General features: G+C 68.9%; 94 protein-coding genes and 3 pseudogenes (2 of these 97 running past the window's edge). 42 read left to right on the top strand and 55 right to left on the bottom strand.

The window, feature by feature from the left end:
• A protein-coding gene (locus tag QFZ27_RS24540) for a DUF4781 domain-containing protein (protein ID WP_429229084.1) crosses the window boundary here: on the bottom strand, positions 1-1,548 show its 5' portion. The gene continues 1,350 nt to the left of window position 1, outside the view; the window shows 1,548 of its 2,898 coding nt (coding positions 1-1,548); its start codon is at positions 1,546-1,548; its stop codon lies beyond the left edge, outside the window.
• Positions 1,549-1,713: 165 nt separating this feature from the next.
• On the opposite strand from QFZ27_RS24540, the gene QFZ27_RS24535 reads away from it, so the two are divergent.
• Positions 1,714-4,371 carry an ATP-binding protein gene (locus QFZ27_RS24535; protein WP_429229083.1) on the top strand — a complete coding sequence of 886 codons (2,658 nt, stop codon included), beginning with the start codon at positions 1,714-1,716 and terminating at the stop codon, positions 4,369-4,371.
• A 178-nt stretch (positions 4,372-4,549) separates the two neighbouring features.
• Here the strand turns inward: QFZ27_RS24535 and QFZ27_RS24530 are convergent, their stop codons facing one another.
• Positions 4,550-6,106: an AraC family transcriptional regulator gene (locus tag QFZ27_RS24530; RefSeq protein WP_429229082.1), complete on the bottom strand. Its 1,557-nt coding sequence runs from the start codon at positions 6,104-6,106 to the stop codon at positions 4,550-4,552.
• Between the two features lie 128 nt (positions 6,107-6,234).
• Here QFZ27_RS24530 and QFZ27_RS24525 point away from each other — a divergent pair, with 128 nt between their 5' ends.
• Positions 6,235-7,023: an aldolase gene (locus QFZ27_RS24525; protein ID WP_429229081.1), complete on the top strand. Its 789-nt coding sequence runs from the start codon at positions 6,235-6,237 to the stop codon at positions 7,021-7,023.
• Between the two features lie 81 nt (positions 7,024-7,104).
• Positions 7,105-7,416, top strand: a complete 312-nt coding sequence (locus QFZ27_RS24520; RefSeq protein ID WP_429229080.1) for a hypothetical protein — start codon at positions 7,105-7,107, stop codon at positions 7,414-7,416.
• A gap of 63 nt (positions 7,417-7,479) precedes the next feature.
• On the opposite strand, the gene QFZ27_RS24515 is transcribed toward QFZ27_RS24520, so the two are convergent.
• Positions 7,480-8,379 (bottom strand): hypothetical protein, encoded by a 900-nt coding sequence (locus QFZ27_RS24515; RefSeq protein WP_429229079.1) that lies wholly within the window; start codon positions 8,377-8,379, stop codon positions 7,480-7,482.
• Between the two features lie 186 nt (positions 8,380-8,565).
• On the opposite strand from QFZ27_RS24515, the gene QFZ27_RS24510 reads away from it, so the two are divergent.
• Together QFZ27_RS24510 and QFZ27_RS24505 are read left to right on the top strand one after the other, a co-directional pair.
• Entirely contained in the window at positions 8,566-9,099 is a 534-nt protein-coding gene (locus QFZ27_RS24510) for an RNA polymerase sigma factor (RefSeq protein WP_429229078.1), read from the top strand.
• Between the two features lie 11 nt (positions 9,100-9,110).
• The gene (locus tag QFZ27_RS24505) at positions 9,111-9,767 is read left to right on the top strand and encodes an RT0821/Lpp0805 family surface protein (RefSeq protein WP_429229077.1); all 657 of its coding nucleotides are present in this window, start codon (positions 9,111-9,113) and stop codon (positions 9,765-9,767) included.
• A gap of 21 nt (positions 9,768-9,788) precedes the next feature.
• Here the strand turns inward: QFZ27_RS24505 and QFZ27_RS24500 are convergent, their stop codons facing one another.
• The gene (locus QFZ27_RS24500; protein ID WP_429229076.1) at positions 9,789-11,405 is read right to left on the bottom strand and encodes an OpgD/OpgG family glucan biosynthesis protein; all 1,617 of its coding nucleotides are present in this window, start codon (positions 11,403-11,405) and stop codon (positions 9,789-9,791) included.
• Positions 11,406-11,674: 269 nt separating this feature from the next.
• Positions 11,675-12,355, bottom strand: coding sequence for a class I SAM-dependent methyltransferase (locus QFZ27_RS24495; RefSeq protein ID WP_429229075.1), 681 nt, complete (start codon positions 12,353-12,355; stop codon positions 11,675-11,677).
• 177 nt (positions 12,356-12,532) lie between these two features.
• Between QFZ27_RS24495 and QFZ27_RS24490 the strand changes: the two genes are divergently transcribed.
• From QFZ27_RS24490 to QFZ27_RS24450, 9 genes are all read left to right on the top strand, one after another.
• Complete coding sequence (locus QFZ27_RS24490; protein ID WP_429229074.1) at positions 12,533-13,021, top strand: class I SAM-dependent methyltransferase; 489 nt, start codon at positions 12,533-12,535, stop codon at positions 13,019-13,021.
• A 267-nt stretch (positions 13,022-13,288) separates the two neighbouring features.
• Positions 13,289-14,338: a bile acid:sodium symporter family protein gene (locus QFZ27_RS24485; protein ID WP_429229073.1), complete on the top strand. Its 1,050-nt coding sequence runs from the start codon at positions 13,289-13,291 to the stop codon at positions 14,336-14,338.
• A 78-nt stretch (positions 14,339-14,416) separates the two neighbouring features.
• Positions 14,417-15,136, top strand: a complete 720-nt coding sequence (locus QFZ27_RS24480) for a nicotinamidase (RefSeq protein WP_429229072.1) — start codon at positions 14,417-14,419, stop codon at positions 15,134-15,136.
• A gap of 98 nt (positions 15,137-15,234) precedes the next feature.
• Complete coding sequence (locus QFZ27_RS24475) at positions 15,235-15,912, top strand: response regulator transcription factor (protein WP_429229071.1); 678 nt, start codon at positions 15,235-15,237, stop codon at positions 15,910-15,912.
• A 175-nt stretch (positions 15,913-16,087) separates the two neighbouring features.
• Positions 16,088-17,269, top strand: a complete 1,182-nt coding sequence (locus tag QFZ27_RS24470; protein WP_429224614.1) for an integrase core domain-containing protein — start codon at positions 16,088-16,090, stop codon at positions 17,267-17,269.
• Between the two features lie 82 nt (positions 17,270-17,351).
• Positions 17,352-19,826, top strand: a complete 2,475-nt coding sequence (locus tag QFZ27_RS24465; protein WP_429229070.1) for an extracellular solute-binding protein — start codon at positions 17,352-17,354, stop codon at positions 19,824-19,826.
• Positions 19,827-20,067: 241 nt separating this feature from the next.
• Positions 20,068-21,015, top strand: coding sequence for a Bug family tripartite tricarboxylate transporter substrate binding protein (locus QFZ27_RS24460; protein WP_429229069.1), 948 nt, complete (start codon positions 20,068-20,070; stop codon positions 21,013-21,015).
• A complete protein-coding gene (locus QFZ27_RS24455; RefSeq protein ID WP_429229068.1) occupies positions 21,012-21,500 on the top strand; it encodes a tripartite tricarboxylate transporter TctB family protein in 489 nt (162 codons plus the stop codon). The genes QFZ27_RS24460 and QFZ27_RS24455 overlap by 4 nt, the downstream gene beginning before the upstream one ends.
• Before the next feature lie 14 nt (positions 21,501-21,514).
• The gene (locus tag QFZ27_RS24450; protein WP_429229067.1) at positions 21,515-23,032 is read left to right on the top strand and encodes a tripartite tricarboxylate transporter permease; all 1,518 of its coding nucleotides are present in this window, start codon (positions 21,515-21,517) and stop codon (positions 23,030-23,032) included.
• Between the two features lie 4 nt (positions 23,033-23,036).
• Here QFZ27_RS24450 and QFZ27_RS24445 read toward each other — a convergent pair whose 3' ends face one another.
• From QFZ27_RS24445 to QFZ27_RS24425, 5 genes are all read right to left on the bottom strand, one after another.
• Positions 23,037-25,394, bottom strand: coding sequence for a xanthine dehydrogenase family protein molybdopterin-binding subunit (locus QFZ27_RS24445; RefSeq protein WP_429229066.1), 2,358 nt, complete (start codon positions 25,392-25,394; stop codon positions 23,037-23,039).
• A gap of 202 nt (positions 25,395-25,596) precedes the next feature.
• Entirely contained in the window at positions 25,597-26,640 is a 1,044-nt protein-coding gene (locus tag QFZ27_RS24440) for an OmpA/MotB family protein (protein WP_429229065.1), read from the bottom strand.
• Positions 26,625-27,725, bottom strand: coding sequence for a hypothetical protein (locus QFZ27_RS24435; protein ID WP_429229064.1), 1,101 nt, complete (start codon positions 27,723-27,725; stop codon positions 26,625-26,627). Before QFZ27_RS24435 ends, QFZ27_RS24440 begins: the two co-directional genes overlap by 16 nt.
• A complete protein-coding gene (locus tag QFZ27_RS24430) occupies positions 27,722-28,558 on the bottom strand; it encodes a hypothetical protein (protein WP_429229063.1) in 837 nt (278 codons plus the stop codon). The genes QFZ27_RS24435 and QFZ27_RS24430 overlap by 4 nt, the downstream gene beginning before the upstream one ends.
• A complete protein-coding gene (locus QFZ27_RS24425; protein WP_429229062.1) occupies positions 28,518-29,996 on the bottom strand; it encodes a hypothetical protein in 1,479 nt (492 codons plus the stop codon). Before QFZ27_RS24425 ends, QFZ27_RS24430 begins: the two co-directional genes overlap by 41 nt.
• A gap of 280 nt (positions 29,997-30,276) precedes the next feature.
• Here QFZ27_RS24425 and QFZ27_RS24420 point away from each other — a divergent pair, with 280 nt between their 5' ends.
• Positions 30,277-30,486, top strand: a complete 210-nt coding sequence (locus tag QFZ27_RS24420; RefSeq protein ID WP_429229061.1) for a hypothetical protein — start codon at positions 30,277-30,279, stop codon at positions 30,484-30,486.
• 102 nt (positions 30,487-30,588) lie between these two features.
• Here QFZ27_RS24420 and QFZ27_RS24415 read toward each other — a convergent pair whose 3' ends face one another.
• Both QFZ27_RS24415 and QFZ27_RS24410 read right to left on the bottom strand, forming a co-directional pair.
• On the bottom strand, positions 30,589-34,917 hold the full coding sequence (locus QFZ27_RS24415; protein ID WP_429229060.1) for an outer membrane protein assembly factor BamB family protein: 4,329 nt from the start codon (positions 34,915-34,917) through the stop codon (positions 30,589-30,591).
• A complete protein-coding gene (locus tag QFZ27_RS24410) occupies positions 34,857-35,234 on the bottom strand; it encodes a hypothetical protein (RefSeq protein WP_429229059.1) in 378 nt (125 codons plus the stop codon). The genes QFZ27_RS24415 and QFZ27_RS24410 overlap by 61 nt, the downstream gene beginning before the upstream one ends.
• Before the next feature lie 250 nt (positions 35,235-35,484).
• Between QFZ27_RS24410 and QFZ27_RS24405 the strand changes: the two genes are divergently transcribed.
• A complete protein-coding gene (locus QFZ27_RS24405) occupies positions 35,485-36,327 on the top strand; it encodes a glycosyl hydrolase (RefSeq protein ID WP_429229058.1) in 843 nt (280 codons plus the stop codon).
• A gap of 3 nt (positions 36,328-36,330) precedes the next feature.
• Here the strand turns inward: QFZ27_RS24405 and mtgA are convergent, their stop codons facing one another.
• Complete coding sequence (gene mtgA / locus QFZ27_RS24400; RefSeq protein WP_429229057.1) at positions 36,331-37,107, bottom strand: monofunctional biosynthetic peptidoglycan transglycosylase; 777 nt, start codon at positions 37,105-37,107, stop codon at positions 36,331-36,333.
• 1 nt (position 37,108) lies between these two features.
• A pseudogene (locus QFZ27_RS24395) lies at positions 37,109-38,252 on the bottom strand (aminotransferase class I/II-fold pyridoxal phosphate-dependent enzyme).
• Positions 38,253-38,366: 114 nt separating this feature from the next.
• Between QFZ27_RS24395 and QFZ27_RS24390 the strand changes: the two are divergent.
• Positions 38,367-39,707, top strand: a complete 1,341-nt coding sequence (locus QFZ27_RS24390) for a M48 family metalloprotease (RefSeq protein ID WP_429229056.1) — start codon at positions 38,367-38,369, stop codon at positions 39,705-39,707.
• A 128-nt stretch (positions 39,708-39,835) separates the two neighbouring features.
• Positions 39,836-40,612 (top strand): DsbA family protein, encoded by a 777-nt coding sequence (locus QFZ27_RS24385; RefSeq protein ID WP_429229055.1) that lies wholly within the window; start codon positions 39,836-39,838, stop codon positions 40,610-40,612.
• A gap of 161 nt (positions 40,613-40,773) precedes the next feature.
• On the opposite strand, the gene QFZ27_RS24380 is transcribed toward QFZ27_RS24385, so the two are convergent.
• The 12 genes from QFZ27_RS24380 to QFZ27_RS24325 form a co-directional block, all read right to left on the bottom strand.
• Positions 40,774-41,172, bottom strand: a complete 399-nt coding sequence (locus QFZ27_RS24380; RefSeq protein WP_429229054.1) for a type II toxin-antitoxin system VapC family toxin — start codon at positions 41,170-41,172, stop codon at positions 40,774-40,776.
• Positions 41,172-41,411, bottom strand: a complete 240-nt coding sequence (locus QFZ27_RS24375) for a type II toxin-antitoxin system VapB family antitoxin (RefSeq protein ID WP_225766681.1) — start codon at positions 41,409-41,411, stop codon at positions 41,172-41,174. Before QFZ27_RS24375 ends, QFZ27_RS24380 begins: the two co-directional genes overlap by 1 nt.
• Positions 41,412-41,488: 77 nt before the next feature.
• Positions 41,489-41,647 carry a hypothetical protein gene (locus QFZ27_RS24370; protein ID WP_429229053.1) on the bottom strand — a complete coding sequence of 53 codons (159 nt, stop codon included), beginning with the start codon at positions 41,645-41,647 and terminating at the stop codon, positions 41,489-41,491.
• Between the two features lie 38 nt (positions 41,648-41,685).
• On the bottom strand, positions 41,686-42,264 hold the full coding sequence (locus QFZ27_RS24365) for a TetR/AcrR family transcriptional regulator (protein ID WP_429229052.1): 579 nt from the start codon (positions 42,262-42,264) through the stop codon (positions 41,686-41,688).
• Between the two features lie 92 nt (positions 42,265-42,356).
• Positions 42,357-43,250 (bottom strand): alpha/beta fold hydrolase, encoded by an 894-nt coding sequence (locus QFZ27_RS24360; RefSeq protein WP_429229051.1) that lies wholly within the window; start codon positions 43,248-43,250, stop codon positions 42,357-42,359.
• 16 nt (positions 43,251-43,266) lie between these two features.
• The gene (locus QFZ27_RS24355) at positions 43,267-44,151 is read right to left on the bottom strand and encodes a carbohydrate ABC transporter permease (RefSeq protein WP_429229050.1); all 885 of its coding nucleotides are present in this window, start codon (positions 44,149-44,151) and stop codon (positions 43,267-43,269) included.
• The gene (locus tag QFZ27_RS24350) at positions 44,151-45,095 is read right to left on the bottom strand and encodes a carbohydrate ABC transporter permease (protein ID WP_429229049.1); all 945 of its coding nucleotides are present in this window, start codon (positions 45,093-45,095) and stop codon (positions 44,151-44,153) included. The genes QFZ27_RS24355 and QFZ27_RS24350 overlap by 1 nt, the downstream gene beginning before the upstream one ends.
• A gap of 33 nt (positions 45,096-45,128) precedes the next feature.
• On the bottom strand, positions 45,129-45,905 hold the full coding sequence (locus QFZ27_RS24345; protein WP_429229048.1) for a pentapeptide repeat-containing protein: 777 nt from the start codon (positions 45,903-45,905) through the stop codon (positions 45,129-45,131).
• A gap of 39 nt (positions 45,906-45,944) precedes the next feature.
• Positions 45,945-47,261, bottom strand: coding sequence for an ABC transporter substrate-binding protein (locus QFZ27_RS24340; RefSeq protein ID WP_429229047.1), 1,317 nt, complete (start codon positions 47,259-47,261; stop codon positions 45,945-45,947).
• A 53-nt stretch (positions 47,262-47,314) separates the two neighbouring features.
• Positions 47,315-48,373, bottom strand: a complete 1,059-nt coding sequence (locus QFZ27_RS24335) for an ABC transporter ATP-binding protein (RefSeq protein ID WP_429229046.1) — start codon at positions 48,371-48,373, stop codon at positions 47,315-47,317.
• A gap of 229 nt (positions 48,374-48,602) precedes the next feature.
• Positions 48,603-49,601 carry a D-erythronate dehydrogenase gene (denD, locus tag QFZ27_RS24330; protein WP_429229045.1) on the bottom strand — a complete coding sequence of 333 codons (999 nt, stop codon included), beginning with the start codon at positions 49,599-49,601 and terminating at the stop codon, positions 48,603-48,605.
• 135 nt (positions 49,602-49,736) lie between these two features.
• Positions 49,737-51,302: an amino acid permease gene (locus QFZ27_RS24325; RefSeq protein ID WP_429229044.1), complete on the bottom strand. Its 1,566-nt coding sequence runs from the start codon at positions 51,300-51,302 to the stop codon at positions 49,737-49,739.
• A 271-nt stretch (positions 51,303-51,573) separates the two neighbouring features.
• On the opposite strand from QFZ27_RS24325, the gene QFZ27_RS24320 reads away from it, so the two are divergent.
• The 3 genes from QFZ27_RS24320 to QFZ27_RS24310 all read left to right on the top strand — a co-directional run bounded on the left by QFZ27_RS24320 (position 51,574) and on the right by QFZ27_RS24310 (position 54,979).
• Complete coding sequence (locus tag QFZ27_RS24320) at positions 51,574-52,980, top strand: glutamine synthetase family protein (protein ID WP_429229043.1); 1,407 nt, start codon at positions 51,574-51,576, stop codon at positions 52,978-52,980.
• Positions 52,981-53,140: 160 nt separating this feature from the next.
• The gene (locus tag QFZ27_RS24315; protein WP_429229042.1) at positions 53,141-53,917 is read left to right on the top strand and encodes an SDR family NAD(P)-dependent oxidoreductase; all 777 of its coding nucleotides are present in this window, start codon (positions 53,141-53,143) and stop codon (positions 53,915-53,917) included.
• A gap of 156 nt (positions 53,918-54,073) precedes the next feature.
• Complete coding sequence (locus tag QFZ27_RS24310; RefSeq protein WP_429229041.1) at positions 54,074-54,979, top strand: DMT family transporter; 906 nt, start codon at positions 54,074-54,076, stop codon at positions 54,977-54,979.
• Positions 54,980-54,988: 9 nt separating this feature from the next.
• On the opposite strand, the gene QFZ27_RS24305 is transcribed toward QFZ27_RS24310, so the two are convergent.
• The 3 genes from QFZ27_RS24305 to QFZ27_RS24295 all read right to left on the bottom strand — a co-directional run bounded on the left by QFZ27_RS24305 (position 54,989) and on the right by QFZ27_RS24295 (position 58,642).
• Positions 54,989-56,563: a DHA2 family efflux MFS transporter permease subunit gene (locus QFZ27_RS24305; protein WP_429229040.1), complete on the bottom strand. Its 1,575-nt coding sequence runs from the start codon at positions 56,561-56,563 to the stop codon at positions 54,989-54,991.
• Positions 56,560-57,717 (bottom strand): HlyD family secretion protein, encoded by a 1,158-nt coding sequence (locus QFZ27_RS24300; RefSeq protein WP_429229039.1) that lies wholly within the window; start codon positions 57,715-57,717, stop codon positions 56,560-56,562. The genes QFZ27_RS24305 and QFZ27_RS24300 overlap by 4 nt, the downstream gene beginning before the upstream one ends.
• A 349-nt stretch (positions 57,718-58,066) precedes the next feature.
• The gene (locus tag QFZ27_RS24295) at positions 58,067-58,642 is read right to left on the bottom strand and encodes an NADPH-dependent FMN reductase (protein WP_429229038.1); all 576 of its coding nucleotides are present in this window, start codon (positions 58,640-58,642) and stop codon (positions 58,067-58,069) included.
• A gap of 200 nt (positions 58,643-58,842) precedes the next feature.
• Between QFZ27_RS24295 and QFZ27_RS24290 the strand changes: the two genes are divergently transcribed.
• Positions 58,843-59,562 carry a hypothetical protein gene (locus QFZ27_RS24290; protein WP_429229037.1) on the top strand — a complete coding sequence of 240 codons (720 nt, stop codon included), beginning with the start codon at positions 58,843-58,845 and terminating at the stop codon, positions 59,560-59,562.
• 23 nt (positions 59,563-59,585) lie between these two features.
• On the opposite strand, the gene QFZ27_RS24285 is transcribed toward QFZ27_RS24290, so the two are convergent.
• The 3 genes from QFZ27_RS24285 to QFZ27_RS24275 all read right to left on the bottom strand — a co-directional run bounded on the left by QFZ27_RS24285 (position 59,586) and on the right by QFZ27_RS24275 (position 63,492).
• Positions 59,586-62,030, bottom strand: coding sequence for a GcvT family protein (locus QFZ27_RS24285; RefSeq protein WP_429229036.1), 2,445 nt, complete (start codon positions 62,028-62,030; stop codon positions 59,586-59,588).
• A gap of 1 nt (position 62,031) precedes the next feature.
• Positions 62,032-62,895, bottom strand: a complete 864-nt coding sequence (locus QFZ27_RS24280; protein WP_429229035.1) for a phosphotransferase — start codon at positions 62,893-62,895, stop codon at positions 62,032-62,034.
• A gap of 66 nt (positions 62,896-62,961) precedes the next feature.
• Entirely contained in the window at positions 62,962-63,492 is a 531-nt protein-coding gene (locus QFZ27_RS24275; RefSeq protein WP_429229034.1) for a TetR/AcrR family transcriptional regulator, read from the bottom strand.
• A 152-nt stretch (positions 63,493-63,644) separates the two neighbouring features.
• Here QFZ27_RS24275 and QFZ27_RS24270 point away from each other — a divergent pair, with 152 nt between their 5' ends.
• The 7 genes from QFZ27_RS24270 (at position 63,645) to QFZ27_RS24240 (ending at position 74,671) form a co-directional block, all read left to right on the top strand.
• On the top strand, positions 63,645-64,556 hold the full coding sequence (locus QFZ27_RS24270; RefSeq protein WP_429229033.1) for an alpha/beta fold hydrolase: 912 nt from the start codon (positions 63,645-63,647) through the stop codon (positions 64,554-64,556).
• 431 nt (positions 64,557-64,987) lie between these two features.
• Entirely contained in the window at positions 64,988-66,070 is a 1,083-nt protein-coding gene (locus QFZ27_RS24265; protein WP_429229032.1) for a nucleoside hydrolase, read from the top strand.
• A 113-nt stretch (positions 66,071-66,183) separates the two neighbouring features.
• On the top strand, positions 66,184-67,569 hold the full coding sequence (locus QFZ27_RS24260) for an aldehyde dehydrogenase family protein (protein WP_429229031.1): 1,386 nt from the start codon (positions 66,184-66,186) through the stop codon (positions 67,567-67,569).
• Positions 67,570-67,706: 137 nt separating this feature from the next.
• Positions 67,707-68,876, top strand: coding sequence for an iron-containing alcohol dehydrogenase (locus QFZ27_RS24255; RefSeq protein WP_429229030.1), 1,170 nt, complete (start codon positions 67,707-67,709; stop codon positions 68,874-68,876).
• A gap of 312 nt (positions 68,877-69,188) precedes the next feature.
• The gene (locus QFZ27_RS24250) at positions 69,189-70,430 is read left to right on the top strand and encodes an efflux RND transporter periplasmic adaptor subunit (RefSeq protein WP_429229029.1); all 1,242 of its coding nucleotides are present in this window, start codon (positions 69,189-69,191) and stop codon (positions 70,428-70,430) included.
• A 22-nt stretch (positions 70,431-70,452) separates the two neighbouring features.
• Complete coding sequence (locus QFZ27_RS24245) at positions 70,453-73,584, top strand: efflux RND transporter permease subunit (protein WP_429229028.1); 3,132 nt, start codon at positions 70,453-70,455, stop codon at positions 73,582-73,584.
• Positions 73,585-74,014: 430 nt separating this feature from the next.
• The gene (locus QFZ27_RS24240) at positions 74,015-74,671 is read left to right on the top strand and encodes a hypothetical protein (protein ID WP_429229027.1); all 657 of its coding nucleotides are present in this window, start codon (positions 74,015-74,017) and stop codon (positions 74,669-74,671) included.
• 300 nt (positions 74,672-74,971) lie between these two features.
• Here the strand turns inward: QFZ27_RS24240 and QFZ27_RS24235 are convergent, their stop codons facing one another.
• Positions 74,972-76,381: an amidase gene (locus QFZ27_RS24235; protein ID WP_429229026.1), complete on the bottom strand. Its 1,410-nt coding sequence runs from the start codon at positions 76,379-76,381 to the stop codon at positions 74,972-74,974.
• An 84-nt stretch (positions 76,382-76,465) separates the two neighbouring features.
• Between QFZ27_RS24235 and QFZ27_RS24230 the strand changes: the two genes are divergently transcribed.
• Positions 76,466-77,056 (top strand): TetR/AcrR family transcriptional regulator, encoded by a 591-nt coding sequence (locus QFZ27_RS24230; RefSeq protein WP_429229025.1) that lies wholly within the window; start codon positions 76,466-76,468, stop codon positions 77,054-77,056.
• 104 nt (positions 77,057-77,160) lie between these two features.
• Here the strand turns inward: QFZ27_RS24230 and QFZ27_RS24225 are convergent, their stop codons facing one another.
• Positions 77,161-78,663, bottom strand: a complete 1,503-nt coding sequence (locus tag QFZ27_RS24225) for a M81 family metallopeptidase (RefSeq protein WP_429229024.1) — start codon at positions 78,661-78,663, stop codon at positions 77,161-77,163.
• A 122-nt stretch (positions 78,664-78,785) separates the two neighbouring features.
• On the opposite strand from QFZ27_RS24225, the gene QFZ27_RS24220 reads away from it, so the two are divergent.
• A complete protein-coding gene (locus QFZ27_RS24220) occupies positions 78,786-79,502 on the top strand; it encodes a hypothetical protein (protein ID WP_429229023.1) in 717 nt (238 codons plus the stop codon).
• A gap of 48 nt (positions 79,503-79,550) precedes the next feature.
• Here the strand turns inward: QFZ27_RS24220 and QFZ27_RS24215 are convergent, their stop codons facing one another.
• On the bottom strand, positions 79,551-80,030 hold the full coding sequence (locus QFZ27_RS24215; protein WP_138891742.1) for a cupin domain-containing protein: 480 nt from the start codon (positions 80,028-80,030) through the stop codon (positions 79,551-79,553).
• A 92-nt stretch (positions 80,031-80,122) separates the two neighbouring features.
• Complete coding sequence (locus QFZ27_RS24210) at positions 80,123-80,899, bottom strand: hypothetical protein (RefSeq protein WP_429229022.1); 777 nt, start codon at positions 80,897-80,899, stop codon at positions 80,123-80,125.
• Positions 80,900-81,056: 157 nt separating this feature from the next.
• Here QFZ27_RS24210 and QFZ27_RS24205 point away from each other — a divergent pair, with 157 nt between their 5' ends.
• Entirely contained in the window at positions 81,057-83,342 is a 2,286-nt protein-coding gene (locus QFZ27_RS24205; RefSeq protein ID WP_429229021.1) for a phosphocholine-specific phospholipase C, read from the top strand.
• Positions 83,343-83,417: 75 nt separating this feature from the next.
• Here QFZ27_RS24205 and hisE read toward each other — a convergent pair whose 3' ends face one another.
• Positions 83,418-83,750 (bottom strand): phosphoribosyl-ATP diphosphatase, encoded by a 333-nt coding sequence (gene hisE / locus QFZ27_RS24200; protein WP_342238056.1) that lies wholly within the window; start codon positions 83,748-83,750, stop codon positions 83,418-83,420.
• Between the two features lie 331 nt (positions 83,751-84,081).
• Between hisE and QFZ27_RS24195 the strand changes: the two genes are divergently transcribed.
• The gene (locus QFZ27_RS24195; protein WP_429229020.1) at positions 84,082-85,101 is read left to right on the top strand and encodes a LacI family DNA-binding transcriptional regulator; all 1,020 of its coding nucleotides are present in this window, start codon (positions 84,082-84,084) and stop codon (positions 85,099-85,101) included.
• A 7-nt stretch (positions 85,102-85,108) separates the two neighbouring features.
• On the opposite strand, the gene QFZ27_RS24190 is transcribed toward QFZ27_RS24195, so the two are convergent.
• The 7 genes and pseudogenes from QFZ27_RS24190 to QFZ27_RS24160 form a co-directional block, all read right to left on the bottom strand.
• Positions 85,109-86,929, bottom strand: a complete 1,821-nt coding sequence (locus QFZ27_RS24190) for a calcium-binding protein (protein ID WP_429229019.1) — start codon at positions 86,927-86,929, stop codon at positions 85,109-85,111.
• A 63-nt stretch (positions 86,930-86,992) separates the two neighbouring features.
• Positions 86,993-87,676, bottom strand: a complete 684-nt coding sequence (locus tag QFZ27_RS24185) for a calcium-binding protein (protein WP_429229018.1) — start codon at positions 87,674-87,676, stop codon at positions 86,993-86,995.
• 194 nt (positions 87,677-87,870) lie between these two features.
• Entirely contained in the window at positions 87,871-88,506 is a 636-nt protein-coding gene (locus tag QFZ27_RS24180) for a calcium-binding protein (RefSeq protein ID WP_429229017.1), read from the bottom strand.
• Positions 88,507-88,574: 68 nt separating this feature from the next.
• Complete coding sequence (locus tag QFZ27_RS24175; RefSeq protein ID WP_429229016.1) at positions 88,575-91,163, bottom strand: hypothetical protein; 2,589 nt, start codon at positions 91,161-91,163, stop codon at positions 88,575-88,577.
• Positions 91,164-91,236: 73 nt separating this feature from the next.
• Complete coding sequence (locus QFZ27_RS24170) at positions 91,237-91,629, bottom strand: M10 family metallopeptidase C-terminal domain-containing protein (RefSeq protein WP_429229015.1); 393 nt, start codon at positions 91,627-91,629, stop codon at positions 91,237-91,239.
• Positions 91,630-91,828: 199 nt separating this feature from the next.
• A pseudogene (locus tag QFZ27_RS24165) lies at positions 91,829-92,650 on the bottom strand (calcium-binding protein); the annotation flags it as partial.
• A 1,641-nt stretch (positions 92,651-94,291) separates the two neighbouring features.
• Positions 94,292-96,124 (bottom strand): calcium-binding protein, encoded by a 1,833-nt coding sequence (locus tag QFZ27_RS24160; protein WP_429229014.1) that lies wholly within the window; start codon positions 96,122-96,124, stop codon positions 94,292-94,294.
• Positions 96,125-96,325: 201 nt separating this feature from the next.
• Between QFZ27_RS24160 and QFZ27_RS24155 the strand changes: the two genes are divergently transcribed.
• Both QFZ27_RS24155 and QFZ27_RS24150 read left to right on the top strand, forming a co-directional pair.
• On the top strand, positions 96,326-96,577 hold the full coding sequence (locus QFZ27_RS24155; RefSeq protein ID WP_395677214.1) for an Lrp/AsnC ligand binding domain-containing protein: 252 nt from the start codon (positions 96,326-96,328) through the stop codon (positions 96,575-96,577).
• 7 nt (positions 96,578-96,584) lie between these two features.
• On the top strand, positions 96,585-98,195 hold the full coding sequence (locus QFZ27_RS24150) for a M20/M25/M40 family metallo-hydrolase (RefSeq protein WP_429229013.1): 1,611 nt from the start codon (positions 96,585-96,587) through the stop codon (positions 98,193-98,195).
• Between the two features lie 112 nt (positions 98,196-98,307).
• Here QFZ27_RS24150 and QFZ27_RS24145 read toward each other — a convergent pair whose 3' ends face one another.
• From QFZ27_RS24145 to QFZ27_RS24120, 6 genes are all read right to left on the bottom strand, one after another.
• Positions 98,308-98,676: a cytochrome C oxidase subunit IV family protein gene (locus QFZ27_RS24145; RefSeq protein ID WP_429229012.1), complete on the bottom strand. Its 369-nt coding sequence runs from the start codon at positions 98,674-98,676 to the stop codon at positions 98,308-98,310.
• Positions 98,677-98,681: 5 nt separating this feature from the next.
• Positions 98,682-99,395 carry a heme-copper oxidase subunit III family protein gene (locus QFZ27_RS24140; protein ID WP_429229011.1) on the bottom strand — a complete coding sequence of 238 codons (714 nt, stop codon included), beginning with the start codon at positions 99,393-99,395 and terminating at the stop codon, positions 98,682-98,684.
• Positions 99,396-99,410: 15 nt separating this feature from the next.
• Positions 99,411-100,127, bottom strand: coding sequence for a cytochrome c oxidase subunit 3 (locus QFZ27_RS24135; protein ID WP_429229010.1), 717 nt, complete (start codon positions 100,125-100,127; stop codon positions 99,411-99,413).
• A 10-nt stretch (positions 100,128-100,137) separates the two neighbouring features.
• Positions 100,138-101,901, bottom strand: a complete 1,764-nt coding sequence (ctaD, locus tag QFZ27_RS24130; protein WP_429229009.1) for a cytochrome c oxidase subunit I — start codon at positions 101,899-101,901, stop codon at positions 100,138-100,140.
• A gap of 98 nt (positions 101,902-101,999) precedes the next feature.
• Positions 102,000-102,830: a cytochrome c oxidase subunit II gene (locus QFZ27_RS24125; protein ID WP_429229008.1), complete on the bottom strand. Its 831-nt coding sequence runs from the start codon at positions 102,828-102,830 to the stop codon at positions 102,000-102,002.
• Positions 102,831-103,174: 344 nt separating this feature from the next.
• A complete protein-coding gene (locus QFZ27_RS24120) occupies positions 103,175-103,579 on the bottom strand; it encodes a c-type cytochrome (RefSeq protein WP_429229007.1) in 405 nt (134 codons plus the stop codon).
• Between the two features lie 262 nt (positions 103,580-103,841).
• Between QFZ27_RS24120 and QFZ27_RS24115 the strand changes: the two genes are divergently transcribed.
• Positions 103,842-104,702 (top strand): DUF2189 domain-containing protein, encoded by an 861-nt coding sequence (locus QFZ27_RS24115; RefSeq protein ID WP_429229006.1) that lies wholly within the window; start codon positions 103,842-103,844, stop codon positions 104,700-104,702.
• A gap of 45 nt (positions 104,703-104,747) precedes the next feature.
• Here the strand turns inward: QFZ27_RS24115 and QFZ27_RS24110 are convergent, their stop codons facing one another.
• Both QFZ27_RS24110 and QFZ27_RS24105 read right to left on the bottom strand, forming a co-directional pair.
• The gene (locus QFZ27_RS24110; protein ID WP_429229005.1) at positions 104,748-106,331 is read right to left on the bottom strand and encodes a DHA2 family efflux MFS transporter permease subunit; all 1,584 of its coding nucleotides are present in this window, start codon (positions 106,329-106,331) and stop codon (positions 104,748-104,750) included.
• Positions 106,332-106,356: 25 nt separating this feature from the next.
• The gene (locus QFZ27_RS24105; RefSeq protein ID WP_429229004.1) at positions 106,357-107,520 is read right to left on the bottom strand and encodes an HlyD family secretion protein; all 1,164 of its coding nucleotides are present in this window, start codon (positions 107,518-107,520) and stop codon (positions 106,357-106,359) included.
• A gap of 149 nt (positions 107,521-107,669) precedes the next feature.
• On the opposite strand from QFZ27_RS24105, the gene QFZ27_RS24100 reads away from it, so the two are divergent.
• The gene (locus QFZ27_RS24100) at positions 107,670-108,317 is read left to right on the top strand and encodes a TetR/AcrR family transcriptional regulator (protein ID WP_429229003.1); all 648 of its coding nucleotides are present in this window, start codon (positions 107,670-107,672) and stop codon (positions 108,315-108,317) included.
• A 46-nt stretch (positions 108,318-108,363) separates the two neighbouring features.
• Here the strand turns inward: QFZ27_RS24100 and QFZ27_RS24095 are convergent, their stop codons facing one another.
• Positions 108,364-108,783 carry a cupin domain-containing protein gene (locus QFZ27_RS24095; RefSeq protein WP_429229002.1) on the bottom strand — a complete coding sequence of 140 codons (420 nt, stop codon included), beginning with the start codon at positions 108,781-108,783 and terminating at the stop codon, positions 108,364-108,366.
• Between the two features lie 31 nt (positions 108,784-108,814).
• On the bottom strand, positions 108,815-109,567 hold the full coding sequence (locus tag QFZ27_RS24090) for an SDR family oxidoreductase (RefSeq protein WP_429229001.1): 753 nt from the start codon (positions 109,565-109,567) through the stop codon (positions 108,815-108,817).
• A gap of 271 nt (positions 109,568-109,838) precedes the next feature.
• Between QFZ27_RS24090 and QFZ27_RS24085 the strand changes: the two genes are divergently transcribed.
• The 5 genes and pseudogenes from QFZ27_RS24085 to QFZ27_RS24065 all read left to right on the top strand — a co-directional run bounded on the left by QFZ27_RS24085 (position 109,839) and on the right by QFZ27_RS24065 (position 114,399).
• Positions 109,839-110,864 carry a LacI family DNA-binding transcriptional regulator gene (locus QFZ27_RS24085; protein WP_429229000.1) on the top strand — a complete coding sequence of 342 codons (1,026 nt, stop codon included), beginning with the start codon at positions 109,839-109,841 and terminating at the stop codon, positions 110,862-110,864.
• Positions 110,861-111,799 (top strand): annotated as a pseudogene (locus QFZ27_RS24080) (sugar ABC transporter ATP-binding protein); the annotation flags it as partial. The gene QFZ27_RS24085 and the pseudogene QFZ27_RS24080, both read left to right, overlap by 4 nt.
• Positions 111,800-111,980: 181 nt before the next feature.
• Positions 111,981-112,412 (top strand): ATP-binding cassette domain-containing protein, encoded by a 432-nt coding sequence (locus tag QFZ27_RS24075; protein ID WP_429232490.1) that lies wholly within the window; start codon positions 111,981-111,983, stop codon positions 112,410-112,412.
• Positions 112,409-113,413, top strand: a complete 1,005-nt coding sequence (locus tag QFZ27_RS24070; RefSeq protein WP_429232489.1) for an ABC transporter permease — start codon at positions 112,409-112,411, stop codon at positions 113,411-113,413. Before QFZ27_RS24075 ends, QFZ27_RS24070 begins: the two co-directional genes overlap by 4 nt.
• Before the next feature lie 44 nt (positions 113,414-113,457).
• Positions 113,458-114,399 carry an ABC transporter substrate-binding protein gene (locus tag QFZ27_RS24065; RefSeq protein ID WP_429228999.1) on the top strand — a complete coding sequence of 314 codons (942 nt, stop codon included), beginning with the start codon at positions 113,458-113,460 and terminating at the stop codon, positions 114,397-114,399.
• A 197-nt stretch (positions 114,400-114,596) separates the two neighbouring features.
• Here the strand turns inward: QFZ27_RS24065 and serA are convergent, their stop codons facing one another.
• Positions 114,597-115,343, bottom strand: partial view of a phosphoglycerate dehydrogenase gene (serA, locus tag QFZ27_RS24060; RefSeq protein ID WP_429228998.1) — the 3' portion only. The gene runs 831 nt beyond the window's last position; 747 of the gene's 1,578 nt are visible here — the last part of the coding sequence; its start codon lies beyond the right edge, outside the window; it ends in the stop codon at positions 114,597-114,599.

Raw genomic sequence — 115,343 nt, 5'->3', positions numbered from 1 at the left:
GAACCAGGCCCCGGCACCCGCCGCCACGGCGGGGGCCGCGGTACCGCCCGAGCCGAACACCATCGCCCCGCCCGCCACCACGCCGCCGAACAGCGCCGCCTTGTCCAGAGCCTGTTCGACATGCTCGCCGAAGCTGTCCGGCGTGCGCGGAGTGTTGCCGCTGTCCAGCACCGCGCGGCCGTCCTTGCCCTGCAGCACCCCGTCGCGCGGATAGGTCATGTTGCCGGGCGGCAGCCGGTTCTCGCGTTTCCAGGTCGCGAAATCGGCGTAACGGCCGCCCTGGTTGTCGACGAAGCGGACAGCTCCGTCCTTGCCCTCGACCCGGAACAGCGGCAGCTGCACCGCCCCGCTGCCGCTGCTGGAGAACTGCACCGGCAGCACCGTGACCTTGGCTCCGCTCGGGTCGCGGATCGCCGACGCGATCTTGTCGATGGTCTTGCCGTCCTCGCCCTTGTGCTCGAGCCCCATCGCCCGGGCGACGCGGCTCTCCAGCGTCTCCGCCCCCGCCAACTCCATGCCGTGGCTGTTGCCAACGGAGAGCGCCTGGTCGGCGGCGGCTTGTGCCATGGGCTTTGCCACCGCCGGCGAGGCCCAGGGGTCGCCGCCCGGCGAGCGCTGCAGCACATCGGCCGTGATCTCGCGATGCTGCAGCACCAAGCCCAACAGTTGGCCGCGTGCCTCCGAGGTGGTCTTGCCCTGCTGCGGGAACGGCAGTTGCTCGACCAGCAGCTTGCGGCCCTCCGGCGTCGCCAGGATCTCGCCCAGCCGCTCGCCCTCGCCCGACTGGCCGAGCGCCTTGGCCAGCGCCCGGCCCATATCCTGCGGCAGGCCCAGCGCCTCGAAATAGGTCTGCTCCCGGGACAGGGCGAAGGCGCTCAGCGTGAAGGCATCGCGTGCCTCGCTATCCGGCGCATCGGCCATGGCGGAGACCGCCGAGGCCAGCGCCCGCGGCTGGTGCGCCAGCATCGCGGCAAAGGCCGAGGCCTGGTCCGGCGACCGCGACGCAACCAGTTGCTGCAGCCCGGCCGTGTCCAGCTTGGCCGTGAAGTCAGGCCGCTCAGGGTCGTGGCCCAGCACCAGCATCGCCGCCTCTGCATAGCTGCGGGCGGTCATCAGCGCCGGGTCCAGCTTCTCGTCGCCGCGCTTCCCGGCCTGCAGCTCGACCGAGCGCGCCGCCAGCCGGTCCGCCAGCAGCCGGGCCAGGTCCTTGTCGCCGCGCACCCGCTTGGCCAGATCCTGCGCCGAGGACGCGCCGTCGCGCTGCCATTTGCGCAGCACCCGGTCGACCAGCCGCGCCTGCTCCGCAGCCGTCAGCTCGCCGAGGTCGCTGTCGCCCTGCAACGCCTTGGCCGCGGTCTCGGCGCCGTCATCTTTCCAGAAGCGCAACCTGTGGTCCTTGACCTTGTCACGGACCCATTCGTCGATCTCGCGCGCCCGCGCCGCCGGCACCGGCGTCCTCGCCCGCTCCACTGCCGAGGCAAAGCTCGCCTCCCCCGAACCGGGGGGCTGCGGCTCGCCCTCCCCGCGACGCAACGGCGCCAGGCTCATGCTCTTCCCTCCCGGACCAGTCGACGCGAAACACGGCATTCCGGAAGAAGTTCCTAGCATTCGATTAGCCAATCGGTGCAACGCAGCAAATATCCGAGATGAAGCCTTGTTTTCGTCATCCCCTTGGCCTGAAATCCAAGCCGGCACAGGGGAGTCGCCGATTTCATGCTGATCGAGCGCGAAGAGCCGCTTGACCGACTGATCGACCTGGCCCGGCGCGCGGCGGAGGGCCATGGCGGCACGGTCGTGCTCGGCGGCGAGGCCGGGATCGGCAAGACCGCGCTGCTGCAGGAGTTCACCCGCCGCCTGGGCCCCGGTTTTCGCGTGCTGTGGGGCGGGTCCGAGGCGCTGTTCACGCCGCGCGCGCTGGGCCCGCTGCAGGACATGGCGCATGCCCTCGGCCCCCGGATGGCGGCGCTGCTGGACCAGACCGCGGCGCCGGAGCGGCTGTTCCCGGCCCTGCTGAACACGCTGCAGGAGCTGCCGGAGACGGCCGTCCTGGTGTTCGAGGATGTGCATTGGGCCGACAATGCGACGCTCGACCTGGTGAAGTATCTCGGCCGCCGCATGCCGGTGCTGCGGGCGCTGCTGGTGCTGAGCTACCGCAGCGACGAGGTCGGCCCCGACCATCCGCTGCGGCAGGTGCTGGGCGACCTGCCGGCCACGGCCGTCCGCCTGGCGATGCAGCCGCTGTCGCCGGAGGCGGTCGCCGCGCTGGCACGGGCTGCCGGCCGCTCGGCCGCCGAGCTGCACCGGATCACCGCCGGCAACCCGTTCTTCGTCACCGAGCTGCTGGCCAGCCAGGACGCGGTGCCTGGCAGCATTCCGGCCTCGATCCGCGACGCGGTGTGGTCGCGGCTGTCGCGGCTGGCGCCGGAGGAGCGCGAGGCGCTGGAGACGATCAGCATCGTGCCCGGCAGCGTCGAGCCCTGGCTGGCGCGGGCGCTGCTGGGTGCCAGGGCCGACGTCGCGGTCGACCGCTGCATCGCCCGCGGCATGCTGCTGCGCGACGGCCAGGGCGCGGTCGGGTTCCGCCACGAGCTGGCGCGGCTGGCCACGCTGGACCAGCTGTCGCCGGCCGCGCAGCAGTCGCTGCACGCCCGGGTCGAGGCGGCGATGGCCTACGCCCCGATGGCGCTGGCCGGCGCCCTGCTGCCGCGCCAGGTACACCACGCCGCCGCCGCGGACGACGGGGCCCGGGTGCTGGACCTGGCGCCGCAGGCGGCGGCCCAGGCCTCGCGCCTGGGCGCGCATCACCAGGCCGCCGCGCATCTGGCCACCGCCCTGCGCTATGCCGGCGAGGCGCCGAAGGCGGTGGCGGCGCAGCTGCACGAGGATTGGGCCAGCGAGGCCGGGCTGGCGCTGCGCATCGACGACACGGTGATCGAGGCGCGGCAGCACGCCATCGCGCTGTGGCGTGAGCTGGGGCGCATGGACAAGGTCGGCCTGAACCTGCGGGCGCTGGCGCGGCTGCTGTGGTCGCGCGGCGAGGTGCGGCAGGCCGGCGACTGCGTCGACGAGGCGCTGCGCGAGCTGGAGCGGCTGCCGCCGGGGCCGGAGCTGGCGATGGCCTGCAGCGTGCGCTCGCAGCTGCACATGCAGCAGAGCCATGTCGACGAGGCGGTCGAATGGGGCCAGCGGGCGATCGCGCTGGCCGACCGGCTGGGCGATGTCGAGACCCGGGTGCACGCGCTGAACAACGTCGCCACCGCGCTGCTGTTCGTCGACCGTCCGGGCGGGCTGGAGATGATGGAGGAGAGCCTGGCCCTGGCGCTGGAGCATGGCTTCCACGAGCACGCAGCCCGGGCCTATATGAACCTCGCCGAGTATGCGGTGGTGTTCAAGGATTTCGCCCTGGCCGAGCGGGTGCTGGCCGAGGGCATTGCCTTCGAGACCCGGCACGACCTCGATTCATGGACCCATTACCAGGTCGGCTGGCAGGCCCGGCTGCGCCTCGAGCAGGGCCGGTTCCGCGAGGCCGAATCGATCGCCGGCGGCGTCGTCGGCCTGGACCTGCTGGCGCCGACCATCCGCCTGCCGGCCCTGATCGTGCTGGGCCGGGTGCGAATGCGGCTGGGCGAGGCGGACGCCCCGGCCCTGCTGCAGCAGGCGCTGCGGCACGCGCTGGAGACCGGCGACCTGCATTTGATCGCGCCGGTGCGCTTCGCCCTGGCCGAGGCGGCGTGGCTGGCGGGCGATCTCGATGCCGCCCGCGAGCCGCTGGCGGCCGTGGCGGCGATGGATCTCGACAGCTTCGACCCCTGGGCGCTGGGCGAGCTGGCGGTATGGTGGCGGCGCTGCGAGATGGCGGCGCCCCTGCCCCAGGCAACGGCGCGGGCCCCGGCGCCGCGAGCCGCCGAGCTGGCCGGCGATCCGGCGAGGGCCGCGGCGGAGTGGACGCGGCTCGGCCTGCCCTATGAGGCGGCGCTGGCCCTGACCCAGATCCGCGGCGCCGAGGCCGGACCGGCCCTGGCCCGGGCCGTCGCGGTGCTGGAGGAGATCGAGGCGCGCCCGGCCGCCCTGCTGGCCCGCCGGATCGCGCAGCGCCTGGGCGTGGCCGACCAGCTGCCGCGGGCACGCCGCGGCCCCTATGCCGCCGCCCGCCGCCATCCGCTCGGCCTGACCCGGCGCGAGCTGCAGGTGCTGCGCCTGCTGGCCCAGGGCATGGGCAACCAGGACATCGCCCGCCGGCTGGTGCGGTCGCCCCGCACGGTCGAGCACCATGTCTCGGCGGTGCTGGGCAAGCTGAACGCCAGCAGCCGGATGGATGTCGTGCTGCGCCTCCACAGCGAGCCGTGGCTGCTGTCCGCCGGCGAAAACTAGGTAGCCGCCCCCGCAAAAATTGGGCGGCCGCACCGAAGCGCGGCCGGTGCACGGCGCCTACGGTGTCTCTCACGGCGCCGCCCCCGAACCATGCCGGACCTCGACGCAGGGCGGACAACGCGTCGAGCACAGAGAGGCATCAGGTCATGGCGGGCATCGATGGCGCTGCGGATCTCGACTACTCCCTGACGATGGGCGCCGGCCTGGCCGCCGTCCTCTCGGTTCGCGCGATCGGTACGGAGGCTTTGGCGGGCGACGATGACGACGAAGAGGCGGCCCCCGCCTCAAGGCGCCGCACGGAGGGGGACAGCGGCGTCGAAGACCTGCTGGACTGGCTCGACCTCGGCGTGATCATCGCGGATGCGGCGGCCCGGCCGATCCGGCTGAATCGCCGCGCCGGGTCGATCGTGGCGCGGGGGGACGGGCTGTACGCCACGCCATTCGGCATCACCACGGCCATTCCGGAGGAGACCGGCCGGCTTCGACAGGCCATCGCCAAGGCCGCCAAGGGGGGAACCCGGCTGCGGCTGTCGCGGCCGTCGGGAGCGCCGCCGCTGCTGGTGACCGTGATCCCGGTCGGCGGCGGTCCGCTGGTGGCCCTGTTCGTGATGGATCCCGACATCGCCGGCACGCCGTCGCCGGCCCTGCTGCAGGAGTTGTTCGGCCTGACCGCGGCCGAGGCCGTGTTCGCCGCCGAGATCAGCCGCGGCGACGGGATGCAGGCGGTGGCCGAGCGGCTGTCGATCGCCCCGACCACGGCGCGGACCCATCTGACCCGGATCTTCGAGAAGACCGGCACCCGCCGCCAGGCCGAGCTGGTGCGGCTGCTGATGCAGTGCGACCGGCTGGCGCCGGCGGCCCAGGAGCCGAGGCTTCGGGCGCCGGCCCGGGCCGCCCGGGTCAGGGCCTGAGCGGCATCCAGATCTCGACCAGGCCGGTGCCGGTCCAGGGATCGAAATCGGCGCTGTAGCGCTCGAAGCCCGGCGCGTCGGCGAAGGCGTGGGCCGGATTGCGGCAGCCAGCGGGTCCAGATCGTGTAATGCGTCGCCCGGATCCGCGAGATGTGGCCGCGGTGGCTGAACACGACGTAACGCTGCGCCGGGATGCGCATCCGGGCGAACTCCGCCGGCAGCTCGTCGAAGCTGGCGACCTCGACCCCGGCGATGTAGTCGAAATTGCCGGTGTCGTCGGCGTTGCAGCAGACGCCGTAGGCGGCGTCGCCGAGCTGGTTCGGCACATGGCCGATCTGCGGCCCGAAGCGCTGCCATAGCGCCGGGATGCCTTCGTTGGTCTCGAAGGTGTAGCGGTCGCCCAGCCCGGCGATGAGCAGGGTCTTGCCGGCCTCGAAGCGCGGAGCTTCGAGGTCGATGATCAGCGATTCGTCCATCCGGATCGGCTCCACCAGCGCGAGGTTGTCGACATGGCCCTGGCCGCGCACCAGTTCCGGCGTCAGGCCGAACTGGTCGCGGAAGGCCCGGGTGAACGCCTCGTGGGAGCCGTAGCCGGCGTCGAGCGCCACCGCCAGGATGTCGGCGGCGCCGGCCGCCAGCACCCGCGCCGCCTCGGTCAGGCGGCGGCCGCGGACATAGCGCATCACCGACCGGCCGGTGGCCACGCCGAACAGCCGGCACAGATGGAACCGGGACACGCCGGCGGCGTCGGCGATCGCGTCGAGCGTGACCTCCGCCGAGAACCGGTGCTCGATGAACCAGACCGCCCATTCGACCGCCCCCATGCCCCTCTCCCGCTGCGTTCGCCGGCACTATGCCGATGGCGGACGCCGCCCGTTTGATCGCGATTGCGCCTCCGGGCCGGCTGTTGAAGGATGCGCCATCTTTCCGCTGCCCGCACAGGAGCCCCGCCATGGCCCATGAGTTGCAAGCCGCCGACCCGTCCCGGCTCTCCAATATCGGCGAGATCGACTGGGCGGCGCTGCGCCAGGCCCGGATCGACCTGGCCGCCTGCTTCCGCATGGCGGCGCGGCTGAGGCTGGAGGAAGGCATCTGCAACCATTTTTCGGCGATGGTGCCGGGCCGGGACGACCTGTTCCTGGTCAACCCCTACGGCCTGGCCTTCGCCGAGGTCACCGCCTCCAGCCTGCTGGTCTGCGACTTCCACGGCAACGTGATCGACGGCGACGGCAAGCCGGAGGCCACCGCCTTCTACATCCATGCCCGGCTGCACAAGCAGGTGCCGCGCGTCCGGGCCGCGTTCCACACCCACATGCCGAACGCCACGGCGCTGAGCATGGTCGAAGGCCAGCCGCTGGTCTGGGCCGGGCAGTCGGCGCTGAAGTTCTACGGCCGCACCGCGGTCGACGACGCCTATAACGGACTGGCCCTGGACGAGGCCGAGGGCGACCGGATCGCCGCGACCCTGGGCGAGGCCGATATCGTGTTCCTGCGCAACCACGGCGTGATGGTGTGCGGCCCGACCATCGCCGAGGCATGGGACGACCTGTACTATCTCGAGCGCGCCGCCGAGGTGCAGGTGAAGGCGCTGAGCACCGGCCGGACGCTGCGCCCGGTGCCGGCCGAGATCGCCCGGCGGACCTATCAGCAGATGCGCGAGGGCGACGCCGAGAGCGCCCGGCTGCATCTGGAGAGCATCAAGCGGGTGCTGATGCGTGAAGATCCGGGCTTCGCGGCCTGATCGACGGAATAAAGCGCCACGCTCGATCGTCCTTGTCCTGAGGGGCGTCCGTCTAGGCGCCCGGAAAGGGGATTGATCGAGATGAGCATCCGACGACGCATCCTCGTGCCCGCACTGACCGCCCTGGCGGTGCTGGCCACCGCCGGGCCGGCCCTGGCCCATCACAAGCCGTGGCATGGCGGCGGACCGCCCTGGGCCCGACCCCATCACGGTTATGGCTACACCTATGCGCGGCCGCGGCCGCCGGTGGTCGTCTATGAGCGGCCGTATGGCGGCTATTACGGACGGCCCTACTATTACCGCCGGCCGGCGCCGGTCTATGTCGAGCCGCCGCCCTACTACTATGCCCCGGCCCCGGGCGTCACCATCAACATCCCGCTGCGGTTCGACTGAGTGGGCCCGGCGGCAAACAGAACCGCCGGCAGGGCGAGACCCTGCCGGCGGCGCTCCGGATCGTCAGTCGAACGGGCGGAAGCCTTCGCGGGCGAGGGCCAGGTCGTGGTCGTCGACCACGCCGTTGCCGTCGACGTCCAGATTGGTCGTCTCCCAGTCGCCGGTCGGGCCGGCGCCCGGCTTGACCTCCTGGACCTTGTCGGCGAGCTCGGCCTCGAGCGCGGCGATCCGGTCCGGGTCCCCGAACGGATCGGCCTTGAGATCGGCGATCCGCTCCTGCAGGGCGCGGATGCCCGTCTCCTGCGGCGTTCCGAAATTGGCCTGCATGGCACCGACATCGGCGCTGTAGCCGAGCTCCTTGGCCAGCCCGACCAGGGTGGAGACGCGCGCGCCGTGATTGCGGAACGTCCCGTTGCCGACCGTCGGCGACCAGCCGGAGCCGATCAGCGCGGCGGTGGTGTCGTCGTCGAGCGAGATGGTGTCGACCTTGCCGGGCCGCTTGTCCCTGGCCTTGCCGCTCTTGCCGGGGCCGTCGGGGTCGTCCGTCGAGCTGGCGACGCCGGTTCCGTGGCGGGTGCCTCGGATCTTGCCGCTGTTGCCGGGGCTGCCGTCATCCCCGGAGTTGCCGACTCCGGTGCTGCCGGTGCCGCCTCCGCTGCTGCTGGACTTCCCGCCGGCGTTGCCGTTGCCGCCTCCGTTGCCGCTGTTTCCGCCGTTGCCGTTCCCGCCCCCATTTCCTCCGCCGTTTCCTCCTCCATTTCCCCCACCGTTGCCACCGCCATTCCCCCCACCGTTCCCACCGCCGTTGCCGCCCCCATTCCCGCCGCCATTGTCCTTCACGGTGAGGAACTGCGGCTTGGAGACGTCCTTGAGATCCCCCCAGGCGGCGGCACTCGCCGCGGTGGCATAAAGCAGTCCGAAGGCGGCCACGATGGGCAGCGTCGCTGCAGAACGGATACGCATGGAGATCTCCATAACCGTGGTGCCGAAGCGGATCGCGACGGCCGGTCTCACACTTCTGACGCCCAAGACGCTGCAATCATTCCACGGAATCGCACAAAAATATTCGGATCCGGGCGAGGACGACAGGCCTTGTCGCACGTTAATACACCGGCGCGGACGGATGAGCCGCAACAGTGGGGTGATGGAATGTCCGATCCGGCGGAGCATGTGAAGGGGGCGCTGCTGGCCTCGCTGCCGCGGCTGCGCGCCTTCACCCGCGGGCTCACCGGCTCCGCCCCCGAAGGCGACGACCTGCTGCAGGCCACCTGCGAGCGGGCGCTGGAGCGGGCCCATCAGGCCGCCGCGGCCGTCACCCTGCAGGGCTGGATCTTCCGCATCGCCTACAACCTGCATCTCGACCGCCTGCGGGCCGGGCGCCGCCGCGGCGACATGGCCGAGCCGGTCGATCCCGATACGCTGCCGGGCGGCGACGCCGAGGCCGAGGTCGAGGCGACGCTGATGCTGGCGGCGGTGCAGCGGGCGATCGACCGGCTGCCGGAGGAGCAGCGCAGCGTGCTGCTGCTGGTCTCGGCCGGCGGCCTCAGCTATGCCGCCGCGGCCGATGCGCTGGACGTGCCGGTGGGCACGGTGATGAGCCGGCTGCATCGCGGCCGCCAGGCGCTGCAGCACCTGCTGTCGCGGCGCCCGACCGCCGCGATGGCCCTGGCGGCTCGGCGATGAAGGAGGCGACCATGACGATCGACACCGACTGGATCGCCGGATATGCGGACGGCACGCTGGATCCGGAGCGCCGCCGGCTGGTCGACGCGGCGCTGGCCCGCGACCCGGCCCTGGCCGAGACGCTGCGGCACGAACGCGAGATGGCTGCGCTGCTGGCGTCCGCCTTCCCGCCCGTCGAGGAGCCGCTGCCGCCGGCCCTGGCCGGGCTGCTCGCGCCGCCGCCGGCAGCGATACCTCAGGCGCGACGGCACCGTCCGGCCATCCGCTGGCTCGAGGCGATGGCCGCCGCCGCGGCGCTGCTCGCAGTCATCGGTGGCGGCTGGACCGCGCTGCGCGTGATCGATGGCCTTGAGGATCGGGTCGCCCGGATCGAGACGGCGGAGCAGATCCGCCTGGCCTCCCAGCAGGCGATCGAGACCCGGCGGGCCGAGGTGCTGGAGCAGGCGCCGAACGGCGTCGAGACGCCCTGGCGCGACGGCCCCTCGACCGGCCGGGTCCGCCCGGTCTCGACCTTCATCGACGCCTCCGGCCGCTTCTGCCGGGAGTTCGTCGAGGCGATCGAGGGGCCGGATGGCCCGCGCAGCGGCGGCGGCATCGCCTGCCGCGTCGGCCAGCGCGACTGGCGCATCTGGTGGCCCGACGGCAAGGACAGCGGCCAGGCGCTGTAGCCCGGCCGCCTCACAGTCCGGCTAGTTCCCGACCGGCCGGGCGTCCGACACGAAGGGACGGTACTGGAATAGCCAGGTCTCGGACGCCACCTGGTCGCCAGCTTTCAGGAACAGCCGCATCTCGACCGGGTCGTCGCCCTCGACGGCCAGGTCGAACTGGACCCGCCAATGGCCCGGCACGTCGTCCGGCACCGCTTCCATCAGAGTGTAGTCGGAGAAGCTGCCGCGCGAAGCCCAGAACACCGGCTCCGGCTTCACTCCGAAGGGCAGGTCGGTCAGCGGGCCGCCGAGGAACTCGACCATGAACTTGCGCACGCCTTCCGGGCGCGGCTGGCCGGGCTGGCCGCCGCGGCCGAGGCGGGTCGCCACCACCCGGGCCAGCGCCGTCGGGTACGGCTCATCCGCCAGCCAGTGCAGGCGGTAGGCGAAGGGCAGCTCGTCGCCGGCCTTGGTCGGCGCCTCCGGGTGCCAATAGGCGACGATGTTGTCGTGGATCTCGTCGTCGGTCGGCAGCTCGACCAGCTGCACCTGGCCGCGGCCCCAGTCGCCCAGCGGCTCGACCCAGGCCGAGGGGCGCAGGTGATAACGCACGCCGTCCTCGTAATGGTCGAAGTTGCGGTCGCGCTGCAGCAGGCCGAAGCCGCGCGGCGACTGGTCGGAGAAGCTGGAGACGACGATCCGCGCCGGGTTGTTCAGCGGCCGCCAGATGTGCTCGCCGCCGCCGGTCCACATCGCCAGCCCGTCGCTGTCATGCACCTCCGGCCGCCAGTCGATCGCGGTCTTCTTCACCGTCTCGGAGTACCAGAACATCGAGGTCAGCGGCGCCACGCCCAGACGCTCGACCGGCTGGCGCAGGAACAGCGTGGTCTCGACATCCATCACCACGCCGGCGGTGCGGCGCATCAGGAAGCGGTAGGCGCCGGTCAGGCTGGGCCCGTCGAGCAGGGCGTAGACCGTCACCGCGTCGGCGTCGGAATTCGCCGGCTCGAACCAGTAGCCGATGAAGTCCGGGAACTCCTCCGGCCCGCCCGAGCCCGGGGTGATGGTGATGCCGCGGGCCGAGAGGCCGACCTGGCCGAGCTCGCCCTTGGCGCGGAAATAGGAGGCGCCGAGGAAGGCCACCCAGGGCTCCTCGGTCTTCCAGTCGCCCTTGTCCTTGGCCTCCTGGATCCAGAAGCCGGCGAAGGCCGAGGGCTCCGGCGCCAGCTTGGCGGCCGGGCTGTCCGGACCGACGGTGAAGTATTGCGGGTCGTAGGTGATCTCGCGCGCCGTGCCGGCGGCTGGGTCGACCGCATGCATCTTCACGGTCTTCGGGAAGAACCGGCCGACATGCTGGAAGGTGACCGGATAGGCGCCGGGCTGGCCGTCGCCGTAGAGGGCGTAGTCCGGCTTGTACTTCAGCTTGCCATGGGCATCGTAGTCGATCGACTCCACGGTCGCCGGGTCCGGCCGCGGCGGCGAGGCGTAGGGCGCGGCGGCCAGGGCCCGGGCGCGGCTCTTCAGCCAGTCATAGGAGAACGGCGCGGCCTCGCCGTAGCGCAGCCCGGCCGGCGGTGCCGCCAGGGCCGAGGCCCCTCCGAACGTCCCGAACAACTGGGTGGCAGCGGCCAGCTTCAACAAGCTACGGCGGTCGAGCATCGTCTCCGTCTCTTTCCCAGATGAGCCCTGCGGCCGCGCACGCAACCGCATCGCCGGGGCGGCAGGCCGGCCCGGCGGGCGAGACCATAGCAACCCGGGTCCCCGGATTCCACAGCCAGCACCGCCGCGATCGGCCGCGGGCCTGGCCGCGCGGGATCGCGAAGGTCACCCGTTCAGCCGACCACACCGAGGCGGAGTGGCGGAACGGGGCGCCGGCGCGGTCGGATGCGTGCGCCCGGCCGGCGCTCGATCGCCGTCACGACGGGCTCTCAGACGCGCTTCTCGAGCCGGAACAGCAGCTTGTGGTCGGAGGCGTAGGTGATGGCGTCGACGATGCTGGGATAGTAGGACCGGTCCTTGGTCGCCGGGATGAAGCCGTCATAGCCGAAGCGCTTCACCGAGACGGCGAATCCGGCCGCGGCGAAGGCATCGATGAAGTCCTGGGGCGCGTGGTCCTGGACCGGCGCGTTGCTGGCGGCGCCGATCACCTCCCGCCACCGCGGCCAGAGCGGGTTTTCGGTGTGGCAGCCGGTGACCGCGTAATAGACCCCGCCGTCGCGCAGCGCGTCGAACATGCCCCTGGCATGGCCGGCCAGGTCGGGCAGCAGATAGATCACCTCGTAGCTGAAGGCGATGTCGAAGCTGTCCGCCCACGGCGCCAGATCGGTCGCCACGTGGAACTGGAGCGGCAGGTCGCCCGTGGCGGCGGCCGCCGCCGCGATCGAGTCCGAAGCGATGTCGATGCCGACGGCCCGACGGAACGGCCGCAGCGTGTGCAGCAAGCGCAGGAAGCCGCCCCGGTTGCAGCCGAAGTCCAGGACCGTCCGGGTCGTCAGGTCGCGCTCCGGCAGCGTCTCGATGAAATGGCGCCACAGCGGGGCATGCGAAGGACCCATCGCGGCCTCCTTCTGCGGGTCGCTGTGCCAGGTGGCGTAGGAAGGGGCGGTCATGACCTGTCCTCGGGTCTCGGGCGGAATGCAGCGACCCTACACTTTGGATGCGACATGCGGGTGAATTCGTCCGGACGAACCGACTGATTTCGGCATGCATTCGCGGGATCGACGGCATCCCCGGCCGAACCTACAGTGGCGGCCCTCGACACCTTCGAGCCTGCCCGGAGCCACCCCATGGACAGCCGCCTCGACCGCATGATCGCCCGCCTCACCACCCAGCGCCGGGCGCTGGAGCGGGCGGCGGAGGAGATCCGTGGCCTGCCCGGCCCGGTGCTGGAGATCGGCCTGGGCAAGGGTCGCACCTACAGCCATCTGCGCAAGCTGTTCCCGGAGCGCCAGATCGTTGCCTTCGACCGCGACCTGCATGCGCCGGCGGATGCGGCGCCGACCGGCGCCGACCTGGTGCTGGGCGATTTCCGCGAAACCCTGCCAGCCCTGTCCGGCCGGATGCCGTGGGTCCCCGCGGCGCTGGCCCATGCCGATTTCGGCAGCGAGGACCGCGCCCGCGACGCCGCCCAGGCCGGCTGGCTGGCCGGGCTGATCGACCCGCTGATGGCGCCCGGCGGCCTGGTGGTCAGCGACCGGCCGCTGCAGGCGCCACGCTGGACCGCCCTGCCCTTCGAAACACCGGAATGGCCGTATTTCATCTGGCGGGTGGGCTGACAGCCCCAAACCGTCATTGCGAGGAGACGCAGCCGACGAAGCAATCCAGGAGTCACGCCAAACGGCCCTGGATTGCTTCCCCCGGCTCAAGGCCGGGGTCGCAATGACGGAGGTAACGGGATTCGCAGCGCCGACGGCCGTCCTTCGCGTCTGCGGCATTATCCCGCACTGCAACACACCCATGCCGGATCGGGGCTGGTCCGAGCAGGCTTCATCCTATCTTGTATACGGAATGCACGGGTCACCCGGGCAAGTTGCGAGAGTGTGATGAGCAAGACACGCCGGGCTAAGCCCGACTGGTTCATGATCGCCCTTCCCCTCGTCGCCCTCGCGGCGTGTCTCTGGCCCACACCGGGCGTCACGGGCGGCCCCCTGCACTGGGACTGGATCTCGACCTACGGCGTCTCGGTCGTCTTCTTCCTCTACGGCCTGACTCTGGCGCCGGAGAAGATGCGGGCCGGTGCGTCGCATTGGCGGCTGCACCTGCTGGCCACCGCCGGCACCTTCATCCTGTTCCCGGCCCTGGTGCTGGGCGTCGGCGCGCTGGGTGAAGACTGGATCCAGCCGGAGCTGCTGCTGGGCTTCTTCTTCCTCGCCGTCCTGCCCTCGACCATCTCCTCCTCGGTGGCGATGACCTCGCTGGCGCGCGGCAACCTGCCGGCCTCGATCTTCAACGCCACACTGTCGAGCCTGCTCGGCGTCGCGATCACGCCCCTGCTGATGGCCTGGTACACCCACAACCAGGGCGCGCCGATGCCGCTCGGCCCGGTGCTGCTGAAGGTGGCGCTGCTGGTGGTGCTGCCGATCGTGCTCGGCCAGCTGGTGCGGCCGCTGCTCAGCGCCTGGGCCAACCGCCACTATGCCCGGATCAAGATGGCCGACCGGGTGATCATCCTGGCGATCGTCTACGGCTCCTTCGCCGATTCGATGGCGTCCGGCATCTGGTCGCAGCAGGACCCGATCGTGCTGGTCGAGATCGTCGCCGGGGTGGTGCTGCTGTTCGGCACCGCCTTCGCCGTGATGTGGGGCGTCTGCCGCCTGGTCGGCTTCGACCTGCCCGACACCATCTCCGCGACCTTCTGCGGCTCGAAGAAGTCGCTGGCCACCGGCGTGCCGCTGGCCCGGCTGATGTTCGGCGCCACGCCGCAGCTCGGCCTGGTGCTGGCGCCGCTGATGCTATTCCACTTCTTCCAGTTGATGGCGGTCAGTGTCATCGCCGGCCGCCTCGCCGCCCGCCCGCTGACGGATGCGGAGGCGCGCGAGGCCCACAACAACAAGAATGAGAAGCCGCGCGGCCAGACGGCGCGGGCCGCCTGACGCCTCAGCATTAGGACTTGTTGCCTCTCCCCCTCCGTGCGAGCCTCTTGGCATTGCAATGAGAGCGAGGGGGAAATTATGGCCCAGATCAGCCGCCGCGCATTTCTGGCCACTGCCGGCGCCGCCGCCGCGAGTGCTGCATGGCTGCGGTCCGGCATCGCCGCCGCCGCCACGATCACGCCGGGCGACGCCGACGTGCTGCTGGTCATCGACGTCCAGAACTGCTTCCTGCCCGGCGGCAGCCTGGCGGTCACCGACGGCGACAAGATCGTGCCGGTGATCAACGCGCTGGGCGCGCGCTTTCCCAACATCGTCGTAACCCAGGACTGGCACACACCGGGCCACGTCTCCTTCGCCTCGGCGCATCCCGGCGCCAAGCCGTTCTCGACGACCAAGCTGGCCTATGGCGACCAGGTGCTGTGGCCCGACCACTGCGTCCAGGGCACGGCGGGCGCCGACCTGTCGGCCGGCCTGACGCTGCCGACGGCGCAGCTGGTGATCCGCAAGGGCTATCACCACGAGGTCGACAGCTACTCCGCCTTCAACGAGGCCGACGGCACAGCCACCGGCCTGGCCGGATATCTGAAGGAACGCGGCATCCGCCGGGTCTTCGCCGTCGGTGTCGCCACCGATTTCTGCGTCTGCTTCAGCGCCATCGACGCCCGCAAGGCGGGGTTCGAGGCCTTCGTCGTCGACGACGCCTGCCGCGGCATCGACGCCGAAGGGTCGCTGGCCAAGGCCTGGACCGCGATGACCGCGGCCGGGGTGCAGAAGATCGTCTCCGCCGACATCGCCTGACCCGGCCTCTTCCCGCGGGACGATGCGCCCGCGGGAGAGCTCGACATCGGAAACCGGCGCGGCTTGCCGCGCCCCGCGCTTTCCGACATGAAGGACGGATGCGGATCCTTCTGGTCGAAGACAATCCCGATCTCGGGGAGGCGGTGGAGAACCGGCTGCGCAAATCCGGCCACTCGGTGGAATGGGTGCGCGACGGGTTGGCCGCCGCCGAGGCCGCCGGCCACGACAGCTTCGACGCCGTGCTGCTGGACATCATGCTGCCCGGCCAGGACGGCTTCGCCGTGCTGCGCGACCTGCGGCGGCGCGGCGTCGACGCTCCCGTCCTGGTGGTCACGGCCCGGTCCGAGATCGACGACAAGGTCGGCATCCTCGACCTCGGCGCCGACGACTACCTGGTCAAGCCTTTCGACCTGCGCGAGCTGGAGGCGCGGCTGCGCGCCCTGCTGCGGCGCCCGGCAGGCCAGACCAGCAGCACCGTGGCGCATGGCAACGTCACCCTGGACCTGGCCGGCCGAGCCGTCACCGTCGCCGGCCAGCATGTCGAGTTCGGCCGGCGCGAGTTCCGGCTGCTGGAGATCCTGCTGACCCGCGCCGGCCAGGTGGCGGCCAAGGACCGGCTGATGATGCAGCTGTTCGGCGACGAGGCCGAGGTGTCGGTCAACGCGCTGGAACTGCTGGTCTCGCGCGTCCGCCGCAAGCTGGAGGGCGCCGACATCGACATCGTCACCCTGCGCGGCACCGGCTATCGGGTGCAGCCGCGCGGTGCGCGGGAATGAGCCGATGACAGCAACGGGTCTCTGCAGTGCGAGGCATTTGCCTCTCCCGCTCGCGGGAGAGGCCGGGCTCGCTGTCCAGTCCGGATAGAGAGGTAACAGAATAGACCGGATGGATGGGTGACAGCTCTACTTCGGCAGGGAGGGCCTGCGGATGCCTTGGGAAGAGAGCTGTGCCATGGATCAGAGAGTGTCGTTGATCGGGGACTGGCTGGGCGGGGAGTGGACGGTGGTGGAACTGTCGGAGCGCTACGGGATCATTCGGAAGACGGCGTACAAGTGGATTGATCGGTATCGGGCGGAGGGTTCGGCGGGGCTGTCGGAGCGGAGCCATGCGCCGCGAGTGCACGGCCGAGCGACGCCGGTGGAGTTGGCGGCGGCGATCATCGAGCAGAAGCTGGCGCGGCCGAGTTGGGGTCCGCGCAAGATCATCGCGAAGCTGGAGGAGCGCTATCCGGAGGCGGCCTGGCCGGTGCCGTCGACGGCGGGGGAGATCCTGAAGCGGGAGGGTCTGGTGCAGCCGCGGCGTCGGCGTCATCGGGTGCCGCCGACGCTGGGCGGTCTGACGGTGGCGGAGCGGCCGAACCAGGTCTGGGCGACAGACCACAAGGGCTGGTTTCGGCTGGGCAATGGCGAGCGGTGCGAGCCGCTGACGATCGGCGACGGCTATGCGCGGTATCTGCTGGGGCTGACGGCGGGCGACAGCACCCGGGGTGAGGAGGCGCGAGCGGAGTTCGAGCGGAGCTTCGAGGAGAATGGCCTGCCCGAGATCATGCGGTCGGACAACGGTTCGCCGTTCGCCTCGCCCGGGGTTACCGGGCTGACGCGGCTGAGCGCCTGGTGGGCGAAGCTGGGCATCCGGCACGAGCGGACGGCACCGGGCAAGCCGCAGCAGAATGGACGTCAGGAGCGGTTCCATCTGACCCTGCGGGAGGCGATTGAGCCGGCGGCGGCCGACCGGGCGGCCCAGGCTGCACGCTTCGCCGAATTCCGGGCGTATTACAACCACGAACGGCCGCATGAAGCCTTGGGGCAGACGCCGCCGGCGCGGCACTATCAGCCGTCGCCGCGGCCGTTGCCGAAGCGTCTGCCGGAGCCGGAGTATCCCCGGGAAGCCGATATCCGCCGGGTGCGTTCGAACGGCGAGATCAAGTGGGCGGGCGACTTCCTGTTCGTGTCCGAGGTTCTGGTCGGCGAATGGGTCGCCATCGAGGAACGCGAAACCGGCGAGCTGCGCATGCGCTTCTACAACACGCCGATCGGGGTGATCGACCCCCAGCAGAAGCGACTGCGTCGGGTTGGGGCGCCTGCGCGCAGGCGCCCCAACCCGACGCAGCTGTCACCCATCCATCCGGTCTAAAATGTCACCCATCTATCCGCTGGACAATTCGTATGCCTGCCGTCGCGATCGCCGACCCCGCGGAACGAGCAGGCGGGTCGTGATGAAATCCGGCCGCGCATCGATCCGGCGGCGCATGCTGGCGCTGACCGTGCTGGCGCTGCTGCTGACCGGTATCGGCTTGGTGGCCCTGATCCGCGACTATGCCCGCAGCGCGTCGGACAGCGCCTTCGACCGGCTGCTCGCCGCCTCGGCCTTCACCATCGCCGGCGCGGTGCAGATCGAGGACGGCGCGGTGACCGTCGAGCTGCCCACCGCCTCGCTGGCGATGCTCGACTTCTCCGATGACGACCGGGTGTTCTACGAGGTGGCGGCGCCGGACGGCGCCTTCGTCACCGGCTATCGCGACCTCGGTGCCGGCCTGCCGCAGGCGGCCTCGGCCACCCCCGGCTTCACCGAGGGCAGCTATCACGGCGAGGCGGTGCGGATCGCCACCGTCGGCCGGCTGGTCTTCGTCGAGGGCAAGGCCGGCTGGGCCACCATCCGCGTCGCCGAGACCCGCGGCGCCCGCGCGGCGCTGGCGTCCGAGATCCTGGGCCAGGCCGCCCTGCCGCTCGCCGCCCTCGGCCTGGTCGCCCTCGGCCTGGTCTGGTTCGGCATCCGCTACGCCTTCGCGCCGCTGGTGGTGATGGAGCGCGAGCTGCGCCGCCGCGCGCCCGAGGACCTGTCGCCGGTACAGGTGCCGGTGCCGGTCGAGGTGCAGCAGTTGGCCGGGGCGCTGAACGACTTCATCGCCCGGCTGCGCAGCGTGATGGAGCGGGTCAGCGGCCTGGTTGCCGACGCCGCCCACCAGGTGCGCACGCCGCTGGCCTCGCTGCGCGCCCAGGCCGAAGTCGCGGTCGACGAGGAAGACCCCGCCAAGCTGCGCGACCGCGTCGTCCGCATCCACCAGAACGCGGTGCAGGCCAGCCACCTGGTCAACCAGCTGCTGATGGACGCCACCGTGCGCCACCGGCTGGAGGCGCGCGAGGCGACGGTCGTGGCGCTCGACGCCATCGTCGAGGATGTCCGCCAGCGCCTGGATTTCGAGGAGTCCGGCCGGCTGGCCGTGGCGCTGGCGCCGGAGGCGGCGCGGGCCGAGATCAGCGGCGACCGCGTCGCCCTGCGCGAGATGCTGTGGAACCTGGTGCACAACGCCATGACCCATGCGCCGGGCGGCGATGTCGAGATCGAGGCGGCGGTCGAGCACGGCCGGGCCGTGATCCGTGTCTCCGATCGGGGCCCGGGCATTCCGGAGGCCGAGAAGGCGCTGGTGCTGGAGCGCTTCGCCCGCGGCGAGGGCAGCCGCGACCGGCCGGGATCGGGGCTGGGCCTCTCGATCGTCCGCACCGTGGCCGCGGCCCATGGCGGCACGCTGGCGCTGCTGGACCGGCCGGGCGGCGGGCTGCAGGTCGAGGTCGCGCTGCCGGTGACGGAGCCCGCGCGGCGGCGGCCGCACGGACCGGCCGCCGCGCTGCTGCTGGCCGCGGCGTTGCTGGCGACGACGATCGAGCCGAGCCGGGCCGCGCCCGGCACCACCGTCTACCCCGCCCCGGCCGGCGGTGAGCGGACGCTGACCATCCTCGGCGCCACCGACACCCCGCTCTTCGCCCGCTTCATCGCCGATTTCCAGGCGCTGCGGCCGGAGATCCGGGTGGTGTACCAGGAGACCGACACGCTGCCGATGTACCAGGCGGCGTCGAGCGGGCAGCTGTCGCCCGTGCCCGACCTGATGATCAGCTCCGCCCCCGACCTGCAGGTGAAGCTGGCCAATGACGGCTTCGCCCAGGCCTATGCCTCGCCCTGGCTCGACCGGCTGCCGCATTGGGCGCAGTGGCGGGCCGAGGCGATCGGCTTCACCTTCGAGCCGGCGGTGATCGCCTACAACCCCGACCTCTTGTCCGAGGCCGAGGTGCCGCGGTCGCATGCCGAGCTGATCGCGCTGCTGGAGGCGCAGCCGGAGCGGTTCCGCGGCCGGGTCGCCACCTACGACATCGCGGTCAGCGGCATCGGCCACCTGCTGGCCAGCCAGGACGCGCTGATCTCCTCGAACTTCTGGCGGCTGGCCGCCGCCTTCGGCCGGGTCGACGCGAAGCTGAGCGGCAGCAGCCCGGAGATGCTGGACCGGATCGTCAGCGGCGAACTGATCCTCGGCTACAACCTGCTCGGCTCCTACGCCTTCGCCCGGCAGGCGGCAGGGCTGCGGCTGGGCGTGGTGGTGCCGGAGGACTATGCCCTGGTGATGACCCGGGTGGCGCTGATCCCCCGCGCGGCCCCGGATGCCGAACTGGCCCGCGCTTTCGTCGACTATTTGCTGTCGCCGCGCGGCCAGGCCCTGGCGGCGGGCGTCACCGGCCTGGGCGCGATCATGCCCGACATCTCCGGCCCCTGGTCCGCCGGCAGCATCGCCGGCAAGACCGAAGGCGCGCTGCAGCCGATCCCGCTGGGGCCGTCGCTGCTGGTGGCGCTGGACGAGCGACGCCGCGAGCGGTTCCTGCAGACCTGGCGACGGCTGGTCTCCGACGGCACCGCCCCATGACAGGACGCTGACAGGTTCGGCGGCTAGACTGATCCCTGGAACCGGGCCGATCGCGATGCCCGGGGCGAAGCAACAGGCCAGGGAGGTCCCGATGTCACCCGAGATGCCACAGCCCCGCGACCGGCGGCGGCCCGTCATCGTTTCATCCATCACCAGCGGCCGATAAGCGAGCATCCTGTGCGGTGAGCGCACGGGGCGCTATGCTTTCGGCAAAACCAAACCGATCAGGGGGAGGATACTCATGAAGACATTCGCGATCGCCGCATTGGCGGCCGTCCTGGCGCTGCCGCTGGCGGCCCGGGCCAACGACTACACCATCATGGCGCCGGCCGCGCCCGGCGGCGGCTGGGACCAGACCGCGCGGTCGATGCAGGCCGCCCTGCAGGCCGAGGGCATCTCGCGAAGCATCCAGGTCGTCAACGTGCCCGGCGCCGCCGGCACGGTCGGCCTGGCCCAGTTCGTGAGCCAGAGCAAGGGCGACCCGAAGGCCCTGATCGTCGGCGGCTACGTCATGGTCGGCGGCATCATCACCAACAAGTCGCCGGTGAGCCTGGCCGACGTCACCCCCATCGCCCGCCTGACCGGCGAATACGAGGCGATCGTCGTGCCGAAGGATTCGCCGCTGAAGACGGTGCAGGAGCTGGTGGACTCCCTGAAGAAGGATCCGGGCGGCGTGACCTGGGCCGGCGGCTCGGCCGGTGGCACCGACCACATCGCCGTCGGGCTGGTGGCCAAGGCGGCCGGGGTCGACCCGACCGAGATCAACTACATCGCCTATTCCGGCGGCGGCGAGGCTTTGGCCGCGGTGCTGAGCGGCCAGGTCACGGCCGGCATCTCCAGCTATGGCGAGTTCGATGCCCAGGTGAAGGCCGGGGCGCTGCGCGTCCTTGCGGTGTCCAGCGAGCAGCGGCTGCCGGGTGTCGAAGCCCCGACGCTGAAGGAATCCGGGCTCGACGTGGTGGTGCAGAACTGGCGCATGGTCGCCGCCGCGCCGGGGCTGAGCGCCGAGCAGAAGGCCGCCGTCGCCGCCGACATCGAGAAGCTTGCCAAGTCCAAGACCTGGCAGGACACGCTGAAGACCAAGGGCTGGATCGACACCTACCTGGCCGGCGACGCGTTCGACAAGCAGCTCGCCGCCGACATCGGCACCACCGGGCAGATCCTCAAAGACATCGGTCTGGCCGAATGAGCGCCGCCCCGGAACACACCGCTAAGCGTCGGCCGGACTGGCCGGTCCTGGGGATCGCCGCGGCCCTGGCTGTCGCCGCCGTGGTGCTGTTCTGGGACGCCAGCCTGCTCAATGTGAAGGGGTTCGCGGCCCGGTTCGGGCCCGCGATCTTCCCCCGCCTGATCGGCGGCCTGCTGCTGATCATGGCGACGTGGACGGCGGTCGCCGCCTGGCGCGGCGACCCGCCGGCGCGCGAGAAGGATGACCTGCCGCCGATCATCTGGATCATCGGCGGCCTGGCCGCCCAGATGCTGCTGCTGAACACGGCCGGCTTCTCGATCGCCACCGGCCTTCTGTTCGCCGCGACCGTGAGGGCCTTCGGCCGCGGCCCGCTGTGGCAGACCATCCCGATCGGCATCGTCTTCGCCTTCATGGTCTGGTTCATCTTCAGCACCGGGCTGGACCTGACCCTGCCGGCGGGCCCGCTGGAAAAGCTGTTCTCGTGATCGGGGCCTGACGCATGGACACTTTCGGCTTTCTCGCCCAGGGCTTCGCCGTCGCCCTGCAGCCGGTCAACCTGCTGTATGCCCTGATCGGCGTCACCCTCGGCACCGCGGTCGGCGTGCTGCCCGGCATCGGCCCGGCGCTGACCGTGGCGCTGCTGCTGCCGGTGACCTACTCCCTCGACCCCGGGGGATCGCTGATCATGTTCGCCGGCATCTATTACGGCGGCATGTATGGCGGGTCGACCACCTCGATCCTGCTCAACACCCCGGGCGAGAGCGCCTCGATCATCACGGCGCTGGAGGGCAACAAGATGGCCCGCTCCGGCCGCGGCGGCCCTGCACTGGCCACGGCGGCGATCGGGTCCTTCGTCGCCGGGCTGATCGCGACGGCCGGCCTGGCCTTCATCGCGCCCGAGATCGCCAAGATCGCGATCTCCTTCGGCGAGCCCGAGAAGTTCGCGCTGATCATCCTGGCCTTCGTCACCGTCTCCGCCGCCTTCGGCGATTCGCCGATGCGCGGCCTGACCTCGCTGGCCATCGGCCTGGCCATCGGCCTGATCGGCCTGGACGAGCTGAGCGGCCGGGCGCGGCTGACCTTCGGCAGCCCGGAGCTGCTGAGCGGCATCGGCGTCACCATTCTGGCGGTCGCCCTGTTCGCCATCGGCGAGGCGCTGTCGGTCGCCGGCAGCCAGGGCCGCACCGAGGAGCATGTCGAGCCGATCCGCGGCTCGATCTGGATGAGCAAGTCGGACTGGAAGCGGTCGTGGAAGCCATGGCTGCGCGGCACGCTGTTCGGCTTCCCGATCGGCGCCATGCCCGCCGGCGGCGCCGAGATTCCGACCTTCCTGTCCTATGCCACCGAGAAGAAGCTGTCGAAGCACCCGGAAGAATTCGGCCATGGCGCCATCGAGGGCGTGGCCGGGCCGGAGGCGGCGAACAACGCCTCGGCCGCCGGCACGCTGGTGCCGCTGCTGACCCTCGGCCTGCCGACCTCGGCGACCGCGGCGATCATGCTGGCCGGGTTCCAGCAATACAACATACAGCCCGGCCCGCTGCTGTTCGAGAGCAATCCGGACCTGGTCTGGGGCCTGATCGCCAGCCTGTTCGTCGCCAACGCCATGCTGCTGGTGCTGAACCTGCCGCTGGTCGGGCTGTGGGTCCGGCTGCTGTCGATCCCGCGCCCCTGGCTGTATGGCGGCATCCTGGTGTTCGCCACGCTCGGCACCATCGGGTCCAACCCGTCGTCCTTCCAGCTGGGGCTGCTGCTGGCCTTCGGCCTGCTCGGCTACATGCTGCGCCGCTTCCACTACCCGATCGCGCCGGTGGTCGTCGGCTTCATCCTCGGGCCGATGGCGGAGCTGCCGCTGCGCCGGGCGCTGCAGAACAGCCGCGGCGACCCGATGATCCTGGTCTCCTCGCCGATCTCGATCACCCTGCTGGCCATCACCGTCCTGGTCGTGGTGGTGCCGCTGGTGCTGCGCCAGATGGGCAAGGGCCGGATCCTGGCCCAGCTGGCGGCCGAGGAGGACTGAGCGGCTACCCCTGCCCGGCCGCGATCCGCTGCCAGATGGCCAGCGGCGTCGCCGGCATGTCGATGTGGCGGATGCCCAGGCCGGAGAGCGCGTCGACCACGGCGTTCATCACCGCCGGCAGCGACCCGGCGCAGCCGGCCTCGCCGCAGCCCTTGGCGCCCAGCGGGTTGGTCGCGGTCGGCTGTGGCCGGCTCTCGAAGGTGAACACCGGCGGGGCGTCGGCGGCGCGCGGCATCTGGTAGTCGACGAAGGAGCCGGTGGTCAGCTGGCCCTCGCCGTCATAGACGGTGCGCTCCATCAGCGCCTGGCCGACGCCCTGCATGACGCCGCCATGCAGCTGGCCCTCGACCAGCAGCGGGTTCACCACCGTGCCGAAGTCGTTGACCATGACATAGCGCACCACCGACGTGGTGCCGGTGTCCGGGTCGATCTCGACCTCGGCGACGTGGCAGCCGTTCGGATAGGCCGACGGGGCCTGCTTGAAGACATGGTCGACATCGAGCGTGTCCGGCACGTCCGGCGGCAGCTGCAGCCCCGCGGTCAGCCGGCCGGCCAGCTCCATCAGGCCGATGCCGCGGTCGGTGCCGGCCACGGTGAAGCGGCCGTCGCGGAACTCGACGTCGAAGGCGCCGGCCTCCAGCAGGTGGCCGGCGATCTGCCGGCCCTTCTCGATCACCAGGTCGCCCGCCTCCAGGATCGCGGCGCCGCTCGCCATGATCGATTTCGAGCCGCCGGTGCCGCCGCCGGCGATCAGCCGGTCGCTGTCGCCCTGGACCAGGCGGATGCGGTCGAGCGGGATGCCGAGCTTCGAATGCAGCACCTGGGCGAAGGGCGTCCAGTGGCCCTGGCCGTAGTCGAGCGTGCCGGTGACGATGGTGACCGTGCCGTCCGGCTCGAAATGCAGGCCGCCCATCTCGTTCGCCGGCGGCGCCGTCACCTCGAGATAGCAGCCGATGCCACGGCCGCGCAGCTTGCCGCGGGCGGTGCTCTCCTCGCGGCGGGCGGCGAAGCCGTCCCAGTCGGCGGCCTCGACGGCGCGGGCGAGCAGGCCCGGGAAGTCGCCGCTGTCATAGGCGGTGCCGGCCGGGGTCTTCCAGGGCAGCTCGCCCGGCGCCACCATGTTGCGGCGGCGCAGCTCGACCCGGTCGATGCCGATCTCGGCGGCGGCCGTGTCGATCAGCCGCTCCATGTAGTAGTTGCCCTCCGGCCGCCCGGCGCCGCGATAGGCGCCGATCGGCACGGTGTTGGTGACGGCGCAGATCGTGTTCACCTCGACCAGCGGCGTGCGGTACATGCCGATCGAGTTCTTGGCGATGTTGAGCGTGGTCATCATCGGGCCGACCTGGGAGACGTAGGCCCCGAGGTTGCCGTAGCCGGTGAAGCGGGTGGCGAGGAAGCGGCCCTCGGCATCCAGCGCCAGCTCGCCCACCACCTCCATGTCGCGGCCGTGATGGTCGGAGACGAAGCTGTCGGAGCGCTGATCGGTCCACTTCACCGGCCGGCCGAGTTCGCGGGCGGCGTGCAGCAGGCAGACATATTCCGGGAACACCGCGCCCTTCATGCCGAAGGAGCCGCCGACATGGCCGGTGATCAGGTGGATCCGGTCGGGCGGCAGGCCCATCGCCTCGGCCAGGTTGTTGCGCTTGCCGAACACGCCCTGGCTCGGCGCATGGACGGTGAAGCGGCCGGTTTCGGAATCGTAATCGACCACGGCCGCGCGGGGCTCCATGGCGTTGACGACCACGCGGTTGTTCAGGATCTCCAGCCGGGTGACATGGGCGGCCTTGGCGAAAGCCTCGGCGACCTTGTCGGCGTCGCCGAAATGATAGTCGAGCACCAGGTTGCCGGGCGCGTCGTCATAGAGGACCGGCGCGCCGGGCGCGACCGCCTCGGCGACGCGCGTCACCGCCCGCAGCGGGTCGATGTCGAGCGCGACCGCGTCGGCCGCGTCACGCGCCTGATGCGCGGTCTCGGCGATCACCACCGCGACCGGGTCGCCGACGAAGCGCACCTTACCCTCGGCCAGAGCGTGGCGCAGCGGCGTCGTCATCGGTTTGCCGTCGCGGTGCTGGAACGCGATCACGCATTTCAGCGGCCCGTAGCCCATCGGCGCGAGGTCGGACGCGGTGTAGACCGCCAGCACCCCCGGCATGGTGCGGGCCGCCTCGGCGTCGATGCCGGCGATGACGCCATGGGCATGCGGGCTGCGCACGAAGGCGGCATAGGCCTGGCCCGGCAGGCTGACATCGTCGGTGTAGCGGCCTTCGCCGCGCAGCAGGACCGGGTCCTCCATGCGGGATACGGGCTGGCCGATGCCGAATTGCAGGGCGGCGGAATCCTCGGCCTTGAAGACGTCGTTCATCGGCGGAGCCTCGATCGCTGCGGAAGGAGCCAAGGCGTCACGCTCGATGGCGAGGCGTCGGCCTTGGCTCTCGAGAATTGGTGAATCCAGACTAGGGGCAGGCCCCGGGATGAGAGACGCCGTTTCGGCAACGCTCCCCCCGGCCGGGCGCAGGCCTCAACAGGATAGCGGCTTGGCCGGGACAATCAACGACCTGATCCGGCTATCTGGAAAGCTGCTGGGCGATCTCACCGATGCGGGACTCCGCATCGCTGACGACGCGAAATTCCACCCGGCGCGACCGATCCGATTCCTCTGCGCCGCTGCCGTCCAGCACCGGGCGGCTCGAGGACATGCCGACCGCGACGAGGGTATGCCGCGCCCAGCCCTCGACCGGCGCGACATCGCCCAGCCCCAGACAATATTCCAGCACCGATCGCGTCCGCTCCTGCGACAGGCCCATATTGAGGAAATAGGCTTCCCTCGCAGGGGTGCTCTGGCGCCATTCGGATGAGGTATGCCCCTCGATCCGGATCTCCGCGATCGCGTCGCGGCGATCGTTCAACAGGTGCAGAAATCGGGGGCAGAAATCCGCGAGCGTTCCCTTGAACGCCGGCGTCAGGCTGGCGCGGCCCTGATCGAACAGCACATCGGGGGCCAGGAAGCGGAAGACGGATCCATCATCATCGATCTCCGCATTCCAGCGCGACAGGTCCTTGCCGAACTCACCCTTCAGCGCCTGGCCGATCCTGCGGTTCGAATCCTCCCAGGAATCGGTGATGCCACGGACCGTCTCGACCAGATCCGCATTCCTGGCGATCCTGGTGATGTCCTCGGCGGTGATCTCGCCGTTCCGCGCCTTCGCCGAGATCCCTCGCACCAGCTCGATGAAGTTCTCGATCTCCTTCCTGTCCATCCCGGCCGTCGCCTCCAGGATCGGACGCGCCTCCTCCTTCTCCGCCAACAGCGCCGCAATCCTTTCGTCCCGGCTGCGGACGACCTGTTCGAGACCGGTGATGCGGTCGAGGATGGCCCGCGCGCTGTCGCCAGATCCGGCGTCCACCAGCAATTGCTGGACCTGCCGCAGCGCTGACCGGTCGCCGGACTGGCGGGCCAGCAGCAGCGCCAGGGACAGGACCAAGACAAAGGACAGCAGCAGGAAGAACTCGGCCACGGTCAGACCGAGGATCACGCCGCGGCGGTAGGACCGCCGATCCGACAGCGGCAGGCTCGGCTTCGACTGATCATAGATCATGAGCGCGACCACCAGTTCCTCGGCGGCGCCGGCTCACCTTCCACATCCGCTCCCCGGCCGATCCGGCCCCCGAGCTCGCGGAGCGCCTGCGCCATCGCCGTCGCATCCTCGCGCCCGGCCGTGCGGGCCGCGCTCATCGCCTCGGAATGCTGGACCATCGTGTCGCGGAGCCGGCCCAGATCGGTCCGCAGCAGCGAAAGCTGGGTGACGAGGGTGCCGGACAGGTCGAACGCCTGGGCGTGCACGCGTCCGGTTTCATCGGCGAAGCGCCCGGCCAAGGCGCCGGCGCGCCGCGCCGAATCGTCCAGCGCCTTGGTGAACGAGCCGGCGGCCTTCTTCAACTCGCCGGCAGACGCGGACAACTGCTGGGCCAGTTCATCGGCCCGGGACCGCAGCGCCTCCGTCGCCCGCCCGATCTCCTGCCCCCCCGTCGCGAGCGGGACCGCCAGATCGACCGACACGCGTTCCGCAATGGACAGGATTTCCTGTCCGAGCGTCTCGCCATATCGCTCCAGCGCCTCGCCCTGCTGCTTGAGCGTGAGTTCGGTCCCCTCCCGCAGGATCTGGGTCATCTCGGTCCGGAAGTCGTTCAACTGAACGATGATCCCCCGAAGCTCGCCCTTGAGCATGGACGCCGCCTCGACCAGCTCGAGGCGGGCCTCGCGCTCGACCTCCACCGGATCGCGCCGAATCTGGCTCACCATGACGCGGAGGAAGATCCCCAGGATCGTCGACAGCAGGGCGATCCCGAAATTCGACAGCAGATTCTCGATCAGCCGGTCGTCCTGGACCGATGCCACCTGATACAGCGCCATTCCCAGGCTGGTCAGGGTGTAAAGAAAGCCGAGGTAATAGACATTGTCGGCGACGATGTCTTCCCGGATCTGTGCGATCTGAACGCCCAGGCAGATCAGGACGTAGCCGATCATGCACGTCGCGATGCAAAGGCTGATCACCCACTGCTTCGCGTCGTAGATCTTGAGGACAATGATGAGGCCGGCGCCCAAGGCGAACGCAACCGCGAACAGGATCTTGTCGGCCGCAGCGGAGACCTGGTGCTGGAACGCACGACGCGGCGCGGGCGAGCCGTAGGTCATCCGGATATCCTCACGATCCTCGATATGCTGGCGCCTTCGTCGGCAAAGAAATCCGTCCAGAACGCGATATGATCCGCATTCTGGCGCCGCTCCTGGTTCGCTCTGCTGACGTACAGAATCTCCACATCGACGTCCCTGAGATCGCTCTTCAGCGATCGATAGGCATCCGTCTTGGCAAACTCGCCGAAGGCCCTGGTGCCGTTGTATTGGGAGAGTTTCTGGCTGTACTGGAGCATGTCGGACACCAGGACGAGCCGCCTTGGCAGCGACTTCTTGTCGGGATCCCCGAACTCGGCGACGGCGACCGATTGGATCGTCTCCATGATCGGCGACGACGTTCCCTGCCCGGCTGCGACCAGGCTGCCGAGAAGGTCCTGGAGGGGCGTGTCGAAGGCCTGCCGCCACCGTTTCTCCACCAAAGCCGGGTTCGATGTCAGCTGGCTGAGTCCCTCGCCCCGGCCGGGATTGCACAGCGACAGCGATGCCCGGGGCGGCTGTTCCGGCGTCGACTTGACGGGATAGATCGCGACCAGCCAGCCGCGCGGCAGCTCCTCGCGAAGGCCTCGCAGCTTGTTGAGGACGTCGAGGCGCTGCACCGGCGAGAGCGTATCCGTCGTGTCGATGAGGACCGCCGCCACCCCCGTCGGCCCGCCGGCCGGGCAGAGCGTCGCCTGGTCGATCTTCGGGTTGGCGCTGGCCGCTTCCATGTAGATCCATGCGCCGCCGGCAAAGAGGGCGCAGGCCACTGCCGCGATCAGGCCGGCCTTCCAAAGGCCCTCGGATTCCGATCCGCTACGTCTTTTTCGCAGGCGACGGCGTCTCGCGCCCATCATTCAGCCCCCCGGCACTCAATCCCCTGGCAAATCGGCTGATCCGCTCATATTCGCCGAATGTCGACTCGAACTCCGCCAGCAGTTCCGCCGTCCGATCCGAAAGGATGGCATCGGCCCGCTCGGTGAGGTTTCCAAGCTCCGCCCGCCTGGTCGACGCTTCGGCTTCGCCGGCCACCGGCTCGACCTTCGACAGCGAGACGGGTCTTGCGAAATAGGCCGGCGCGGGAGAGGAACGGTGCCGGGTGTTGGTCTCCCGATACCGCCCGATCAAGGCGCTCGCAGCCTGCTGGGTCTGCTCCAGGAAGACCGGCAGCGCGAGCCGCAGATGATCCCGATAGTCGGACGCCTGGATGTAGTTCCTGATCCGCGACGCGATATCCGCGCGGGCGCCCTTGATGGTTTCGAGCACCTCGTCCTTGGTGTCGCGGAGCTCCTCCAGCAGGCTCTCCTTCTCATGCGCGTAGTCGGCGATCGAACGCTCCCAGCGCCGCCACACGTCGCCGAATCCGGGATAAGGGTCGTCCCAGCCGTAGCCTTCGATCCAGGCCACCGTGGCGAAGGCGAAGCCGACGAGGACAAGGATCCACGAGTTGAAGATCGTCAGGCCCACCGGATCCGCCCAGAACTGGCCGGCCGCCTGCCGGGTTGCAGCCTCCCAATTGACCAGCCCCGCGACCTCCCGGAAATGCGCCACGAAAAGATTGAAGCCGATCGCGAACACCAGGAACGCCAGGAATATGATCGCTCCGACCGCCTTCCTGATCAGGTTCCGATGATTGACCTGGACGGTCATCCTGCCGAATAGAAACGAGAAGAAGATATTGACCGCCGCGATCGTACAGGCGGTGAACACGCCGCCGATCAGGCCGAGCTCGTTCGACTCCATGAAGAAGCTGCCGTTGATGATCGACTCCGCGGCCAGCATCAGGAAGATGATCGCCCGCATGACGTGGCGCTTGGCGGCAGTCGGCAGATGGGCGGTCCGGTCCAGGCGATGGCGATCACGGAACCGCTCCAGCTCTTCCCTCAGCAGCTTCAGTCTTTCGCCCTGGAGATAAAGGTGATCCGTGCCGATATGGACCCGCTCCCGCAGCGCCGATATGCCGTTCGAGATCGAGACGTCGATTTCGGAGACTTTGCCTTCGACATCCAGGCCGTTCATGCGGTCCGCATAGACCCGCATCTCGCTTTCATAGGCGGTCAGACCGACTCTTCGGACATCCGAGACTTCATCGATAATTCTGGATTCCACAACATCCAGATCGGCGGCGTCGGTCTGCGGCAAGTTCTCCTTGCCTCTCCGCTCCGCCTCCACCTCGAGATCCAGCCTGCGCGCGATGGAGTCGCTGCTGATCGAGGGGAACACAGTGGTCGTCGCGTCAATATTGCTCGGCGCCAGATTCAGAACAGCCGTCAACGACTTTAGTGGCGATCCCATCACCCGACTCAAATCTGCTTACCGTATGGACAGAGATATCCCCTGTCGGAGAGGGTGCGTCAATCGCGCCCTCGCTCCAGGCGCGGACGCCGCCCTGCCCGACGCGGTCCAGCGGGTCGCCCAACTGGCCAATGCGGTGCTGGATGATGGTGGCGCGGCCGCCTGCGCGATGCGCATCACCACCGCAGGCGCCGACGCCCCTACGGGTTCTGGGCACTCGCGCCGACCGGGATTCCCGCCTCTGCATCCTCGGGCAGGCTTCCACTATCCGATCGCGCCGGTGGTCGTCGGCTTCATCGTGGGACCGATGGCGGAGCTGCCGCTGCACCGGGCGCTGCAGAACAGCCGCGGCGACCCGATGATCCTGTTCTCCTCGCCAATCTCGATCACGCTGCTGGCGATCACCGTTCTAATCGTGGCGGTGCCGCTGGTGCTGCCCCAGATGGGCAGGGGCCGCATCCTGGCCCAGCTGGCGGCCGAGGAGGATTGAGGCTGCTCCGCCGGGCCGTGAAGGCAGGGCATGGCCCGGCAGTCATGTGCGAGCCGGCGTGTCCGGGGGCACCGCTCGCTGCGCCCCTGGCCCCGGCGTGCGTCAAGCCGGGGCCTTCAAACCGCGACGCGAGTCCGGGCCGGACCAGGCTGCCTGCGGACTCTCCCTGGCAAGAAGGCTTGCAAGCTTGATATAACCCGCAGCCATCTGCAGACCAGTAACGACCACAGTGACCCCAATATCGATCAAATCCTTGTAAGCAACCGACAGATCAGAGAACAATCGCAAACCTCGCACCGTCAACCCCAGAAAGCCCGCAAGATAGACTCCGAATGTGAACCAATCGGTCAATATCCCGGCTATCATATAGACACAGGTCAAAAATAGACCGACGAGCCCCACAAACGCACCGATGGCAATTCCTATTTTTGGTTCGGCTATCTTTCGCGGAAGCACGACAAAAACGTCAGAAACCAATGCAATCATTCCGAAAGCGGAGAGAATGACGTTTGTCATGAGAAGCTCTCTGTTTCCGGAACTCGCCTCGACAAATGACCATATCGCCAATGCTCGCGCGGCCAGCCCACCGCCGAGAAAGAATATCGCCCTGATGACGATCAGGATGCGACTCTCTGCTATCGGAACGAATTTCGTTGCTCGGACACCAATCATGAACAGGGTAAATATTCCCCGAATTCCTGCGGATATGACCTGAGAAATACCAGCTGCTATCGCGGCTATCTCTTTCGTGTTTCGCTTTCTCCCCCTGCGAGCAGAATTCTTCGAGATCAGCAGAGAGGCCGGGAGCGCCGTCATCAGGCATGCCAGATCGAGGATCGACATCGTATCGGCGTCGGCAACGAAACAATACAGCGCGGTAACGACCGGTATGTCGACCGGCTTCGTGATAAAATCCCAGGAGAATCGGAGAACCTTGGCGAGAAGGTCGATCAGCGCCCGCCAGATGTCTAGCGCGACATCAATTGCCAGGTCGGCTGCAAATTCGATTGCCGACAGGAGCACCGAAAGCGTCTGAGAGAACAGGCCATATCCGGTGCCCTCGCTATTCAAAGCCGATTGAATATTGGCGATAGCTTTCTTCATATCGTCTGATATCTTCGGGTCATTATCAATACCCTGAACCAGACCCGTGATATCGCTCGCGATATCCTCCGGAATTTCGAAACTGGGGAATCCCGCCGGACCGGACGTTCCGTCAAGGCCGGCTTTGCGATCGATCATGACCTGAAGCGTCGAGGATGACAGCAGCCCATCGCAGACCTTCGATTCCAGCCAGCGTGAGGTCGATCCGCCCTTGGCCGGGTTGGCGTTACCGGACGTCCGTTGCTGAACGCCGGCCGCCGAGAAGCCCCCGATCTGGCCCCTGGCCTGCTCGAGCGTCTGGTCGATCTGTGCCTTCCAGACAAGCAACTGGCGGCTGACCTCGTCCCTTGCCTCGAAGAGCAGCCCCGTCGTGAACTGCCCGTCAGACCCCAGCAGGTCATCCCACGCCGCCTCGGCCCCCAGCCGCATCTGCCGCCGCAACTCGCGCACGCGCCCGAGGTCGAACAGGAAACTCAACGCCTCCAGCACCTTGCCGACGGCGCCGACGATGGTGTTGAAGATGCCTTCGACCAGAGTGACCGCCTTCTCGATCGTATCGACCACGAACTCATAGGTGTAGTCGACGATCTCGTCCCCGACCTGCTTGGCCCAGGTGACGACGGTCCTGACGTCATCGGCGATCTCGTCCGCTGCATAGATGATCGCGTTCTGAACCGAGGCCGCGCAGTCCTTGACGTCGTCCCAGAAATCATCCCACGAGCCTTCCGGCGAGCCCGGGCGGGGCGGCGGCGGGGTCGTGCTCAGCGGATGTGCGGCGAGCCAAGCCTTGGTCTTCTGCTGGTCGAGGTCGTTGTCGAAGCTGGTGTGGGCTGGGGTGAGGTCGAAGGCGAAGTTCCGGTAGCAGACCGTCCGGCAGGTGTAGTCGCCCTGCGGGCAGCAGCAGATCGTCTCCATGTCGCAGCCGCGGGCGAGATAACGCATCTGGCGGCCCCCCAGGGTTCCGGCCAGCAGCGTCTGGCGGCGGTCGAGCGACCCTTTCACCATCTGGATCGAGGCGCTCATCATGCCGGCGGTGTTGTTCAGGATCGTGTCGTTTTTGCGATACTCGTCCTTGACCACGGGCTTTCCGTCATAGCCCTTGGCCTTCTTCAGGTCCGCGCCCTTGATGTTCGCCAGCTTGTCGTGCAGCTGCGCATCCGGCCGCAGCAGCAGGCTGAGGTCGCCATCCATGAAGGTGGTGAACAGGGCGAGGCTGGGGCTGGTCAGGTTGGTCGGCCGCAGGCTGATGCGGACGCGGCCGGCGACATCCGTCGGCAGCGTGGCGAAGGGCACATCGGCCGTGCCGATCGCATGGTCCACCCCGTTGCACCGGATCGTCACCGGCCGGGTCGCCCCGATGCGCACCTGCTGCTGCGCATAGGGACCGCCGGACTTGTCGTAGAGCGTGATCTCGGTCTGGATCGCCGGGGCCTTGACCGGCGCGCCGAGGCCCGGCGCCGGGATGTCGACATCCTGCATCAGCGTCGCCTCGGCGTAGAAGCGCCGGAACAGCCCGGCCAGCCGCATGGCGCGGACGGTCTTTTGATCGCCGAAATAGACCACGCCGTTGTCGGCGCCGATCAGGGTCGCCCCGCCGGCGGTGCGCTCGATCAGCACCTGGCCGGTGGCGGTGTCGATGGCGCAGATGAAGCCGCCGGCGGCCGACGCGCCATACAGCACGCCGCCATCCAGCAGCACCGCATCCAGCGGCTGTGCCAGCTTGATCTCGTTCTTGCCGCGGGCCGGCGTGCCGTCGGCGATGTTGAGGATCTTGACCGAGCCGTCCACGAGCGGGACGTAGCAGTAGCTGGCATCGCAGGCGAGCTGGTTGAAAACCGGCGCGCTGAAATGCGCCTGCCAAGCCACTTTCTCCAGGCTGGTCGGAACGGCGCACACGGTCTTCCCGTCATTGACGCACAGGACGACCGCGGACCCGTTGCAGGCGGTCTGGATCCAGCTGGGTTTCGCGGGCAGCGCGCAGCGAGCCACGCGCTGCAGATCGACCGGGTCGAGAGCGCAGACTGCCGCCCCTCCCTCCGTTACCGTGGCCAGCACCATGTCCGGGCCGAGGCTCGGCCAGCCGACCGTGTGGCCGGTGCCGTAGGCGCCGATGACGATCTGCCCGTCCCGGCTCGGCGGCACGCCCTCGGCCTTGGATGGCACCCGCACCACCCCGGACTTCTCGGAGGAGGCGAACACCGACCCGCCCCGGGCCTGCATCCAGGCTGGTTCGCCATCGCAATAGGCGATCCGCTTCGGATCCGGCGCGTCCGGCGCCAGGTCGACGAAGTAGAACCAGCCATCGGCGCAATAGACCAGCAGGCCGTCCTGGAAGGGCTCGACATTACGCGGGACCGCGTTGTCTCCAAACTTCGGGAAGACACGTATCTCCGCCCCGGTGAAATGATCGAAGCCGCGGACCACGCGATCGCCCGTGACCACCCACACGGTGTCATAGGCCAGGCAGCCGTTCAGCCAGACACCGCCGGGAAGCGATGTCTGCCAATTGCCTTCCATCGGCGAGGACCGGCCGGAGAAGAGCGGCTGCCCGGTATGCCACGTCCCGTTCTTGTCCTGCCTGGTCGCCAGATAGGGCAGCCCGTCGTCGAAACCGGCCCCCAGCCCGATCACGTCCAGCTCGCCCGGGTGCGTGGCGTCGCTTCCCGGGCCGCTGGCCACCACCAGGGCGTGGTAGACAAGCTCAGGATTCCCGAGCGGGCCATTGCTCTTCGATGAGGGCGCATGCCAGGCGCCATCCTTGTCCTGATAAGTGGCGAGATAGGCCTTGCCGTCCGTTCCCAGGCAGACGACTTGGAGGTTGCGGTCGGCCCCGATATGGGCCGCGACCGTGGCGTAGGGCCGGCTTTCGTTGCCCAGCGGGCCACCATATTTCTTCGAGACATGCCAAGCCAGCTTCTTGTCCTGCCAGGCGGCCAGGTAGATCTTCCGGTCGGTACCCAGCCCCATGACCTGCAGGTTGCCGCCATTGCTCAGCGCGGCGGCCAGCGCCGTGTAGCGATGCTTCGGATTTCCGATCGGCTCGCCCCGGACGCTCCAGCCGTCGCTGAGCGAGGCGACCCAATAGGCCCGCCCGTCGGTCCCGAGGCCCAGCAGCTGCAGCCAGCCCTGGGCGTCCGTCACCGGCACGATGGCCGCGTAGGATATCCCCGGGGTGCTGAGAATGCGGCCATCGGCCTGCCAGCGGCCGGCATCGTCCTGCGTCGCGACGACGTAGATCCGCCCATCCGTCCCCAGGCCGAACACGTTCAGATAGCCGGCGCCGCGATGGGCCGCCACGGCCGTGTAGCGGCGCGCCGGGTCGCCCATCGGACCGGCATTCGCCGGGATCGGCTCGATCCATGTGCCATCCTCGTACTGCCAGGCGGCGAGGTAGATCTGCTGGTCGGCCCCAGGCCCAGCACCTGCAGGCGGTCGCTATTGCCGCTGGCCAGGGCGACGGCCGAGAACGTTCCCGACTGGAACGCCAGCACGTTCGTGTCCGGCACCGTCCAGGCGCCGGTGGCGTGCGACTGCCAGGCGGCCAGATACAGCGCGCCGTCGTCGCCGACCCCGACGAGCTGCAGGTTCCGGCTGTTGCCCTGGTGCAGGGCCAGGGCGGCGAAGGGCGGGAACGGACTCGGCATCGGAACCTCCTGCGCTTGCGGGCGTCGCGGCCGTCGATCCGGGGTATGTCGGGCTGCCCGCCCTGTTGCGGGTGGGCACGGCGACCGCGGTTCTTGTCACTATCGGCAAGGCGCGACGGCGGGACAACAAATGGCATTTGCCGCGCAATTGACGACAATTTGACGGGCCGGCCGCTTGCCGCCCCACGTTTGTGCCGGCGGCCAAAGATGCTACCCCTGTCCGCCCGATCCCCAAGCTGTAGAGGTCAGGATGAGGCTGATTGCCCTCCTCTGCGCCGCCTTCTTTGCGATCGCGCCCGTCACGCCCGCCGCCGCCGGCGACAAGAAGGGAGTCGCGATCGGCCCCAGGGACGGCAACGCGGCCGAGACGATCCGGCGGCTCGACGCCCGCTGGTACTACACCTGGAACACCGAGCCGATCGCGCAGGCCGGGTCGGCGCAGTTCGTGCCGATGATCTGGTCGGACGGGGCGATGGCGGACCGGCAGGTCGCGCAGCTCGGCGGGGACGCAAAGCTCTGCGCGCTGCTGGCCTTCAACGAGCCGGACGGAAAGCGCCAGGCGGACATGTCGGTCGACCAGGCTGTCGACGCCTGGGACAAGATCCGCCCCCTCGCCCGCCGCATCGGCAGCCCGGCCGCCGTCAACGCGCTCGGCCCCTGGTTCGAGGGCTTCTCCGCCCGGATGGCCGAACAGGGCAAGGACTATGATTTCGTCGCCGTCCACTGGTACGGGGCGCCGTCGGCCAAGAGCTTCCTGCGCAAGATCGACGACATCCACGAGGCCTATGGAAAGCCGATCTGGATCACCGAATTCGCCGTGGCCGACTGGGCCGCGCGGGACGGCCGCAAGAACCGGTACGGCACCGAGGCGACGGAACGCTTCATGACGACGGTCCTGCCCGAGCTGGAGCGCCGCCCCTATGTCGAGCGCTATGCCTGGATGGGCGCCGGCGCCTATCGCGAGGCGACCGTCACCTCGCGGCTGGTCGACGACACCGGCGCGCTGACGGCACTCGGCCGGATCTATGCCGAGTTCGACGGGAACGATGTGGGGTCTGTCACGACCGAGCCGCCCTGCGCCGCCGGAGAGTGACCCCTACTCCACGCAGTCCAGCAGGTCACCGAGCTGGCCGATGCGGCGCTGGATCGTGGCGGCGCGGCCGGCGACGTAGCGCGACGGCTTGCCGGCCGACCAGCCGCGCGGGTTCGGCAGCACCGCGGCCAGCAGCGACGCCTCGCGCGCCGAGAGCTGCGAAGCACTCTTGCCGAAATAGGCCTGCGACGCGGCCTCGACCCCATAGATGCCCGGGCCGAGCTCGACCACGTTGAGATAGACCTCCATGATCCGGCGCTTCGGCCACAGCGCCTCGATCATCACGGTCAGATAGGCCTCGAAGCCCTTGCGGATGAAGGTGCGGCCATCCCACAGGAAGACGTTCTTCGCCGTCTGGTTCGAGATGGTGCTGCCGCCGCGCAGCCGGCCGACGCCGGACCGGTAGCGGTCCCAGGCCTGCTGCATCGACTGCCAGTCGAAGCCGTCATGCCGGCAGAACAGGTTGTCCTCGGCCGCCACCGCGGCCTTGGCCATCACCGGCGCGATCTCGCCCCACGGCACCCAGTCGCGGTGCCAGCCCTCGCCCTCGAACAGGCGCAGCACCATCAAGGGCGTCGCCGGCACCGGCAGCACGCGGTAGACGATCGCCAGCGCCAGCGGCGCCAGGACCAGCAGGGCGAACAGGCTCCACAGGATCTTCGACCACCAGCGCCGCCGGCCCCACCAGCGGCCGAGCGCGCCGGGCAAGGAGAGGCGCGGCAGGGGCAGGCGTGACAGCCGCCAGCGCGAAGACGCCCGGCGCCGCGCCGCCCTTGCCATGTCAGCGCAGCCAGCGATGCAGCCGGTCCGCCGCCTCGGCCATCTCCTCGGTCGCGCCGGCGAAGGAGAAGCGCATGGTGGCGTGGCCGCGCACCGGATCGAAATCGACCCCCGGCGTCGCCGCCACCCCGGTCTCGGCCAGCATGCGCCGGCAGAACTCGATGCTGTCGTTGGTCAGGTGGTCGATCTCGGCATAGAGATAGAAGGCGCCGTCGGCCGGGGCCATCCGGTCGAAGCCGGCGCGCGGCAGCGCCTCCAGCAGCAGGCTGCGGTTGCGGGCGTAGCGGACGACGTTGCGGTCCAGCTCCTCGCCGCAATCGAAGGCCGCCACCGCCGCGTATTGCGACAGGGTCGGCGGCGAGATGGTGAGGTTCTGCGCCAGGCATTCGACCGGCCGCAGCAGCTCCTCCGGCAGCACCAGCCAGCCCAGGCGCCAGCCGGTCATCGAATAGTATTTCGAGAAGCTGTTGACGATGATGGCGCTGCCGCTGGTCTGCAGCGCCGTGGCCGTCCCCATGCCGTAGGTGATGCCGTGGTAGATCTCGTCCGACACCAGGCGGATCGCGCGCGAGTCACAATAGGCGGTGAGATCGGCCAGCGCCTCGGGCGACAGCATGGTGCCGGTCGGATTGGCCGGGCTGGCGATGATCAGCCCGTCGAGCCTGCCGCCATGCTTCTCCAGCAGTTCCGGCGTCGGCTGGTAGCGGGTGTCCGGCCCGGCCGGGATCTCCACCGCCTCGATGCCCAATGCCGTGAGGATGTTGCGGTAGGCGGGGATAGCCCGGCGCCGCCAGCGCCACCCGGTCGCCGACGTCGAAGGCGGCCAGGAAGGCCAGCAGGAAGGCACCGGAGGAGCCGGTTGTCACCACCACCTGCTGCGGCGCCACCGCGGTGCCATAGGCGCGGCCGTAATGGTCGGCGATGGCCTGGCGCAGCGGCGGGATGCCCAGCGCCACGGTGTAGCCGATCCTGTCGTCGCGCAGCGCCGCCTGCGCCGCCGCCAGCACGCCGGCCGGCGCCGGGGTGCTGGGCTGGCCGACCTCGAGATGCAGCACGTCGCCATGCGTCTTCTCGCGCGCGGCGGCGGCGGTCATCACATCCATGACGATGAAGGGCGGCACCTGGCCGCGGCGGGAAATTTTCATGACAGGCGGGTCTCGGCGGCAGTCGTGGCGGGCATCGCGCCACCGGGTCGACACAGTCGGCCGATAGCGTGATGATCCATCGCAATGGATCGCCGGCACGGAGGGAGCGGAGCGTTGGGACGGGTCATTCGGATCTTGGTGCTGGCCCTGGCGACGGTCATCGTCGGGCCGCTCGCGGCGGCCCAGGCGCAACGCATTCCGGTGGTCCGCGACGCCGAGATCGAAACTAGCATCCACAGGATGCTGACGCCAATCTTCCGGGCGGCCGGACTGAACCCGGAGGCGGTCACCATCTTCCTGGTCAATGACGACGACATGAACGCCTTCGTCGCCGGCGGCCAGAACATCTTCGTCTATTCCGGGCTGATCCTGCAGACCCGCAGCGCCGGCGAGCTGATGGCGGTGCTGGCGCATGAGACCGGCCACATCGCCGGCGGCCATCTGGTGCGCGGCGCGGAGCAGATGGAGCGCAGCCGGCTGATCGCCACCATCGGCTCGCTGCTGGGCGCCGCCGCCGGCGCCGCGTCCGGGCGCGGCGACGCCGCCATGGCCGGCGCCATCACCGCCCAGGACATGGTCCGGCAGAACATGGTCAACTTCACCCGCGGGATCGAAAGCTCGGCCGACCAGGCGGGCCTGCGCTTCCTGGCCCAGGCCGGCATCCCGGCCGACGGCATGCTCAGTTTCCTCGAGCGCATGCAGGATGCCGAGCTGGCCCGCCCGACCGGCTCGGAATACACCCGCACCCATCCGCTGACGCAGGACCGGATCGAGACGGTGCAGGAGGCGGTCGAGAAGTCGCCGCTGCGCGGCCGCCCGATGCCGCCGGGCTATGACGACATGTTCGCGCGGATGCGGGCCAAGCTGTTCGGCTTCACCGAGCCGCAGAGCGTGGCCCGGGTCTATCCTCCCAGCGACACCAGCATCCCGGCGCAATACGCCCGGGCGATCGCCGCCTATCGCAACAATGTCTTCGCCGACGCGCTCGGCCGCACCGACGCGCTGATCAAGGCCGAGCCGCGCAACCCCTACTACCTCGAGCTGCGCGGCCAGATCCTCTTGGAGACCGGGCGCCTGGCCGAGGCCCGGCCCTATTACGAGCGCGCCCTGGCGCTGCTGCCGGGCGAGCCGCTGCTGCTGATCCCGCTGGCCCAGACCAAGATCGACCGCGGCTCGGATGCCGAGCTGCGCAGCGCCATCCGCGACCTGGAGCGGGCCAGCGTCGACCCGGAGCAGACGCCGCCGATCGTCTGGCGGCTGCTCGGCACCGCCTATGGCAAGGTCGGCGACATGGGCAAGGCGTCGCTGGCTCTCGCCGAGGATAACCTCGCCCGCGGCGACAGGCCAAACGCGCGAGCCCAGGTCGACCGGGCGCTGCAGCTGCTGCCGCGCGGCTCGCCCGGCTGGCGCCGGGCCCAGGACCTGCAGCGGCAGGCCGAGGACAAGCCGCGCTGAGAGCCGGCACCGAGCCATGCCGCTGGCGCAGACCGTTGCGGTCGAATGCCGCCGCAGCCGCGGTAACCCTTGATCATCCCGTCGCGAAAGGCGACTAGTGGGACATGATCCAGCGAAAGGATACCCCGATGCTCCGCCTCCGCCTCGCCAGCCTGGCCGCCCTTGCCGCGGTGGCGATCGCGTCGCCGTCGGCATGGACCCAGGAAAGCGCCGCGCCGGCCCCGGCGCAAAGCACGCCCGCGATCGACCCGGTGCAGAAGGAGGCGATCGAGCAGGTCGTGCGCGACTACATCCGCGCCCATCCGGAGATCGTGGTCGAGGCGCTGGACGCCTATCAGACCAAGAAGGACGAGGAGGAGCGCTCGGCCCAGGCCAAGACGCTGACCAGCCGGGCCGACGAGCTGTTCCGCAGCGCGTCCTCGCCGGTGATCGGCAACGCCCAGGGCGACGTCACGCTGGTCGAGTTCTTCGATTACCAATGCGGCTACTGCAAGCGAGCCCAGCCCGATCTGGAGCGGCTGGTGAAGCAGGATGGCGGGCTGAAGGTGGTGCTGAAGGAGTTCCCGATCCTCGGGCCGGCCTCGGTGACTGCGGCCCGCGCCTCGCTGGCGGCGCAGATGCAGGGCAAGTATCTCGAGTTCCACATCAAGATGATGGGCCTCAAGGGCCAGCTGACCGACGAGGTGATCTACGACACCGCCAAGCAGGTCGGGCTCGATGTCGACAAGCTGAAGCAGGACATGAACGACCCGGCGGTGGTGGCGGAGCTGCGCGCCAACATGGATCTGGCCCAGGCGCTGGGGGTGCAGGGCACGCCGGCCTTCGTCATCAACGACCAGATCATCCCCGGCGCCGTCGGCTTCGACGCGCTGAAGAGCCAGATCGACAAGGACCGGGCGGGCTGAGAGAGATCGTTGTAAATGCTACTGGTGCGGCCGTCTGACGGCGGTTTCTGCGCTTCCGGTGCTCACGGACTATAACGTCCGCTGCGCGCCGGTTCTCGAAACCACCACCAGCCGACTCACACCAGCGCATTTCCCAACGGTCTCTCAGACCGGCGGCGGGCTCAGGCGAGCTGGACATCGGTCCGCGCGAAGTCCGCGCCCTTGCACAAGATGGGAGCACGATGGGTGGTTGCGCAGGCATAGGCGAAGCAATCACCCATGTTCAGCTGGGCCGGGTGCCCTCTTCCCTTGCCATAGCGATCGAAGGCCTTCAGCGCCGTCGACGCCTCCTGGGCGCCGATCCCGACGACATCCACCTTCGCCATCGCAAGGAACTCCCGGACATCGGTCTCGGCCTCCGCGACGCTGCCGTGGCGCTTTCGGCAGATCCCGAGCACCGCTTCGAACACCGCGATCGCCGAGGTGATCGGCTGCCGCGCTGCCCCTAAGCGGTCGGCCAGGGCATCGGCGTCGGCTTCCCGGGTAAGGATAGCGACGATGGCAGAAGCATCGACGAACATCAGAGGTCGCCGCTCAGCTCGTCGTAGAACGCCTTGTCCGCTTCGAGCCCGGTTGCCGGCCGGGCAGCGATGCGGTGCTGCAGCGGCCGTAACCGCTCGCGCAGGGGAACGGCCTCCTCGTCGCGGCGCAGCTCGTTCTCGACCGCCAGACGCACGGCCTCGGTGAGGCCGAGGCCTTTTCGTTTGGCGAGCTTCCGGACCAGCCTGTCCGTGAGCTCATCCCGGATGCTGAGCGGCATCACGATCTCCTTGTATATACGTCATGACATGAGCATCATGACGTATATAAGATCGACACGATAGGCCCATCACGGTTCTATGGCCTGCGGCGGCCGACGGCAGGCGGCGCCTCCTCCTCATCAATCAGGTCGAGGCGGGATTCCAGTTCGCGGATGGCGCTGCGCTGGGTCAGGACCTGGACGCCGAGCCAGATCATGGCGGCGATCATCAGCAGGAACACGATCGGGTCGATCACGGACGTCTCCTCGCGCTGAGACGGATGGGGGAAGGGTGTCAGTCGGCAGGGCCGCCGAGCGCCCGCAGGATGGCACCGGCGATCTCCGGCGCGCGGTCGGCCAGACCGCCTTCGAGCCGGCCGTAGAGCAGGAACACCGCCGGCTGCAGCACGCAGCCGAAGGCGATGGCGGTGGCCAGCCGGGGGTCGGCGATGGTCACGGCGCCCTCGCGGATGCCGTCGGCGATCACCGCGCCGATGACGTCGCCGGGGTTGGGCTCGCCCAGCGCCAGGCTGGGCAGCGCCCGGTGCTGGACGATCAGCAGGAAGCGGAACAGCGACGGGTCGCGGTCGTGCAGTTCGCAGCAGGCCTCGACCATCGCCCGCATCCGGGCGGCGAAGCCGGCCAGCCCGTCCTGCGCCGCATGGACCTGGCGGCCGAGCGCGACATAGCGGTCGGCGAACAGCCCGGCCACGAACTCGTCCTTCGAGGTCAGGTGGCGATACAGCGCCGCCTCGGTGACGCCGACCGCGGCGGCGATGTCGCGCACCGAGGTGCCCTCGACCCCACGCTCGGCGAACAGACGGATGGCCGCCTCCTCCATCCGCGCCCTGGTGTCCCTGCCCTTGCCGGCCATGATGTGACTCAAGAAGTTAGTAATCGTTAACTAACTTATGGCGGGGCGGATGAGGATGTCAATGCCTCGCTGTCATTGCGGCGAGGAGGCTCTCAGTCCTTGGCGGCCATGAACCGCAGGATCGCCTCGGCGACGGCGTTGGGGGCCTCGCGCTGGGGGAAATGGCCGATGCCGGGCAGCACGTCGCGCTCGTATCGGTCACGGAAGAACTTTTCCTTTCCGGCCGAGGTCGAAGGGTCGTTGCACGGGTCGGAGCCGCCGTGCAGGACCAGGGTCAGGACCGCGATCTCCGGGCTCGCGGCCAGCCGCGCCTCGATCTCGTCGTAGCGCGGGTCGCGCGGCGCCAAGCCCCAGCGCACCCGGTAGGAGTGCAGCACGACCTCGGCCCAGTCCGGGTTGTCGAAGGCCGCGGCCGTGTCCTCGAACTCCTCGTCGGACAGCTCCCAATCCGGGGTCCAGATCCGCCAGATGTGGCGGGTGAAGCCGCGGCGGTCATCGCGCACCAGATCGGCGCCGCGATCGAGCGTCATGTACCAGTGGTACCAGTAGTTCTGGACCTGGTTCAGGCTGAGCGGCTGGTCGGGCGCGTTGGTGCCCCAGCCGACCGACATGGCGATGCAATGCGACACCCGCTCCGGCGCCAGGGCGCTGATGATGTAGGCAGCGCGGGCGCCCCAGTCGTGCCCGATCACCACGAAGCGATCGAGACCCAGCGCGTCGGCGAAGTCGAGCACATCCTGCCCCAGCGCCGCGAGCTGGCCCGAGCGCATGGTGGCGGGGTCGCGGAAGGTGGTGCCGCCGAAGCCGCGGAGATTCGGCGCCAGGGTGCGGAACCCGGCCTCGTGCAGCGTCGGCAGGACCCGGTCCCAGGTGCCGAGATGGTCCGGCCAGCCGTGCAGCAGCACCATCGGCCGGCCGTCGCCAGGCCCCGACTCCTCATAGGCGATGCGCAGCAGCGGGGTGTCGACGGACGCGGTCCGGGTCACGGCTCTCTCCCTGGCCTCATTCCTTCACCGCGCCGGTCATGCTGGAGACGTAGTGCTCGACGAAGAAGGAGTAGAGCAGCACCACGGGCAGCGAGCCCAGCAGGGCGCCGGCCATCAAGGCGCCCCATTGGTAGGTGTCGCCCTGGACCAGCTCGGTCAAGACCCCGACCGGCACGGTCTTGCGCTCCGAATCCGAGATGAAGGTCAGGGCGTAGATGAACTCGTTCCAGGACAGGGTGAAGGCGAAGATCCCGGCCGAGATCAGTCCGGGCACCGCCAGCGGCAGGGTGATCCGGCGCAGGATCTGCAGCCGCGAGGCGCCGTCGATGATGGCGCATTCCTCCAGCTCGAACGGGATCGAGCGGAAATAGCCCATCAGCAGCCAGGTGCAGAACGGCACCAGGAAGGTCGGGTAGGTCAGAATCAGCGCCCATTGGCTGTTCAGGAGGCCGAGCTGGCCGAGCTGGACCGCCAGCGGGATGAACAGGATCGAGGGCGGCACCAGATAGGCCAGGAAGATCGCGAGTCCGACCCAGCGCGCCCCGGTGAAGCGCAGCCGCTCGATCGCATAGGCGGCGAGGACGGAGCAGACCAGCGCCAACGTGGTCGACCCGACCGCGATCACCATCGTGTTCCACAGCCAGGCCGGGTACGAGGTCTCGAACAGCAGGAACTGGATGTGCCGCAGCGTCGGCTCGGCCACCCAGAGCGGGTTGAAATCCTTGTAGTTGTACAGCTCGGCGTTCGATTTGATCGAGGTGATCCCCATCCAGTAGAACGGGAACAGCAGCACGAAGACGAACACCGCGAGCGGCAGGTAGACCGTCACCACCCGGCGCGGCAGCCGCTCCAGATAGCCCATGCCGCCTTCGTCGCCGACGACATCGCTCTTGATCGCCATCAGTCGCGCCCTCCCTGCTGCCAGCGCTGCCGCTGCAGGCCGAAATAGCTGAACATCACCGCCGCCAGCAGGAACGGGATCATCGCCGAGGCGATCGCCGCCCCCTCCCCCAGCTGGCCGCCGGGGATGGCGCGCTGGAACGACAGGGTCGCCATCAGATGGGTCGCGTTCAGCGGCCCGCCGCGGGTCAGCACATAGATCAGCTGGAAGTCGGTGAAGGTGAACAGCACCGAGAAGGTCATCACCACCGCGATGATCGGCGACAGCATCGGCAGGGTGATCCAGCGGAAGCGCTGCCAGTTGGTGGCGCCGTCCAGCACCGCCGCCTCGTACAGCGATTGCGGGATGGTCTGCAGCCCGGCCAGCAGCGTGATGGCGACGAAGGGGATACCGCGCCAGATGTTGGCGGCGATCACCGAGGCCCGGGCGTTGGCCACGTCGCCCAGGAAGTTGATCGGCGTGTCGATCAGGCCAAGCTTGATCAGGGCCCAGGAGATCACCGAGAACTGGGCGTCGAAGATCCACCAGAAGGCGATGCCGGACAGGACGGTCGGCACCACCCAGGGCAAGAGCACGATGGCGCGCAGGAAGGCCTTGAACGGCAGGTGCCGGTTCAGCAGCAGCGCCAGCCACAGGCCGAGCACGAATTTGAACAGGCTGGCGACGGTCGTGTAGAGGATGGTGTTGAACACCGACAGCCAGAAGATCGAGTCCTCCCAGAGGTACTCGTAGTTCTCGATGCCGATCCAGATGCCGGGCCGGCCGAGGCGCGTGTCGGTGAAGCCGAGATAGACGCCGAGTCCGAGCGGATAGGTCAGGAAGAGCAGCAGGACCACCGCGGCCGGCAGCAGGAAGGCCAGCCCCAGCGCGTTGCGGCTTTCCATCATCCGCGCCATCCACGACGCGGTCGGGGGCGGCGATCTTCGCTGCGCGATCGTCGACATCTGTCCTCCACTCATGCGGCAGAATTCCGCGCGCTACCGGCGCGGGACGGCCGGATCCAATCCTTTGACGGTGTCGAGCCCGATCGCGCCGGTCAGGATCGCCTGGCCGAAATCCGCCCCGGTGGCGTCGGCGCCGGTGAGATCCGCCCCGGTGAGGTCGGCGCCGGAGAAGTCGACATGCAGCAGGCTGGCCCCGGTGAAGCGCGCCCCCTGCAGCCTGGCGAAGCGGAACCAGGCGCGCCCGAGATCGGCCCGGGTGAAGTTGGCGCCCTCCAGCCTGGCGCTCGAGAAGTCGGCCCGCATGATCCCCATCGACTGGTTGCGCATGTCGACCGCCAGCCTGGCGTCGGTGAAGTCGGCCCCGCGCAGGTCGAAGCCGCCGAAGCGGGCGATCACCCGCGCCCCGACGAACCTGGTGCGGAGGAAGACCGGGGCCTCGGCCGCGTTGGTCTGCATGCCCGAGGCCACGACCAGCCCCTGGACATTCGCGCCGGACAGGTCGGCCTCGGTGAGGTTCGCGCGGATCACCCAGGCGAGGCCCAGATTGGCGCCGGTCAGGTCGGCCCCGGTCAGGTTGCTGTCCTCGAATTTGGCCGCGAACAGATCGGCCCCAGCGAAGTTCGCCCCCGAGAGGTCGAGCCTGCTGAGATCGACCTTCTGCAGCGACTTGCCGGAGAAATCGGCCGGCGCGGCCGGGGAGGCGCGGGACAGCGTCGCGATCACCTGGTCCCGCGTCAGATCGGCGCTCCACCCCGGCGCGGCCAGGGCGACGAACAGCAGCGCCAGGACGATCCGTCCGCAGAACACCATGCCCCTCCCTGGCCGGCCGGTCACATCACGGCCGACAGCTTACACCCGATAGTACCGCTCGGCCCGCTTCTGGGCCCGCGCCGCCGCTTCCTCCGGCGTGCGCTGGCCGGTGGCGGCCTCGGCGACCATGTTGACGACGATGTAGTCCGCCATCGCCGCCGCCGACGCATAGCCCAACGGGCCGGCATAGCCGTTCGGGCGCAGCCGCTCCGATGCGCCGGCATAGGCGGCGTGGTTCGGGTCGGCCTTCCAGATCGGGTGGTCGGCATAGCCCTTCAGCGGCTGGCAGCAATAGCCGCTGGCCTGCTCCATCCAGGGGAAGAACTGCTCCTTCTCCCACATGAAGCGCAGGTACTCCTTCGCCGCGTTCGGGTACTTGGTGTAGTTGAACACGATCGCCGAGGTGGTCTGGCACAGCTCGACCGGCTTGCCGACCGGGCCGACTGGCAGCTGGACGCAGCGGATGTCCTTGGACATCTCCTTGAGGTTGGCGTCGTTCTTGGCCGCGTAGTACAGCGACACGCCGTTCGCGGTCAGGCTGACCTCGCCGGACAGGAAGGCCCGGTTGTTGTTGCTGTCGAGCCAGGCCTCGGTGCCGGGGATGAAGGTCTTGTACAGCTCGGCCGCATATTTCAGACCGGCGATCGTCTCCGGGCTGTTGATGACGACGTTGCCCTGCTCGTCGACCATCTTGCCGCCATGGCTCCACATGATCCAATGGCCGAAATTGTTGCCGTCGCCGACTGCGTTGCCGAGGGTGAAGCCGGCCGGATGGCCGTTCTCCTTCAGCTTGCGGCACAGCGCCAGAAAGCCGTCGGTGTCCTTCGGGAACTCGGCGAAGCCGGCTTCCTTGACCCAGCTCTCGCGGTAGCAGATGGCGTTGCCGATCGCCGCCAGCGGCAGGCCGATGAACTTGCCGTCGCGCTGCGCGTAGCCCTGCAGGCCCTCGTACCAGCCGCCATACTTGTTGCCGAGATAGTTGGCCAGCTCGGAGACGTCGAGCAGCTTGTCGGGATAGAGCTGGGCGTCGTCGAACCAGACCAGCACGATGTCGGGCCCGCTGCCGACATTGGCGGCGACCGCCGCCTTCGGCCGGATGTCCTCCCAGCCCTCGCTGTCGACCCGCACCGGGACGCCGTATTTGTCGCTGAACGCCTTGGTGTTGGCCAGCCACTGGGTCTCGTCGCCCTGGACGAACTTGGCCCAGCGCAGCACCCGCAGCGTCGCGCCCGATTCCGGGGTGTAGGACAGGTCCTGGGCATAGGCCGGGCGGACCAGTCCGGAGGTGCCGAGCGCGCCGGCAGCGGCGAGCCCCGCCCCGGTCTTCAGAACGTCACGCCGCGTGAAATCAGCCATGTTTCCTCTCCCGTCTGTCTTTGCTTGAAAATCGTGTCTGAAAGCCGCCGCCGTCACAGGCGGCGTTCGGTCTCCGCGTCGAACAGGTGGATGCGCGCCGCGTCGGGCAGCAGCCGGATGGTGTCGCCGGGGCCGAAGCTCTGGCGCTCGTTGAACATGGCGCAGATCTCCTGCCCCGCCATGCGGCCATAGACGAAGGTGTCGTCGCCGGTCGGCTCCATCACCTCGACCTCCGTCGGCAGCCCGGATCCGTCGGCGGCGACGCGCAGATGCGACGGCCGCACGCCGTAGCGCACCCGCTTCCCGGCCTCGACCTTCGCCCCCGCCGGCAACGGCAGCAGCGTGCCGTCGCCGGCGCGGACGCCGCCATCGGCCACGGTGCCGTCGATGAAGTTCATCGCCGGCGAGCCGATGAAGCCGGCGACGAAGACATTGGCCGGATGGTCGTAGAGATGCAGCGGCGCGCCCGACTGCTCGACCCGCCCGTCGCGCATCACCACGATCTGGTCGGCCATGGTCATGGCCTCGACCTGGTCATGGGTGACGTAGATCGAGGTGGTCTTCAGCCGCTGGTGCAGCAGCTTGATCTCGGTGCGCATCTGCACCCGCAGCTTGGCGTCGAGATTCGACAGCGGCTCATCGAACAGGAACACGGCGGGATCGCGGACGATGGCGCGGCCCATGGCGACGCGCTGGCGCTGGCCGCCGGACAGCTGGCGCGGATAGCGGTCGAGCAGCGCCGACAGGCCGAGGATGGCGGCGGCGTCGCCGACCAGCCGGTCGATCTCGGCCTTGTCGGTCTTGGCCAGCATCAGGGCGAAGGCCATGTTGTCCCGCACCGTCATGTGCGGGTAGAGCGCGTAGTTCTGGAACACCATGGCGATGTCCCGCTCCTTCGGCGCGACATCGTTGATGCGGCGGCCGGAAATGGAGATGTCGCCGCCGGTGATCCGCTCCAGCCCCGCGATCATGCGCAGCAGGGTGGACTTGCCGCAGCCGGAGGGGCCGACCAGCGCCACGAATTCGTGGTCGCCGATCTCGATATCGACGCCATGGATGATCGGAACGGTGCCGAAGCTCTTGGTGACACCACGGATCGAGACCGAGGCCATTCCCCCTCCCTATTGAGCGATGCCGGAAGCGTCCTGGCCGCCGATCGTTGCCGCAGAGGGTAGCGGATGGCCCGGCTCGGTCAAACGGTTTTGGCGGTTTGATCGTACAAATTTGTTACCGGTATCAGTCAGCCACCCAAAACTGTCATGCCCGGGCTTGACCCGGGCATCCAGAGGCTGTCGACATCTTCTGGATTGCCGGGTCGAGCCCGGCAATGACAGGAAGGGGTTAGTGACGGCTGGGCAGGAAGTCTTCGATATAGTCCTCGACCACCCGGTCGATGCTCTCGTCGATCGGCAGGCCCAGCGCCTTGGCGCGGTCCCAGGAGGCGTCGGTGGCCCAGCCGTCGACGATCGCCTGGATCACCGGGTCGGGCTTGGTGGTGATCGGCCCCAGCTTGATCTGGTACTTCTCGGCCACGCGCTTCACCGCGGCCACCATGTCCTCGACCGTGTAGGCGCGGCTGGGCAGGTTGACGGCGCGGTCGTCACCCAGCGCCGCGGCCGGGGCCTCGTGCAGGCCGATGAAGCTGGCGACGCAGTTGCGGTAGCCCAGCATCGGCAGCTGCGCCCGGGTCACCGGCAGCACGCATTCGACGCCGTTCAGCGGCTCACGGAACACGCCGGAGCAGAAGCTGGAGGCGGCGGAATTGGCCTTGCCCGGGCGGACGAAGATGGTCGGCAGGCGGGCCGAGCGGCCGTCGAAGAAGCCCTTGCGGCTGTAGTCGTTGATCAGCAGCTCGCAGATCGTCTTGGTGACGCCATAGGTGGTCTGGCTGGTCTGCTTGGTGGCGTCGGTCACCGTCTTCGGCATCACCGAGCCGCCGAACACGGCGATCGAGCTGGCGGCGACCAGGCGCTGCGCCCCGCCCTGCCGCGCCCGCAGCGCCTCGAACACGTTCAGACCGCCGTCGAGATTGACCCGGAGCGCCAAGTCGAAATCCTTCTCGCCGCCGCCCGACAGGATCGAGGCGAGGTGGAACACCGAGATGTCGTCGCGGTCGACCAGGCCGGTGACGGTGGCGCGGTCGGAGATGTCGCCGGTGACGATCGACACCCGGTCGTCGAGCCCGTCCGGACGCTGGTCCGGCGCCGCCATGTCGAACAGGGTGATCGCGTCGATCGGCTCCTGCTGGCCGGAGATGCCGGTCAGCGTGCCCCGCTTCAGCAGCGCCCGGGCGAGATTCAGCCCGACGAAACCGAGACCACCGGTGATGACGACCTTCATCCTGCGTTTCCCCTGAACCCGCCGCCGTCGAGCGGCGGCCGTATTGTACGACTTAAATGGTTTAGGCCGGCCTCGCCCCGACGGCAAGAAAAAGGGGCGCCCGGCCGGGGCGCCCCATGGTCGAAGCCGGGAACGTCAGGCCTGCTTGACCTTGGCGACGGCGACGCCGGCGGTCTCGCCGACCGCCTGCTCGGCGGCCGCGATCTCGGCCTGGCGCTGGCGGATGATGTCGCCGATGGGCGGGCCCTTGAACCGCTCCCGCTCCATGCCGAACCAGACCGCGGCGGTGACGACCAGGAAGCCGAGCGTGATCCACAGCGCCTTGTCGTTCGGCGGCTGCACCCCGATGACGAAGATCAGGATCACCGACAACACGCACAGCAGCGCCACCAGCCGGTAGGCGCCGCCCAGCGTCCATGGCCCCATCTGGGTCCAGCTCCGGCCATAGGCGATGGCGCCGAGCGCGATCGGCAGGCCGTAGGAGATGAACAGGAAGATCACCGTCACCGACACCACCGTCGTATAGACCGGTGTGTAGACGGTGAAGATCACGGCCAGGATGGCGCCGGTCCAGATCGCCGCGACCGGGGTGCGGAAGGTCGGGCTGACCTTGCGCAGCGAGGCCGAGGCCGGCAGGCCGCCGTCGCGGGCGAAGGCGAAGATCATCCGCGACACCGAGGTCACCGTAGCCAGGCCGCACAGATACTGGCTGATGGCGATGCCGACATAGAGCACGAACTTCAGCCCGGCCGGCAGCACCGTGTCCGAGGTCCAGAAGAACACGTTCCAGCCCTGGGCCGCGGCCTCGTCCATGCTCGGGATCGCCAGCACGAAGGCGACCAGCATGGCGTAGCCGAAGACGGCGGACAGCACCACCGAACGCACCATCGACCGCGGCACGTTGTAGGAGGCCCGCACCGTCTCCTCCGAGGTGTGGGCCGAGGCGTCGAAGCCGGTGATCGTGTAGATCGGCAGCAGCAGGCCCAGCAGGAACACCATCAGCACGCTGCTGTGCAGCGGCCAGACGTCGCCGCCGGCCGGGCCGCTGTAATTGGTGAAGGTCCACAGCCGCGAGATGTCGATCGCCGGCGCATAGGCCAGGAAGGCGATGGTCAGCGCAATCGCGACCAGGAAGATCAGGTAGCCGCTGAGGTCGGTCAGCAGGGTGGTGACCCGGATGCCGAGATGGTTCAGCAGCGCCTGGCTGCCGGTCAGCAGCGCCAGGAAGATCACCTGATGCCAGAACGTGCCCTCGAGGCCGAGCTGGGCGCCGAAGGCGCCGACCACGAACAGGAAGGTGCCGACATTGATCGCGCCGAGCACGGTGATCAGGCCGAGCAGGTTGAACCAGGCCGTGACCCAGCCGAGCGCCCGTCCGCCCAGGATCGAGCCCCAATGGTAGAGCCCGCCGGCGGTCGGATAGGCCGAGGCGATCTGGCCCATGCCGAGGGCGAAGACCAGGGAGACGAGGCAGCCGAGCGGCCAGCCGATGCCGATCGCGGCGCCGCCGACGCCGCCGATCGCCTGCCCGAGCGAATTGATGCCGCCGGACAGGATGCAGATGATCGAAAAGGAAATGGCGAAGTTGGAGAAGCCGCTCATCCGCCGCAGCAGCTCCTGGGCATAGCCCATGCCGTGCAGGATCTTCACGTCCTCCGCAATGTCGTGCTCGCCGCCCGAACGATGACCGTCCTGGGACATGATGTGCACCCCCTGTTTGCCGGTTCCGGACTGCTTCTTGGAGCGCTCCCCGCCGCGAACCGGGCAGGATATGGGCCGGCCCGGATTCGGCAGAAACTGTCTCACCGAACCACAGGCCCGGCAAGCATGTTGCGCAGCCGGACGGTCCCCGCGGCCGACGAGGGACCGGCGTCACTTGCCGCCGCTTCGCTCGGCATGCTCTGAATAGATCCGCGTCGACCCGCCGGAGAAGCCAAGCGGCGGGCGACAGGAAACGGGAGACTTCGAACCTATGGCGCAACCGACATCCCGGGCCGCGGCCCCCCGCTCTGCCGCGCCCGCGGCCCGCTTCACCGCCGACGATGCCCGCAAGCTGGTCCAGGAGGGCGGCTACAACCACGTCAAGGTGGCGCTGACCGATGTCGACGGCATCCTGCGCGGCAAGTACATGTCGCGGGAGAAGTTCCTCTCGTCGCTGGAGAAGGGCTTCGCCTTCTGCGACGTGATCGTCGGCTGGGACAGCCACGACCAGCTTTACGACAACGCCCGCTACACCGGCTGGCACACCGCCTATCCGGACGCGCCGGTGCGCGTCCTGCCGGAGACGATGCGCCGCCTGCCCTTCGAGAACGACCTGCCCTTCTTCCTGTGCGAATTGGCCGACCAGGCCGAGGCGGTGTGCCCGCGCGCGCTGCTGCGCCGGATGCTGGACAAGGCCGCCGACATGGGCTTCGGCCTGAAGGCGGCCTTCGAATACGAGTTCTTCCTGTTCGACGAGACGCCGCATTCGGTGCGCGAGAAGCACTACCGCAACCTGACCAGCCTGACGCCGGGCTTCTTCGGCTATTCGGTGCTGCGCAACACGGTATGGTCGGATCTGTACCACGAGCTGCTCGGCACCATGCAGGCGCTGGACTGCGAGATCGAGGGGCTGCACACCGAGACCGGGCCGGGCGTGCTGGAGGCGGCGATCGCGGTCGATGAGGGCCTGGCCGCCGCCGACAAGGCGACACTGTTCCGCACCTTCACCAAGGTGATCGCCCAGCGCAACAATCTGATGGCCACCTTCATGTCGAAGTGGTCGAACGAGGTGCCGGGGCAGAGCGGCCACATCCACATGTCGATGGTCGACGGCAAGGGCAAGCCGGTCTTCCACGACCCGAAGGACCCGCACGGGATGAGCGCTGTCATGCGCCATTTCGTGGCCGGCCAGCAGGCGCTGATGCCGGAGTTCCTGGCCATGATCGCGCAGACCGTGAACGCCTATTCCCGGCTGGTCCCCGGCTTCTGGGCGCCGACCTCGGCGACCTGGGGGGTCGAGAACCGGACCACGGCGCTGCGCGTGATCCAGGGCGGGCCGAAGAGCCAGCGGGTCGAGTTCCGCATCGCCGCCGCCGACGCCAACCCCTACATCGTCCTGGCCGCGGCGCTGGGCGCCGGGCTGTGGGGCATCGAGCGCAAGTTGGAGCTGGGCGAGCCGGTGAAGGGCAACGCCTACGCGAAGACCTTCCCGAAAAAGTCGGAGCTGCCGCGCACGCTGTGGGACGCAGCGCAGCGGCTGCGCGCGTCGAAACCCGCGCGCAGCCTGTTCGGCGACGACTGGGTGGAGCATTTTGCCGCGACCCGCGAATGGGAGGAGCGCGAATTCCGCAAGCACATCACCGATTGGGAACTGGCACGGTACTTCGAGATCATCTGATCCGGAGCCTGATGCCAGTCGTGTAACCCCTCCCCGTCATTGCGAGGAGGCGAAGCCGACGAAGCAATCCAGAGTCGCTCGCACGGCCCTGGATCGCTTCGCCTTCGACTCGCGATGACGGAGTGGGACGGCCCGGCATGCCAACAGAGAGGGATGTTCCATGGATCTCGGCCTGACCGGAAAGACCGTGCTGGTGACCGGCGGATCGAAAGGCATCGGGCTGGCCTGCGCCCGCGCCTTCCTGGCCGAGGGCGCCAGGGTCGCCATCGTCTCGCGCGCCCAGGCCAATCTCGACCGCGCCGCGGCCGGGCTGCCCGGTGTCATCGCCATCGCCGCCGACCTGACCGACGCGGCGGCGGCGTTGTCGGCGGTGGAGGCGGCGGAGCGCGCGCTCGGCCCGATCGACATGCTGGTCAACTCGGCCGGCGCCGCCCGGCGCACGCCGGCGGAGGAGCTGAGCCCGGCCGCCTACAAGGCGGCGATGGACGCCAAGTTCTTCTCCTACATCAACGTCATCGACCCGGTGGTGAAGCGCATGGCCGCACGCGGCACCGGCGTCGTGGTCAACGTCATCGGCAATGGCGGCAAGGTGCCCTCGACGGTCCACATCGCCGGCGGCGCCGCCAACGCGGCGCTGATGCTGGCCACGGCCGGCCTCGCCCTCGCCTATGCCGGCAAGGGAATCCGCGTCGTCGGCCTCAATCCCGGCCTGACCGAGACCGAGCGGGTGGCCGAAGGGCTGCAGGCTGAGACCCGGCTGCACGGCATCACCCTGGAGGAGGCGCGGCAGCGCGCGGTGTCACGCATCCCGCTCGGCCGCGGGGCGCAGCCGGAGGAGATCGCCGACGCCGTGCTGTTCCTGGCCTCGGCCAAGGCGGCCTACATCACCGGCGTCAACATCAGCATGGATGGGCTGCAGAGCCCCGTGATCGTCTGAGACCGTGCGCCAATGCTACTGGCGCGGCCGTCTGATGGCGGTTTCTCCGCTTCCGGTGCTCACGGACTATAATGTCCGCTGCGCGCCGGTTCTCGAAACCACCGCCAGCCGACTCACGCCAGCGCATTCTCACACGGTCTCGGAGGTGCTCCCGCAATGGTGACGAACGCCGCGTCCAGGGCATCCGGGGTATCGGTCCAGGGGCTGGGGCTGCTGGTCGCGACCAGCCTGATGTGGGGCTTCAACTGGCCGTTGGTGAAATACCTGGTGGCGGTGCTGCCGCCCTTCTCGATCCGGGCGGCGAGCGGCCTGATCGGCACCGCCCTGGTGCTGGCGATCGCCCTGGCGCGCCGCGAATCCCTGGTGCCGCGGCGCGGGCAATGGGGCCGGCTGTGCCTGGCCGCCTCACTCAACGTCACCGCCTGGATGGCGCTGACCACGCTGTCGCTGCTGTGGCTGCGGGCATCGGAGACGACGATCCTGGCCTACACCCTGCCGATCTGGGCCGCCATCCTGGCCTGGCCGCTGCTGGGTGAGCGGCCGACGATGCGCCGCGGCATCGGACTGGTGATGGGCTTGGCCGGCATCGTGCTGCTGGTGGCGCACGGCACGCCGGGCGAGGCCGATATCGCCGCCAAACTGCCCGGCGTGGCCTTCGCACTGGCCGGGTCGATGCTGTTCGCGCTCGGCACCGTGCTGGCCAAGCGGGCGCCAGTGGCGATGCCGCCGACCGCTTTGGTGGCCTGGCAGACCGGGCTCGGCCTGCTGCCGCTGCTGCTGGCCTGGTGGCTGCTGGAGGAGCCGGATTTCGCCGCGCTCGATGCCAGCCACTGGGCGGCGCTGGTCTATGGCGGCGCTTTGGCCTTCGGACTCGCCTATGTCTCCTGGTTCGCTGCCCTGCGCCGGTTGCCGGCCTCCGTCGCGACCATCGGGGCACTGCTGACGCCGGTGGTCGGCGTCCTCGCCTCGGTGGTGCTGCTAGATGATCCGTTCGGCCTGCGCGAGGCCAGCGCCCTGGCCCTCACCCTCGGCGGCGTCGCCCTCGCGACCTTCGCGCGGTGACCTATCCGCTCACCCATGCGCCGGCGCCGTTCCCTTCGAGGCCGAGCGTGTCAGGACGATCGCGACCGCGGCTGAAACCAGCACCAGCCCCATCACATAGAACGCGTCCGAAAAGGCCAGGATCAGCGACTGCTGCGCCACCAGCTTGCCGAGCAGAATCTCGCCCTGGTGGTAGGACCGGACCGCGTCGGGCACGCCATGGGTCTGGAAATAGTGCTGCATCCGGGTCAGGAAGGACTGGTCGGTCAGGCCGAACGGCGTCACCGACTGGCCGATGATGTTCGAATGGAACTGCTCGCGGTTGGTGATGACGGTCGCCAGCGCCGCTGTCCCTATCGCGCCGCCCAGGTTGCGCAGCATGTTGAACAGACCCGAGGCGGCGGCGGAGTCGGCCGGCAGGATCTGCGCCATGGCGATGCCGGTCAGCGGCGTCAGCAGGATGGCCTGGCCGAGCGCCCGGACGAGATTGGTGAGCACGAATTGCGGCCCGGCGTCGTCGAAGCTGAGATGGGTGTTCATGAAGCAGCTGAGCGCGAAAATGGAGAGGCCGACGCAGACCAGGACGCGCGCGTCGATGCGCTTCAGCAGCGCCGGGACGAAGGGGATGATCAGCAGCTGCGGCAGCCCCGACGAGGCCAGCACCAGGCCGATCTGCTGCGCGTCATAGCCCTGGACCTCGTCGAGATAGGCCGGAAGGACGTAGACGGAGCCGAACAGCGCGAAGCCGACCATGATGTTGGCGAAGGTGCCGAGGCCGAAATTGCGCGTCGCCAGCAGCCGCAGACGGACGGCGGGGGCCCCGCCCTTCAGCTCGATCCACACGAAGGCGGTGAGCAGGACCACCGTGGCGATGGCGAGATGCACGATGGTCGGCGAGTCGAACCAGCCGTCCTGGTTGCCCTCGTCGAGCATGGTCTGCAGGCAGGCCAGACCGGCGGCCATGGTGGCGATGCCCCACCAGTCGCCCTCCTTCAGCAGGCTGAGCCGCATCGGCTCGCGCTCGAGCGTCGGGAATAGCATGCCAAGCATCAGGCTGCCGGGGATCAGGTTGACGAAGAAGATCCAAGGCCAGCCGAACTGGTCGGTCAGGTAGCCGCCGACCGTCGGCCCGATCGCCGGCCCGAAGGTGGCGGTCATCGCGAAGGCGGCCAGGCCGACCGGCCGCTGCGCCGGCGGCAGCTTGGTCAGCACCATGGTGAAGGCCATCGGGATCATCACCCCGGCGGTGAAGCCCTGCAGGGCGCGGGTGACGATCATGGTGCCGAGATTGCCGGCGAAGGCGCAGGCGGCCGAGAAGATCAGGAACAGCGTGACATTGGTCAGCAGGAAGCGGCGGAAGCCGAAGACCCGGCTGAGATAATCCGTCAGCGGGATCATGATGATCTCGCCGATCAGGTAGGAGGTGGAGATCCAGGTGCCGTTGTCGGTGCCGGTGCCGATGCCGCCCTCGATGTCCGGCAGCGAGGAATTGACGATCTGGACGTCGAGCACCGCGATCAGCGCGCCGAGCATGCAGCCGCAGACCGAGACCCAGGTCCGCAGCGATGCGCGCTCCGGGCCGGGGGTGTTGGCCGCCGCGCTCATGGCCGCAGCGCCCCGGCCGGCGCGACATCGTGGGTGTCGATGGTGGGGATGACCGACATGCCGGGACGCAGCCGGCCGGCGAGCGGGTCGTTCGGATCGATCCGGATCTTCACCGGGATGCGCTGGACGATCTTGGTGAAGTTGCCGGTGGCATTATCCGGCGGCAGCAGTGCGAATTCCTGGCCGCTGGCCGGCGCGACGCTGTCGACGAAGCCGTGCACGGTGATGCCGGAGAAGGTGTCGACCGACAGCGTGACCGGCTGGCCGGGCCGCACCCCGGCCAGCTGCGTCTCCTCAAAGTTCGCCACCACATAGGTCCTGGCCAGCGGCACCACCGACAGCAGCTGGGTGCCCGGCTCGACATACTGGCCTTCACGTACGGTGCGGTCGCCGACCATGCCGTCCACGGGCGCGGTGATGGTGGTGTAGCCGAGATCGATCTGGACTTGCAGCAGCATCGCCTGGTTCTGCGCCAACGTCGCCTTGGCCTCCGCCAGCTCGGCCGTCAGCGTCGCGACTTGCTTCTGCGCCGCGTCGAGGCCGGCTTCGTCCTTGGCGACCGTCGCCTGGGAATCGGCCGTCTGGGCCTGGGCCTGCTGGGCGTTCTGGACCGACCCGAAGCCCTCATGCGCCAGCGTGCCGAAGCGCTGGTTGTTCTGCTGGGCGTAGATCTCCGATGCCTTGTCGGCGTCGATCGTCGCCTGCGCCTCGGCGATCACCGCCTGCTGCTGCGCGATCTGCGCCTCGTCGGTGGCGATGGCGGCCTGCGCCTGCTGCACCCCGGCCTGCGCCTTGGCGACCGCTGCGCGGTACTCGCTCTGGTCGATGATTGCCAGCACCTGCCCCGCCTTGACCTGCTGGTTGTCATCGACGAACAGCGAGGCGACGGTGCCGGCCACCTGCGGCGCGACCGCCACCACGTCGGCCTGCACATAGGCGTCGTCGGTCGAGACCTCGAAGCGCCATTGCGTCCAGTATGTCCAACCGGCATATCCGCCGCCGCCGAGCACGGCCGCGATCAGGATTGCAGGCGCCACCCGACGGAGCAGGCTGCGCCGCCTCGCCGGCGCATGAGCCGCGCCGACCGCGACCGGCAGGTTGGCCTGTGGCTGGTTCAGCTCGGCCGTGTCGATGCTGATTGCGGCGACGGTCATGGATACCTCCTGCGCCCTGGGACGGTTGAGACCGGCACAAGATGGGCGAGGGACCGGTACGGACCTATTCCACTGTCGTCCGGCGCCTGCAGACGTTTCGTTGGCGGGTGATAGACCTAGGTATTGGGCCGCCGGGGCCCGAGTTGGTGCGGGACGCTGGTCTGCCGCCGTGGTGCCGGCCCGGCTGGCCCCTCCGGACAGCGCGAGATTCGCCTCGTGGATTCCGAGGCAAGATTTTTCGGAATAGGGCCTGCTCCTCGATCGTCTCTCTGCTGGGGGGTGCGAGAGCTCCCTTCCACCACTGGACCCCTCGGCCCCGCCCCCTCCGGCGGGGCTCTTTTTGCGGACTCTAGGCCAGCGCCTCGGCATAGGGGGCGACGGCGCGGGCCTGGCGCAGGGTCGTCCCCCACCAGCGCAGCGCCTTCAGCATGACGGCCATCGCGGCGGTGGTCTGCTCCGGCTCGACCAGCCGGCCGGCGGCATCGAAGCGGCGCGGGGCGAAGGCCAGGCTGACCGTGTCGCGCAGGGTCACCACATGCAGCTCGGCGAAGACCAGGCGCAGCTGCTCCACCGCCCGCAGCCCGCCGGAGATGCCACCATAGCTGACGAAGGCCACCGGCTTGGCCTGCCATTCGGCATAGGCGCAGTCGATCATGAACTTCAGCACCGCCGGATAGGCGTGGTTGTATTCCGGCGTGACCACGACAAAGGCGTCGGCCCGGTCGATGCGCTCGCGGAAGGCGGCGACGCCCTCCCCGTCTCGCCGCCCGCTCCAGTCCGGCAGGCCGAGCGTGCGTGGATCGATCGGGTCGAGCGCGAAACCGCCGGCCCGCTCGATCTCCCCGGCCGCCCAGCCGGCGACGGTGTCGCAGAACCGGCCGTCGCGAACGCTGCCATAGATCAGGCCGATGCGGAGTTGGTCCATGATGTGCCCCTCGATGGTGATGAGTCGGGACACGCTACAAGTTCAAGTAAGGTTTAGGTCTAGCATCAATTTGCCCAGCGCCGACCGGTCGGGCTCGGAGCGTTTGTTGTTCCCGCTCAGATTGGTCCGGCAGCCTTTGTCGTTGTAGGATTTGGGACAGGCACTCTTCGGATTTGATCCAATCGATTGCGGACGAACAAATGCTCAGGATTCTCTCTTTCTTGGCCTTGGCCTGGATTGTCCTGCCGCCCGGCCTCGCCGCTGCGGAATGGACCATCGACCGAGAGTTCAGAGACCCGGTCACCTCGGAGTTGGTCCGGGCCGCAACCGCGACCAACGCCGACGGTATCTCGATCCGCATCTACAGGGCGAAGGACCAGCGGGTCGTCGGGTTCTATTCGCTTCCCGACTCGTCTCTCGATCGGCTGCCGGGGAGCGGCCGGATCCTGGTCATGCGCCCCGGCGACAAGGATTCGGCCGAGATCAGCATCGATCCGAAGAGGCCAGACCCCGTCGACACCGCATGGGCGAGCGGGCTTTGGGTCCGCGAGGTCCTGTGGCATGGGGAAGGACGATCGCCGACGACCGGAACATTGAGGGATATTCTCGATTCCGATCGGCTCACCCTCCAGTTCTATACGGACACCGGAAGCAAGATCGATTCCGTGATCGATCTCAAGGGAGCCAGAGCTGCGATCAGCGGAGCGCTTGGAATCGATGCGGTCGCGGATCCAAAGGCCATCGCCGAGGACAGGCTGCGCACGCAGCTCGCCCTGGCAGCGGGGCGGCGATGCCCAGCCCAGGCGAACATGGACGCGTGCGTGGCCGCTTTCACCGCGTGCGCAGACTACATCGTCAACATGGTCGATGAATCCGGCTTTCGGGCCTGTCTGCGGGCAAAGGGCTATCCCCTTCCTTGAGACCCACCCTGCCGACGGACGCCCTACCCCTTCACCCGCTCCATCCGCGGATCGTACAGTGGATCGAGATGCAAGCGGCACGGCACCCGCTCCGTCGCGACCTCCAGCTCGTAGGTGCTGGCCAGCAGCGCCTCGCGGTCCAGGCCGGACGGGTCGCGGACATAGCCGAGGCCGATCGGCTTGCCCACCGTATGGCCGAAGCCGCCGCTGGACAGCCAGCCGGCTGGCTTGCCGTCGCGCAGGATGGTCTCACGGCCCAGCAGCACCACCGAGGGGTCGTCGACCGTGACGGTGGCCAGGATCTTCTTGAGCCGCTGGCCCCGCTGCGCCTCCAGCGCCTCACGCCCCTGGAAGGGGATGGCGGATTTCAGCTTCACCGCCCAGCCGAGCCCGGCCTCGAGCGGCGTGTGGTCCGGCCCGATGTCGCTGCCCCAGGCGCGGTAACCCTTCTCCAGCCGCAGCGTCTCGATCGCGCGGTAGCCGGCATTGGCGATGCCGAACCCAGCCCCCGCCGCCATCACGGCCTCGTAGACCCCGACCGCGAATTCGGTCGGGATGTGCAGCTCCCAGCCCAGCTCGCCGACATAGGTGATGCGCAGCGCCAGCACCGGGGCGCCGGCCACGGCGAGCTGCTTCACCCGGCCGAAGGGGAAGGCGGCGTTGAAGACGTCGTCGCGGGTCAGCACCTGCAGCACGTCCCTCGCCTTCGGCCCCATCAGGCTGAGCACGGCAGTGGCCGAGGTGACGTCGACCAGATGCGCGTCGGCGCCCGCCGGAATGTTGCGTGCGATCCAGTCGAAATCGTGGGTGGCGAAGCCGGTGCCGGTGGTGATGTGAAAGCGGTCCGGCGCCAGCCGGGCGACGGTCAGGTCGCATTCGATGCCGCCGCGGCCGTTCAGCATCTGGGTGTAGGTCAGCGTGCCCGGCGGCCGCGACACGTCGTTGGCGCAGATCCAGGACAAGGCCGCCTCGGCATCCCGGCCGACCAAAGCGAATTTGGCGAAGGAGGACTGGTCGAACACGGTCACCGCCTCGCGCGTCGCCCGGTGCTCGCGCGCCACCGCCTCGAACCAGCTCGGCCGGCCGAAGCCCGGGATCTCCTTCGCCGCCTCGCCTTCCGCCGCGAACCAGTTCGGCCGCTCCCAGCCCAGCTTCTCGCCGAAGCAGGCGCCTTGCGCCTTCAGCCGGTCATACAGCGGCGACCGGCGCAGCGGCCGGGCGCTGGCATGCTCCTCGTTCGGCCAGGCGATGGTGTAGTGCTTGCCGTACAGCTCCAGCGTCCGTTTGCGCACCCAGTCGACATCGGCCTGGGCCCGGCCGAAGCGGCGGATGTCGACCGGCCACAGATCGTAGGGCGGCTCGCCGCCGGCGATCCATTCCGCCAGCGCCTTGCCGGCGCCGCCGCCCGAGGCGATGCCGAAGGCGTTGAAGCCGGCGCCGACATAGAAGCCGCGCAGCTCCGGCGCCTCGCCGAGGATGAAGTTGCCGTCCGGGGTGAAGCTCTCCGGCCCGGCGATCAGCTCCTTCACCCCGGCCGTCTCCAGCGCCGGCACCCGGCCCATCGCCAGCTCGACGATCTGCTGGAAATGGTCCCAGTTCGGCTGCAGCAGCTGGAAATTGAAGCCTTCGGGGATGCCGTCGACGGCCCAGGCGATCGGGTTGGGCTCGTAGCCGCCCATCACCAGCCCGCCGACCTCCTCCTTCCAATAGGTCAGCCGGTCCGGGTCGCGCAGGGTCGGCAGGGTGCGGGTCACGCCTTCGATCGGCTCGGTCACCATGTACTGGTGCTCGACCGACACCAGCGGCACGTTGACCCCGGCCATGCGGCCGAGCTCGCGGGCCCATTGCCCGGCGCAGTTCACCGCCGCCTCGCAGGCGATGCGGCCGCGGCTGGTCACGACCGCCGTCACCCGCCCGTCCCTGGTCTCGATGCCGGTGACCTCGGTGTCCTCCCAGATCGCCACGCCGGCCATGCGCGCGCCCTTGGCCAGGGACTGGGTGATGTCGGACGGGTTGGCCTGGCCGTCGGTCGGCAGGAAGGCGGCGCCGACCAGGTCGTCGACCCGCATCGGCGGCCACAGGTCCTGCGCCTCCTGCGGCGACAACAGGTGCATCTCCAGCCCGAAGCTGCGGGCGGTGGTGGCCTGGCGCTTCAGCTCGGTCCAGCGCGCCTCGGTGCAGGCCAGACGCAGCCCGCCATTCATCTTCCAGCCGGTGGCCAGGCCGGTCTCGCGCTCCAGCTCGGTGTAGAGCCGCACCGAATGGCCGAGCAGCTGGGTGATGTTGGCGCTGGAGCGCAGCTGCCCGACCAGGCCGGCGGCGTGGAAGGTGGAGCCGGAGGTCAGCTTGTGCCGCTCGATCACCACCGTGTCGGCCCAGCCCAGCCGAGCCAGGTGATAGGCGGTCGAGACCCCGACGATGCCGCCGCCGATGACCACGGCGCGGGCCTGGGTGGGAAAGGCGTTCATCTCACATCCTCTGGAAATCGTCCCAGGCGCCCTCGAAGCGCCGCAGGTTCTCGTCGGTGTAGGCGGCGTAGTCGAAGTCCAGCGTCGAATGGATCTCCGACACCATGCTCCACAGCGTCTCGCGCAGCAGCGACGCCGCCTTCATCGCGGCGTAGCGCCGGTGCAGATCGGCCGAGGCGGGCGTGCCGAAATAGCTTTCCAGCATCGCCGCCTCCTCCGCCGGCGAGAAGCCGTTGTTCGAGGCCAGGCCGCCGAGGTCGAAGAGCGGGCTGTTGAAACCGGCATAGTCCCAGTCGACCAGCCACAGCCGCCGGCCGTCATCGATGAAGTTCGCGGCCAGCAGGTCGTTGTGGCCCAGCACCAGCTCGACCGGCCCCACCGCCGCCTCCAGCTGCGTGGCGCGGCCCAGCAACCCGGCCAGCTCCGCCGCCGGCCGCCGCCCCGCCAGGGCATGGGCGTAGTCGCGCACGACATGGAACACCCAGAAGGCCAGGACCGGGCCGCGCAGATGGGCCGGCATCTCGTGATGCACGCGCCGCACCAGCTCCAGCACCCGTGGGGCCTGCTGCCGTACCCGCTCCGGCGTCAGCGTCTCGCCCTCGACGAAGCGGGTCACCAGGATGCCCGGCGCGGCATGCTCGACCTCGGGCGAGATGCCGGCAGACGCGGCGGCGCGGCTGGCCGCCAGCTCGTTGAAGCGCAGGATGTGGTGGTGCGGGATGTCGGCGCCCAGCCGCACGACATGGGTCCCGGCAGCGTCCTCGACCCGGTAGTTGCGATTGGTCAGCCCTCCGGCCAGCGGGGCGATGGTTACGCGCCCGCTCCAGCAGCCCAGCCCGGCAATGATGTCCGACGCCTCCGGCATTCCCGCCTCCCCGCCGACACGATAGGGCAATTCGCGGGACCGAGGGAACGGCGCAGCAGGCCGGTGCTAGCGCGACGACCGCGCGGCGACGCCCGCGACCAAATCCTCGACGATCTCCTGCAGCTCCGCCGGCGTCGCGCCGTCGCGGGCCTGGATCGAGATGCCCTGCATCACGGCCGCCAGGTGCCGGGCGAGACGGCGCCCCTCCTCCGCATCGGCAAAGGGCTGCAGGGCCTGTGCGATCCGCTCGCGCATGGCGTCGCGCCGGGCGGCCAGGTCGCGGGCCAGCGCGACATGCTCGGGATGGCAGGTGATCATCCCGCTGGAGACCATGCAGCTGCGCTCGCGATCGGGATGGGTGACGGCCCGGACCGCCGCCTCGAGCAGCCGCCGCACCGCCTCCACCAGCGAGCCGGCCGAACCGACGGGCGTCATGTCGAGCGAGCCGAGGCTCTCCTCGTAGCGGCTCAGCGCCTCCTGGTAGAGACCGGCCTTGCTGCCGAAGGCCGAATAGAGGCTCGGCGGCGCGATGCCGATCGCCTTGGTCAGGTCGCCGATCGACACCCCTTCATAGCCGTGCCGCCAGAACAGCCGCATGGCGGTCTCGACCGCTCTGTCGCGGTCGAAGCTCCATGGCCGCCCGCCACGCGATTTCGCATCCGGTTCCATATCGACCACTAAACAACATCTTGACGGCCGGCGTCAAACAAGTTGATTAGTGATCGATAAACAACATGGATGACACTCTGATGGATCACTCACGACGCAGCTTCCTGGCCGGCGCGGCCGGCCTCGCCGCCCTCGTGGTTCACGCCAGGCTTGGATTCGCGGCTCCACAGGCGCGGGAGACCTTCTCCGTCCGATCCTCGGATGGCACGATGCTGACGGGAGAGGCGCAGGGCGACCCGCAGGCGCCCGAAATCCTGTTCATCCACGGCCTGCGCCAAAGCCGGCTGAGCTGGGACAAACAGTTCGCCGACCCGGCCCTGGCCGGCTTCCGCCTGGTCCGCTTCGACCTGCGCGGCCATGGCGATTCGGACAAGCCGCCCTCACCCGACGCCTATGCGGATGCCGACCGGTGGGCCGACGACGTCGCCGCCGTGGTCGCCGGCGCGAAGCTGCGGCGCCCGATCCTGGTGGGCTGGTCGCTCGGCGGCTTCGTGGCCGGCGCGTATCTGCGGAAATACGGCGGCGCGCAGGTAGCGGGGATTAACCTGGTCGATGCCGTCACCAAGCTGTCGCCCGACCTGCTGACGCCGCTGGCGGGCACCTTCGCCCGCACCACCACCTCGCCCGACCTGGCCGAGCGGACGGCGGAGACGGCGAGCTTCCTCGAGGCCTGCTTCCACAAGCCGCCGACGGACATGGAGCTGCAGCGCATGCTGGTGGTCAACGGCATGACCCCGCGGGCCGTCGGCGAGGGCTTCGTCAGGACGACCACGCCCGATCTCGAACCCGTGTTCCAGGCCTATGCCGGCCCGATTCTGCTGACCCATGGGGCGCATGACCGGCTGGTACGCCTGGCGATGTCGGAGCGGATCAAGGCGATCCACCCGGGAAGCCGCCTCTCGGTCTATGCGGAGAGCGGCCACAGCCCCTTCTATGAGGAGCCGGACCGGTTCGGCCGCGAGCTCGCCGCCTTCGTGACGGCTGGGGGCTGATCTGCGACTTCGGGGCTTGGCCTGTCCCCCAAAAGAAAACAGGCCGCAGCGAACTGCGGCCCGAGTTTAGGGAGGAAACGCCCAAGAAGTGCGTTACGACAGCAGCTCATCACTGCATATCGCACTGCAACATAAGCACGCCGCAACGAGCTTCGCAAGCGAAAAGAGATTAAAAATTGGTCACGCTCGGTTCTGCCCAAAATCTGCCCGATTGCGAGGCAGATGCCAGTGGAATGAGCGCTCACAGCCGCTTGATCAGCCACAACACGAGGTCGTCATCACCGGATCCGAGTCATCCAGCCCACCAGCTTGTCAGGGGACCTGCTGATGATCTGCGCTGCGACCGGTCATCGAAGCGTGCCATCGTAGGACGACGGACCGCCGGCGACTCGGATCGAAGGACGCCGGTCCGTGCAGGAGGAGGCAGCACAATGCAGCGATGGATCGCCGCCGCCGTGGCGGCATGGGCTCTGGCCGCAGCGCCGGCCGTGGCCGCCGAGAAGATCATTCTCGACACCGATTTCAGCACCGCCGGGGATGACGGCCAGGTCCTGATCATGGCCGCGCAGCTCGACCACCAGGGCGTGATCGACCTGCTGGGCGTCACCGTGGTGACCGGCAACAACTGGCTGAAGCAGGAGGTGGCGGACGCGCTGCGCGCGGTCGAGCGCCTGGGCATCGAGGACAAGGTCGGCGTCTATGCCGGCGCCAACCTGCCGCTGGTGCACGACCCGGAGAGCTTTGCGAGCGAGCGCGCCCTCTACGGCTTCGGCGAGAGCTGGGAGACCGCCTTCCACCGGCCGCAGCCCACCGATTCCAACCTGGTGGCGCCGCCGGACGGCTTCGCCAAGAAGGCCAAGCTGCGCGACCAGGACGCGGTCGACTTCATCGTCGACACGGTCAAGGCCAACCCGCATGAGGTGTCGCTGCTGGTGATCGGCCCGGCGACCAACATCGCGCTGGCGGTGCGCAAGAACCCGGAGATCGTGCCGCTGATCAAGCAGATCGTTTACATGGCCGGCGCCTTCGATGTCCGCGGCAACACCACCCCCGCCGCCGAGATGAATGTCTGGATCGATCCCGAGGCGACGCGCATCGTCATGCGCGAGCCGATCCCGCAGGCCATCATCCCGCTCGACGTCACCGACATCACCCAGCTGACCAAGCCCGATTTCGACCGCATCGTCGCCGGCGACGGCCCGATCGCTACGCTGTTCCGGGATACCTGGATGGCGAAGGCGTTCGAGGACCCGAAGGCGACGGTCAACGTGTTCGACACGCTCGCCCTCGCCTATCTGCTCGACCCGAGCTACGCCACCAAGGTCGAGGAACTGTCCGTCGACGTCGACATCGCCTTCGGCCCGGGCTACGGCCGCACCCTCGGCTACTGGCAGGAGCAGCCGACCAGGCTGCTGCAGAAGATCAAGGTGGTGAAGCAGTTCGACAACCGCCGCTTCTTCGACCTCTATGTCGACCTGATGACCCGGCCGGTGCCGATCGCCGCGACGAACTAGAACCGCGCGGCCATGCACGGGACGCGGCCCGGTCCGGGCCGCGATCCCTCTTGGGAAATCCGGGTCGATGGCCGCAAGATGCGCGCCGCAGTGAGGCTGTCCCGAGTTCCCGAATGACCCAGATCCTGAAGACCATCACGCCGGTGAACGGCGGCATCTATGTCGAGCGGCCGCTGGCGAGCCCGGCCGAGGCCGAGGCGGCGCTGGCCCGCGCCCGGGTGGCCCAAGCCGAGTGGCGGCGCGTGCCGGTGTCGGAGCGGGCGCGCCTGCTGTCCGCCGCGGTCGACGCCTTCGTCGCCGCCGGGCCGGAGATCGCGCGCGAGATCACCTGGCAGATGGGCCGGCCGGTCCGCTACACCCCCGGCGAGGTGCGCGGCTTCGAGGAGCGCGCGCGTTACATGATCTCGGTGGCCGAAGGCGCGCTGGCCGACCTCGATGTCGGGCCGAAGGAGGGCTTCCGTCGGTTCATCCGGCGCGACCCGCTGGGCACGGTCTTCGTCGTCGCGCCGTGGAACTACCCCTATCTGACCGCGGTCAACGCCGTGGTCCCAGCGCTGATGGCCGGCAATGCGGTGATCCTGAAGCATTCGCACCAGACCCCGCTCTGCGCCGAGCGCTTTGCCGAGGCGTTCAGGGACCTGCCGGCGGGCGTGTTCCAGCACATCCATGCCGACCATGACACCACGGCGAAGATGATCGGCAGCGGCGCGGTCGACTTCGTCGCCTTCACCGGCTCGGTCCCCGGCGGCCGCGCGGTCGAGGCGGCGGCTTCCGGCCGCTTCGTCGGCGTCGGGCTGGAGCTCGGCGGCAAGGACCCCGGCTATGTCCGCGCCGATGCCGACCTGAAGCACGCGGTCGACACGCTGGTCGACGGCGCCTTCTTCAACTCCGGCCAGTCCTGCTGCGGCATCGAGCGGATCTATGTCCACACCTCGGTCTATGACGCTTTCGTCGAGAGTGCGGTCGAGCTGACCAGGCAATATGTGCTGGGCGATCCGACCGAGGAGGCGACGACGCTGGGGCCGATGGTCCGGACCTCGGCCGCCGATTTCGTGCGCGGCCAGACCGCCGACGCGGTGCGCCAGGGCGCCCGCGCCCTGATCGACGCCAAGGGCTTCGCCGCCGACCAGGCCGGCACCCCCTATCTGGCGCCGCAGGTGCTGACCGGCGTCGACCATTCGATGCGGGTGATGACCGAGGAGAGCTTCGGCCCGGTCGTCGGCATCATGAAGGTGGCGTCGGACGAGGAGGCGGTGCGGCTGATGAACGACAGCCCCTACGGGCTGACCGCGTCGGTCTTCACCCGCGACGTCGACGCCGCCATCGCCATCGGCGACCAGGTCGCGACCGGCACCTGGTTCCTGAACCGCTGCGACTATCTGGACCCGGCCCTGGCCTGGACCGGCGTCAAGGACTCCGGCCGCGGCTGCACCCTCTCGACCCTCGGCTACGACTACCTGACCCGGCCGAAATCCTTCCACCTGCGGCTGCCTGGGTGAGCGCTAGGTGTTCGGGTTCTTTTTTGATTGTCATTGCCGGGCTTGACCCGGCAATCCAGAAGATGTCGACCGCCTCTTGCTGTCATGCCCGGGTCAAGCCCGGGCATGACAGCAAGAGGCGGTCGAAGACAGGGCGGATGAAGGCGACGATGCTCAAAGGCAACTGGAACTACCCGACCGCGGTGAAGTTCGGCCCCGGCCGGATCAAGGAGCTGCCGGACCTGTGCAAGGCCCATGGCCTGACGCGGCCGCTGCTGGTGACCGATCCCGGCCTGGCCAAGCTGGCGATGATCGCCGATGCCGTGGCCGCCAACGAGGCCGCCGGCATCCCGACCGCCGTGTTCAGCGACGTCAAGCCGAACCCGACCGGCAAGAACGTCGCCGACGGCGTCGCCGTGTATCGGGCCGGCGGCCATGACGGCGTCATCGCCTTCGGCGGCGGCAGCCCGCTGGACGCCGGCAAGGCCATCGCCTTCCATGCCGGCCAGTCGCGCCCGCTGTGGGATTTCGAGGATATCGGCGACTGGTGGACCCGCGCCGACGCCGCGAGGATCGCCCCGGTGATCGCCATCCCGACCACCGCCGGGACGGGGTCGGAGGTCGGGCGCGCCGGCGTCATCACCGACGAGGACGCGCATGTGAAGCGCATCATCTTCCACCCGAAGATGATGCCCGTCGTCGTGATCGCCGACCCGGAGCTGAGCATCGGCCTGCCGCCGCACGTCACCGCCGCCACCGGCATGGACGCGCTGGCCCATTGCCTGGAGGCGTTCTGCGCCCCCGGCTTCCATCCGATGGCCGACGGCATCGCGCTGGAGGGCATCCGGCTGATCCGGGAATGGCTGCCGGTCGCGGTCAGGGACGGCCGCAACCTGGAGGCGCGCAGCAACATGCTGGTCGCCGCCAGCATGGGCGCCACCGCCTTCCAGAAGGGGCTGGGGTCGATCCACTCCCTGGCCCACCCGCTCGGCGCGCTCTATGACGCCCATCACGGCCTGCTGAACGGCGTCCTGATGCCGTACTGCATGGCCCACAACCGCGACGCCATCGAGGGCCGGATGGAGCGGCTGGGCCGCTACATCGACCTGTCGAACCCCAGCTTCGACACCGTCCTGATCTGGGTGCTGGACCTGCGCCGCGAGATCGGCATCCCGCACACGCTGAAGGAGATCGGCATCGGCGACAATCGGGCCGAGGAGATCGGCCGGATGGCCGAGGCCGACCCCTCGACCGGCAGCAACGCCAAGCCGGTCAAGGCCGACGATCTCCGTGCCGTGTTCGTCGACGCGGTGAACGGGCGGCTGTAAGGCTTCCCTCCACCACCTCTGTCATGCCCGGGCTTGACCCGGGCATCCAGGGCCGCAAGAGCGGCTTTGGGCGGCCCCTGGATTGCCGGGTCAAGCCCGGCAATGACAGTTTGGAGTCCGCTCCTTCCCTCTCTTTCCGACCCGATACGGCTGCGCCGGAAGCCCTTTACTCGTGCGGCATTTTGCATTCCGTCGCATCTGACGCATTGAAAATTATTAACCCCATCGCACTGCACAAAAGTCTTACATGTCGTTCAGGCACCGGGGCGGGCAGGCCTTTTTCCGGTGCAGTCCGGCTGCGGGAATCAGGCCATGAAGCGCTCGGTTTTGGGGGTCGTCGCGGTCCTCGGCATCGCCGTTGCCGCGATCGCATGGCAACGCTTCGGCAACGCCGACGCGATCGAGCGCAGCGGCAAGGCCGCCGAGGCTGGCCAATCCGGGTCCTCGAAGAATGCCGGCGGGCGGTCCATCCCCGTGGTCACCGCCGCGGTCGAGCAGAAGCCGGTCGCCACCACCATCTCCGCCATCGGCACGGTCGAGCCGATCTCGACCGTCCTGGTCACCTCCCGCATCGACAGCCAGGTGATGCAGGTCCATGTCGCCGACGGCCAGACCGTCCAGGCCGGCGACCTGCTGTTCACCCTCGACGACAAGCCGCCCAAGGCCGCGGTCGCCCTGGCCCAGGCCAACCTGGCCAAGGACCAGGCCGACCGCGATCAGACCGCGATGGATGTCGAACGCGACAAGCCGCTGGTCAAGACCGGCGCGGTCTCGCAGCAGGCCTATGACCTGGCAATCGCCGCCGCCAAGCGGTCGGAGGCCAGCGTCGCCGCCGACCAGGCCAATCTCGACCAGGCCCAGCTGACCCTGTCCTACACCCAGATCCGGGCCCCGATCACCGGCCGCCTCGGCGTCGTCTCGGTGACCGCCGGCAACCTGGTCAAGGCCAACACGACCAACAGCAACGCCACCAGCGGCGCCGTCACCAGCCTGGTGACCATCACCGAGATGACGCCGATCCGGATCGCCTTCACCGTGCCGGAGCGGAGCCTGGATGCCATCCGCGCGGCGATGACCAGCCCGACCCCGCCGCAGGTCGAGGCCTTCGACAGCGACGGCCAGCGCCGCATCGCCAGCGGGCAGTTGAGCTTCATCGACAGCACCGTCGACACCAAGTCGGGAACGATCCCGCTGAAGGCGACCTTCGACAACGCCGCCTTCGCCCTGTGGCCGGGGCAGTTCGTCCGGGTGGCGCTGCAGCTCGGCACCCAGGACAACGCCATCACCGTGCCGACCGTAGCGCTGCAGGCCGGCCAGGATGGCGCCTTCGTGTTCGTGGCCAGGCCGGACGGCACCGCCGAGATGCGGCCGGTGACTGTGGCGCGCACGGTCGGCGATACCGCCGTGGTCGCCCAGGGCGTGACGCCAGGCGAGAAGGTGGTGACCGAGGGCCAGCTGCGGCTGATGCAGGGCAGCCGCATCACCGAGAAGTCCGGCACGGCCCCGGCGGCGCCGCGCGCGGACGGCGTCGCCTCCGCCGTCAGCCCGACCTGATCCGGGCGCGGGGGATACGGCCATGAACCTCTCCGAGCTCTGCATCCGCCGCCCGGTGATGACGACCCTGCTGACGGTCGCCATGGTCATGGCCGGCCTGTTCGCCTTCGGCCAGCTGCCGATCGCGGCGCTGCCCAACACCGACTTCCCGGTGATCAACGTCTCGGCCAGCCTGCCCGGCGCCAGCCCGGACACGATGGCGAGCTCGGTGGCGACGCCGCTGGAGAAGCAATTCGAGACCATCGCCGGCATCCAGTCGATGTCCGCGACCTCGACCCAGGGGTCGACCACCATCACCCTGGAATTCGACCTGAACCGCGACATCGACGCGGCCGCCGCCGACGTCCAGTCCGCCATTACCGCGGTGCAGCGCAAGCTGCCGCCGGAGATGACCTCGCCGCCCAGCTACCGCAAGGTCAACCCGGCCGACGCGCCGATCATGCTGCTGTCGGTCAGCAGCGACACGCTGCCCTTGTCGACCCTGGACGCCTTCGCCGAGCAGGTGATCTCGCCCAGCCTGTCGACCCTGACCGGCGTGGCCCAGGTGTCGATCTACGGCAGCCAGAAATACGCCGTCCGCATCCAGATCGACCCCGACGCGCTGAACCACCGCGGCATCAGCGTCGACGACGTGCAGAAGGCGGTCGCCGCCGCCAACGTCAACACCCCGGTCGGCACCCTGCAGGGCCCGCAGCAGCAGCTGATCCTGCAGGCCGACACCCAGATGTACGATGCCAAGGCCTTCGCCGACCTGATCGTGGCGTCGCCCAACGGCATGCCGGTGCGGCTGGGCGACATCGCCAAGGTGATCGACTCGGTCGAGAACGACCAGACGGCCAGCTGGTTCGACCAGAACCGGTCGATCGTGCTGGCGGTGCAGCGCCAGCCGGACGCCAACACCGTCGCCATCGTCGACGCGGTGAAGGAGCTGCTGCCGAAGTTCAGCGCCGACATGCCGCCTTCGGTGAAGATCAACGTGCTGAACGACCGGTCGACCTCGATCCGCCAGGCGGTCACCGACGTGCAGTTCACCCTGGGCCTGACCATCGCGCTCGTCGTGATGGTGATCTTCATGTTCCTGCGCCGCCTGTCGGCCACCATCATCCCGACGGTGACGGTGCCGATCTCGCTGGTGGCCACCATCGCCGGCATGTATCTGTGCGGCTTCTCGATCGACAACATCTCGCTGCTGGGCCTCACCCTGTCGGTCGGCCTGGTGGTCGACGACGCGATCGTGATGCTGGAGAACATCGTCCGCTACATCGAGGAGGGCATGAAGCCCTTCGAGGCGGCGCTGAAGGGCAGCCGCGAGATCGGTTTCACCATCCTGTCGATCACCCTGTCGCTGGTCGCGGTGTTCATCCCGGTGCTGCTGATGGGCGGCGTGGTCGGCCGCATCTTCAACGAATTCGCGGTCGTGGTGACCATGTCGATCGCGGCCTCGGCCTTCGTCTCGCTGACGCTGACGCCGATGATGTGCTCGCGCTTCCTGCACGGCCATGACGAGGAGAAGCCGGAGGGCGCCATCGGCCGGACGCTGGAGCGCGGCTTCGACGCCATCCTCGGCTTCTATTCGCGGACGCTGCGCTGGTGCCTGGCGCACCGCCCGGTGATGCTGCTGGTGTTCTTCGGCACCATCGCCGGCACCATGCTGCTGTTCCAGGCGATCCCGAAGGGCTTCTTCCCGACCGAGGATCTGAGCCAGCTGCAGGTCACCACCCAGGCCCGGCAGGACGTGTCCTTCGACGCCATGATCGGGCTGCAGAACCAGGTCCGCGAGGTGTTCCAGAAGTCGCCCTATGTCCAGGACGTGGTGTCGAGCGTCGGCACCAACGGCTATGGCGGCACGCTGAACTCCGGCCGGCTGTTCGTGCAACTGAAGCCGAAGGAGGAGCGCCCGCCGCTCGACACCGTGATCTCCGACCTGCGGCGCCAGCTCGGCCCGATCTCCGGCATCGACAGCTACATGGTGCCGGTGCAGAACCTGCGGGTCGGCGGCCGCACCTCCTCCGCCCAGTACCAGTTCGTGATGCAGGGCCTGAACCAGCAGGAGCTGTACAACTGGGCCGGCAAGATGACGACCGGGATGCGCAGATCGTCGGTGCTGCAGGACGTTGTCAGCGACCTGCAGCTGAACGCCCTGCAGGCGACGCTGAAGGTCGATCGCGACAAGGCGGCCCAGCTGGGCGTCACCAGCGACGCGCTGCGCTCGACCCTCTATGGCGGCTTCGGCACCGAGCAGATCTCGACCATCTTCACCTCGGTCGACAGCTACGAGGTGATCCTCGAGCTCGACCCCGCCTTCCCGTGGTCGGCGGATTCGCTCGACAAGATCTATGTCCGCTCCTCCAACGGCGACCTGGTGCCGCTCGGCGCCTTCGCCACGGTGGAGCGCACGGCCGGGCCGCTGTCGGTCAACCAGCAGGGTCAGCTGCCGGCCGTCACCATCTCCTTCAACGTCGCCGGCGGCAAGTCGCTCAGCGACGCGACCGCGGAGATCGACCGGATCAAGTCGGACATCGCCCTGCCGGTCACCATCACCACCGCCTATGCCGGCAACGCCCAGGTGTTCCAGCAGTCGCTGCAGAACCAGGGCCTGCTGCTGCTCGGCGCGGTGCTGACGATCTACATCGTGCTCGGGATTCTCTACGAGAGCTTCACCCACCCGCTGGTGATCCTCTCCGGCCTGCCCTCGGCCGCGATCGGCGCGCTGGGCACGCTGATGCTGTTCCGCACCGACCTGTCGGTGATCGCGATCATCGGCGTGCTGATGCTGATCGGCATCGTCAAGAAGAACGCGATCATGATGATCGACTTCGCGCTGAACGCGCAGCGCAGCGAGGGGCTCGCGGCCCGCGACGCGATCTACCGCGCCTGCACTTTGCGCTTCCGGCCGATCATGATGACCACCATGGCGGCGCTGATGGGCGCGCTGCCGATCGCGGTCGGCCAGGGGGCCAGCGCTGAGCTGCGCCAGCCGCTGGGCCTGGCCGTGGTCGGCGGGCTGATCGTGTCGCAGATGCTGACGCTCTACATCACCCCGGTGCTGTATCTCTATGTCGAGGACCTGACCCACGGCGCCCTGTCCTTCGGCCGCTGGCTCCGGCGCGGCGGCAAGGGCAGCGTGGTGCCTGGTCACGCCCCGGCGGAGTGACCGTGACGTCCTTCGGGCTTCCTAGAGGGGAATGAATTTGAGGTCCGATCACGCCAGGGTCTGATACCAGTGGTCCGGAATATTGATCCGTCATGGCGAGCCCCGAAGGGGCGTGGCCATCCCAGCGGCCGGCCTCTGGATGGCCACGTCGCTGCGCTCCTCGCCATGACGGGGAAGGGACGGAAGAGTCGATCTCAAAGGCCGAGGGTCTGAGAAGGCCAGCGGACAGGGCATGATGCCGGGCGCAGACAGCCGGCGACGCCTGGCACGGGTCACCCGCGCCGGGGTCTTCTCTCCACCCGATCATACGGCCAGCCGTCGGCGATCGCGCTCCCGGCCCGCGCCGGGCGGCGCCGTCGCAGGCGGGCCAGGGCCGGCACCTCCCTGCCCTCCTCCTGCACGAGGCGGGGAAACCGGCCGGGGCGGTGCCATGGCGGCATCGGGCGGGCCGGCGTCGCCGGCATCGGGCGGACCGGAGGTCGCGCGGGTGGTCCCCAGCGGCCGGGCCGCCCTCGGCCTTGCCGGTCCCGGCCGGCCCGGCACCGCCGGGCCAGTGCGGCGGCAGGCCGAGGTCGCGGCGGAGCCGGGCTACCAGGACTTCGATCGGCAGGACGGTGTCGGCGAGGTCGACGTCGATGCGCTCATCCTCGGTGAGCCGTTCCCAGTGTTCGGTGGTCAGCCGCTCCCTGGCCTCGGGCTTCTCGGCCGCGATGACGCGGGAGACGCGCTCGGCGACGGCGCGGCGCCGATGATCTTTCTCGCCCTGCCGCCGGTTCCTGTGGTCTTCGGCTTCGCGCCGTGCCTTCTCGCGCTGCTCCCGCAGCTTCATCTTGAGGGCGATGGCGCGGCGGATGCCGAGGAAGAGGCTGCTGAAGCGGGTCTCCGCCTCCCCGGCGCGGTCGAGATCGCCGACCTCGAGGGCGGCGACGCCCTGGGCCTGGAAGCCGCGGGCCAGCCCCTCGGCGAGCCCGGCCAACCCGGACAGCATCGCGGTGTCCTGGGCGGCTTCGTCCGTGGCTGGCGAGGCGGCGGAGGGACTCCCGGCTTTGATGGCGTCATCGACCATTCCTGCATTAGAACAAAATAGGAACATGTAGTCAAACGAAACCGTCCCGATTGAATCGTCGGCGCAGCGTCAGGGCCCGGTAGCGCTGGATGGCCACGCCCCTGCGGGGCTCGCCATGACGGTTCCTTTTCATGGCCGCCGTGCCAGAGAGATGAGGGCGCTCGACGCCCGGCCCGGCGGACTATCCGCCACGAGTGTCAGCGATGGTCGGCAAAGGGTGAGAAGCGTCACCGCGTCGGACTTTGCTCGACGCGTCTCCAGGCGCGCGCCCAGGGGGCCGAACGCCCCGCAGGGCGACGCTCGCCGTGCCGCCGCTCCATGTCAGATCTTCGGATGGAGATTGCGAACCGGGCTCACTCCTTCCAGCAGCGAAGCCAGGTGCAGGATCGTGGACTCCGCCAGCCACTTGCCGACGAGCTGCACGTTGATCGGCAGCCCTTCCCTGCTCGTGCCGAACCGCATCGACAGGCCGGGCAGCCCGGTGACGTTGAGCGGCACGGTCGCGCCCTGTAGGTAGGTGGCGTCCACGGTCTGTCCGTTGATGGTGAATTCCGCCTGGCCATGCTTGTGGGCCGGAAGCGGCAGCACGGGGGTGAGCAGCGCGTCATAGCGCGTGAAGTAGTCGGCATAGCCGTCCCGCAGCCGCTCCGCCGCCTGCTCGGCGTTGATGTAGTCCTTCATGGACGTGTCGGGCAGCGCGAGCATGGTCTTGGCCATCTTGTAAAGCTCATCGTCGCCGTGACCGGCGGTCGCTTCCGCGAACGCAGGTTTCATCTCCATCACGTGGAGGCGGTTGAACACGTCAAGGGCGAAGTCGCGCTCGAGCGCCGGGATGCGCACAGGCTCGGTGAAGCAGCCGACGCCCTTGAGCGCCTCGGCCGCCGCCCGCACCGTGGCGGCAACTTCCGGGTCGATCGGCCCGAAGCCGGGCTCGACCAGCCAACCCACCCGGAGCTGGCGATAGGGCGAGCGGCCGACCCCAGCATCGAACTGGGCGGTGCTCGTCGCGAAGGCATCCAGGCCGTCGGGCCCAGCCAGCTCCGAGAAGGCGAGCGCAAGGTCGCGAACCGAGCGCGCCATCGGACCGACATGCCAGAAGCGACGCGGCACGCGCGGCCAGATGCCCGTCATCGGCACGCGACCATGCGTCGCCTTGAGGGAGACGATGCCGGTTTGCGCCGCCGGTCCACGCACGGAGATGGCGAGATCGGTGCCGAGACCGATGGGTGACATGCCCGCCGCAATGGCCGCCGATTCACCGCCGCTGGAACCGCCCGGCGTGCGCTCGACATCCCAGGGGTTGTTCGACCGGCCGCTGAGCAGATTGTCGCTCTCGATCCAGTAGGAGAATTCGGGAAGGTTCGTCTTCGCGAGCAGGATACCGCCCGCTTTCTTCATTCGCGCCACGCTGGTCGCGTCGGTATCCGGAACGCGGCCCTTGAAGATCGGCGAACCGCGCTGGGTCAGCACCCCTGCGGTGTCGATGGAGTCCTTCACCGTGAAGGGGACACCGTGCAGCGGGCCGAGATCCTTACCCGACAGAACCGCTGCCTCCGCTGCCTTCGCGGCCTTGAGCGCGTCGTCCGCGATCGTGACGATCGCATTGATCTTGGGGTCTACGGCTTCGATGCGATCGAGATGTGCCTGCACGACCTCGACCGGCGAGACCTCCTTGGTGCGGATCAGTTCGGCCAGCTTGGTCGCGTCGGAAAAGATGATGTCGTTGCTCATAGCGGCTCCCTACCTGGCAGTTGGTAGGGTGAGCATAGGCCCCTATTTTCCTCGGTCAATCCCTATCTAACACATGGTAGGCTGATGGCCGCCGACGGTCAGAGAATCGAAATGAGCACAAACTCCAAGGAAGCAATCCTGGCAGCCGCCAGACAAGGTGCGCAGGCGCACGGCTACAGCGGCTTGAATTTTCGCGATCTCGCCCACGAGGTGGGGATCAAGGCCGCGAGCATCTACCATCACTTCCCCAGCAAGGCAGACCTCGGCGCAGCGGTCACGAGGCGTTATTGGGAGGACACAAGCGCCGATCTCGACGCCATGCTGGCGGAAGCGTCCGATCCGGTCAGCGCGCTCCGCCAGTACCCGCAAATTTTCCGTAGATCGCTTGAAACCGGCAATCGGCTTTGCCTTTGCAGCTTCATGTCTGCCGAATATGACGACCTCCCGGAACTGGTGAAGAAGGAGGTCCAAGCCTTTGCCGACGTCAATGTGGCCTGGCTGAGCAAGGTTCTTTCCGCTGCCGACGTGGTCAGTCCCGAAAAAAGCGAAGAGCGGGCTCGCGCCATTTTCGCTGCCGTCGCCGGCGCCCAGCTCATGGCGAGGAGCCGCTCGGACATCTCTCTATTTGACGCCTTGATCGAAAGCTACCAGGCAACGGGGCTCCTGCCGGCGTAAATGACGTGATCGATCTCGAGCTACCGACAAAACCGGGACAGGTTGGGGAATTCTGAAAAGGTCCGGCCAATCGGGGAAGGCAACGCAACACTCAACGACCGATCTCAGGGTCGCCGGAAGAAGGCCGGCCCCAGCGGGCGCAGGCGGACGCCGTCGCGCAGACGGGTGAAGGGCTGGGCGGCCGGATCGGCCAGGTTCGGGCCGGGCGCCTCGACCACCAGCACCGCCGCGGCGATCGGCCCGAAATCGGCACGGAAATGCACCGAGCTCTTCAGCGCCAGGATCTTCTGGGCCGAGGGCTCGACCCCGAGATGGCGGAACATCTCCCGGTCGGCCGCCTGCTGCTTGCGGCTGCACACCGCGACGCGGACGCCGCCCGGGTGGCGCAGCAGCGCCATCGGGCCGAGCTGCATGCGGTTGCCGCCGTAGAACGGCCCGGTGCCGGTGAAGCGGCCGTCGCCCAGCGCCTCCACCGTCCACGCGGCCTTGAGCGGCTGCTGGCCGCGATAGGCGCTGCCGGCGCCGATGCCGCGGTCCAGCACCGCGCCCACACCCGCCGCACGCGCGGCCTCGGCCGTGGCGGCATCGGCGAGCAGGCCGAGCACCGCGCCCTCGGCGCCGCCGCGGATCAGCGCCTCCAGCAGCACCACCCCGTCGGATTCGGCGCCGCCGCCGGGATTGTCCTGGGTGTCGGCCAGCACCACCGGCCGCTCCGCCCTGGCCGCAAGGCGCCGGGCCTCGGCCACCGCCGCGTCCGGCTGCAGCAGCACCGGCACGAACTCCGGCTCGGCCGCGGCGATCGCCGACGCCATCGCGTCCACCGCCGCGGCCAGCGCCGCGGGATCGGCGCCGTAGCCGACCAGGCTGGGCCCGCAATCGGCGAAATCCGCCGCCGGGAAGCCCATGGAGAAGCCGAGCGAGACGTCGTGCCGGCGCTCGAGCTCGGCCAGCAGCGCGTAGAGGCGGCGCGCCGGGTCGCCGAGCGTGCACTGCGCCACCAGCGAGACCAGGAACTCCGCCTGCCGGAACGCCTTGGCGGGCCGCCAGCCGGACAGGGTGCGGTCCAGCAGCGCCGCCGCCCGCGCCCCGGTCTCGGCCATGTCGACATGCGGATAGGTGCGGTAGGGCACCAGCAGGTCGGACAGGTCGACCATCCGCTGGGTGACGTTGGCGTGCAGGTCCAGACTGGCGACGATCGGGATATCCGGCCCGGTGACGGCACGGATGCGGGCCAGGATCTCGCCCTCCCCGTCCGGCACGCTCTCGGTGACCATGGCGCCGTGCAGGTCGAGATAGACGGCGTCGACCGGGCCGGCGGCGCGCAGGTCGGCGACCAGCATCGCCGTGATCCGCTCGAAGGCGTCGTCGGTCACCGGCGCCGAGGGCGAGGCCGAGCACCACAGCAGCGGCGCGATCTCGTGCCCCGCCGCGGTCGCGGCCGCGAGGAAGCCGCCGGCCGGCAGGTTGATCCCAGCCAGGGCCGGCGCCAGCGCCGCGCCGCGCGACAGGCCGGGCCAGCCATCGGCGGTCTCGAACTGCTCGTAGCCGGCTTTCACCGAGGCGAAGCTGTTGGTCTCGTGCTGGAACCCGCCGACCGCGATCCGCATCCCGAACTCCCATCCCGTCATCCCATGGTCATGGCACAGCCGGGCCGGAGGGTCGAGCCGGGCTTCGCCGGGATGACGCCCGCCCTGCCCCGGCCTAGGATGGCGGCCCTACGGAGATTCGCATGCGCCCACCCGCTCTCGCCGCCTTGCTCGCCGCCGTCCTGCTGCCCGGCCTCGCCGCGGCGCAGGAGTCCTGCGGCCTGTATGAGACCCTCGGCACCCCGGATGCCGCCCCGCGGCTGCAGGTGGTCGCACCCGGACGGGTGCATTTCGTCAAGGGCGCGGACCAGCCGGGCTGCCCGAACGACACCGCCGCCTGCGCGGCGAAGGGTTACCTGGTGGCGAAGGACCTGGTGGTCGTCACCGGCACCCGGGGCGCCTATGCCTGCGCAACCTTCACCGGCGCCGGGCCGAAATTCGCCAGCACCACCGGCCTGCTGCCGCTGAACGCGCTGACCGATGCGCCGGCCTCGACAGCCGACGACTGGCGCGGCACTTGGCGCAGCGGCGACGAGCAGGAGATCGACATCAAGCCGGCGACGGGCGGCGCGATCGCGATCGAGGGCAACGCCAGCTGGGGCGGCAGCGACCCGGAACGGGTGGCGCGCGGCGCGGTCAATGTCGGCCAGATCCGCGGCACGCTGACGCCGGCGAACGGCAAGGCCGCCTTCTCGGCCGGCGACGATGGCGAGGCCGCCCCCTACGACGCCGATCCGGGCAACGATTCGGTCTGTCGCGTCCGGCTGTGGCGGCTCGGCCCCTATCTGGTGGCGGCCGACAACGTCATGTGCGGCGGCATGAACGTGACCTTCACCGGGGTCTATCGCCGGGGCAAGTAGCGGGGACGGCCGCGGCAGGCCGCCCATCCCCACTCGCAGATGGCCCGCTCACGGATGCTTGTGGATCGGGTCGACCCAGTAGACGGCCTCCGGCTTCTCCACCGGCTCGATGTCGAGATTGACCACCACCGCCTCGTTGTCGCTGCGCACCAGCACGCATTCCAGCGGCTCGTCGGTCGAGGCGTTGATCTCCTGGTGCGGCACATAGGGCGGCACGAAGATGAAGTCGCCCGCCCCGGCCTCGGCGACGTATTCCAGCTTCTCGCCCCAGCGCATCCGGGCCTTGCCGCGGACGACGTAGATCACGCTCTCCAGCGGGCCGTGATGATGCGCCCCGGTCTTGGCGTCCGGGTGGATGGTGACGGTGCCGGCCCAGATCTTCTGTGCCCCGACCCGGGCGGCGTTGATCGCCGCCTTGCGGTCCATGCCGGGCGTCTGGGCGGTGTTGGGGTCGAGATCGGTGCCGCGGATCACGCGCACCCCATTCAGGCGCCAGTCGGGCGTCTCATGGTGATGATGGTCGGTCATGGGTCGGTCCGGAAGTTCCCGCGGCGTTCGGCGCAAGATTGCGCCGCGACCGCGGCCGGTGCAACCGGGGACGACTCCGTGGGGGGCGAACGCTATTTCGGCTTCGCCGGAACGCCCTCGAAGCCGGTGAGGAACTTGCCGACCGCGCTGAGATCCGGGTCGTCCACCGAGATGGGCTTCGGCCTCGAGACGAAACGCTGCGCCAGCGACCCGGGATCGGCCACCTCGTAGAGCGGCAGCCCGTGCGCCACCGCAACGGACCGGGCCTGGTCATGCGCGTCCTGCCTCGACTTGACGGCAAAGGACGCGACCGGCTGGCCATCCAGAAGGATGCGGATGTCGAGCGCCGGGGTGCTTCCGGCCACGTCGAGGCGGAGGCGGGCGCCTTCGGGGCCACTGCCGGGAACCAGCCCCGGCGGCGACGCGATGTCGCCGGACTGGGTGTCGTACACCGTCAGGCCATGACGGCCGGCCAGGTCCAGGATCTGCGGCACGACCTCCGCTGCATGACTCCAGGCCACCGAAAGGAGGGCGGTACATCCATGAGCCGCGTGCGGTCCCGAGGCCCAAACCGTCTCATCAAGAGAGATTGGGGCCGCCTTCGCGTCTCCGGCACCTGCTGCCCTTGGCCACTCGATCTCTCCCAACGAAGAGAGCGTCGCTATCGGGGGTGAATCGAGAGCTGCGAGGTGATCGGAGTCACCGGTCGTATCCGGGAACCGCTCGTGAAGCTCGATCCAGAACGCATCGAAGGAAGGGTGCCGCCGCACGACAATCCAGTCCGTGAACACGTGCTGCAGGAAGCTCTCTGCCTGTTCGCGGCTCACCGCGACGTCGCTGAACCAGATCGCCAGATCATAGCCGCTCACGGCGCCTCGCTTTGTCGAAAGGCACTATCGCATGACAGCGGTACAGGGAATAGCGCCGCCCCTCCCTGCATTTGCCCCGGCCGCCTTCACCGGTCCGTCACGGTCCGCTGCTATAGGATCCGCGTCCGATTCTTTCCGTTGCCATGAGACGCCGATCGTGACTTCCGACAGCCGCCGCCAATTCCTGAAGACCGGCCTCGCCGCAGCGGCCGCGATGGCCATGCCGGCCAGCATCCGCCAGGCCATGGCGATTCCCGCCCACAACACCACCGGCACCCTGCGCGATGTCGAGCACATCGTCGTGCTGATGCAGGAGAACCGGTCGTTCGACCACTATTTCGGCACGCTGAACGGCGTCCGCGGCTTCGGCGACCCGCGCCCTGCGCCGCTGCCGAGCGGCCGGCCGGTCTGGTACCAGAGCGTCGGCCGCAACGGCGCCGGCCGCACCGGCTACGACAATGTCGGCTGGGACCATTGGCATGAGCGCGAGCGCTGGTACGAGGGCGACCCCAAGGCCCAGGCGCGGCTGGACTACGTGCTGCCGTTCCGGCTCGACACCGGCAGCACCAGCGCCCAGCACATGGACGGCACCGACCACAGCTGGAAGCTGGACCAGTCGCTGTGGAAGAACTGGGATACGTGGGTGCCGCTGAAGAGCCGGATGTCGATGGGCTATTACGACACCGCGTCCGACCTGCCCTTCTACCGCCACCTGGCGGATGCGTTCACCATCTGCGACGCCAACCACTGCTCGATCTTCGCCAACACCGAGCCGAACCGGCAGTACTTCACCGGCGGCGCCAGCGTCTACACCCTGACCGGCCGCGACCCGAAGAACCCGAAGCGCCGGCTGAAGGGCCAGGAGCTGGACAACAACTGGACCGGCGACATGGATCTCGACGAGCCGTGGGAGGGGCTCGCCTGGGAGGCCTATGCCGAGACGCTGGAGAAGCACGGCATCGACTGGCGAGTCTACCAGGCCTATTCCAATTACGGCTGCAACTCGCTGGCCTATCACCGCGACTTCCGCAAGCTCGACAAGAGTTCCGACCTGTACAAGCGCGGCCGCACCTATGTCGGCCCGAAGCTGGCCTCGAACGAGGATCCGTACGACGCCGTGCTGGCACGGGCGATCGCCGACGACGTCAAGGCCGACCGGCTGCCGCAGGTGTCCTGGGTGATCTGCCCGGACGCCTTCTGCGAGCACCCGAACGCCTCCCCCGCCGCCGGCCAAGCCTTCGTCGACAAGATCCTCGAGGCGCTGACCAGCAACCCGAAGGTCTGGGCCAAGACCGCCCTGATCGTGAACTACGACGAGAATGACGGCTTCTTCGATCATGTGCCGGCGCCGGTGCCGCCGGTGAACACCCGGTTCTACGGCTATCAGGGCCGCAGCACGCTCCCGGTCGGGGACGAGAACTACAACGGGGTGCCGATCGGCCTCGGGCCCCGGGTGCCGATGCTGGTGGTCTCGCCCTGGAGCAAGGGCGGCTGGGTCTGCTCCGAGCTGTTCGACCACACCTCGGTGCTGCAGTTCATCGAGCGCCGCTTCGGCGTGCCCTGCCGCTTCATCTCGCCGTGGCGCCGCGCGGTCTGCGGCGACCTGACCACGGCCTTTGATTTCCGCACCCCCGACGCCGCCCTGCCGCCGCTGCCGGACACGCGCCGCTACAAGGCCGAGGCCGATGCCGCCGCCGGCCGGCCCGGGCCGGTGCCGCCGGCGACCCAGTCCAGGCCGGTGCAGCAGCAGGGCCAGCGCCGCGCCCGGCCCCTGCCCTACCGGCTTGGCGCCCATGTGCGGATCGACCCGACCGGGCGAAGGGTCTGGATCGATTTCGCCAATGCCGGCACCGTCGGCGCCTGCTTCACCGTCTATGCCGATGGCGGCGCGACCTTCGACGAGGCGGGCAAGCCCTATGAGCCGGACGACACCGTGTTCCCGGACCGGCCGATGCAGCCGACCGCCGACCGGCGGGGCCCGTGGCAATACACGGTCGGGGCCGGCGACACGCTGTCGGACAGCTGGACGCCGGACCATGGCCGCAGCTACGACCTGTCGGTCTACGGGCCGAACGGCATGCTGAACCGGTTCAAGGGCCGCCTGACCCCGATGCTGTCGGGCGAGGCGCGGCCCGAGGTGCGGCTGATGCAGGACGGCGTCACCGGCGACGTCACGCTGCTGCTGAGCAACACCGGCTTCCGGCCCTGCACCCTGACCGTCGCCAATGGCTACAGCGCCGAGCCGCCGCGGCACCTCTATCTGCGGCCGGGCGCCCTGGTCCCCGACCGCTGGTCGCTGCGGGGCAGCTCCGGATGGTTCGATCTCAGCGTCACGGCGGGGACCGGGGACGGCTTCCTGCGCCGCTTCGCCGGCCATGTCGAGACCGGCCGCCCGAGCCTGACCGACCCGAAGCTCGGCGGACCTGCGGTCGAGATCGTCTGAAAAGATGCGGCCGCGGCGCTGCCCAGCGCCGCGGCCCTATCGCGAACGCGCGGAAACTGAGCGCCGGCGGACCGGCTACCGGTCCTTCGGCAGCTTCTCGGCGATGCCGTACAGCTTCTGGCGACGGTCCATCTCGTCCCAGACCTCGCAGGGGCCGATATCGAGCTCGGTCAGCAGCACGGTCAGGTTGAACATCAGGTCGGCGGCTTCCTCGATCACGGCCTGGCGCTCGCCCCGGACGGCGTCAATCGCCACCTCGGCTGCCTCTTCGACCAGCTTCTGCGCCATCTTCGGCACGCCGCTGTCGATCAGCTTCGCGGTGCGCGAGCTGAACTGCATGCGCGACCGCCGTTCCCGCAGCTCCCCCGCCAGAGCCTCAAGCCGATCCCGTCCGAGCGCCTGACCCATCTCTGCCCCCTGTCCACCTGCCCCCGGGAACCGCCTCCCAACGGCCCTCGCGGAACTCTGCGCCGCAATCACGGCGCCCGAATGTTCCATCCGCCACACAGCCGCCTCGGGCTGTCCATGACGCGACCGGATCGAGCCCGTCTACGCCATGGGTTCCGTTGCTTGCACGGCTGTGCAAGCTCGACATGAAAGTACCGCCCTGTCAACCATCCATAGCCCCCGACCGGGCCAACCGAACCAGCCCTGGTGCTTGCCTTCTGCACGGCTGTGCATATCATCGGCTGTTTCGCCGCCTGGAGATGGCGGCAATCACCAGCAGGTCTGTTCCGTCGTGACCCGTCGCCGCAGCTTCGCCAGCGCCCAGCAGGTGGCCGACCGGGCCGGCGTGTCCCGCTCCGCCGTCTCGCGCACCTTCACCCCTGGCGCCAGCGTTTCGGCCGAGACCCGGCAGCGGGTGCTGCAGGCGGCGGAGGCGCTGGGCTACCACGTCAACCACCTGGCCCGCGGCCTGACCCGGCGGTCGAGCAATATCGTCTGCATCGTCGCCTCCGACCTGGAGACGCCGCTGCGGTCGCGGATGGTCGGGGCCCTGACCGACCGGCTGCAGCACAGCGGCCGCGTCGCCATGCTGATCGGCACCAGCGGCCGCGGCGATGCCGATGCCCGCTCGGCGCTGCGGCAGATCCTGAACTACCGGGCCGACGCCACCATCGTGCTGTCCGGCACCCCGTCGGAGGAGATCACCCGGCTGTGCATCGCCGCCGGGCAGCGGGTGGTGCTGATCAACCGCGACGACCGGATCGAGGGGCCTGACAACATCGCCATCGACAGCGCCCTGCCCGGCCGGCTGGCGGTGGCCGCTTTCCGCCGCGCCGGCTGCCGGCGGCCATGCCTGGTGACCTCGGCCCAGGGCACGCCCGCCCTCCTGGCGCGCGAGGCCAGCTTCCTGGCCGCCGCCCGCGCGGAGGGGATCGAGCCGGCGGTCTGGCGCGGCGGCCGCACCGTCTACGCCACCGGCCGGGCCGCGGCGCACGACCTGCTCCTGCGGCCGGACCGGCCGGATGCCGCCTTCTGCATCAACGACCTGGTCGCCTTCGGTTTCATCGACGCCGCCCGCCACGACCTGCGCCTGCGGGTGCCCGAGGATCTCTGCGTCATCGGCTTCGACAACACCGAGCAGGCCGGCTGGTCGGCCTATGACCTGACCACCTTCGACCAGTCGGTCGACGCCACCGGCGACGCGGTGATGGCGGCGCTGGAGTCCGCGGAGGGCGCGGCGCCGCTGCGGCTGACGATCCCGGCGCCGCTGGTCTGGCGCCGCACCGTCCGCGGCCCGGCGCCGGCCGCCTGACGCCGGCTCAGAGCACGAAATCGGCCGCCACGAGATTGATGGTCCCGGTCAGGACGATGTTGAAGTCGGCGGTGCCGTTGCCGTTGACGTCGCCGGACACGATGGTCCGGCCGGCGTTCTGCCAGATGTGGAGTTGCCCGGCCACAAGGGTGAAGGCGGCGGTGCCGATGAAGGTGAAGGCCTGGTCGCCGGCGACCGTGAACCGGGCGTCGATACCGACCAGGTCGATCCGGTCTCCCTGGGTGTGGCTGAAATCGGTGATGGTGTCGGCATTGGCCCCGATCACGCTGTCGCCGAGGGCCGCGAAGGTGAAGCGGTCGCTCCCGGCGCCGCCGGTGAGCGTGTCCTTGCCGGCCCGGCCGACGAGAGTGTCATTGCCGTTCCAGCCCTGCAGCACATTCGCGCCGGTGTTGCCATAAAGGCTGTCGCTGCCCTGGCTGCCGGAAATGTTCTCGATGCCGATCAGGGTGTCGCCCTGCGCCTCGCCGCCACCGCCGAGGCCGCTGACGAGGCTGACCACGACGCCGGTCGTGCCGGTGTAGTAGCTGGCGGTGTCGAGGCCGGCACCGCCGTCGATCCGATCGGCCCCGGCGCCGCCGCGGAGCACGTCGTTGCCGTTCCAACCCTGCAGGAGGTTGGCGCCGGCGTTGCCATAGAGGCTGTCGCTGCCCTGGCTGCCGGAGAGGTTCTCGACATTATACAGGAGGTCGCCCTGGGCCTCGCCACCGCTGCCCTTCCCGGTGGCGAGATCGACCACGACCCCGACGCTGCCGCTGTAGTAGCTGGCGGTATCGACGCCCGCATCGCCGCCGAGATCGTCGGCCCCGGCGCCACCGCGCAGCACGTCGTTGTCCGCTCCGCCATAGAGCTGGTCGTTGCCGGCACCGCCCTCGAGCGAATCGCCGCCGTCATCCCCGGTGATGAAATCATGTGCGTCACCGCCGAAAATCGTGTCGTTGCCGGCGTCGCCGGAGAGGACGTCTTCGCCGGCCCCGCCATTGAGGCCGTCATCGCCCTCGGCGCCGGCGACGTCGTCATCTCCGTCGCCGCCGGAGATCGTGTCGTTGCCGATACCGCCCTGGATCCTGTCGTGCCCGGCATCCCCGGAGATCGTATCGTTGCCGGCACCGCCCTGGAGCAGGTCGAGCCCGGCGCCGCCGTACAGCCGGTCGATGCCGTCTCCGCCGAGGACGAAATCGGGGGCGTCGCCGGCATAGACGATGTCGTTGCCCATGCCGCCGTCGATCCTGTCGATGCCGAGGCCGCCCCAGGCCGCGTCGTTGCCGTCCCCGGCGTCGATGCGATCGTCCCCGGTGCCGCCGCTGAGGCGGTTGTCGAGGCCGTTGCCGGTGAGGGTGTCGTCGCCACCGCCGCCCAGCGCGTCCAGCCCGGCCACCCCGAGATTGATCGAATTGCCGTCTTCGCGGCCGGCGACGCGCTCGCCGGCCAGCGCCGTGTACGGGCCGCTGACCTGGACCAGCAACGCCGGATTGGTGGTGACAAAGAGATCCGCAACGCCCGGATATCCTAACGAATTCACCACTCCGACGAACACCGATCCGGTCGATGTCGCCGAAAAGGTCAGGACGCCGAGCTCGCCGCTCGGGGAGACGGCGAGCTCGTTTCCATCCGCGTCGGCGACGCCGACAACGGCATTGCGGTTATCGGCACTGACGGTGCTTCCGATCAGATAATAGGTGACGCCGGCCGTCACCTGCAGCCTGGTCCAGGCGATACCGGGGAATTCCTCGATCGGGACCGACAGCGACCCCGCATTGCGCGTGAGGTCCCAGTCCAGTGCGGTGAGGTTGGTGGGCGTGATTGCCATGGTTCCGTTCCCCTCTGGTAAAGCGACCGTGTCCGTTCCGCGCCGCGTCGTCGGAACAGCTCCCTACAGCACGAAGTCGGCGGCCACGAGATTGATGGTCCCGGTCAAGGTGATGTTGAAGTCGGCCGTGCGGTTGCCGTTGACGTTGCCGGAGACGATGGTCCGGCCGGAATCGTGCCGGTGGTGAAGCTGCCCGGTCACGCCGGTGAAGGCGGCGGTGCCGATGAAGCTGAAGGCCTGGTCGCCGGCGACCGTGAACCTGGCGTCGATCGCCGCCAGGTCGATGCGGTCGCCCCGGGCATGGCTGAAATCGGTGATCCGGTCGGCATTGGCACCGACCACACTGTCGCCGATGGCGGTGAACTGGAACCGGTCGGCCCCGGCGCCGCCGGTGAGCGTGTCCTTGCCGGCCCGGCCGACGAGCAGGTCGTTGCCGTTCCAGCCCTGCAGGACATTGGCGCCGGTGTTGCCGTAGAGGCTGTCGCTGCCCTGGCTGCCGGAGAGATTCTCGATGCCGGACAGCGTATCGCCCTGGGCGTCGCCGTAAAGGCTGCGGCCGGTGGCGAGATCGACTCTCACACCAGAACCGCTGCCATAGCTGATGACGTCGATGCCGGCGCCGCCGAGCAGCGTGTCCCCCCAGGCGCCCCCGATCAGGCTGTCATTGCCGTCGCCGCCGTCGATCAGGCCGCCGTCGCCGGCGACATGGATCAGATCGTTCCCGGCGGTTCCGTTAACGACGGCCATGGTCGGTCTCCCTGTCCCGGGTGCTGCGGCACGCGATCCGGCCCGTCAGTCTGTCCTGGACCGCTCTCGGCCGCCTCAGCCAAATGGAGGATGCCCGCCCGTGGGAACAGGGATATTATGTCTGTTTTTTCCGGCAACGGCCGCCCACCGCACCCGGGCGGGCGCAACGCCCGGATGCGGCCGACCGAGCTGGTTCAGAGCACGAAGTCGAGGGCGATGAAATTGACGGCACCGGTCGCGATGCTGTGGAAGTCCGAGACCTTGTCGCCGTTGACGTGGCCGGCAATGGTGGTGACGCTGCCGACGATGGAGTAGCGCAGCTGGCCGGCCACGCCGGTGTACAGGCCGGAGCCGATGAAGCTGAAGGCCTGGTTGCCGGCCACGGCGGCGTTGGCGTCGATCGCCGTCAGGTCGATGCGGTCGGCCTGGCCGTGGCTGAAATCGGTGATGACGTCGGCATTGGCCCCGACCACGCTGTCGCCGAGGGCCATGAAGTCGATGCGGTCGGCCCCGGAGCCGCCGATGAGCGTGTCCTTGCCGCCGCCGCCGCCGCCGACGAGGGCGTCGTTGCCGCCCCAGCCTTGCAGCACATTGGCGCCGGCATTCCTCTCCAGCCCGTCATTGCCGAGGTTGCTGCCGGAGAGGTTCTCGATGCTGTTCAGCGCGTCGGCCATGGCGTCGCCGCCGCTGGCAGTGCCGGCCGCGAGGCTGACCGCGACCCCGGCGGCGCTGGTGTACCAGCTGGCCGTGTCGTTGCCGGCCCCGCCCTCCAGCGTTGCTTGTGACTGAATTGTACCAGACGGCCGCGGTAAGGGGATCAAGGCCGACATGGCTCTCTGTTGCCTGTTGTTGAGTGGCCACCCCCGGCCCACGACGGATCGGGGGCGGCCGGACCGGTTCAGAGCACGAAGTCGCCGGCGACAAGAGCGATGCTGCCGGTCAGGACGATGTGGAAATCGGAGACCTTGTCGCCATTGACGTCGCCGGCGATGGTGGTGACGCCGTTGACGATGGAAAAGCGCAGCTGGCCGGCGGCGCCGCTGTAGAGGTTGGCGCCGATGAAGCTGAAGGCCTGATTGCCGGCGGCGCCGGAGTTGGCATCGATTTCAATGAGGTCGATCTCATCGCCTTGGGCATGGCTGAAGTCGGTGATGACATCGGCGTTGGCCCCGACAACGCTGTCGCCGAGGGCGAGGAAGTGGAAGAGATCCGCCCCCGCGCCGCCGCTGAGCGTGTCCTTGCCGGCACCGCCGACGATGCCGTCGTCGCCACCCCAGCCCTGCAGCACATTGGCCCCGGCAGTCCCGGTCAGGCCGTCATCGCCCTGGCTGCCGGAGAGGTTCTCGATGCCGGTCAGCACGTCGCCCGCGGCATCGCCGCCGGCGGGGCTGCCTTCGGCGAGGCTGATCGAGATCCCGACCAGGCCGGTGTAGTAACTGGCGGTGTCGGTGCCGGCGCCGCCTTCGAGCACATCGGCCCCGGCGCCGCCGCGGAGCACGTCGTCGCCGCCCCAGCCCTGCAGCTTGTTGGCGCCGCTGTTGCCGGCGAGGGTGTCGTTGCCCAGGTTGCTGCCGGAGAGGTTCTCGATGCCGGTCAGTGTGTCGCCCGCGGCATCACCGCCGCCGGCTGTAGCGGCGGCAAGATCGACAGTGACCCCGACAGCACTGGTGTAATAACTGGCCGTATCGCTGCCGGCGCCGCCGTCCAGCGTGTCGGTCCCTGCCCCGCCGCGGAGCACGTCGTCACCGCCCCAGCCCTGCAGCGTGTTGGCGCCGGCATTGCCGGCGAGGGTGTCGTTGCCTAGGTTGCTGCCGGAGAGGCTCTCGATTCCCGTCAGCGTGTCGCCCGCGGCGTCGCCGCCGCCTGCAGTGCCGGCGGCGAGGTCGACCGTCACCCCGGCCGCACTGGTGTAGTAGCTGGCCGTGTCGGTGCCGGCACCGCCGTCGAGCACATCGGCTCCGGCGCCGCCGCGGAGCACGTCGCCGCCGCCCCAGCCCTGCAGCTTGTTGGCGCCGGCATTGCCGGCGAGGACGTCATCGCCGATGTTGCTGCCGGAGAGGTTTTCGATATTGTCCAGCGCGTCGCCCGCAGCGTCGCCGCCGCTGGCGGTGCCGGCGCCGAGGTCGACCGCCACCGCGGCCGCGCTGGTGTAGTAGCTGGCCGTGTCGATGCCGGTGCCGCCGTCGAGCTCGTCGGCCCCCGCGCCGCCGCGGAGCGTATCGTCGCTCTCGCCGCCAAACAGGTCATCGTCGGCGCCGAGGCCATCGAGGATGTCGGCGCCACCGGCGCCGTTCATGACGTCGCGCAGGCCATCGCCGATCAGGGTCTCGGCGGCCGCCGCCCCGGTGGTGGTGCGGACCAGCGCGTCGATCGAGCTGCGGATCGACGTGCCGTCGCCGTCGGTGAAGATGCTTTCGCGCACATTGGCCACAACGCCGTCGGCCAAGCTTACGATCTCGGCGTCCGTGGTGCCATTGGCGACCGTCTTGTTGGCGCCGATGGCGGCGCCACTCGGGTCGAAGGCTTGATAGTAGAGGAAGCCCGCAACGGTCCAGCCGACCACGAAGAAGCCGTTGGACAGGACGGTGACCGTCGGGTGGATCTGGTCATAGACGGTGTCGGTGTTGACCAGGAGCTGGGCGCTGCGCACGGAACCGTCGGCGTTGTAGACCCGCGCCGTGATCTCGGTGCCGTTTTCGTCGTCCCACTGATTGTCGACATAGGCGACGACGAAGCCGCCATCCTGCAGGGCAGCGACCTGGATGTCCTGGTTGATCGTGCCGGCGTCGTCGATCAGGTGATGGGTGTTGAGCGCGTCGCCGGCAACGGTCACGCGGGCGCCCGCAGCATCGTAGAGCTGGAACCAGACCGAATGGGCGCCGCCGACGACCGGCGACTGCTCCCAGGCCACGACGAAGCCGCCGGAGGCGAGGCTGGTGATCGAAGCATGGTCGGTGGCCAGGCCGGTGGCGGAGTCGACGGCGATGAGGCCGCCATTCACGGTTCCATCCGCGTGGTACCGCTGGACCCGGATATCAGTGTCGCCGGCGCCGTAGTCGCGGGTGTAGGCGACTGCGAAGCCGTCGGCTCCCAGTGCCGTGACGTCGGATTCCCGCTGGGACAGATCGGAGGCCGTCACCACGAAATCGTCCTCCGGAGCGCTTTGGCCGAGGATGCGGATCCGGACCGTATCGGTGCCCGAGCTGTTGTCGGTGAAGCTGACGACGTTGTTGCCGTTGCCCAGCAGCGCCATGCTGGCATCGAATTGAGACTGGTCCGTCGTGGTGTTCAGAAAGTCTTCGGTGCCCGGCGTGCCGTCGGCATCGACGTATCGACCGCGGACAAAGCCGCTGCCGACGCTCCAGGCTCCCAGATATCCCCCATCGGCGGTCGCAGTAATGGCGACATCCGCCTGGCTGCCGTTCGTCTGCCCATTCAAATTGAAATGAGCAACGACGCTGGTCCATGAATAAGTAACGTTGGCCATTATTCCCCCTTCTGTTCAAAGCTCGAGGCAGCCGTCCCCGACCGGACTTCGGATCGGGGACGGCCGAGCCGGTTCAGAGCACGAAGTCGGCGGCGACGAGAGCGATGCTGCCGGTCAGGACGATGTGGAAGTCCGAGATCTGGTCGCCATCGACGTCGCCGGCGACGGTGGTGACGCCGTTGACGATCGAGAAGCGCAGCTGGCCGGCGGTGCCGCTGTAGAGGTTGGCGCCGATGAAGCTGAAGGCCTGGTTGCCGGCGGCGCCGGCGTTGGCGTCGATCGCCGCCAGGTCGATCTCGTCGCCCTGGGCGTGGCTGAAGTCGGTGACCACATCAGCATTGGCCCCGACCACGCTGTCGCCGAGAGTGGCAAAGATGATGGTGTCGGCCCCGGCGCCGCCGGTCAGCGTGTCCTTGCCGGCACCGCCGACAAGGGTGTCGCTGCCCCCCCAAGGCCTGCAGCACATTGGCGCCGCTGCTGCCGGTGAGAGTGTCTCCGCCCAAGTTGCTGCCAGAGAGGTTCTCGATGCCGGTCAGCGCGTCGCCCGCGGCGTCGCCGCCGCCGGCGGTGTTGGCGGCGAGGTTGACCGTGACCCCGACAGCACCGGTGTAATAGCTGGCGGTGTCGATGCCGGCGCCGCCCTCGAGCACATCGGCCCCGGCGCCGCCGCGGAGCACGTCGTCGCCGCCCCAGCCCTGCAGCTTGTTGGCGCCGCTGTTGCCGGCGAGGGTGTCGTTGCCCAGGTTGCTGCCGGAGAGGTTCTCGATGCCGGTCAGCGTGTCGCCCGCGGCGTCGCCGCCGCTGCCGGTGCCGGCGGCGAGATCGACCGTGACCCCGGCCGCGCCGCTGTAATAGCTGGCGGTGTCGGTCCCGGCTCCGCCCTCGAGCGTGTCGGGCCCCGCCCCGCCGCGGAGCACGTCGTCGCCGCCCCAGCCCTGCAGCTTGTTGGCGCTGCCATTGCCGGAGAGGGTGTCGTTGCCCAGGTTGCTACCGGAGAGGTTCTCGATCCCGGTCAGCGTGTCGCCGGCGGCGTCGCCAGCGGCGTCGCCAGCGCTGCCGGTGCCGGCGGCGAGATCGACCGTGACCCCGGCAGCACTGGTGTAATAGCTGGCCGTGTCGATGCCGGCGCCGCCTTCGAGCGTGTCGGCCCCCGCCCCGCCGCGGAGCACGTCGTCGCCGCCCCATCCCTGCAGCTTGTTGCCGCCGGCATCGCCGGCGAGGATGTCGTTGCCCAGGTTGCTGCCGGAGAGGTTCTCGATCCCGTCCAGCGTGTCCCCCGCGGCATCGCCGCCGCTGCCGGTGGCGACGGCGAGGTCGACCGTGACCCCGGCCGCACTGGTGTAGTAGCTGGCGGTGTCGGCGCCGTTGCCGCCGAAGAGCCGGTCGGCCCCCGCGCCACCGCGCAGAGTATCGGCGCCTTCGCTGCCGTACAGATCGTCGTCTGCGCCGAAGCCGTCGAGGATGTCGCTGCCGCCGCCGCCGTCCATGAGGTCGCGCAGGCCGTCGCCGGTCAGGGTCTCGTCCGCCGCACTGCCGAAGGTGGTGCGGGTCAGCGCATGGATCGAGCTGCGGACCGAACTTCCGTCGCCGTCGGTGAACGAGCTCTCGCGCACATTGGCCAACTGGCCGTCGGCCAGGGCCGCGATCTCGGCTTCGACGACGCTGGTGTCGTGGGCGAGGTAGTCGGAGCCGATGGCGGTGCCCGACGGGTCATAGGCCTGGTAGTAGAGCTTGTCCCCACTGATCCAGCCGACCACGAAATAGCCGTTGGACAGCACGGTGATCGTCGGACGGAGTTGATCGCCCCCGAGGTCGTCGTTGACCAGCAAGAACTCGCTGCGCTCCGTTCCGTCGGCATTGTAGACCTGCGCCGTGATCTCGGTGCCGTCGCCGACGTCCCAGCCGCTGTCGACATAGGTGACGACGAAGCCGCCATCCTGCAGGGCGGCGACCTGGATGTCCTGGTTGATCGAGCCGGTGTCGTCGATCAGGTGATGGCTGTTGAGCGCGTCGCCCGCGACGGTCACGCGACCGCCCGATGCGTCGTAGAGCTGGAACCAGACGGAATGGCTGCCGCCGGCGGTCAGGGACTGCTCCCAGGCCACGACGAAGCCGCCGGAGGCGAGGCCGGTGATCGAGGCATGGTCGGTGGCCAGGGTGGTGCTGTTGTCGACGATGATCGACCCGCCGATCACGGCTCCATCCGCATCGTACCGCTGGATCCGGACATCGGTGTCGCCGTCGCCGAAATCGCGGGTGTAGGCGACCGCGAAGCCGTCGGCCCCCACCGCCGCGACGTCAGATTCCAACTGGGGCAGGTCGGAGGCCGGCACCGCGAAGTCCAGAGGCGGAGCGCCGTCGCCGAGGATGCGGATCCGGATCGTCTCGGTGCCCGAGCTGTTATCGGTGAAGCTCACGACATTATGGCCGTTGCCCAGCAGCGCCATGCTGGCATCGAATTGGCTGTTGAGCGTCGTGGTGTTGAGGAAGTCTTCGGTGCCCGGCGTGCCGTGGGCATCGACGTGTCGGCCCCGGACAAAGCCGCTGCCGACGCTCCAAGTTCCCAGATACCCCCCGTCGGCGGTCGCGGTGATGGCGACATCCGCCTGGCTTCCGCTCGCGTCGGCATTCAAGACGAAACCGAAAACGTCATAGGCCCATGAATAGCTGACTGTGGCCATGCTTTCCCCCTCCCGTTCAAATTACATGTCGACGAGTGCTTGCGACCGAACTGCGCCAGACGGCCGCGATACAAGACCGTGACAGAAATGGCTCTCTATTGCTCACGACAGTTTCTTTTTTGCTCTTGATCCTGCCGCATTCAATCGGACCAAGACGGAATATTGTTATCTCAACTCGTTCCTCTGACGGCCGGAGTCCTGTCCAAGGATCAACATAAGGCCAAAGGGTTCCGCAGCATTGAGCAGCGGGGCGCATCTTATTTTATGAAACTGTGCCATAATTATGGTCGAGGACCTATCTCGCACGGCCTTCCGGCCTGAAGGAGCGGCGCACCCGACGACAACGACCAGACTGTTTGGAAACCGCCGTGGCGGCCTGGCGGAGCCGGAGGATGCGCTCTATCGAGAGGTGGGTAGCGTGTCCGCTTTTCGCGGGGTGCGCCGTCGTCAGAGCACGAAATCGGCGGCGGCGAAGACGATATTGCCGGTCATGGTGATGTGGAAGTCCGAGACCTTGTCGCCGTTGACGTCCCCGGCGACCGTGGTGATGCCGCCGACCACCGCATAGCGCAGCTGTCCGGCGACACCGGTGTAGAGGGCGCTGCCGATGAAGCTGAAGGCCTGGTCGCCGGCCACGCCGGTTCGGGCGTCGATCCCCATCAGGTCGATGCGGTCGCCCTGGATGCGGCTGAAATCGGTGATCCGGTCGGCATTGGCCCCGACCGCGCTGTCCCCGACCGCGGCGAAGGTGAAGTGGTCGACCCCGGCGCCGCCGGTCAGCGCGTCCTTGCCGGCCCTCCCGACAAGGGCGTCATTGCCGTTCCATCCCTGCAAGACATTGGCGCCGGCGTTGCCGTAGAGGCTGTCGTTGCCTTGGCTGCCGGAAATGTTCTCGATGCCGGTCAGGATGTCACCCTGCGCCTCCCCGCCGCTGGCGGTGCCGCTGGCGAGGCTGACCAGGATTCCGGTCGTGCTGCCGTAGTAGCTGGCAGTGTCGGTGCCGGCGGAGCCTGCCAGCGCATCGGCCCCGGCGCCGCCGCGGAGGACATCGTTGCCGGCACCGCCGTCGAGGATGTCGTTGCCGGCCTCGCCCGACAGCGTGTCGGCGACCACGCCGTCGATGCCGGTGGCGAGCACGTCATTGCCGGCGCCGCCGCGCAATTCGACCGCGTAGCCCCAGCTGTTGGTGCGGATCCGGTCGTCGCCGCTGGAGCCCTGGATCGCCTCCCAGTTCCGCCAGACATCCGGGCCGACATCCGCGTCGAGCAAACCTGCCTGCCAGTCGGCCACCATGGGTCTTTCGAACACGATGGTGTCGTAGCCGGCGCCGCCATCCATCGCATCCGCCCCAGCGCCGACATGGAGCCGGTCGTCTCCGTCACCGCCGTCGAGCACATCAGCTCCGGCGCCGGCGCGGAGCACGTCGTTGCCGCCCCAGCCCCGCAGCGTGTTGGCGTCGGCACTACCGGTCAGCGCGTCGGCCGCCTGGCTGCCGGACACGTTCTCGATCCTGATCAGAACATCGCCTGCTGCCTCGCCGCCGCTGCCGGAGCCGGCAACCAGATCGACCGTCACCGCGGTACTGTTGCCGTAGTCGACAGTATCGATGCCGTCGCCGCCGTCCAGCCGGTCCGCCCCGGCCCCGCCCTCGAGAAAATCGTCGCCGAGATCACCCGCAAAGGAGTCATTCCCGGTGTCGCCTTGCAGGACGTCATCGCCGACACCGCCCTCCAGCAGGTCGGCACCGCCGCCGCCGGAGAGCATATCGTCGCCGCCGGCGCCCGATAGCCGGTTATTGTCGACCGATCCGATCAGGATGTCGTTGTACTCGGAATTCGCCACGACATTCTCGATCCCGATCAGAACGTCGTCGAAGCCGGTCACGCTGGCTCTGCCGATGCCGGTGGCCAGGTTGACATACAAGGCGTCATTGAGACTGACGCCGTAGACGAGGGTATCAATGCCGGCGCCGCCGTCCATTCGGTCGGCCCCGTGCCCGCCATGGATTTCGTCGTTGCCGGCGCCGCCGTAAACCGTGTCGCTTTCTCCGGAATCGAAAAAAATGACGTCGCCAGTGTGCAAGATGTCGTCACCTGCGCCGCCATGGAGCTCGTCGCCGCCGAAGCCGCCATGGAGATAGTCGTTGCCTTCGCCGCCGTCGAGGAAGTCGGCGTTGCTGTCGGCGATCAGCCTGTCGTCTCCGCCATTGCCGTACATCCGGTCAGCATTGACGGTGCCGGTGAAGTCGTCATTGCCGGAGGTGCCAATGTAGTCGGCCATGTCTGCTCCTTTTGGCTATGCGTGACGCCGAGGCCGGCGGTCACCAGGAGGATGCTGCCGGTGAGTCTGATCTGGAAGCCCGAAGTACCGTCGCCGTCGAAGCGCTGTGGATGTCGGCCGGTGCCGCTGTGCATCACCCATGACCCGCCGCCGCCGCCGGGCTAGGATCGGACCCGAACCCCGAGTCACGGAGGCCGCTTGATGCGTCCGATCTTCATCATGGTGAAATGCGAGCTCGGCCACGCCTATGACACGGCCGAGCATGCTGTCGACGAGATCGAGGAGGTGTCGGAGATCTACTCGATCTCCGGCCAGTTCGATCTGATGATCAAATGCTACCTGCCGGAGGAGGTCGATGTCGGCCGCTTCGTCAACAGCCGCATCCACGCCCTGCCGCACATCAAGGACACGATGACGCTGATCACCTTCAACGCCTTCGCCGGCAAGAGCTGAGACGACGATGACCGAACTCGCCGCCCGCGCCGAGCACTGGGCGCTGACCCTCACCCGCATCCCCAGCGTCACCGGCACGGCGGACGAGGTGGCTCTTCCCGAGACGCTGTGCGGCCTGCTGCGCGCCAGCCCGGCCTTCCGCGACCGGCCGGACGATGTCTGGACCATCCCGGCCGGCGACCGGCTGGGCCGGGCCAGCGTCGCCGCGCTGCTGCGCGGGCGCGGCCGCCGCACCGTGGTGCTGACCGGCCATTTCGACACGGTGACGTTCGCCGATTATGGCGACCTGCAGACGCTGGCGACCGAGCCGGAGCAGTTGAAGGACGCCCTGCTGGCCCGGCTGCGGCGGGATGCGCGCAGCGAGGCCGAGCAGCGGGCCCTGGCCGACCTGTCCGGGCCGGACTTCCTGCCCGGGCGCGGGCTGCTCGACATGAAGGGCGGGCTCGCCGCCGGGCTGGCGGTGCTGGAGGCGGCGGCCGCGGAGCCGGAGCGCGAGGGCAACCTGCTGTTCCTCGCCGTGCCGGACGAGGAGGTCAACTCCGCCGGCGCCCGCAGCGCCGCCCGTGCCCTGCCCGGCGTGGCCGAGCGGCTGGGGCTGAGCCTGGACGCCGCGATCAATCTCGACTGCCTGGGCGACACCGGCGACGGCCGCTTCGGCCGGTCGGTGGCGCTGGGCAGCGTCGGCAAGCTGCTGCCCAGCGCGCTGGTGATCGGCCGCGCCGCCCATGCCGCCGAGACGATCCACGGCGTCGGCGCCGCCGCCCTGGCCGGCGCCATCGCCGCCGCGGTGGAATGGGCGCCGGAGCTGACCGAGAGCCTGGGCAACGCCTCCGGCACGCCGGCGACGCTGCTGGGCATGAAGGACGGCAAGGCCGGCTACGACGTCACCACCCCCGGCACCGTCTGGATGTTCTGGAACACCGCGCGGTACCGGCGCGGGCCGGAGCAGGTGCTGGCGCCGCTGGCCCGGCTGATCGAGGACGCGGCCGCCGGGGTCGCGGCGCAGCTGCGGCAACGCGGCGGGGCCGATGTGCCGGACGTGCCGGTGCTGCGCTTCGCCGAGTTGCGGCGCGAGGTGCTGGCGCGCTCGCCCGAGGCCGAAGCGGTGCTGGCCGCGGTGGCGCAGGAGGTGGCGGAGGCCGGCCTCGACCTGCCGGAGCAGTGCCGGCGGATCACCGAGGCGCTGTGGCGGCTGAGCGGCCGCAGCGGCCCGGCGGTGGTGCTGGGCCTGGCCTCGATGCCCTATCTGCCGGTGTCGCTGGGCGGCGACGAGGCCGGGCAGCGGCTGGAGCGGGCGACGCGCGAGGCCGCGGCGAAGGTAGCGGCACGCCACGGCACCACGATCGGGCTCGAGCCCTGGTTCCCGGGCATCTCCGACATGAGCTTCCTCGGCATGGGCGACGAGAGCTCGGTGGCCGCCATCGCTGCCGACACCCCGGCCTGGGGCGCCGGCCTGCCCTGGCCCGACGGCCCGGCCCTGGCGCAGATCCCGATCGTCAATGCCGGCCCCTGGGGCCGCGACTACCACACGCCGCTGGAGCGCATCCACCGGCCATATGCCTTCGAGGTCCTGCCGGAGCTCATCCGCGAGATCGCGGACGGGGTGATCAGGGGGTAATCGCCTCTACCTGTTTCTTATCCTCCCCCTCCCCTTGCGGGAGGGGAAGAGTAGAAATTGCGGCTCGGAGCAAGTGACGAAGTTCCAAAAAAAGCAGAGGAAACCCCCGCCCCTATTGCCCACCCAGGAACAGCATCCGGGTCAGCAGGGTGTAGTCGGACTCGGCTACCATGATGGCGACGAAGACCAGCAGCGCCACGGGCGGCACGGTGATAGCGTAGACCAGGGCCAGCCGCTCCCATTTCATGTGCATGAACACGGCGACGATCAGCCCCGCCTTCAGCATCATGAAGACCAGGATCAGGGTCCAGCGCAGCAGACCCTGCAGGGCGAAATAGTCGACCAGGTAGGAGCAGGCGCTGAGCACGAACAGCCAGCCCCAGACCACCAGGTACAGCCTGATCGGGTGCTGCTGGCCCTCGGCATGGGTAACGGGTTGCGACTGCCCGTGCCCGTCGTCGATATGCGTGGCGTGTGCCATGTCCCTCACCACAGATAGAACAGCGCGAAGATGAACACCCAGACCAGATCGACGAAGTGCCAGTACAGGCCGGTGATCTCGACGATCTCGTAATTGCCCCGCCGGCTGGTGAAGAAGCCGCGCCGGCCGGTCTCGAAGTCGCCGCGCAGCACCTTGCGGGCCATGGCGACCAGGAAGATCACGCCGATAGTGACATGGGTGCCGTGGAAGCCGGTGATCATGAAGAAGGCCGAGCCGAATTGCGGCGCGCCCCAGGGGTTGCCCCAGGGCCGCACCCCCTCATGGATCAGCTTGGTCCATTCGAAGGCCTGCATGCCGACGAAGGTGGCACCGAAGGCCGCGGTCACCAGCATCAGCACCGCGGTCTTCACCCGGTCGCGGCGGTAGCCGTAATTGACCGCCATGGCCATGGTGCCGCTGCTGCTGATCAGGACGAAGGTCATGATCGCGATCAGGATCAACGGGATCGACTCTCCGCCGATGGTCAGCGCGAACACCTCGCTGGGGTTCGGCCAGCTCTCGGCTGTCGACATCCGCACCGTCATGTAGGACAGCAGGAAGCAGCCGAACACGAAGGTGTCGCTGAGCAGGAAGATCCACATCATCGCCTTGCCCCAGGACGCGCTCTTGAAGGCGCGCTGGTCGGACGACCAGTCGGAGGCGACGCCCTGCCAGCCCTCGGGGCGCGGGATCGATCCGGCGATATGGGTTTCGGCCATCGGCTTGGACCTCCCCTAGCTCAGCAACTGGCTGCAGATCTCGGCGAAACGGTCCGCCCAGCCGGTCAGCAGGGCGAGCAGGATCAGCCAGACCAGCAGCAGGAAATGCCAGTACAGCGTGCACAGCTGGACGCTCAGGCGCAGCCTGTCGGGATCGATGTCGGCCAGGGGGGCGCGCCAGGCCCGGGCGCCGGTGCGGCCCAGGGCCATCAGCCCGCCCAGCACATGCACGCCATGCACCGCGGTGATCAGGTAGAAGAAGGAATTGGCCGGGTTGCTGGCCAGGAAATAGCCCAGCATGTGCAGCTGCTGCCAGGCCAGCAGTTGCCCGGCCACGAACACCAGCGATGCGGCGCCGCCGGCCAGCAGGCCGGTGCGGGTGTCGGCAAGGTCGCCGCGCCGGGCCGCGCCGTGGGCGCATTGCAGCCCGACGCTGGCGGCGGCAAGGGCCGCGGTGTTGATCCACAGCAGCAGCGGCACCGGCAGCGCCCGCCAGTCCGGCATCGCCATGCGCATCGAATAGGCGCTGACCAGGAGGGTGAAGAGCGCGCCGGCGACGACCAGGAACACGCCCAGCCCGATCAGCGCCGTCGGCCGCAGCGAGGCGCCGGTGGCCGGCACGTTGCCGACCGTGCTCTCCTCCAGCCAGGGCTTGGTCATCAGCCCCTGGCGGGCCAGCCACAGCAAAGCGAGGCCGCCGAGCACCAGCATGAACAGGGTGACGATGACCATCGCCGCGCCCTCAGCCGTGGTGCACGGCGCCGGGCTGGTTCTGCGGCAGGAAGTCCTGCGCAGCGCCCGGGACGCTGTAGTCATAAGCCCAGCGATAGACCACCGGCAGCTCGCGGCCCCAATTGCCGTGCGGCGGCGGGGTGGTCGGCGTCTGCCATTCCAGCGTCGTCGCCCGCCACGGGTTGCCACCGGCGTCGCGGCCGTGCCGAACGCTCCAGATCAGGTTGAACAGGAACAGCAGCTGGGCCGCGCCGACGGTCAGCGCCGCGGCGGTGATGAAGATGTTGAGGTCATGCGCCGAGGGCGGCACGAAGGCGGTCTCGCCGAGCTCGAAATAACGCCGCGGCACGCCGATCAGCCCGAGGTAATGCATCGGGAAGAAGATCGCGTAGGCACCGACGAAGCTGACCCAGAAATGGATCTTGGCCATGGTGTCGTCCAGCATCCGGCCGGTGATCTTCGGGTACCAGTGGTAGATCGCGCCGAACACCACGAAGATCGGCGCCACCCCCATCACCATGTGGAAATGGGCGACCACGAACATGGTGTCGGACAGCGGCACGTCGACCACGACATTGCCGAGGAACAGCCCGGTCAGCCCGCCATTGACGAAGGTGACGATGAAAGCCAGGGCGAACAGCATCGGCGGGTTCAGGTGGATGTCGCCGCGCCACAGCGTCAGCACCCAGTTGTAGACCTTGATCGCCGTCGGGATGGCGATGATCAGCGTCGTGGTGGCGAAGAAGAACCCGAAATACGGGTTCATGCCGCTGACATACATGTGGTGCGCCCAGACGATGAAGCTCAACGCGCCGATGCCGACGATGGCCCAGACCATCATGCGGTAGCCGAAGATGTTCTTGCGGGCATGGGTGCTGATCAGGTCGGAGACAATGCCGAAGGCCGGCAGGGCGACGATGTAGACCTCGGGGTGGCCGAAGAACCAGAACAGGTGCTGGAACAGGATCGGGCTGCCGCCGCCGTATTTCAGCTGCTCGCCCATCTCGACCAGGGCCGGCATGAAGAAGCTGGTGCCGAGCAGCCGGTCGATCAGCATCATCACGCAGGCGACGAACAGCGCCGGGAAGGCCAGCAGCGCCATGACCGTGGCGGTGAAGATGCCCCACACCGTCAGCGGCATCCGCATCAGCGTCATCCCCCGCGCCCGCCCCTGCAGCACGGTGACGACGTAGTTCAGCCCGCCCATGGTGAAGCCGATGATGAACAGGATCAGCGAGCCGAGCATCAAGAGGATGCCCCATTCGCGCCCGCCCGGCGTGCCGGACAGGATGGCCTGCGGCGGATACAGGGTCCAGCCGGCCCCGGTCGGCCCGCCGGGGGCGAAGAAGCTGGCCACCAGCACCAGCACCGCCAGCAGGTAGATCCAGTAGCTGAGCATGTTGACATAGGGGAACACCATGTCCCGCGCGCCCAGCATCAGCGGGATCAGGTAGTTGCCGAAGCCGCCCAGGAACAGCGCCGTCAGCAGGTAGATCACCATGATCATGCCGTGCATGGTGATGAACTGGTAATAGCCGGTGGCGTCGATGAAGGCGAAGTCGTCCGGAAAGGCCAGCTGCAGCCGCATCATCCAGGACAGCACCAGGGCGACGAAGCCGATCGCCAGCGCCGTGCTGGCATACTGGACGGCGATGATCTTGGCGTCCTGCGAGAACACCCAGGTCGTGAGCCAGCTCTTCGGATGGTACAGGTCGACATCCGGCACCTCGAGCGGCGGGACCGGTGCGACAGGCTCGCGGATGACGTCCACCATGGGCGTGTCCTCCTGCTTCCTCCCGGCCGGGCTCGACGGGGATCGTCCCGGCCGAATGTGTTCCCTCCTCGCGGCCCCTCCCCTTCCCGGGGCCGGAACTACTTCGCCGCGGTCACCTCGCGGTCGGCCGGCCCGGGCAGCGCCGAGACCTGGCCGAAGGTGGCCTGCTGCGCCAGCCAGGCGTCGTAATCGGGCTGGGCGTCGACGATGACGATGCCGCGCATATACGGATGGCCGGTGCCGCACAGCTCGGCGCACAGCGCCTCGAAGGTGCCGGTGCGGGTCGGCGTGAACCAGTAGTAGGTCACCGAGCCCGGGATCATGTCCATCTTCGCCCGGAACTGCGGCACGTAGAAGTCGTGCAGTGTGTCGACCGCGCGCAGCAGCATCTTCACCGGCTTGTCGATCGGCAAATGCAACTCGCCGCCCTGGATCAGCACGTCGTCCTGGCCGGCCGGGTCGTCGGCATGGACGCCGAGCGGGTTCTCCGGCGTGATCGCCTGGGTCGAGGCGGTGCCGAGCTTGCCGTCCTTGCCGGGCAGCCGGTAGGTCCATTGCCATTGCTGGCCCACCACCTCGACCTCGGTCGCATCGGCCGGCACCTCGACGAAATGGGCCCAGACCACCAGCCCCGGCGCCAGCATCGCCGCCACGCCGACCCCGGTGGCGACGGTCAGCCAGGTCTCCAGCCGCTTGTTCTCGGGCTTGTAGTCGGCGACGTTGCCCTCGCGGTGGCGGAAGCGCCAGACGCAGTAGGCGGTGAACAGCACGATCGCGGTGAACACCACGCCGGTGATCCAGAAGGTGATCTCGATCGTGCCGTCGATGTAGTGCCAGTTCGAGGCGATCGGGGTCCACCACCACGGGCTCAGCAGGTGGAACACCACCGAGCCGACGGCGACCAGAACCAGGACGAGCGCAGTCTTCATCTCCGGTCACCCCCGTCTTGAGCTGCTGCTGGGATGAGAAGGCCGGGAGTCGATCGACTTGGGATCAAAAGCGGATGCGGCGGCACAGCGCGGGGGCATCCTGCACTCCGGCCCATCGGGCCGGCGCGGCGGTTTCCCCCTGATAGTGGCCACATCGTCATGGATGACGGCCTTCGCACTTGTCGAGGCCGGCCGGCTTCTTCATCTGGCCCGGCCGTCCCGCGTCACGGTCGACGCGGAGACGACCCTTGCAGCATCAGACTTGTCCGGCCTTGGCCTGTAAAAAGATGATGCGGGTCAGCCCGCTCGATTGTCAACGATCTCGGGCAACATGGCCCGCCGCCTCAGTTCTTCTTGCCGTCGGCGGCGAACTGCTTGAGGAAGGCGATCAGATCGTCGATCTTCTGGTCGTCCTTCAGGCCGATGAAGGTCATCTTCGTGCCCGGGATCTTGGTGCGCGGGGCCTTGATGTACTCGCGGAACACAGTCTCGTCCCAGGTGATGCCGGAGTTCTTGTTCGCGTCGGAATAGTTGTAGCCCGCGACCGAGCCGGAATGGCGGCCGAACAGGCCGTTCAGCTCGGGCCCGACGGCGTTCTTGGCCGTCTCGCCGATCTGGTGGCAGGCCTTGCACTGGGTGAACACCTTCTCGCCGGCGGCCGGGTCGCCATCCGCCCGGGCCGCGGCGGTCAGGCCCCCGGACGTCAAGACCGCCAAGGCGAGTGCACCGATCAGGGTCGAACGCATCATCACGCTTCCTCCTGGCTGGCTGGATGCTGGCTGCATCGGACGTTGCCGACGCCACGATACTCCGGCTTTCCGCCTCCGGCTTCAAGGGCCGCGCGATTCGGGCCGTTTTCGCTGCCTCACGTCAGCTGATAAAGGCAGGGGACGGAATGTCGCAGCCGGGTTATACTTTGGTCCATGGCGGGTCGCGTCGGCGTGACCGGCGGCCATTCCGGCCGCACTGCCACGGTCAACGCGGGCCCCCTGAAGTTCGGGAGGAACGGACATGACCATCCGAAACCCCCTGGAGTGGGGAGCGGACCAGCTCAAATTCGGCAGCCACGCCTTGCGCACCGGCAGCCAGACCGTGTTCCACGCCGAGGAGAACCCCAACGTCCTGGCCCCGGCGGTGCATCGCATCGGCCTGCGGGACCTGCGCGAGGCCCTGGCCAAGGGCTTCGAGGATTTCGGCCACTACCGCACCGACGTGCTGTATCTGTGCCTGATCTATCCGGTGGTCGGGCTGGTGCTGGCGCGGGCCATGGTCGGGCAGGACATGATCCCGCTCCTGTTCCCGCTGGCCTCGGGCTTCGCCCTGATCGGGCCGTTCGCCGCGATCGGCCTGTATGAGATGAGCCGGCGGCGGGAGCTGGGCCAGCCATCCAGCTGGGGCGCCGCCTTCGGCGTGCTGCGCACGCCCCGCTTCGGCGTCATCCTCATGGTCGGCGCCGTCCTGGCGGCGATCTTCGTGCTGTGGATGGTGACGGCCAACGTCATCTACAACGCCACGCTCGGCCCGGACGAGCCGGCCTCGCTCGGCCTGTTCCTGGACGAGGTGTTCGGCACCACCGCAGGCTGGACCCTGATCGTGGTCGGCTGCGGCGTCGGCCTTGCCTTCGCCGTGGCGGCGATGGCGATCGGCGTGGTCTCGTTCCCGCTGCTGCTGGACCGCGACGTCGGCGCCGACACCGCGATCTGGACCTCGGTCCGCGCCGTGGCCGCCAACCCGATCCCGATGGCGGCCTGGGGCCTGATCGTCGCCGCCAGCCTCTTGGTCGGCTCACTGCCGCTGTTCGTCGGGCTGATCGTGGTCATGCCGGTGCTCGGTCACGCCACCTGGCACCTGTACCGCAGGATGGTGAACTGATCCCCCTGCCCGGCCGCCGGCTCGATCCGGCGGCCGGGTGCGGGTTCAATGCGCTCCGCCCCCGCCGCCGGCGGCGCCCTTGCGCATGATGAAGACGCAGGCGGCGGAGGCCAGCAGGATCACGCCGAGCACGGCGAAGGTGTCGCTGAAGCCCATCACCAGCGACTGCGCCCGCACGGTCCTGCCGATGGCGATGATCGCCTGGTGCTTGGCGGTGGCCGGGTCGGACACGCCGCTGGCCATGAAGTGCTGGGTCAGCTGGTCGATCCGGGTCCGCGTCCCCTCCTGGAACAGCGACACCGACTGGCCGATGATGTTCGAGTGATACTGCTCGCGCTTGGTCACGATGGTGCCCAGGAGCGCGGTGCCGAAGGCGCCGCCGAGATTGCGCAGCATGTTGAACAGGCCCGAGGCCGCGGCCGACTCGTGCCGGGCGATGCCGGCCATGGCGATGGCCGACAGCGGCGCCATCACCACCGCCTGGCCGATGGCGCGGACGATGTTCGGCACCAGCAGCTGGTCGCTGCCATAGACCAGCGACATGTGGATGTTCATGAAACAGCTGCCGGCGAAGACCAGCAGGCCCCCGGCCACCAACCAGCGGGCGTCCATCCGCCCCATCAGCATCGGCACCAGCGGGATGATCAGCAGCTGCGGCAGGCCGGTCCAGGCCATCACCTCGCCGATCTGCTGCGAATCATAGCCCTGCACCTGGGCCAGGTACTGCGGCAGCAGATAGGCGCTGCCGTAGAGGGCGAAGCCGAGGAAGACGTTCGCCAGCGTGCCGAAGCCGAAGTTGCGGCGCAGCAGCAGCCGCAGGTCGACGGCCGGCTTGGCCACCCGCAGCTCGATCCACAGGAACAGCGCCAGGAAGACGACGGCGACGACGGTCAGCCGGACGATGAAGGGCGACCCGAACCAGTCGTCCTTGTTGCCCTCCTCCAGCACCGTCTGCAACGAGGCCAGGCCGATCGCCATGGCGGCGATGCCGAACCAGTCGCCCTCCTTCAGCAGGGAGAGGCGCATCGGCTCGCGCTCCAGCGTCGCGGCCAGCCCGGCCAGCATGAAAGCACCCGGCACCAGGTTGATGTAGAAGATGTATTGCCAGCCGTAATTGTCGGTCAGCCAGCCGCCGATGGTCGGGCCAATCGCCGGCGCGAAGGTGGCGGTGATGGCGAACAGCGCCATGCCCATCGGCCGCTGCGACAGCGGCAGCCTGGTCATCACCAGGGTGAAGGCCATCGGGATCAGCACGCCGCCGGTGAAGCCCTGGATGCCGCGCAGCAGGATCATCTCGCCGAGATTGGCGGCGAAGGCGCAGGCCACCGAGAACACCAGGAACAGCGTGGTGTTGACCAGCAGGAAGCGGCGGAACCCGAAGACCTGGCTGAGATAGGCGGTCAGCGGGATGACGATGATCTCGCCGATCAGATAGGAGGTCGAGATCCAGGCGCCGTTGTCGACGCCGGTGCCGATGCCGCCTTCGATCTGCGGCAGCGAGGCGTTGGTGATCTGGATGTTCAGCACCGCCATGAAGGCGCCGAGCAGGCCGGAGAACACCGAGATCCAGGTGGTCAGGCTGGCGCGGTCGGCTGGACCCGCGCCGGCGGTGGTGGTTGCGGACGACATGATCGTGGCCCTCCGGCCGCGGCGCTCACTGCGCCTTGGCGGTGTCCTGCTTCGTATCGGCCTGCTTGGTGTCGGCCTGCTTGGTGTCGATCGTGGCGATCACCGACATGCCGGGGCGCAGCTCGCCCGCCAGCGGGTCGTCGCGCTGCAGCACGATCTTCACCGGGATGCGCTGGACGATCTTGGTGAAGTTGCCGGTGGCGTTGTCCGGCGGCAGCAGGGCGAATTCCTGGCCGCTGGCCGGGGCCAGGCTGTCGACATGGCCACGGATGTCGGCGTCAGGGAAGGTGTCGACGGCGATGTCGACCGGCTGGCCCGGATGCACGTCGGTCAGCTGCGTCTCCTTGAAGTTGGCGACGACATAGGTCTCGGCCAGCGGTACAACGGCCATCAGCTGGGTGCCGGCCTGGACGTACTGGCCGACCCGCAGGCTGCGGTTGCCGACCGTGCCGGCCACCGGCGCGGCGATGGTGGTGTAGCCGAGGTTCAGCTCGGCCTGGCGCTGCGCCGCCTGGTCGGCCGCCAGCGCGGCCTTCGCCTTCTCCAGCTGCGCGCGCAGCACGTCGAGTTGCTTCTCCGACGCGGTCACCGCCGCCTGGTCGCGCTGCAGCGTCGCCGTCGCCGACTGGACGTTGGCGGTCATCTGCTGCGCGTTCTGCACGCTGCCGTTGCCGGTCCGCGCCAGGGCGGTGTAGCGGTCGAATTGCTGCTGGGCGTAGGTCAACGCCGCCTGGTCGACCCCGACGGTGGCGCGGGCCTGTTCGATCGCCGCGGCCTGCTGCTGGATCGCGGCGTCGGCATCGGCGATGTCGGCCTGGGCGGCCAGGACATTGGCCTTGGCCTGGTCCAGCGCCACGGCATAGTCGCGGTCGTCGATGCGGGCCAGCGGCTGGCCCGCCGTCACCGCCTGATTGTCCTGAACCAGGACCTCGGCGATGTAGCCGGAGACCTTCGGCGCGATGGTGGTCGAATCGGCCTTCACATAGGCGTCGTCGGTCGATTCCTGGAACCGGCCGACAGTCCACCAGTTCCAGCCGAACCACGCGGCGCCGGCCAGGACGATGCCCCCGAGCGGCAGCAGCAGGAGCTTCTTGCCGATGCGGCGGCGTGGCGCCGGCGCGGCCGGGGCTTCGCTGGCCTCCGGTGCCGGGGCGGTGCGGAGCTGGGCCGGCTGAACCTGATGCGTCATGACTTTGCCCTCCAAAGCGGAAACCGCCGGATCGCCGGCCGTCTTCGAGGGCGGCAGGGATGTCGAGGAGATTTAGGAAACTTGACGGTTTCCATCCAAAGATGGGAGATGGGCGCAAGATGCGCAAATGCGCGACCGAGGGGCCAGACATGCAGGAAACGCCGAAACGGCCGCGGGGGCGGCCGCCGCTGCGCAGCGACGAGGAGACGATGCGCCTGATCCTGGAGGTGGCGACCCGGATCTTCCTGGCGCAAGGCTTCGGCGGCACCAGCATGGAGGCGGTGGCGCAGGCGGCCGGCGTGTCGAAGAAGACGATCTACCGCTTCGTCGACACCAAGGAGCATCTGCTGGAGGCGGTGATCGACGCGCGGTCGGAGGCGCTGCGCTCACCGATCGGACACGATGCCGGGCCGGATGCGGAGGGAATGGCCCAGGCCTTGCGGCAGTTCCTGCAGGAGCTGGCACGGCTGGTGCTGTCGGAGGAGACGGTGGCGCTGAACCGGCTGGTCTATGCCGAGTCGATACGTTTCCCGGAGATGGCGCAGGCCTTCTACCAGGCCGGCCCGGTGCGCAATGCCGAGGCCCTGGCGGCCTGGCTGGAGACGCAGCGCCGGCACGGCGTGCTGCGCTTCGGCGACGCCCTGGCGATGGCCCGGATGCTGGTCTCGATGACGGTCGCCGAGCCGCTGCGCGCCGCCACGCTCGGCGTCGCCCCGCTGCCGACGGCGGCGGAGAACGACCACCGGGTCGACGAGGCGGTGGAGATCTTTCTGCACGGGTGCATGGTGCAGCGATAGTCCGGCACCGTGTGGCCGCGGCGAGGTCGCGGCCACACGGCCATGGTCATTTCGGGTCCGGGGTCACCAGCTCTGTCTCGTCCGAGTCGACAACGAAGACCGCGAGGAGCTTGGATGGCTCCGTGTCGCTGGCATTGGCGCTGACGCCGTGATGGTCGCCGGGCATCTCGGTGAAGTTCTCGCCGGCCTTGTAGGTGCGCACCGGCCCCTGATTGATCTGCATCTTGACGGCGCCTTCCAGCACGGTGGCGTAGATCAGCGCCGATCTGGGATGGGTGTGCGCGGGCGAATAGCCGCCCGGGCCGTATTCGACGAGAACGCCCTTGATGCTCTTGCCGGGCACGTCCGGCAGGGCGTGCTGATAGACCAGCGTGACCGTGGCGTTCCTGGAGCCCGGAGCCTCGGCGGCGAAGACCGGGCCTGAGGAAATGGCGGCGAGGAGCGCCGCGAGAATGGCGTGTTTCATGGCGGGATGTCCCTGATGGGCGATGGCGGTTTCAGGCGGGGAGATGGTCGCGCAGCCACTCGTCGAGTGAGATGCGGCCGAGCCGCGCCTCACCGAGCGGCACCAGCGATGTCTCCTCGACCGTGCCGCCGAAATAGCGGGCCTGGGGGTCTCTCACGACGGGGCGGGTGTCGCCGACGGCGTCGAGATAGCGGGCGATGATGCGGTCGAACGGGGCCCGGTCCGGGCCGGCGATGTCGAAGGTGCCGTCCTGCGGCGCGGCGATCGCGGCCTCCGCCACGATGGCCGAGACGTCGGCGGCGGCGATGGGCTGGAACAGGCCGCCCGGCAGTCGGACCGCCCCGTCCACGACGCTCGACCCGGCGATGGCGCCGAGGAATTCCATGAACTGGGTGGCGCGCACGATGGTGTAGGGCACACCGGACGCCTTGATCAGCCTCTCCTGCGCCACCTTGGCCTGGAAGTAGCCGTTGTCGGGCATCCGGTCGGTGCCGACGATGGAGAGCGCCACATGATGGCGGATTCCGGCCGCGCGCTCGGCGGCGAGGAGATTCCGGCCGGTGGTCTCGAAGAACGCGAGCACCTCTCGCGGCTCGAACGAGGGCGAGTTGGCGACGTCGACGACCACCGCGGCGCCGGCGATCGCTTCGGAAAGACCCTCTCCGGTCAGGGTATTGACGCCGGTGCTGGGAGACGCGGCGAGGACGTCATGGCCCGATGCGCGCAGAAGAGCGACGGTGCGCGAACCGATAAGTCCGCTGCCGCCGATGACGACGATCTTCATGGATTCACCTCTCGCGGACAGGACATCGGGCGCCGTCCCGGTCGAGGGTATCACCGCCCTTCGCCTCATGGCCCGACGCCCGAAAACGAGGGAAAGATCGCGGATCGCAGCCCCCTCCACCACTGTGCCGACAGGTGGTCCGGCACATCAAAGGATGGGCGATCCTCGACCTTGGCACAGGTCGGACCGTCGGAGGCCGCCGCAGCCGATCCGGTTTGATTTCCCTTCATCAAATTTTGATGATATCCCTTCAATCCAGGGAGGGGCTTCCGTGGCCAGGACGACGCTGCAAGACGTCGCAAGGGAAGCCGGCGTCAGCGTTGCGACCGTCGATCGCGTGCTGAACGGACGTGCCGGCATCCATGCGCGCATGATCGACCGCGTGAAAGCGGCGGTGGAACGGCTGCAATACGAGCCGGACCGGCTGGCCTCGCGCCTGTCGCGGCCGCGCGATTTCCGCTTCACCGCGATCCTGCCGGTCGGCAGCAACGACTTCATGCACACGCTGGAAGGCGAGTTCCGCACCCTCGCCCGCCGCTACGATTCCGAGCACGTGGCGATCGACGTCCTGCAGGTCGACGTCTTCGACGGCGAGGCCCTGGCCGAAGCGCTGGAAAGACTGCCGGCCGAGCTGGACGGCGTCGCCGTGGTGGCGCTGGACCACCCGGCCGTGGTCGAAGCGTTGAACGCCCTGACGGCCCGCGGCACCACGGTGGTGACGCTGGTCTCCGACCTGCCGAGCGCCAGGCGACACCACTATGTCGGGCTCGACAACCATGCCGCCGGCCGCAGCGCCGCCAGCCTGCTGGGCCGCTTCCTGGGGCCGCGCCACGGCAAGGTCGGGCTGATCGCCGGGTCGCTGCAGCTGCGCGACCATATCGAGCGGCAATTCGGTTTCGAGCAGGTGATCGCCCGCGAATTCCCGCAGCTGGAGGTGCTGCCGCTGCGCGAGGCGCGCGACGATCCCGGCCGGGTCGAGGCCGCCGCCCGCACCCTCCTGGACGAGAACCCCGACCTGGTCGGCCTGTACAATGTCGGCGGCGGCCAGCAGGGCGTGGTCGCGGCGCTGGAGGCGACCGGCCGCGCCCGCGACATCGTCTTCATCGGCCACGAGCTGACCGAGTTCACCCGCCGCCACCTGATCCGCGGCACCATCGACGCCGTCATCAACCAGGATGCGGGCCATATGGCGCGCAGCAGCATCCGGGTGCTGCTGGCGCTGCGCGAGGGCGTGCCGATCGTGCCGGACCAGGAGCGGATCCGGATCGACATCTTCATCCGGGACAACCTGCCATGACCGCCGCTCCCTCTCCTGCCCCCGCCGGCGGCCCGGTGCTGTCGGTCCAGGGCCTCGGCAAGACCTTCGGCACCGTCGCCGTGCTGCAGGAGATCGGCTTCGACCTGCTTCCGGGCGAGGTCCACGCCGTGATCGGTGAGAACGGCGCCGGCAAGTCGACGCTGATGAAGATCCTGGCCGGGCATCTGGCGCCGACCGCCGGCAGCATCAGCATGAACGGCGCGCCGATCCGCTTCGCCGGGCCGGTGGACGCCGAGCGGCACGGCATCGTGCTGGTGCATCAGGAGATCCTGCTGGCGCCGCATCTGACCGTGGCCGAGAACCTGTTCCTGGGCCGCGAGCTGCGCCGTGGTCTCGCGGTCGACGACCGCGCCATGAACGCCCGCGCGGCCGAGGCGGTGCGGTCGCTGGGGGCGGAGATCGACCCGGCCGTCGTGGTCGCCCAGCTGTCGATCGCCCAGCGCCAGCTGGTGCAGATCGCCCGGGCGCTGCTGGTGCCGCACAGCGTGGTGATCTTCGACGAGCCGACGGCGTCGCTGACCTCGCATGAGACCGACGCGCTGCTCAAGGTCATCCACGACATCCGCGCCAAGGGCATCGGCGTGCTCTACGTCTCGCACCGGCTGCCGGAGGTGAAGGCGATCGCCGACCGGGTGACGGTGCTGCGCGACGGCCGTCTGGTCGGCACCCGGCCCGCCGCGGAGCTGGAGCCGCTGGACATGGCGCGGATGATGGTCGGTCGCGACATGGCCAATCTCTACCCGCCGCGCACCGACGCCCCGGCCGGCGAGCCGGTGCTGGAGGTCCGCGGCATGACCGTGCCGCGCTACGCCGAGGACGTGTCCTTCACCCTGCGGCGCGGCGAGATCCTGGGCTTCGCCGGGCTGGTCGGCGCCGGCCGAACCGAGCTGCTGGAGGGCATCCTGGGGCTGCGCACCGCCCAGGGCGAAGTCCGCCGCGACGGCAAGCCGGTGCGCTTCGCCACGGTGCGCGACAGCATGGCGGCCGGCATCGCTCTATCTCAGCGAGGACCGCAAGGGCAAAGGCCTGCTGCTGGCCCAGGATCTGCGCATCAACCTGACCCTGGCGGCGCTGAAGCGCTTCACCCGCGGCCCGGTGATCGACACGGCGAAGGAGTGGGCGGAGCTGGACCGCGCCATCACAGCCTTCGACGTGCGCACGCGGCGCCGCGATCTGCTGGCCGGGCAGCTGTCCGGCGGCAACCAGCAGAAGCTGCTGCTGGGCAAGATGATGCTGCTGGAGCCGGAGATCGTGGTGATCGACGAGCCTACCCGCGGCATCGATATCGGCACCAAGCAGCAGATCTACCGCTTCGTCGCCGAGCTGGCGGCCCAGGGCAAGTCGGTGATCGTCATCTCCTCGGAGATGCAGGAGCTGATCGGCCTGTGCCACCGCATCCTGGTGATGCGGTCCGGCCGCATCGTCGGCGAGGTCGCCGGCGAGGCCATGACCGAGGACGAGATCGTGACCTACGCCACCGGCGTGAAAACCATGGCACCGGCGGAAGCGCCGACGGGGACCGCATGAGCACCAGCACCACCACGACACCCGCCGGGCGGGGCTTCAGATTCGATATCCGCACCGCGGCGCCATTCTTCGCGCTGGCCGTGCTGATCGTCGTCGGCGCCCTCCTGAACCCGAACTTCCTCACCGCCGACAACCTGCTGAACGTGGCCACGCGCAGCGCCTTCATCGCCATCATCGCGGTCGGCGCCACCTTCGTCATCACCGCGGGCGGGCTGGACCTGTCGGTCGGGTCGATGTCGGGCTTCGTCGCCGGCGCCATGATCCTCTTGATGAACGCGGCACCGCTCGGCGACGGCACCAGCCTGATCGCGCTGGCCATGGCCGTCGCCATCGTGCTCGGCGCGCTGTGCGGCCTGGGCAACGGGCTGATCACCACGGTCGGGCGGATCGAGCCTTTCATCGTCACCCTCGGCACCATGGGCATCTTCCGCGGCTTGCTGATCTGGTTGGCCGAGGGCGGATCGATCGCGATGAAGGCGCCGGACCTGCGGGCACTCTATCGCCCGGTCTATTTCGGCACGGTGTTCGGCGTGCCGGTGCCGATCCTGGTGGTCCTGGCGGTCGGCGCGCTCGGCGCCTTCGTGCTGTACCGCACGCCGTTTGGCCGCCATGTCCGCGCCGTCGGGTCCAGCGAGGACGTCGCCCGCTATTCCGGCATCGCCGTCGACCGCATCCGCACCCTGACCTATGTGATCCAGGGCGTCTGCGTCGCCGTGGCGGTGCTGGTCTATGTGCCGCGGCTCGGCTCCGCCACCTCGACCACCGGGCTGTTGTGGGAGCTGCAGGCGATCACCGCCGTGGTGGTCGGCGGCACCGCGCTGCGCGGCGGCGTCGGCCGGATCTGGGGCACGATCTGCGGCGCCCTGATCCTTGAGGTCGTCGGCAACATCATGGCCCTGTCCAACCTGGTCAGCGAGTACCTGATCGGCGCGGTGCAGGGCGCCATCATCATCATCGCCATGCTGGTGCAGCGATCGCTGCTGCGCCGGCCGGGCAATTAGGGCCGCCCGTTCGTAACAGGCTCGATTTGTGTGGGAGGAATTTGATGCGTTTCAAGATGATCGGCCTCGCGGCCGTGGCCCTGATGGCGGCCTTCGGTGCCGCCCAGGCGCAGGAGAGCAAGACCATCGCGGTGTCGATCCCGGCCGCCGACCATGGCTGGACCGGCGGCGTCGTGTATCACGCCCAGGAGCAGGCGAAGGCGCTGGAGGCCCGCTATCCGGGGCTGAAGGTGATCGTCAAGACCTCGCCGGACGGCGCCTCGCAGGCCAATGCGCTGGAGGACCTGACCACCCAGGGCATCGACGCGCTGGTGGCGCTGCCGCACAACTCCGACGAGCTGACCGACCCGATTCGCCAGGTGAAGTCTAAGGGCGTCTTCGTCACCGTGGTCGACCGGGCGCTGAGCGATCAGTCGATCCAGGATCTCTATGTCGCCGGCAACAACCCGGAGCTCGGCCGCGTCGCCGGCAAGTACATCAAGGACACGCTGGGCACCGGCGACGTCGTGGTCATCCGCGGCCTGCCGATCGTGATCGACGAGGAGCGGATCAAGGGCTTCGACGAGGCGATCGCCGGCAGCGGCATCAAGGTTCTGGACAAGCAGTTCGGCAACTGGAGCCGCGACGACGCCTTCAAGGTGATGCAGGACTACCTGGCCAAGTTCCCGAAGATCGACGCGGTGTGGTGCCAGGATGACGACATGGCTGTGGGCGTGCTGGAGGCGATCCAGCAGGCCAACCGCACGGACATCAAGTTCGTGGTCGGCGGCGCCGGCATGAAGGACATGGTCAGACGAGTGATGGACGGCGACAAGATGGTCCCGGTCGACGTGTTGTACCCGCCGGCCATGGTCGCGGTGGCGATGGACCTGACCGCCGCCAACCTCTACGACCACGTGCCGGTGCGCGGCCGCTACATCCTGGACGCCACCCTGGTGACCAAGGAGAACGCCAAGGAGTTCTACTACCCGGACTCGCCGTTCTGAGGCATGGATTGTAAAGGGGCGGGAATAGTTCCCCGCCATCCCCCTACGCTGTCATGCCCGGGCTTGACCCGGGCATCCAGAAACTGTCGACATCCTCTGGATTGCCGGGTCAAGCCCGGCAATGACAGTAACGAGAAAGGCCCAGCCCTCACGAGCTGGGCTTTTTTCATTTCCGGGTCCGACCCGAATGTGCTTCCTCAGAAATTCAGCGCCTTGGCCTGGACCACGCTGGGCAGGCCCATCACGGCCTTGACGATCTCCTCCGCAACCGGGCTGTCGACCGAGACCAGGGCCAGGGCGCTGCCGCCCTCCGGCCGGCGGCCAAGGTTGAAGTTGGCGATGTTGATGCCGGCGTCGCCCAGCACCGTGCCGAGGCGGCCGATGAAGCCCGGCTTGTCCTCGTTGCGCACGAACAGCATGTTGCGCGCCACCTCGGCCTCCAGCGAGATGCCCTCGAGCTCGACGATCCGCGGCTTGGTGCCGGCAAAGAGTGACCCGGCGATGCTGCGGGTCTGGCGCTCGGTCGTCACCGTCAGCCGCACCAGCGTGTGATAGTCCTCGCAGGTCTCGCGCTTGGTCTCGCTGACGTCGATGTCGTATTCGCGCGCCACCACTGGCGCCGACACCATGTTGACGCTGTCGAGCAGCGGCCGCAGCAGCCCGGCCAGGATCACGCTGGTGATCGGCCGGGTGTTGAGCTGGGCGACGTCGCCCTCATAGGTGATGTTGACCGCCTTCAGCCGGGTCTCGGTGATCTGGCCGGCGAAGCTGCCGAGCTGCTCGACCAGCGCCAGGTACGGCTTCAGCTTCGGCGCCTCCTCCGCCGTCACCGACGGCATGTTCAGCGCGTTGGTCACGGCGCCGGACAGCAGGAAGTCCGAGATCTGCTCGGCCACCTGCAGCGCCACATTCTCCTGCGCCTCGCTGGTGGCGGCGCCGAGATG

The sequence above is a fragment of the Inquilinus ginsengisoli genome (assembly GCF_050434925.1).
Taxonomy (GTDB): Bacteria; Pseudomonadota; Alphaproteobacteria; order DSM-16000; family Inquilinaceae; genus Inquilinus; species Inquilinus ginsengisoli_B.
This window is presented reverse-complemented; position numbering and strand designations above follow the sequence as displayed.

Coding starts and splice junctions, on each gene's coding strand:
- QFZ27_RS24500 (WP_429229076.1), bottom strand. CDS start 11,405: ATGCTCGACCGCCGTAGCTTGTTGAAGCTGGCCGCTGCCACCCAGTTG.
- QFZ27_RS24410 (WP_429229059.1), bottom strand. CDS start 35,234: ATGCCGAGTCCGTTCCCGCCCTTCGCCGCCCTGGCCCTGCACCAGGGC.
- QFZ27_RS24505 (WP_429229077.1), top strand. CDS start 9,111: ATGACGATCGACACCGACTGGATCGCCGGATATGCGGACGGCACGCTG.
- QFZ27_RS24275 (WP_429229034.1), bottom strand. CDS start 63,492: ATGCGGCTGTTCTGGCGGCACGGCTATGAAGGGGTGTCGATCGGCGAC.
- QFZ27_RS24215 (WP_138891742.1), bottom strand. CDS start 80,030: ATGACCGACCATCATCACCATGAGACGCCCGACTGGCGCCTGAATGGG.
- QFZ27_RS24525 (WP_429229081.1), top strand. CDS start 6,235: ATGGCCCATGAGTTGCAAGCCGCCGACCCGTCCCGGCTCTCCAATATC.
- QFZ27_RS24115 (WP_429229006.1), top strand. CDS start 103,842: ATGACCATCCGAAACCCCCTGGAGTGGGGAGCGGACCAGCTCAAATTC.
- QFZ27_RS24480 (WP_429229072.1), top strand. CDS start 14,417: ATGGCCCAGATCAGCCGCCGCGCATTTCTGGCCACTGCCGGCGCCGCC.
- QFZ27_RS24235 (WP_429229026.1), bottom strand. CDS start 76,381: ATGAGCAACGACATCATCTTTTCCGACGCGACCAAGCTGGCCGAACTG.
- QFZ27_RS24310 (WP_429229041.1), top strand. CDS start 54,074: ATGGTGACGAACGCCGCGTCCAGGGCATCCGGGGTATCGGTCCAGGGG.
- QFZ27_RS24150 (WP_429229013.1), top strand. CDS start 96,585: ATGACCGAACTCGCCGCCCGCGCCGAGCACTGGGCGCTGACCCTCACC.
- QFZ27_RS24405 (WP_429229058.1), top strand. CDS start 35,485: ATGAGGCTGATTGCCCTCCTCTGCGCCGCCTTCTTTGCGATCGCGCCC.
- QFZ27_RS24155 (WP_395677214.1), top strand. CDS start 96,326: ATGCGTCCGATCTTCATCATGGTGAAATGCGAGCTCGGCCACGCCTAT.
- QFZ27_RS24365 (WP_429229052.1), bottom strand. CDS start 42,264: ATGGCCGGCAAGGGCAGGGACACCAGGGCGCGGATGGAGGAGGCGGCC.
- QFZ27_RS24495 (WP_429229075.1), bottom strand. CDS start 12,355: ATGACCGCCCCTTCCTACGCCACCTGGCACAGCGACCCGCAGAAGGAG.
- QFZ27_RS24320 (WP_429229043.1), top strand. CDS start 51,574: ATGGCGCAACCGACATCCCGGGCCGCGGCCCCCCGCTCTGCCGCGCCC.
- QFZ27_RS24445 (WP_429229066.1), bottom strand. CDS start 25,394: ATGAACGACGTCTTCAAGGCCGAGGATTCCGCCGCCCTGCAATTCGGC.
- QFZ27_RS24295 (WP_429229038.1), bottom strand. CDS start 58,642: ATGGACCAACTCCGCATCGGCCTGATCTATGGCAGCGTTCGCGACGGC.
- QFZ27_RS24125 (WP_429229008.1), bottom strand. CDS start 102,830: ATGAAGACTGCGCTCGTCCTGGTTCTGGTCGCCGTCGGCTCGGTGGTG.
- QFZ27_RS24095 (WP_429229002.1), bottom strand. CDS start 108,783: ATGAAACACGCCATTCTCGCGGCGCTCCTCGCCGCCATTTCCTCAGGC.
- QFZ27_RS24110 (WP_429229005.1), bottom strand. CDS start 106,331: ATGTCGTCCGCAACCACCACCGCCGGCGCGGGTCCAGCCGACCGCGCC.
- QFZ27_RS24520 (WP_429229080.1), top strand. CDS start 7,105: ATGAGCATCCGACGACGCATCCTCGTGCCCGCACTGACCGCCCTGGCG.
- QFZ27_RS24135 (WP_429229010.1), bottom strand. CDS start 100,127: ATGGTCATCGTCACCCTGTTCATGCTGGTGCTCGGCGGCCTCGCTTTG.
- QFZ27_RS24255 (WP_429229030.1), top strand. CDS start 67,707: ATGAAGGCGACGATGCTCAAAGGCAACTGGAACTACCCGACCGCGGTG.
- QFZ27_RS24140 (WP_429229011.1), bottom strand. CDS start 99,395: ATGGCCGAAACCCATATCGCCGGATCGATCCCGCGCCCCGAGGGCTGG.
- QFZ27_RS24380 (WP_429229054.1), bottom strand. CDS start 41,172: ATGTTCGTCGATGCTTCTGCCATCGTCGCTATCCTTACCCGGGAAGCC.
- QFZ27_RS24375 (WP_225766681.1), bottom strand. CDS start 41,411: ATGCCGCTCAGCATCCGGGATGAGCTCACGGACAGGCTGGTCCGGAAG.
- QFZ27_RS24315 (WP_429229042.1), top strand. CDS start 53,141: ATGGATCTCGGCCTGACCGGAAAGACCGTGCTGGTGACCGGCGGATCG.
- denD (WP_429229045.1), bottom strand. CDS start 49,601: ATGAAGGTCGTCATCACCGGTGGTCTCGGTTTCGTCGGGCTGAATCTC.
- QFZ27_RS24430 (WP_429229063.1), bottom strand. CDS start 28,558: ATGATGGGCGCGAGACGCCGTCGCCTGCGAAAAAGACGTAGCGGATCG.
- hisE (WP_342238056.1), bottom strand. CDS start 83,750: ATGGGTCAGGCGCTCGGACGGGATCGGCTTGAGGCTCTGGCGGGGGAG.
- QFZ27_RS24485 (WP_429229073.1), top strand. CDS start 13,289: ATGAGCAAGACACGCCGGGCTAAGCCCGACTGGTTCATGATCGCCCTT.
- QFZ27_RS24230 (WP_429229025.1), top strand. CDS start 76,466: ATGGCCGCCGACGGTCAGAGAATCGAAATGAGCACAAACTCCAAGGAA.
- QFZ27_RS24350 (WP_429229049.1), bottom strand. CDS start 45,095: ATGTCGACGATCGCGCAGCGAAGATCGCCGCCCCCGACCGCGTCGTGG.
- QFZ27_RS24425 (WP_429229062.1), bottom strand. CDS start 29,996: ATGGGATCGCCACTAAAGTCGTTGACGGCTGTTCTGAATCTGGCGCCG.
- QFZ27_RS24285 (WP_429229036.1), bottom strand. CDS start 62,030: ATGAACGCCTTTCCCACCCAGGCCCGCGCCGTGGTCATCGGCGGCGGC.
- QFZ27_RS24180 (WP_429229017.1), bottom strand. CDS start 88,506: ATGTCGGCCTTGATCCCCTTACCGCGGCCGTCTGGTACAATTCAGTCA.
- mtgA (WP_429229057.1), bottom strand. CDS start 37,107: ATGGCAAGGGCGGCGCGGCGCCGGGCGTCTTCGCGCTGGCGGCTGTCA.
- QFZ27_RS24225 (WP_429229024.1), bottom strand. CDS start 78,663: ATGCGGATCGCGGTCGGCGGGTTCCAGCACGAGACCAACAGCTTCGCC.
- QFZ27_RS24460 (WP_429229069.1), top strand. CDS start 20,068: ATGAAGACATTCGCGATCGCCGCATTGGCGGCCGTCCTGGCGCTGCCG.
- QFZ27_RS24105 (WP_429229004.1), bottom strand. CDS start 107,520: ATGACGCATCAGGTTCAGCCGGCCCAGCTCCGCACCGCCCCGGCACCG.
- QFZ27_RS24160 (WP_429229014.1), bottom strand. CDS start 96,124: ATGGCCGACTACATTGGCACCTCCGGCAATGACGACTTCACCGGCACC.
- QFZ27_RS24170 (WP_429229015.1), bottom strand. CDS start 91,629: ATGTGCTGCAGGCCTTGGGGGGGCAGCGACACCCTTGTCGGCGGTGCC.
- QFZ27_RS24305 (WP_429229040.1), bottom strand. CDS start 56,563: ATGAGCGCGGCGGCCAACACCCCCGGCCCGGAGCGCGCATCGCTGCGG.
- QFZ27_RS24175 (WP_429229016.1), bottom strand. CDS start 91,163: ATGGCCAACGTTACTTATTCATGGACCAGCGTCGTTGCTCATTTCAAT.
- QFZ27_RS24260 (WP_429229031.1), top strand. CDS start 66,184: ATGACCCAGATCCTGAAGACCATCACGCCGGTGAACGGCGGCATCTAT.
- QFZ27_RS24530 (WP_429229082.1), bottom strand. CDS start 6,106: ATGGGGGCGGTCGAATGGGCGGTCTGGTTCATCGAGCACCGGTTCTCG.
- QFZ27_RS24190 (WP_429229019.1), bottom strand. CDS start 86,929: ATGGCAATCACGCCCACCAACCTCACCGCACTGGACTGGGACCTCACG.
- QFZ27_RS24535 (WP_429229083.1), top strand. CDS start 1,714: ATGCTGATCGAGCGCGAAGAGCCGCTTGACCGACTGATCGACCTGGCC.
- QFZ27_RS24345 (WP_429229048.1), bottom strand. CDS start 45,905: ATGGTGTTCTGCGGACGGATCGTCCTGGCGCTGCTGTTCGTCGCCCTG.
- QFZ27_RS24270 (WP_429229033.1), top strand. CDS start 63,645: ATGGATCACTCACGACGCAGCTTCCTGGCCGGCGCGGCCGGCCTCGCC.
- QFZ27_RS24475 (WP_429229071.1), top strand. CDS start 15,235: ATGCGGATCCTTCTGGTCGAAGACAATCCCGATCTCGGGGAGGCGGTG.
- QFZ27_RS24435 (WP_429229064.1), bottom strand. CDS start 27,725: ATGACCTACGGCTCGCCCGCGCCGCGTCGTGCGTTCCAGCACCAGGTC.
- QFZ27_RS24340 (WP_429229047.1), bottom strand. CDS start 47,261: ATGGCTGATTTCACGCGGCGTGACGTTCTGAAGACCGGGGCGGGGCTC.
- QFZ27_RS24240 (WP_429229027.1), top strand. CDS start 74,015: ATGGCGGCATCGGGCGGGCCGGCGTCGCCGGCATCGGGCGGACCGGAG.
- ctaD (WP_429229009.1), bottom strand. CDS start 101,901: ATGGTGGACGTCATCCGCGAGCCTGTCGCACCGGTCCCGCCGCTCGAG.
- QFZ27_RS24470 (WP_429224614.1), top strand. CDS start 16,088: ATGGATCAGAGAGTGTCGTTGATCGGGGACTGGCTGGGCGGGGAGTGG.
- QFZ27_RS24070 (WP_429232489.1), top strand. CDS start 112,409: ATGAGCACCAGCACCACCACGACACCCGCCGGGCGGGGCTTCAGATTC.
- QFZ27_RS24325 (WP_429229044.1), bottom strand. CDS start 51,302: ATGTCCCAGGACGGTCATCGTTCGGGCGGCGAGCACGACATTGCGGAG.
- QFZ27_RS24100 (WP_429229003.1), top strand. CDS start 107,670: ATGCAGGAAACGCCGAAACGGCCGCGGGGGCGGCCGCCGCTGCGCAGC.
- QFZ27_RS24145 (WP_429229012.1), bottom strand. CDS start 98,676: ATGGCACACGCCACGCATATCGACGACGGGCACGGGCAGTCGCAACCC.
- QFZ27_RS24090 (WP_429229001.1), bottom strand. CDS start 109,567: ATGAAGATCGTCGTCATCGGCGGCAGCGGACTTATCGGTTCGCGCACC.
- QFZ27_RS24455 (WP_429229068.1), top strand. CDS start 21,012: ATGAGCGCCGCCCCGGAACACACCGCTAAGCGTCGGCCGGACTGGCCG.
- QFZ27_RS24185 (WP_429229018.1), bottom strand. CDS start 87,676: ATGGCCGTCGTTAACGGAACCGCCGGGAACGATCTGATCCATGTCGCC.
- QFZ27_RS24280 (WP_429229035.1), bottom strand. CDS start 62,895: ATGCCGGAGGCGTCGGACATCATTGCCGGGCTGGGCTGCTGGAGCGGG.
- QFZ27_RS24290 (WP_429229037.1), top strand. CDS start 58,843: ATGCTCAGGATTCTCTCTTTCTTGGCCTTGGCCTGGATTGTCCTGCCG.
- QFZ27_RS24415 (WP_429229060.1), bottom strand. CDS start 34,917: ATGGGCGACCCGGCGCGCCGCTACACGGCCGTGGCGGCCCATCGCGGC.
- QFZ27_RS24065 (WP_429228999.1), top strand. CDS start 113,458: ATGCGTTTCAAGATGATCGGCCTCGCGGCCGTGGCCCTGATGGCGGCC.
- QFZ27_RS24300 (WP_429229039.1), bottom strand. CDS start 57,717: ATGACCGTCGCCGCAATCAGCATCGACACGGCCGAGCTGAACCAGCCA.
- QFZ27_RS24510 (WP_429229078.1), top strand. CDS start 8,566: ATGTCCGATCCGGCGGAGCATGTGAAGGGGGCGCTGCTGGCCTCGCTG.
- QFZ27_RS24220 (WP_429229023.1), top strand. CDS start 78,786: ATGCGCCCACCCGCTCTCGCCGCCTTGCTCGCCGCCGTCCTGCTGCCC.
- QFZ27_RS24450 (WP_429229067.1), top strand. CDS start 21,515: ATGGACACTTTCGGCTTTCTCGCCCAGGGCTTCGCCGTCGCCCTGCAG.
- QFZ27_RS24265 (WP_429229032.1), top strand. CDS start 64,988: ATGCAGCGATGGATCGCCGCCGCCGTGGCGGCATGGGCTCTGGCCGCA.
- QFZ27_RS24490 (WP_429229074.1), top strand. CDS start 12,533: ATGGACAGCCGCCTCGACCGCATGATCGCCCGCCTCACCACCCAGCGC.
- QFZ27_RS24250 (WP_429229029.1), top strand. CDS start 69,189: ATGAAGCGCTCGGTTTTGGGGGTCGTCGCGGTCCTCGGCATCGCCGTT.
- QFZ27_RS24335 (WP_429229046.1), bottom strand. CDS start 48,373: ATGGCCTCGGTCTCGATCCGTGGTGTCACCAAGAGCTTCGGCACCGTT.
- QFZ27_RS24515 (WP_429229079.1), bottom strand. CDS start 8,379: ATGCGTATCCGTTCTGCAGCGACGCTGCCCATCGTGGCCGCCTTCGGA.
- QFZ27_RS24385 (WP_429229055.1), top strand. CDS start 39,836: ATGCTCCGCCTCCGCCTCGCCAGCCTGGCCGCCCTTGCCGCGGTGGCG.
- QFZ27_RS24355 (WP_429229050.1), bottom strand. CDS start 44,151: ATGGCGATCAAGAGCGATGTCGTCGGCGACGAAGGCGGCATGGGCTAT.
- QFZ27_RS24120 (WP_429229007.1), bottom strand. CDS start 103,579: ATGATGCGTTCGACCCTGATCGGTGCACTCGCCTTGGCGGTCTTGACG.
- QFZ27_RS24245 (WP_429229028.1), top strand. CDS start 70,453: ATGAACCTCTCCGAGCTCTGCATCCGCCGCCCGGTGATGACGACCCTG.
- QFZ27_RS24465 (WP_429229070.1), top strand. CDS start 17,352: ATGAAATCCGGCCGCGCATCGATCCGGCGGCGCATGCTGGCGCTGACC.